The 113316-nt window shown below is 72.2% G+C and carries 106 protein-coding genes and 1 pseudogene (1 of these 107 only partly in view); 75 read left to right on the top strand and 32 right to left on the bottom strand.

The features are described 5' to 3' along the window. On the bottom strand, positions 1-451 hold the beginning of the coding sequence (locus ACM9LD_RS18020) for an AMP-binding protein (protein WP_415677937.1). It extends 1217 nt beyond the left edge of the window; only the first 451 of its 1668 coding nucleotides appear in the window; its start codon is at positions 449-451; its stop codon lies beyond the left edge, outside the window. A 106-nt stretch (positions 452-557) separates the two neighbouring features. Here ACM9LD_RS18020 and ACM9LD_RS18015 point away from each other — a divergent pair, with 106 nt between their 5' ends. From ACM9LD_RS18015 to ACM9LD_RS18000, 4 genes are read left to right on the top strand one after another with little or no spacing between them, the layout of a single operon-like run. Continuing rightward, positions 558-2081, top strand: coding sequence for a CoA-acylating methylmalonate-semialdehyde dehydrogenase (locus ACM9LD_RS18015; protein ID WP_068524521.1), 1524 nt, complete (start codon positions 558-560; stop codon positions 2079-2081). 9 nt (positions 2082-2090) lie between these two features. Continuing rightward, positions 2091-3254, top strand: a complete 1164-nt coding sequence (locus ACM9LD_RS18010) for an acyl-CoA dehydrogenase family protein (RefSeq protein WP_415677936.1) — start codon at positions 2091-2093, stop codon at positions 3252-3254. Positions 3255-3266: 12 nt separating this feature from the next. Further along, a complete protein-coding gene (mmsB, locus tag ACM9LD_RS18005) occupies positions 3267-4136 on the top strand; it encodes a 3-hydroxyisobutyrate dehydrogenase (protein ID WP_415677935.1) in 870 nt (289 codons plus the stop codon). Between the two features lie 27 nt (positions 4137-4163). Further along, a complete protein-coding gene (locus ACM9LD_RS18000; protein ID WP_068524523.1) occupies positions 4164-4664 on the top strand; it encodes a MarR family winged helix-turn-helix transcriptional regulator in 501 nt (166 codons plus the stop codon). Here the strand turns inward: ACM9LD_RS18000 and ACM9LD_RS17995 are convergent. After that, complete coding sequence (locus tag ACM9LD_RS17995) at positions 4648-6090, bottom strand: MFS transporter (RefSeq protein WP_415677934.1); 1443 nt, start codon at positions 6088-6090, stop codon at positions 4648-4650. The genes ACM9LD_RS18000 and ACM9LD_RS17995 overlap by 17 nt on opposite strands. 111 nt (positions 6091-6201) lie before the next feature. Between ACM9LD_RS17995 and ACM9LD_RS17990 the strand changes: the two genes are divergently transcribed. Then, entirely contained in the window at positions 6202-7032 is an 831-nt protein-coding gene (locus tag ACM9LD_RS17990; RefSeq protein WP_415677933.1) for a helix-turn-helix transcriptional regulator, read from the top strand. A 15-nt stretch (positions 7033-7047) separates the two neighbouring features. Here the strand turns inward: ACM9LD_RS17990 and ACM9LD_RS17985 are convergent, their stop codons facing one another. Next, the gene (locus ACM9LD_RS17985) at positions 7048-7725 is read right to left on the bottom strand and encodes a FadR/GntR family transcriptional regulator (RefSeq protein WP_415677932.1); all 678 of its coding nucleotides are present in this window, start codon (positions 7723-7725) and stop codon (positions 7048-7050) included. Between the two features lie 169 nt (positions 7726-7894). Here ACM9LD_RS17985 and ACM9LD_RS17980 point away from each other — a divergent pair, with 169 nt between their 5' ends. From ACM9LD_RS17980 to ACM9LD_RS17970, 3 genes are read left to right on the top strand one after another with little or no spacing between them, the layout of a single operon-like run. Then, positions 7895-9646, top strand: a complete 1752-nt coding sequence (locus tag ACM9LD_RS17980; protein WP_415677931.1) for a 2-isopropylmalate synthase — start codon at positions 7895-7897, stop codon at positions 9644-9646. A gap of 50 nt (positions 9647-9696) precedes the next feature. After that, complete coding sequence (gene glgP, locus ACM9LD_RS17975) at positions 9697-12162, top strand: alpha-glucan family phosphorylase (RefSeq protein ID WP_415677930.1); 2466 nt, start codon at positions 9697-9699, stop codon at positions 12160-12162. Further along, positions 12159-13064, top strand: coding sequence for an ROK family protein (locus ACM9LD_RS17970; RefSeq protein WP_415677929.1), 906 nt, complete (start codon positions 12159-12161; stop codon positions 13062-13064). The genes glgP and ACM9LD_RS17970 overlap by 4 nt, the downstream gene beginning before the upstream one ends. 9 nt (positions 13065-13073) lie before the next feature. Here the strand turns inward: ACM9LD_RS17970 and ACM9LD_RS17965 are convergent, their stop codons facing one another. Next, positions 13074-14171, bottom strand: a complete 1098-nt coding sequence (locus ACM9LD_RS17965) for an FAD-dependent oxidoreductase (protein WP_415677928.1) — start codon at positions 14169-14171, stop codon at positions 13074-13076. Positions 14172-14336: 165 nt separating this feature from the next. Between ACM9LD_RS17965 and ACM9LD_RS17960 the strand changes: the two genes are divergently transcribed. Next, positions 14337-15665, top strand: a complete 1329-nt coding sequence (locus ACM9LD_RS17960) for a WS/DGAT domain-containing protein (RefSeq protein ID WP_415677927.1) — start codon at positions 14337-14339, stop codon at positions 15663-15665. On the opposite strand, the gene ACM9LD_RS17955 is transcribed toward ACM9LD_RS17960, so the two are convergent. Continuing rightward, positions 15653-16678 carry a LacI family DNA-binding transcriptional regulator gene (locus ACM9LD_RS17955; RefSeq protein WP_415677926.1) on the bottom strand — a complete coding sequence of 342 codons (1026 nt, stop codon included), beginning with the start codon at positions 16676-16678 and terminating at the stop codon, positions 15653-15655. The genes ACM9LD_RS17960 and ACM9LD_RS17955 overlap by 13 nt on opposite strands. Before the next feature lie 50 nt (positions 16679-16728). Between ACM9LD_RS17955 and ACM9LD_RS17950 the strand changes: the two genes are divergently transcribed. Next, entirely contained in the window at positions 16729-17946 is a 1218-nt protein-coding gene (locus tag ACM9LD_RS17950; protein WP_415677925.1) for an MFS transporter, read from the top strand. 23 nt (positions 17947-17969) lie between these two features. Here the strand turns inward: ACM9LD_RS17950 and ACM9LD_RS17945 are convergent, their stop codons facing one another. Beyond that, the gene (locus ACM9LD_RS17945; protein ID WP_415677924.1) at positions 17970-18566 is read right to left on the bottom strand and encodes a TetR/AcrR family transcriptional regulator; all 597 of its coding nucleotides are present in this window, start codon (positions 18564-18566) and stop codon (positions 17970-17972) included. Positions 18567-18672: 106 nt separating this feature from the next. On the opposite strand from ACM9LD_RS17945, the gene ACM9LD_RS17940 reads away from it, so the two are divergent. The 4 genes and pseudogenes from ACM9LD_RS17940 (at position 18673) to ACM9LD_RS17925 (ending at position 22894) form a co-directional block, all read left to right on the top strand. Continuing rightward, a complete protein-coding gene (locus ACM9LD_RS17940) occupies positions 18673-20409 on the top strand; it encodes an amidohydrolase (RefSeq protein WP_415677923.1) in 1737 nt (578 codons plus the stop codon). Then, entirely contained in the window at positions 20406-21725 is a 1320-nt protein-coding gene (locus tag ACM9LD_RS17935; RefSeq protein ID WP_415677922.1) for a M20 family metallopeptidase, read from the top strand. Before ACM9LD_RS17940 ends, ACM9LD_RS17935 begins: the two co-directional genes overlap by 4 nt. Then, positions 21722-22612 (top strand): annotated as a pseudogene (locus ACM9LD_RS17930) (nitrilase-related carbon-nitrogen hydrolase); the annotation flags it as partial. The gene ACM9LD_RS17935 and the pseudogene ACM9LD_RS17930, both read left to right, overlap by 4 nt. 99 nt (positions 22613-22711) lie before the next feature. After that, positions 22712-22894, top strand: coding sequence for a hypothetical protein (locus tag ACM9LD_RS17925; protein ID WP_231857354.1), 183 nt, complete (start codon positions 22712-22714; stop codon positions 22892-22894). Positions 22895-22910: 16 nt separating this feature from the next. Here the strand turns inward: ACM9LD_RS17925 and ACM9LD_RS17920 are convergent, their stop codons facing one another. Beyond that, positions 22911-23627, bottom strand: coding sequence for a CPBP family intramembrane glutamic endopeptidase (locus ACM9LD_RS17920; protein WP_415677956.1), 717 nt, complete (start codon positions 23625-23627; stop codon positions 22911-22913). Between the two features lie 105 nt (positions 23628-23732). Here ACM9LD_RS17920 and ACM9LD_RS17915 point away from each other — a divergent pair, with 105 nt between their 5' ends. From ACM9LD_RS17915 to ACM9LD_RS17895, 5 genes are read left to right on the top strand one after another with little or no spacing between them, the layout of a single operon-like run. Then, positions 23733-25043 (top strand): glycosyltransferase 87 family protein, encoded by a 1311-nt coding sequence (locus tag ACM9LD_RS17915; protein WP_415677921.1) that lies wholly within the window; start codon positions 23733-23735, stop codon positions 25041-25043. A 4-nt stretch (positions 25044-25047) separates the two neighbouring features. Further along, positions 25048-26112: a thiamine ABC transporter substrate-binding protein gene (locus ACM9LD_RS17910; protein ID WP_415677920.1), complete on the top strand. Its 1065-nt coding sequence runs from the start codon at positions 25048-25050 to the stop codon at positions 26110-26112. Between the two features lie 13 nt (positions 26113-26125). Beyond that, a complete protein-coding gene (locus ACM9LD_RS17905) occupies positions 26126-27733 on the top strand; it encodes an ABC transporter permease (protein WP_415677955.1) in 1608 nt (535 codons plus the stop codon). A gap of 28 nt (positions 27734-27761) precedes the next feature. Then, complete coding sequence (locus ACM9LD_RS17900; RefSeq protein WP_415677919.1) at positions 27762-28790, top strand: ABC transporter ATP-binding protein; 1029 nt, start codon at positions 27762-27764, stop codon at positions 28788-28790. A gap of 4 nt (positions 28791-28794) precedes the next feature. Continuing rightward, positions 28795-30711 carry a GMC family oxidoreductase gene (locus ACM9LD_RS17895; RefSeq protein WP_415677918.1) on the top strand — a complete coding sequence of 639 codons (1917 nt, stop codon included), beginning with the start codon at positions 28795-28797 and terminating at the stop codon, positions 30709-30711. 15 nt (positions 30712-30726) lie between these two features. Here ACM9LD_RS17895 and ACM9LD_RS17890 read toward each other — a convergent pair whose 3' ends face one another. Continuing rightward, on the bottom strand, positions 30727-31725 hold the full coding sequence (locus ACM9LD_RS17890) for a cation diffusion facilitator family transporter (protein ID WP_415677917.1): 999 nt from the start codon (positions 31723-31725) through the stop codon (positions 30727-30729). Positions 31726-31774: 49 nt separating this feature from the next. Between ACM9LD_RS17890 and mgrA the strand changes: the two genes are divergently transcribed. Genes mgrA through ACM9LD_RS17875 form a run of 3 tightly spaced genes read left to right on the top strand, consistent with a single transcriptional unit; the run spans position 31775 to position 34231 of the window. After that, positions 31775-32839: an L-glyceraldehyde 3-phosphate reductase gene (gene mgrA, locus ACM9LD_RS17885; RefSeq protein ID WP_415677916.1), complete on the top strand. Its 1065-nt coding sequence runs from the start codon at positions 31775-31777 to the stop codon at positions 32837-32839. Continuing rightward, positions 32836-33498 (top strand): TetR/AcrR family transcriptional regulator, encoded by a 663-nt coding sequence (locus ACM9LD_RS17880; protein ID WP_415677915.1) that lies wholly within the window; start codon positions 32836-32838, stop codon positions 33496-33498. Before mgrA ends, ACM9LD_RS17880 begins: the two co-directional genes overlap by 4 nt. Positions 33499-33523: 25 nt before the next feature. Then, positions 33524-34231 carry a VOC family protein gene (locus ACM9LD_RS17875; protein ID WP_415677914.1) on the top strand — a complete coding sequence of 236 codons (708 nt, stop codon included), beginning with the start codon at positions 33524-33526 and terminating at the stop codon, positions 34229-34231. Here the strand turns inward: ACM9LD_RS17875 and ACM9LD_RS17870 are convergent. After that, complete coding sequence (locus ACM9LD_RS17870; protein WP_068524542.1) at positions 34228-34425, bottom strand: hypothetical protein; 198 nt, start codon at positions 34423-34425, stop codon at positions 34228-34230. The two genes, ACM9LD_RS17875 and ACM9LD_RS17870, sit on opposite strands and share 4 nt — an antisense overlap. Positions 34426-34607: 182 nt before the next feature. On the opposite strand from ACM9LD_RS17870, the gene typA reads away from it, so the two are divergent. The 7 genes from typA to ACM9LD_RS17835 all read left to right on the top strand — a co-directional run bounded on the left by typA (position 34608) and on the right by ACM9LD_RS17835 (position 43633). After that, positions 34608-36515, top strand: a complete 1908-nt coding sequence (gene typA, locus ACM9LD_RS17865; protein WP_415677913.1) for a translational GTPase TypA — start codon at positions 34608-34610, stop codon at positions 36513-36515. A gap of 70 nt (positions 36516-36585) precedes the next feature. Then, the gene (locus ACM9LD_RS17860) at positions 36586-38445 is read left to right on the top strand and encodes an ABC transporter family substrate-binding protein (RefSeq protein ID WP_415677912.1); all 1860 of its coding nucleotides are present in this window, start codon (positions 36586-36588) and stop codon (positions 38443-38445) included. Then, entirely contained in the window at positions 38442-39353 is a 912-nt protein-coding gene (gene mshB, locus ACM9LD_RS17855; RefSeq protein ID WP_415677911.1) for an N-acetyl-1-D-myo-inositol-2-amino-2-deoxy-alpha-D-glucopyranoside deacetylase, read from the top strand. Before ACM9LD_RS17860 ends, mshB begins: the two co-directional genes overlap by 4 nt. Beyond that, complete coding sequence (locus tag ACM9LD_RS17850) at positions 39350-39706, top strand: hypothetical protein (RefSeq protein ID WP_415677910.1); 357 nt, start codon at positions 39350-39352, stop codon at positions 39704-39706. The genes mshB and ACM9LD_RS17850 overlap by 4 nt, the downstream gene beginning before the upstream one ends. Then, positions 39703-42294 carry a bifunctional FO biosynthesis protein CofGH gene (locus ACM9LD_RS17845; RefSeq protein WP_415677909.1) on the top strand — a complete coding sequence of 864 codons (2592 nt, stop codon included), beginning with the start codon at positions 39703-39705 and terminating at the stop codon, positions 42292-42294. Before ACM9LD_RS17850 ends, ACM9LD_RS17845 begins: the two co-directional genes overlap by 4 nt. Beyond that, positions 42291-43058, top strand: a complete 768-nt coding sequence (locus ACM9LD_RS17840) for a hypothetical protein (protein WP_415677908.1) — start codon at positions 42291-42293, stop codon at positions 43056-43058. The genes ACM9LD_RS17845 and ACM9LD_RS17840 overlap by 4 nt, the downstream gene beginning before the upstream one ends. 38 nt (positions 43059-43096) lie before the next feature. Next, positions 43097-43633, top strand: a complete 537-nt coding sequence (locus ACM9LD_RS17835; RefSeq protein ID WP_415677907.1) for a Uma2 family endonuclease — start codon at positions 43097-43099, stop codon at positions 43631-43633. Between the two features lie 128 nt (positions 43634-43761). On the opposite strand, the gene ACM9LD_RS17830 is transcribed toward ACM9LD_RS17835, so the two are convergent. Next, a complete protein-coding gene (locus tag ACM9LD_RS17830) occupies positions 43762-44958 on the bottom strand; it encodes a NupC/NupG family nucleoside CNT transporter (RefSeq protein ID WP_415677906.1) in 1197 nt (398 codons plus the stop codon). A gap of 126 nt (positions 44959-45084) precedes the next feature. On the opposite strand from ACM9LD_RS17830, the gene fdxA reads away from it, so the two are divergent. The 5 genes from fdxA to ACM9LD_RS17805 are packed head-to-tail and all read left to right on the top strand — an operon-like array spanning position 45085 to position 48101. Continuing rightward, positions 45085-45417: a ferredoxin gene (fdxA, locus tag ACM9LD_RS17825; protein ID WP_068524555.1), complete on the top strand. Its 333-nt coding sequence runs from the start codon at positions 45085-45087 to the stop codon at positions 45415-45417. A 2-nt stretch (positions 45418-45419) separates the two neighbouring features. After that, on the top strand, positions 45420-46520 hold the full coding sequence (gene dapC / locus ACM9LD_RS17820) for a succinyldiaminopimelate transaminase (RefSeq protein WP_415677905.1): 1101 nt from the start codon (positions 45420-45422) through the stop codon (positions 46518-46520). Continuing rightward, positions 46520-47416 (top strand): multinuclear nonheme iron-dependent oxidase, encoded by an 897-nt coding sequence (locus ACM9LD_RS17815; protein ID WP_415677904.1) that lies wholly within the window; start codon positions 46520-46522, stop codon positions 47414-47416. The genes dapC and ACM9LD_RS17815 overlap by 1 nt, the downstream gene beginning before the upstream one ends. An 18-nt stretch (positions 47417-47434) precedes the next feature. Then, entirely contained in the window at positions 47435-47713 is a 279-nt protein-coding gene (locus ACM9LD_RS17810; protein WP_415677903.1) for a hypothetical protein, read from the top strand. After that, positions 47700-48101, top strand: coding sequence for a hypothetical protein (locus tag ACM9LD_RS17805; protein WP_415677902.1), 402 nt, complete (start codon positions 47700-47702; stop codon positions 48099-48101). The genes ACM9LD_RS17810 and ACM9LD_RS17805 overlap by 14 nt, the downstream gene beginning before the upstream one ends. Positions 48102-48104: 3 nt before the next feature. Here ACM9LD_RS17805 and ACM9LD_RS17800 read toward each other — a convergent pair whose 3' ends face one another. Genes ACM9LD_RS17800 through ACM9LD_RS17780 form a run of 5 tightly spaced genes read right to left on the bottom strand, consistent with a single transcriptional unit; the run spans position 48105 to position 52151 of the window. Next, positions 48105-48914, bottom strand: coding sequence for an alpha/beta fold hydrolase (locus ACM9LD_RS17800; protein WP_415677901.1), 810 nt, complete (start codon positions 48912-48914; stop codon positions 48105-48107). Continuing rightward, on the bottom strand, positions 48907-49197 hold the full coding sequence (gene catC / locus ACM9LD_RS17795) for a muconolactone Delta-isomerase (RefSeq protein WP_415677900.1): 291 nt from the start codon (positions 49195-49197) through the stop codon (positions 48907-48909). Before catC ends, ACM9LD_RS17800 begins: the two co-directional genes overlap by 8 nt. Next, positions 49197-50051 carry a catechol 1,2-dioxygenase gene (gene catA, locus ACM9LD_RS17790; RefSeq protein WP_415677899.1) on the bottom strand — a complete coding sequence of 285 codons (855 nt, stop codon included), beginning with the start codon at positions 50049-50051 and terminating at the stop codon, positions 49197-49199. The genes catC and catA overlap by 1 nt, the downstream gene beginning before the upstream one ends. A 52-nt stretch (positions 50052-50103) precedes the next feature. Then, a complete protein-coding gene (locus ACM9LD_RS17785) occupies positions 50104-51207 on the bottom strand; it encodes a mandelate racemase/muconate lactonizing enzyme family protein (protein WP_415677954.1) in 1104 nt (367 codons plus the stop codon). A 5-nt stretch (positions 51208-51212) separates the two neighbouring features. Then, positions 51213-52151, bottom strand: a complete 939-nt coding sequence (locus ACM9LD_RS17780; RefSeq protein ID WP_415677898.1) for a LysR substrate-binding domain-containing protein — start codon at positions 52149-52151, stop codon at positions 51213-51215. A 173-nt stretch (positions 52152-52324) separates the two neighbouring features. Here ACM9LD_RS17780 and benA point away from each other — a divergent pair, with 173 nt between their 5' ends. The 5 genes from benA (at position 52325) to ACM9LD_RS17755 (ending at position 59829) form a co-directional block, all read left to right on the top strand. Next, positions 52325-53701, top strand: coding sequence for a benzoate 1,2-dioxygenase large subunit (gene benA / locus ACM9LD_RS17775; RefSeq protein WP_415677897.1), 1377 nt, complete (start codon positions 52325-52327; stop codon positions 53699-53701). Continuing rightward, entirely contained in the window at positions 53698-54210 is a 513-nt protein-coding gene (benB, locus tag ACM9LD_RS17770; protein ID WP_415677896.1) for a benzoate 1,2-dioxygenase small subunit, read from the top strand. The genes benA and benB overlap by 4 nt, the downstream gene beginning before the upstream one ends. A gap of 21 nt (positions 54211-54231) precedes the next feature. Beyond that, on the top strand, positions 54232-56829 hold the full coding sequence (gene benC / locus ACM9LD_RS17765; RefSeq protein ID WP_415677895.1) for a benzoate 1,2-dioxygenase electron transfer component BenC: 2598 nt from the start codon (positions 54232-54234) through the stop codon (positions 56827-56829). Between the two features lie 41 nt (positions 56830-56870). Then, on the top strand, positions 56871-59405 hold the full coding sequence (locus tag ACM9LD_RS17760) for a helix-turn-helix transcriptional regulator (RefSeq protein ID WP_415677894.1): 2535 nt from the start codon (positions 56871-56873) through the stop codon (positions 59403-59405). A gap of 163 nt (positions 59406-59568) precedes the next feature. After that, complete coding sequence (locus ACM9LD_RS17755) at positions 59569-59829, top strand: hypothetical protein (protein ID WP_415677893.1); 261 nt, start codon at positions 59569-59571, stop codon at positions 59827-59829. Positions 59830-59885: 56 nt separating this feature from the next. On the opposite strand, the gene dapD is transcribed toward ACM9LD_RS17755, so the two are convergent. Then, complete coding sequence (gene dapD, locus ACM9LD_RS17750) at positions 59886-60836, bottom strand: 2,3,4,5-tetrahydropyridine-2,6-dicarboxylate N-succinyltransferase (protein WP_415677892.1); 951 nt, start codon at positions 60834-60836, stop codon at positions 59886-59888. 78 nt (positions 60837-60914) lie between these two features. On the opposite strand from dapD, the gene mgtE reads away from it, so the two are divergent. The 7 genes from mgtE (at position 60915) to ACM9LD_RS17715 (ending at position 68392) form a co-directional block, all read left to right on the top strand. Then, complete coding sequence (gene mgtE, locus ACM9LD_RS17745; RefSeq protein WP_415677891.1) at positions 60915-62267, top strand: magnesium transporter; 1353 nt, start codon at positions 60915-60917, stop codon at positions 62265-62267. Positions 62268-62344: 77 nt separating this feature from the next. Then, positions 62345-63421: a succinyl-diaminopimelate desuccinylase gene (dapE, locus tag ACM9LD_RS17740; RefSeq protein ID WP_415677890.1), complete on the top strand. Its 1077-nt coding sequence runs from the start codon at positions 62345-62347 to the stop codon at positions 63419-63421. A gap of 10 nt (positions 63422-63431) precedes the next feature. Next, positions 63432-64226, top strand: coding sequence for an LOG family protein (locus tag ACM9LD_RS17735; protein WP_415677889.1), 795 nt, complete (start codon positions 63432-63434; stop codon positions 64224-64226). After that, positions 64223-64771 (top strand): LOG family protein, encoded by a 549-nt coding sequence (locus ACM9LD_RS17730; protein WP_415677888.1) that lies wholly within the window; start codon positions 64223-64225, stop codon positions 64769-64771. The genes ACM9LD_RS17735 and ACM9LD_RS17730 overlap by 4 nt, the downstream gene beginning before the upstream one ends. A 9-nt stretch (positions 64772-64780) precedes the next feature. Further along, a complete protein-coding gene (locus ACM9LD_RS17725; RefSeq protein WP_415677887.1) occupies positions 64781-66592 on the top strand; it encodes a long-chain-acyl-CoA synthetase in 1812 nt (603 codons plus the stop codon). A gap of 1 nt (position 66593) precedes the next feature. Further along, positions 66594-67487 carry a dihydropteroate synthase gene (gene folP / locus ACM9LD_RS17720; RefSeq protein ID WP_415677886.1) on the top strand — a complete coding sequence of 298 codons (894 nt, stop codon included), beginning with the start codon at positions 66594-66596 and terminating at the stop codon, positions 67485-67487. Then, positions 67484-68392 (top strand): glucosyl-3-phosphoglycerate synthase, encoded by a 909-nt coding sequence (locus ACM9LD_RS17715; RefSeq protein ID WP_415677885.1) that lies wholly within the window; start codon positions 67484-67486, stop codon positions 68390-68392. The genes folP and ACM9LD_RS17715 overlap by 4 nt, the downstream gene beginning before the upstream one ends. A gap of 4 nt (positions 68393-68396) precedes the next feature. Here the strand turns inward: ACM9LD_RS17715 and ACM9LD_RS17710 are convergent, their stop codons facing one another. Further along, the gene (locus ACM9LD_RS17710; RefSeq protein WP_415677884.1) at positions 68397-69095 is read right to left on the bottom strand and encodes a TioE family transcriptional regulator; all 699 of its coding nucleotides are present in this window, start codon (positions 69093-69095) and stop codon (positions 68397-68399) included. A 58-nt stretch (positions 69096-69153) separates the two neighbouring features. On the opposite strand from ACM9LD_RS17710, the gene ACM9LD_RS17705 reads away from it, so the two are divergent. From ACM9LD_RS17705 to ACM9LD_RS17690, 4 genes are all read left to right on the top strand, one after another. Next, on the top strand, positions 69154-70332 hold the full coding sequence (locus ACM9LD_RS17705; RefSeq protein ID WP_415677883.1) for an erythromycin esterase family protein: 1179 nt from the start codon (positions 69154-69156) through the stop codon (positions 70330-70332). 7 nt (positions 70333-70339) lie between these two features. After that, entirely contained in the window at positions 70340-70660 is a 321-nt protein-coding gene (locus ACM9LD_RS17700) for a DivIVA domain-containing protein (RefSeq protein WP_415677882.1), read from the top strand. A 111-nt stretch (positions 70661-70771) separates the two neighbouring features. Continuing rightward, on the top strand, positions 70772-70939 hold the full coding sequence (locus tag ACM9LD_RS17695) for a DUF3117 domain-containing protein (protein ID WP_068532479.1): 168 nt from the start codon (positions 70772-70774) through the stop codon (positions 70937-70939). A 73-nt stretch (positions 70940-71012) separates the two neighbouring features. Continuing rightward, positions 71013-71876 carry a putative RNA methyltransferase gene (locus ACM9LD_RS17690; RefSeq protein WP_415677881.1) on the top strand — a complete coding sequence of 288 codons (864 nt, stop codon included), beginning with the start codon at positions 71013-71015 and terminating at the stop codon, positions 71874-71876. A gap of 130 nt (positions 71877-72006) precedes the next feature. Here the strand turns inward: ACM9LD_RS17690 and glgA are convergent, their stop codons facing one another. Beyond that, entirely contained in the window at positions 72007-73188 is a 1182-nt protein-coding gene (gene glgA / locus ACM9LD_RS17685; protein WP_415677880.1) for a glycogen synthase, read from the bottom strand. A gap of 167 nt (positions 73189-73355) precedes the next feature. Here glgA and glgC point away from each other — a divergent pair, with 167 nt between their 5' ends. After that, complete coding sequence (gene glgC / locus ACM9LD_RS17680; RefSeq protein WP_415677879.1) at positions 73356-74573, top strand: glucose-1-phosphate adenylyltransferase; 1218 nt, start codon at positions 73356-73358, stop codon at positions 74571-74573. Positions 74574-74615: 42 nt separating this feature from the next. On the opposite strand, the gene ACM9LD_RS17675 is transcribed toward glgC, so the two are convergent. The 5 genes from ACM9LD_RS17675 to ACM9LD_RS17655 form a co-directional block, all read right to left on the bottom strand. Further along, positions 74616-75422 (bottom strand): alpha/beta fold hydrolase, encoded by an 807-nt coding sequence (locus tag ACM9LD_RS17675; protein WP_415677878.1) that lies wholly within the window; start codon positions 75420-75422, stop codon positions 74616-74618. Positions 75423-75597: 175 nt separating this feature from the next. Continuing rightward, positions 75598-76155: an NUDIX hydrolase gene (locus ACM9LD_RS17670; RefSeq protein WP_415677877.1), complete on the bottom strand. Its 558-nt coding sequence runs from the start codon at positions 76153-76155 to the stop codon at positions 75598-75600. Between the two features lie 4 nt (positions 76156-76159). Continuing rightward, positions 76160-77569 carry a coenzyme F420-0:L-glutamate ligase gene (locus tag ACM9LD_RS17665; RefSeq protein ID WP_415677876.1) on the bottom strand — a complete coding sequence of 470 codons (1410 nt, stop codon included), beginning with the start codon at positions 77567-77569 and terminating at the stop codon, positions 76160-76162. Next, positions 77566-78591 carry a 2-phospho-L-lactate transferase gene (gene cofD / locus ACM9LD_RS17660; protein WP_415677875.1) on the bottom strand — a complete coding sequence of 342 codons (1026 nt, stop codon included), beginning with the start codon at positions 78589-78591 and terminating at the stop codon, positions 77566-77568. The genes ACM9LD_RS17665 and cofD overlap by 4 nt, the downstream gene beginning before the upstream one ends. Positions 78592-78791: 200 nt before the next feature. Then, positions 78792-78959, bottom strand: a complete 168-nt coding sequence (locus ACM9LD_RS17655; protein WP_415677957.1) for a hypothetical protein — start codon at positions 78957-78959, stop codon at positions 78792-78794. On the opposite strand from ACM9LD_RS17655, the gene ACM9LD_RS17650 reads away from it, so the two are divergent. Beyond that, on the top strand, positions 78942-79268 hold the full coding sequence (locus ACM9LD_RS17650; RefSeq protein ID WP_068524587.1) for a WhiB family transcriptional regulator: 327 nt from the start codon (positions 78942-78944) through the stop codon (positions 79266-79268). The two genes, ACM9LD_RS17655 and ACM9LD_RS17650, sit on opposite strands and share 18 nt — an antisense overlap. 117 nt (positions 79269-79385) lie before the next feature. On the opposite strand, the gene ACM9LD_RS17645 is transcribed toward ACM9LD_RS17650, so the two are convergent. Beyond that, entirely contained in the window at positions 79386-79886 is a 501-nt protein-coding gene (locus ACM9LD_RS17645) for a metallopeptidase family protein (protein ID WP_415677874.1), read from the bottom strand. A gap of 101 nt (positions 79887-79987) precedes the next feature. On the opposite strand from ACM9LD_RS17645, the gene ACM9LD_RS17640 reads away from it, so the two are divergent. The 4 genes from ACM9LD_RS17640 to manA all read left to right on the top strand — a co-directional run bounded on the left by ACM9LD_RS17640 (position 79988) and on the right by manA (position 84388). Then, positions 79988-80473, top strand: coding sequence for a DUF3499 domain-containing protein (locus tag ACM9LD_RS17640; protein ID WP_415677873.1), 486 nt, complete (start codon positions 79988-79990; stop codon positions 80471-80473). 127 nt (positions 80474-80600) lie between these two features. Further along, positions 80601-81971: a phosphomannomutase/phosphoglucomutase gene (locus ACM9LD_RS17635; RefSeq protein WP_415677872.1), complete on the top strand. Its 1371-nt coding sequence runs from the start codon at positions 80601-80603 to the stop codon at positions 81969-81971. Between the two features lie 69 nt (positions 81972-82040). After that, positions 82041-83147 (top strand): tobH protein, encoded by a 1107-nt coding sequence (locus ACM9LD_RS17630; RefSeq protein WP_415677871.1) that lies wholly within the window; start codon positions 82041-82043, stop codon positions 83145-83147. After that, a complete protein-coding gene (gene manA / locus ACM9LD_RS17625) occupies positions 83147-84388 on the top strand; it encodes a mannose-6-phosphate isomerase, class I (protein WP_415677953.1) in 1242 nt (413 codons plus the stop codon). The genes ACM9LD_RS17630 and manA overlap by 1 nt, the downstream gene beginning before the upstream one ends. A 14-nt stretch (positions 84389-84402) precedes the next feature. On the opposite strand, the gene ACM9LD_RS17620 is transcribed toward manA, so the two are convergent. Next, positions 84403-84606 (bottom strand): hypothetical protein, encoded by a 204-nt coding sequence (locus ACM9LD_RS17620; protein ID WP_415677870.1) that lies wholly within the window; start codon positions 84604-84606, stop codon positions 84403-84405. Between the two features lie 191 nt (positions 84607-84797). Here ACM9LD_RS17620 and ACM9LD_RS17615 point away from each other — a divergent pair, with 191 nt between their 5' ends. From ACM9LD_RS17615 to ahcY, 4 genes are all read left to right on the top strand, one after another. Next, entirely contained in the window at positions 84798-84926 is a 129-nt protein-coding gene (locus ACM9LD_RS17615; RefSeq protein WP_255603085.1) for a hypothetical protein, read from the top strand. Positions 84927-84939: 13 nt separating this feature from the next. Next, entirely contained in the window at positions 84940-86637 is a 1698-nt protein-coding gene (locus tag ACM9LD_RS17610; protein WP_415677869.1) for an ABC transporter ATP-binding protein, read from the top strand. Between the two features lie 70 nt (positions 86638-86707). Then, entirely contained in the window at positions 86708-88204 is a 1497-nt protein-coding gene (locus ACM9LD_RS17605) for an amino acid permease (protein ID WP_415677868.1), read from the top strand. 297 nt (positions 88205-88501) lie between these two features. Further along, a complete protein-coding gene (gene ahcY, locus ACM9LD_RS17600; protein ID WP_415677867.1) occupies positions 88502-89968 on the top strand; it encodes an adenosylhomocysteinase in 1467 nt (488 codons plus the stop codon). Between the two features lie 3 nt (positions 89969-89971). On the opposite strand, the gene ACM9LD_RS17595 is transcribed toward ahcY, so the two are convergent. The 3 genes from ACM9LD_RS17595 to ACM9LD_RS17585 are packed head-to-tail and all read right to left on the bottom strand — an operon-like array spanning position 89972 to position 92533. Further along, positions 89972-90733, bottom strand: a complete 762-nt coding sequence (locus ACM9LD_RS17595; protein ID WP_415677866.1) for an Rv0361 family membrane protein — start codon at positions 90731-90733, stop codon at positions 89972-89974. Continuing rightward, entirely contained in the window at positions 90720-91247 is a 528-nt protein-coding gene (locus ACM9LD_RS17590; RefSeq protein WP_415677865.1) for a DUF1003 domain-containing protein, read from the bottom strand. Before ACM9LD_RS17590 ends, ACM9LD_RS17595 begins: the two co-directional genes overlap by 14 nt. Next, entirely contained in the window at positions 91244-92533 is a 1290-nt protein-coding gene (locus ACM9LD_RS17585) for a magnesium transporter MgtE N-terminal domain-containing protein (protein ID WP_068524600.1), read from the bottom strand. The genes ACM9LD_RS17590 and ACM9LD_RS17585 overlap by 4 nt, the downstream gene beginning before the upstream one ends. 51 nt (positions 92534-92584) lie before the next feature. Here ACM9LD_RS17585 and ACM9LD_RS17580 point away from each other — a divergent pair, with 51 nt between their 5' ends. The 11 genes from ACM9LD_RS17580 (at position 92585) to ACM9LD_RS17530 (ending at position 102276) form a co-directional block, all read left to right on the top strand. Further along, positions 92585-93106, top strand: a complete 522-nt coding sequence (locus tag ACM9LD_RS17580) for a YflT domain-containing protein (protein ID WP_415677864.1) — start codon at positions 92585-92587, stop codon at positions 93104-93106. Positions 93107-93193: 87 nt separating this feature from the next. Further along, a complete protein-coding gene (locus tag ACM9LD_RS17575; protein ID WP_415677863.1) occupies positions 93194-93727 on the top strand; it encodes a hypothetical protein in 534 nt (177 codons plus the stop codon). Next, on the top strand, positions 93724-94020 hold the full coding sequence (locus ACM9LD_RS17570) for a transcriptional regulator (protein WP_415677862.1): 297 nt from the start codon (positions 93724-93726) through the stop codon (positions 94018-94020). The genes ACM9LD_RS17575 and ACM9LD_RS17570 overlap by 4 nt, the downstream gene beginning before the upstream one ends. 318 nt (positions 94021-94338) lie before the next feature. After that, positions 94339-95340 (top strand): AurF N-oxygenase family protein, encoded by a 1002-nt coding sequence (locus tag ACM9LD_RS17565; protein ID WP_415677861.1) that lies wholly within the window; start codon positions 94339-94341, stop codon positions 95338-95340. A 77-nt stretch (positions 95341-95417) separates the two neighbouring features. Continuing rightward, positions 95418-96179, top strand: coding sequence for a TetR/AcrR family transcriptional regulator (locus ACM9LD_RS17560; RefSeq protein ID WP_415677860.1), 762 nt, complete (start codon positions 95418-95420; stop codon positions 96177-96179). A gap of 202 nt (positions 96180-96381) precedes the next feature. Next, positions 96382-97743 (top strand): extracellular solute-binding protein, encoded by a 1362-nt coding sequence (locus ACM9LD_RS17555; RefSeq protein ID WP_415677859.1) that lies wholly within the window; start codon positions 96382-96384, stop codon positions 97741-97743. Further along, a complete protein-coding gene (locus ACM9LD_RS17550) occupies positions 97740-98681 on the top strand; it encodes a carbohydrate ABC transporter permease (RefSeq protein WP_415677858.1) in 942 nt (313 codons plus the stop codon). The genes ACM9LD_RS17555 and ACM9LD_RS17550 overlap by 4 nt, the downstream gene beginning before the upstream one ends. Positions 98682-98694: 13 nt before the next feature. Continuing rightward, positions 98695-99528 carry a carbohydrate ABC transporter permease gene (locus ACM9LD_RS17545; RefSeq protein ID WP_415677857.1) on the top strand — a complete coding sequence of 278 codons (834 nt, stop codon included), beginning with the start codon at positions 98695-98697 and terminating at the stop codon, positions 99526-99528. A 28-nt stretch (positions 99529-99556) separates the two neighbouring features. After that, on the top strand, positions 99557-100738 hold the full coding sequence (locus ACM9LD_RS17540) for an ABC transporter ATP-binding protein (protein ID WP_415677856.1): 1182 nt from the start codon (positions 99557-99559) through the stop codon (positions 100736-100738). A 7-nt stretch (positions 100739-100745) separates the two neighbouring features. Beyond that, positions 100746-101420 (top strand): metallophosphoesterase family protein, encoded by a 675-nt coding sequence (locus tag ACM9LD_RS17535; protein ID WP_415677855.1) that lies wholly within the window; start codon positions 100746-100748, stop codon positions 101418-101420. Further along, positions 101410-102276, top strand: coding sequence for a chromosome partitioning protein ParB (locus ACM9LD_RS17530; protein WP_415677854.1), 867 nt, complete (start codon positions 101410-101412; stop codon positions 102274-102276). Before ACM9LD_RS17535 ends, ACM9LD_RS17530 begins: the two co-directional genes overlap by 11 nt. A 63-nt stretch (positions 102277-102339) precedes the next feature. Here the strand turns inward: ACM9LD_RS17530 and ACM9LD_RS17525 are convergent, their stop codons facing one another. Beyond that, positions 102340-103989: a glycoside hydrolase family 13 protein gene (locus ACM9LD_RS17525; RefSeq protein WP_415677853.1), complete on the bottom strand. Its 1650-nt coding sequence runs from the start codon at positions 103987-103989 to the stop codon at positions 102340-102342. Positions 103990-104135: 146 nt separating this feature from the next. Between ACM9LD_RS17525 and ACM9LD_RS17520 the strand changes: the two genes are divergently transcribed. After that, positions 104136-105161, top strand: coding sequence for a LacI family DNA-binding transcriptional regulator (locus tag ACM9LD_RS17520; protein ID WP_415677952.1), 1026 nt, complete (start codon positions 104136-104138; stop codon positions 105159-105161). 11 nt (positions 105162-105172) lie between these two features. Continuing rightward, positions 105173-105769 carry a suppressor of fused domain protein gene (locus ACM9LD_RS17515; RefSeq protein ID WP_415677852.1) on the top strand — a complete coding sequence of 199 codons (597 nt, stop codon included), beginning with the start codon at positions 105173-105175 and terminating at the stop codon, positions 105767-105769. A 76-nt stretch (positions 105770-105845) separates the two neighbouring features. Here ACM9LD_RS17515 and corA read toward each other — a convergent pair whose 3' ends face one another. Continuing rightward, positions 105846-106940, bottom strand: coding sequence for a magnesium/cobalt transporter CorA (corA, locus tag ACM9LD_RS17510; protein ID WP_415677951.1), 1095 nt, complete (start codon positions 106938-106940; stop codon positions 105846-105848). 53 nt (positions 106941-106993) lie between these two features. Here corA and ACM9LD_RS17505 point away from each other — a divergent pair, with 53 nt between their 5' ends. Beyond that, entirely contained in the window at positions 106994-107899 is a 906-nt protein-coding gene (locus ACM9LD_RS17505; RefSeq protein WP_415677851.1) for a glycine betaine ABC transporter substrate-binding protein, read from the top strand. Positions 107900-107966: 67 nt separating this feature from the next. Here the strand turns inward: ACM9LD_RS17505 and ACM9LD_RS17500 are convergent, their stop codons facing one another. Further along, complete coding sequence (locus ACM9LD_RS17500; protein ID WP_415677850.1) at positions 107967-108797, bottom strand: SDR family NAD(P)-dependent oxidoreductase; 831 nt, start codon at positions 108795-108797, stop codon at positions 107967-107969. 126 nt (positions 108798-108923) lie between these two features. On the opposite strand from ACM9LD_RS17500, the gene ACM9LD_RS17495 reads away from it, so the two are divergent. Next, positions 108924-109583, top strand: coding sequence for a TetR/AcrR family transcriptional regulator (locus ACM9LD_RS17495; RefSeq protein WP_415677849.1), 660 nt, complete (start codon positions 108924-108926; stop codon positions 109581-109583). Between the two features lie 327 nt (positions 109584-109910). Here the strand turns inward: ACM9LD_RS17495 and ACM9LD_RS17490 are convergent. Further along, a partial coding sequence (locus tag ACM9LD_RS17490) for a multifunctional oxoglutarate decarboxylase/oxoglutarate dehydrogenase thiamine pyrophosphate-binding subunit/dihydrolipoyllysine-residue succinyltransferase subunit (RefSeq protein ID WP_415677848.1) occupies positions 109911-113316 on the bottom strand: 3406 nt, incomplete at its 5' end.

Below are 113316 nucleotides of genomic sequence, written 5' to 3'. Positions count from 1 at the left end.
GCTCGCTGCGCACGATGACGTGCTTCGCGCCGCCGCGGGCGATGCGGTCGGCGATGTCGCCCTCGGCGAGCAGCGTGGTCGCGGGGATGACCACGGCGCCGAGCTTGATCGCGGCGAGCATGACGTCCCAGAGCTCGACCTGGTTGCTGAGCATGAGCAGGATCCGATCGCCCGGATGCACGCCGCGCTCGCGCAGCCAGTTCGCGACCCGGTTGCTGCGCGCGCTCATCTCCGCGTAGCTGAACTTCGACTCGGAGCCGTCCTCCTCGACGATCCACAGGGCGGGGGCGTCGTTGTTCTCGGCCACCCGGTCGAACCAGTCGAGCGCGAAATTCCACTCGTCGAGCTGCGGCCAACTGAAGCGCTCCCGCGCCGCGTCGTAGTCGTCGGCGAGCTCGACCAGCAGGTCGCGCGCGGCAAGGAAGTCTCGATACCCCTGTGTGCTAGCCACTTTCAGATCCTCCGGTTGATTACTTGGATATCCAAGTATATAGTGATGGGCAACACATCGCGCAAGGGCTTCGCGATGGACCTCGATCGAGAGAGAAGGACACACCATGGCTGACGTGCGCACCATCCCGCATTTCATCGACGGCCGTCGCGTGGAGGGCACGGGCCGCACCGCCGACGTCTTCGACCCGAGCACGGGTCAGGTGCAGGCCACCGTCCCGCTGGCGAGCACCGCCGAGGTCGACGACGTGGTCGCGCGGGCGAAGAAGGCTCAGGTCGAGTGGGCGGCCTTCAATCCGCAGCGCCGCGCCCGCGTCTTCATGAAGTTCATCGACCTGGTCCACCAGAACGTCGACGAGCTGGCCTCGCTGCTCTCGAGCGAGCACGGCAAGACCGTCGCCGACGCCAAGGGCGACATCCAGCGCGGCATCGAGGTCATCGAGTTCTCGATCGGTATTCCGCACCTGCTCAAGGGCGAGTACACCGAGGGCGCCGGCACCGGCATCGACGTCTACTCGATGCGCCAGCCGCTCGGCGTCGTCGCCGGCATCACGCCCTTCAACTTCCCGGCCATGATCCCGCTGTGGAAGGCCGGCCCGGCCCTGGCCTGCGGCAACGCCTTCATCCTCAAGCCCTCCGAGCGCGACCCCTCCGTGCCCGTCCGCCTGGCCGAGCTCTTCATCGAGGCCGGTCTGCCCGAGGGCGTCTTCCAGGTCGTCCACGGCGACAAGGAGTCGGTCGACGCTCTGCTGAACAACCCCGACGTCAAGGCCGTCGGCTTCGTCGGCAGCTCGGACATCGCGCAGTACATCTACGAGACCTGCGCCAAGAACGGCAAGCGCAGCCAGGCCTTCGGCGGCGCCAAGAACCACATGGTGATCCTCCCGGACGCCGACCTGGACCAGGCCGTCGACGCCCTCATCGGTGCCGGCTACGGCTCCGCCGGCGAGCGCTGCATGGCGATCTCCGTCGCCGTTCCCGTGGGCGAGGAGACCGCGAACCGCCTGCGCGAGCGCCTCGTCGAGCGCGTGCAGCAGCTGCGCGTGGGCCACAGCCACGACCCGAAGGCCGACTACGGGCCCCTCATCACCCCGGCCGCGGTCGAGCGCACCAAGAGCTACATCCAGCAGGGCGTGGACGCCGGCGCCGACCTCGTGGTCGACGGCCGCGAGCGCACCAGCGACGAGCTCACCTTCGGCGACGCCGATCTCTCCGGCGGCAACTACCTCGGCCCCACGCTGTTCGACCACGTCACCAAGGACATGTCGATCTACACGGACGAGATCTTCGGCCCCGTGCTCTGCATCGTCCGGGCGAACACCTACGAGGAGGCCCTCGCACTGCCCACCGAGCACGAGTACGGCAACGGCGTGGCCATCTTCACCCGCGACGGCGACGCCGCCCGCGACTTCGTCGCCCGCGTCGAGGTGGGCATGGTCGGCGTCAACGTGCCGATCCCGGTTCCCGTGGCGTACCACACCTTCGGCGGCTGGAAGCGGTCCGGTTTCGGCGACCTGAACCAGCACGGCCCGCACTCGATCCTGTTCTACACCAAGACCAAGACGGTGACCTCGCGCTGGCCCTCGGGCATCAAGGACGGCGCGGAGTTCTCCATCCCGACGATGCACTAGGAGCGGCACGTGCCCTACCCGAACCTGACGGGGGACGACCTCGCCATCGTCGAGATGGCCCGCGACTTCTCCCGCAAGCGCCTCGCGCCCTTCGCGCTCGACTGGGACGCCACCAAGCACTTCCCGGTGGCGGAGATGAAGGAGGCCGGCAGCCTCGGCATGGCCGCCATCTACACCCGCGAGGACGTGGGCGGATCCGGCCTGCGCCGGCTCGACGGCGTCCGCATCTTCGAGGAACTCGCCAAGGGCGATCCCGTGACCGCGGCGTTCATCTCGATCCACAACATGTGCACGTGGATGGTCGACACCTACGGCTCCGAGGAGCAGCGGCAGGAGTGGATCCCCAAGCTGGCGCCGATGGACGTGATGGCCAGCTACTGCCTCACCGAGCCGGGCGCCGGCTCGGACGCGGCCTCGCTGACCACCCGCGCCGAGCGCGACGGCGACGACTTCGTGCTCAACGGGACGAAGCAGTTCATCTCCGGCGGCGGCGCCTCCGACCTGTACGTCGTCATGGCGCGCAGCGAGGGCGAGGGCGCCCGCGGCATCTCGACCTTCCTGGTGGACAAGGGAACCCCCGGTCTCTCCTTCGGACCGCCCGAGGTGAAGATGGGCTGGCACAGCCAGCCCACCACCCAGGTGATCTTCGAGAACGTGCGGATCCCGGCCTCGCGCATGCTGGGCGGGACCGACGGTGCCGGTAAGGGCTTCGGCATCGCCATGAACGGGCTCAACGGCGGCCGGCTCAACATCGCCGCCTGTTCCCTGGGCGGCGCGCAGGCCGCGTACGACCTCGCGCTGCGGTACATGACGGAGCGCGAGACCTTCGGCCGCAAGCTGATCGACGAGCCCACCATCCGGTTCGCGCTCGCCGACATGGCGACCTCGCTCGAGGCGTCCCGGCTGATCCTGTGGCGCGCGGCCAGCGCGCTCGACGAGAACGACCCCGACAAGGTCGAGCTGTGCGCCATGGCGAAGAAGTTCGTCACCGAGACCTGCTACCAGGTCGCCGACCAGGCGCTCCAGCTGCACGGCGGCTACGGCTACCTGCACGAGACCGGCGTCGAGAAGATCGTCCGCGACCTGCGGGTGAACCGGATCCTCGAGGGCACCAACGAGATCATGCGGATGGTGATCGGCCGCGCCGAGGCCGCCCGCATCCAGGGCAAGTAGGAGAGGCGTCTCATGAGTACCATCGCATTCCTCGGTCTCGGCCACATGGGCGGGCCGATGGCGAAGAACCTCGTCGCGGCCGGCCACACCGTGCGCGGCTTCGACCTCGTCCCCGCGGCGCAGGACGCGGCTCGCGCGGCCGGCGTCACCGTGATCGACACCGCCGAGGAGGCCGTGACCGGCGCCGACGCCGTGGTCACCATGCTGCCCAACGGCGGCATCGTGAAGGCCGTGTACGAATCGGTCCTCCCGCACGCCGCGCCGGGCACGCTGTTCATCGACAGCTCCACCATCTCCGTCGACGACGCCCGCGCGGTGCACGCGCTGGCCGAGGCCGCCGGGATGAAGCAGGTGGACGCGCCCGTCTCGGGCGGCGTCAAGGGTGCCGACGCCGGCACCCTCGCCTTCATGGTGGGCGGCGACGACGCCGCCTTCGCCGCGGCGCAGTCCGTGCTGGATCCGATGGCGGGCAAGGTGATCCACTGCGGCGGATCGGGCAACGGGCAGGCCGCCAAGGTCTGCAACAACATGATCCTCGCGGTCCAGCAGATCGTCGTGGGCGAGGCCTTCGTCCTCGCCGAGAAGCTGGGCCTGGCGGATCAGGCGCTGTACGACGTGGTCACCGGCGCCACCGGCAACTGCTGGTCGTTGCACACCAACTGCCCCGTGCCGGGGCCGGTGGCGGGGGCACCGTCGGGCAACGAGTTCAAGCCCGGCTTCGCGACGGCCCTGATGAACAAGGATCTGGGGCTGGCCATGGACGCCGTGGCGTCCACCGGCTCGAGCGCGCCGCTCGGCACGCACGCCGCCGAGCTGTACTCTGCGTTCGCGCAGGACAACGGCGGGCTGGACTTCAGTGCGATCATTCAGACGCTGAGGTAGCGATTCACAACGAGGAAGGCGGGCGCGATGGCTGAACCGGACCCCCGGGACCCGATCGCGCGTGCCCGCCGCAACTGGGAGGACGCGGGCTGGGGCGGCGACGTCGCCTCCGGCATGGAGGCGGTGACGTCCGTGATGCGGGCGCACCAGATCCTGCTCGCGCGGATCGAGACGGCCCTCAAGCCCTTCCGCCTGTCGTTCTCCCGGTTCGAGCTGCTGCGGCTGCTCGCCTTCACCAAGCGCGGCGAACTGCCGATCTCGAAGGCGAGCACCCGGCTGCAGGTGCATGTCTCGTCGGTGACCCACGCGATCGACCGGCTGGGGGAGGCCGGGCTGGTCGAGCGCAAGCCCCACCCGACCGACGGCCGCACCACCCTCGTCGCCATCACCCCGGACGGCCGGGAACTGGTGGAGAAGGCGACGGTCGTGCTCAACGACGTCTTCTCCGACATCGGCATGCCCGATGACGAGTCCGCCGCGCTGGTGGGCGCGATCCGCTCGCTGCGTCGCTTCAACGGCGACTTCTGACCGCCGCCACCGGAACTGGGGCCCCCGTGCCGCCGGTCGACGGTGCGCGGTGCAGGCTCCGCGCACACGCCGCGAAGGCGATCGCGAGTCCCGCGTGCACCAGCAGGATCAGCGCGAAGGCGTACTGCGCCGGCATGCCGCCGGCCAGCGCCGTGTAGCCCGTCCCGAGCGTCGCGACCCCGAGTGCGAACGCCGCCTGCTGCGCCGTCGACACGAGTCCGCCGGTGAGCCCGGCGATGCGGTCGGGCACCGCCCCCATGATCGCCCCGACCAGCGGCCCGAACTGCATCGCCTGGGCGGCGCCCACGAGGATCAGGGCGGGCTGCACCGCCCACGCCCAGACCTGCGGGGCCGCGAGTCCGCTCCCCGCGAGAGCCAGCAGCCCCACGGCGTTGAGCAGTGCCCCGACCGGCATGGTCCTCGCCCCGAGGCGGCGATGGATCCCCGGCTGCGCCAGGGAGACGGCCACGAAGGCGACGCCGTACGGAACCAGGGCCACGCCCGACGCCATCGGGCTCATCCCCAGTGCGTGCTCGCTCACCAGCGCGTACTCGAAGACCAGGGCGCCGTAGCCGGAGAAGAACAGCAGCGCCATGAGCAGGCCGACCCGGATCGGCCGGTGCGCGAACACCGACGGCGGCAGCATCGGCGTTCCGCCCACGGCCTCCGCGCGCCGCTGCGACGACCAGAACGCCACGGCGGCACCGACGGCGACGACGAGCAGCCCCCAGGAGACCGGGGGCCAGCCGAGCGTACCGCCGACCGAGAGCCCGACCAGCAGCGCGAGCAGTGCCACCGTGAGCAGCGCCGTGCCGCGGAAGTCCAGCGGCAGGCGGCGCTCGGCGCGGGTCTCCGGCACCGCACGGGCGGCGGCCGCGGCGAACCCGGCGATGACCGCCGCGGACCACCACACGGCCCGCCAGCCGAGCCCGGCCGGATCCCACGCCAGGAGCGCGCCGCCGAGCACCTGCCCGCCGCAGAAGCCGAGCCCCGCGGTCGCCGCGATCACGGCGATCGCCCGGCGCCGCGCCTCGCCCGCGGCGGTGGCCTGCACCGTCGAGAGGACCTGCGGGGTGAAGGCCGCCGCGCCGATGCCCTGCACCGCGCGCAGCACGATGAGCGAGGTGATGTCCGGCGCGAACCCCGCCGCGACGGAAGCGATCCCGACGGCGACGAGGCCCGCGACGAAGACCCGTCGCCGGCCGCGGTTGTCGCCGAGCCGGCCGAACAGGATGAGCGCGGTCGCGAAGGTCGCCGAGAACGCGGCCAGGATCAGCGTCTGCTGCGCCGGGGAGGCGGCGAGCCGCCGGGCCACTTCCGGGACCGCCACGTTCGCCGATGCGAACAGGAACGTCGTGAGGAAGTAGGCGACGCCGAGGACGGCGAGCCCCGGGTGGGTCAGGCGGGGGTGGGGAGCGGAGGTCATGGCTCGACGGTGCTCCACCGTCATCCGGGTATCCAGACCGTGCGGATCCTAGTAGTGACACCACCGGGCTGGCGGCGCCGCGACGGGCCCGCGGCGGGGGATACTCGGTGCATGGGCACCCGCAACAACGCCGAGCTGGCGCGCTTCCTGCGCACTCATCGCGAGCAGGTGACCCCGGAGCAGGTGGGGCTGTCGGCGGGCGGGCGTCGGCGCACGCCCGGGCTGCGCCGGGAGGAGGTCGCGGCGCGGGCCAACGTGGGCACCACCTGGTACACCTGGGTCGAGCAGGGGCGCGATGTGAACCCCAGCCCGGAGGTGCTGTGCGCCGTCGCCGACGCGCTCCTGCTGGATCCGGGGGAGCGGGACCACGTCCTGCGCCTGGCCGGACATCAGCCCGGGCCCGCGGCGGCGGATACCGTCGCGGACACCGTCCAGCCCGTCCTCGACGCGCTCCTGCCCAATCCCGCCGTGGTGCTCAACGCGCGCGGCGACATGGTCCGCTACAACCGCGCCTTCCGCTTTCTCATCACCGACGTCGAGGAGTTCGCCCCGGAAGACCGGAACTGCCTGTGGCTCGATTTCACCGACGAGCTCTGGCTCGGCGCCTACGCAGCGGATCGGCAGGAGCTCGAGGCCGTCGTGGCCCGGACTCGCGCGATCTACGCCGGCAGCCACGCCGATCCCTCGTGGAAGCCGCTGCTCGACCGGCTGCAGGCCGCCTCGCCGCTGTTCGCGCAGCTGTGGCACGCGGGCCTGGTCCTCGATGCCGCCGACTGGGAGAAGACGATCCGCAATCCGCTGGTGGGGGAGCTGCGCCTGCAGGTGAGCACCTTCAACCTGCGCGATCGGCCCACGCTGCGGATGCTGACCTACTTGCCGCGCGACGATCAGACGCGCGAGCGGCTCACGCGGATCGTTCCACCGGGGTATCGCGGCGCCTGATGTCCGCGGCTCCCCTCAGTGCGCGTCTCGCCGGGTGAGCATGCCGGACAGGTGCTCCCGGCTCAGCCGCGCGGCGGTGTCGGGGTCCCGCCGCTCGATCGCCGCGAGGAGCTCGGCGTGCGAGAGCTGATCCTCGTCGCTTCCGAACGCTCCGTCGCGGCTCAGCAGCATGTCGATCATCGCCCGCTGCAGGTGCGCGGCGATGCCGTCGAACATCTCCAGCAGCACCGGGTTGTGGGCGGCCGCGATGACCGCGCGGTGGAAGTCGGTGTCGGTCTGGACGTGGCGCACCAGGTCGGCGCGGTGGGCCGCGCGGATGGCGAGCGCGGCGCGGATCGCGTCCAGGTCCTCCTCGGTGCGGCGCCGGGCGGCGAGGGCCGCGGCCTCCACCTCGACCGCGATCCGCGCCTCGAGCACCGCGTCGATCGCGGCCCCGTCGAGCATCGTGTCGAGGCCCGACGGGGCGTCGAGCCTGGTCACGAACACCCCGGCGCCCTGCCGGGTGGCGAGCACACCGATCCCCGCGAGTCGGCGGATCGCCTCGCGCACCGTCGAGCGCCCGACGCCGAGCTGCGGGGCCAAGGTGGTCTCGCCGGGGAGCTTGTCGCCGACCGCCCACTCGCCGGATCGGACGCGGGCGAGCAGCGCGTCGGCGGCCTGGTCGGCGAGCGAGGTGCGGGGGAGCGGGGGCATGCATCGAGAATACTTCTCAGCTTGTCTGAGGAGTTGTGCTAGGGTCGTCGGCATGACACAGCAGGGCCACCACCTTCTCCTTCCGCGCCACGGCGGGGCCTGATTCCGGGCCGGCATCCCGCCGTGGGGAATCCGTGCCGGCCGCCCAGGAACCGACGAAGGAACCGTCATGCCCTTCCCCACGATCGACACGCCCCGCGGCCCCGTCCCCGCCGCCGCGCCCGCCTGGAACCGCCAGCGCGTCTCGCAGATGCCGCATCACCGCTACCGCGACGTCCACGCCCGCGTCGACGTCCCAATCACCGACCGCACCTGGCCGTCCCGTCGCCTGACCGCGGCGCCGCTGTGGGTCCCCGTCGACCTGCGCGACGGGAACCAGGCCCTGCCCGAACCGATGGATCCCGCGCGCAAGCGCCGGTTCTTCGAGCTCATGGTCGCCATGGGCTACAAGGAGATCGAGGTCGGCTACCCGTCGGCCTCGCAGACCGACTACGACTTCGTCCGGCTCATCGCGGAGACCGACATCGCCCCGGAGGACGTCACCGCCGTGGTCTTCACGCCGGCCCGCCGCGATCTGATCGAGCGGACCGTCGAGTCCGTCCGCGGGATCCGCAACGAGGTGGTGATCCACATGTACACCGCGACCGCGCCGACCTGGCGGGACGTGGTGCTCGGCAGGGACCGCGCGGAGCTGCGGTCGCTGATCCTCGACGGCGGCCGCGACCTGCTCGCCGCCGCCGGCGAGCTCGACGGCGTGCGGTTCGAGTTCTCGCCCGAGGTCTTCAACCTCACGGAGCCGGACTACGTGCTCGAGGTCTGCGACGCGATGACCGCGCTGTGGGACGCGACCGCCGAGCGGCCCGTCATCCTCAACCTGCCCGCGACCGTCGAGGTGGCGACGCCGAACGTCTACGCCGACCAGATCGAGTACATGCACCGCAACCTCGCCCGCCGCGAGGCGGTGATCCTCTCGGTGCACCCGCACAACGACCGCGGGACCGGCATCGCGTGCGCCGAGCTGGCCGTGCTCGCCGGGGCGCAGCGCGTGGAGGGCTGCCTCTTCGGCAACGGCGAGCGCACCGGCAACGTGGACCTGGCGACGCTGGCGCTCAACATGTTCGCGCAGGGGATCGACCCGATGGTCGACTTCTCCGACATCGACGAGGTGCGGCGGACCGTCGAGGCGTGCAACGGGATCGCCGTGCCCGACCGGCACCCGTACGTCGGCGACCTCGTGCACACCGCGTTCAGCGGCACCCACCAGGACGCGATCAAGAAGGGCTTCGCCGAGCACCGCGCCCGCGCCGCGGCCGAGGGGCGACCGGAGCGGGCGATCGAGTGGCGCGTGCCCTACCTGCCCGTCGACCCGGCCGACATCGGCCGGACCTACGACGCCGTCATCCGCGTCAATTCCCAGTCGGGCAAGGGCGGCATGGCGTACCTCCTGGAGCGGGACCTGGGCCTGGAACTGCCGCGGCGACTACAGATCGACTTCGCCCGCCACGTCCAGGCGCACGCCGACGAGCACGGCGCGGAGATGGACACCGCCGCACTGTGGGCCGTCTTCGAGCGGGCCTACGGGGTCGAGGGAGGGCGGTTCGAGCTCGTCGACTGCGTCGCGGAGGAGGGCGCGGCCGGCAGCCGGGTCACCGTCGGGCTCCGGGTCGACGGTGCGCCGCACCGCACCACCGTCGACGGCGTGGGCCCGGTCGAGGCGATCGTCGCGGCACTCGCCGAGCACGACGCGAAGATCGACGTGCTCGCGCTGCACCAGACCGCGCTCGGCCGCGGCGACGACGCGGAAGCGCTCACGCTGATCGAGTACCGGCGCGACGGCGAGGTGCGGTGGAGCATGGGGCGCGACCGCTCCGTGCTGGCCGCGACGGCCGCCGCCGTGATCGGCGCGGCGCAGGCCACGTGACCCGCCGGTAACGTCGCGGGCGGCGCGGGCAGGCAATAGGGTCGGTAGGCGTGCACGCAGAAGGAACCTTCACCGTCGAGCCCGCCTACCCCGAGTCGCTCGCGCCGCTCGCCGACCTCGCGCGCAACCTGCGCTGGGTGTGGCACGGCCCCACCCAGGACCTGTTCGCCACCGTCGCGCCCGAGGTGTGGGCGGCCACCCGCGACCCGCTCGAGGCGCTCCGCGGCGCCGACCAGGCGCGGGTGGCGGCCCTCGGCGACGACGCGGAGTTCGTCGCGCTGGTGCGCGCCGTCCACGCCGACCTGAACGACTACCTCACCCGCCCGGCGTGGGCCGACGAGCTCACCGACGGCGCGAAGGGGATCGCGTACTTCTCGATGGAGTTCGGGGTGAGCCAGACGCTGCCGAACTACTCGGGCGGTCTGGGCGTCCTCGCGGGCGACCACCTCAAGGCCGCGTCCGACCTCGGGCTCCCGCTGATCGCGCTGGGCCTGCTGTACCGGCACGGCTACTTCCAGCAGTCGCTCTCCGCGGACGGCTGGCAGCTCGAGGCGTACCCCGAGCTGGACCCGGCGCAGCTGCCGCTGCGGCCCGTGACGCTCTCCAGCGGGCAGCAGCTGGTGGTCTCGGTGCCGCTCGAGGGGCGCGTGCTCAGCGCTGCTGTGTGGCGGGCCGACGTCGGACGGATCCCGCTGCTGCTCCTGGACACCGACATCGAGAACAACGACCCCGACCTCCGCGGGGTCACCGACCGGCTGTACGGCGGCGACGCGGAACACCGTCTGCGGCAGGAGATCCTGCTCGGCATCGGCGGCGTCCGCGCCGCCCGCGCTTTCTGCGACCTGACCGGCCACCCCGGCGTCGAGGTCTTCCACGCCAACGAGGGCCACGCCGGCTTCCTCGGCCTGGAACGGATCCGCGAGCTCATGGCCACCGAGGAGCTGACCTACGCGGAGGCTCGGACGTTGGCGCGGACCGCCACCGTCTTCACCACCCACACTCCGGTGCCCGCGGGCATCGACCGCTTCCCCGTGGACCTCGTGCGCCGCTACTTCGGCGACGGCAGCCAGATGTGCTCGCTGCTGCCCACGGTGCCCCTCGACGAGATCATCGCCCTCGGCGCCGAGGCCGACCCCGGCGTCTTCAACATGGCCCACATGGGATTCCGGCTCGCTCAGCGCGCGAACGGGGTTTCGAAGCTGCACGGCGCCGTGAGCCGCGAGATGTTCGCCGGCCTGTGGCCCGGCTTCGAGCCGGCCGAGGTGCCCATCGGCTCGGTCACCAACGGCGTGCACCACGGAACGTGGGCCGACCGCCTCGTCGCCGAGCGCGCCGCCGACCCGCTGTCCATGCCCGACGAGGCCCTCTGGCGCCTGCGCACCACGCTGCGGCACCGCCTGGTCGACGAGGTGCGCACCCGCACCCGGGCGGCGTGGCGCGAGCGCGGCGCCGTGGACGCCGAACTCGGCTGGACCGAGCGGATGTTCGACCCCGAGGTGCTCACCATCGGCTTCGCCCGCCGGGTCTCGACGTACAAGCGGCTCACCCTGATGCTGCGCGATCCCGTGCGGCTGCGCGCGCTGCTGCTGGACCCGGACCGACCCGTTCAAGTGGTCATCGCCGGCAAGAGCCACCCCCACGACGACGAGGGCAAGCGCCTGCTGCAGCAACTGCTGCACTTCACCGACGACCGCACCCTGCGGCACCGGATCGCCTTCCTCCCCAACTACTCCATCGGCATGGCCGGGTACCTCTATCACGGCTGCGATGTGTGGCTGAACAACCCGCTGCGGCCCCTGGAGGCCTGCGGGACCTCGGGCATGAAGAGCGCGATGAACGGCGGCCTCAACCTCTCGGTGCTCGACGGCTGGTGGGACGAGCTCTACGACGGCAACAACGGCTGGGCCATCCCGTCGGCCGTGGGCGTGGACCCGGGCCGCCGCGACGACATCGAGGCCGACGCCCTGTACGACCTCCTCGAGCACGACGTGGTGCCCGCCTTCTACGACCGCCGGGACGCCGACGACGCGCCGCCGCGCTGGCTCGCCAAGGTGCGGCACACGTTGTCCGCCACCGCGCCCGAGGTCGCCGCCGACCGCATGGTCCGCGAGTACGCCACCGCCTACTACCGCCCCGCCGCCCGCTCCGCCCGGGCGACTCGGCCGGCCATCGGCGATCTCGTCGAATACATCGAGAAGGTGCGCGCGGGGTGGGACGCGGTGCGCGTGGGCGCATCGACGGCGACCGTGCTGCCCGAGGGGGTGGAGATCGCCGCCGAGATCGCGCTCGGGTCGCTGGAGGACGGCGACGTCCGCGTCGAGGCCGTGATCGGAGGGGTCGACGAAGCCGGGGAGATCGTGGACGGCCGGGCCGTTCGGCTGCACTTCGACGGCCAGGGCTACCGGGCGGTGCTGCCAGGGCAGGTGGGCCGGTTCGGCTACGCGGTGCGGGTGCTGCCACAGCACCGCCTGCTCACCGGCCCCGCCGAGCTCGGCCTCGTCCGGTACGCGCGATGACCGTCCTCGCGGTCGATCTCGGCGGCACCAAGGTGGCGGCCGCGCTGGTGGAGGCGGACGGCACCGTCGTCGAGGCGTCGCGGCACCGCGCACCCACCGGGCCCGAGGCGACGACCGCCGAACTCGAGGCCGCGATCACCGGCGTCGTCCGCGACGCCCTCGCCGCCGCGGACGGGCCGGTCCAGGGGGTGGGCCTCGCCGCCGCCGGCCCGGTCGACGACGCGGCGGGCACCACCTCGCCCATCAATCTCGAGGCGCTGCACGGCTTCCCGCTGCGCGACCTCGTGGCGGACGCCGCCGGCGGCGTGCCCGTCGAGTTCCGCCGGGACGGCGTCGCGATCGTGCTCGGCGAGCACTGGCTCGGGGCGGCACGCGGCCACGACGACGCCCTCGGCATAGTGGTCTCCACCGGCATCGGCGGCGGCTTCATCGTGGGCGGCCGCGCGCTCGTCGGCAACGCCGGGCACATCGGCCAGGTCGAGCTCTCGGGGTACACCGGGAGCGAATCCCTCGGGCGCACCACGATGCTCGAGTCCGTCGCCTCCGGCCCGCACACCGTGGAGTGGGCGCGCACGCAGGGCTTCGATGGCTCTACCGGGGAGGAGCTGGGGGAGGCGTACCGCGCCGGCGATGACGTCGCCGTCGCCGCGGTACGACGGTGCGCCGCCGCCGTCGGCCAGGGGATCGGCAGCGCCGTGGCGCTGGTGCCCGTCTCGGTCGTCGTCCTCGGCGGCGGATTCACCCGCGTCGCCGATGATTTCGTGGACCAGGTGCAGGCCGCGGTCGCCGCGCACCCGCTGCCCTACGTGGCCGCCGCGCGCGTGGTGCCCGCGGGCCTCGGCGGCGACGCTCCGCTCATCGGCGCCGCGGCGCTCGTCTACCGGCGCGCCGTGCTCTCCTGATCGGCGCCGTCATGCGAGGCGGAACGGCGATCGGGTGCCCGGGGTGGAGGCGAGTCGGGCCAGCAGCTCGCCCAGCGCGGGCAGGAACTTGAAGCCGTGCCCGGAGAACCCGGCCGCGACCGTGATCGGGCCGACGCTGCCGATCGCGAAGTCCGCCGTCGGGGTCGTCGTGTACGTGCAGCTGATCTCCTCGAACCGGTCCGGGTCCGCGCCGGGGATCCACTCGGCGACGTACCGCCGGAGGGCGAGCAGTTGGGCCGGTTCCGATCGCAGGGTGCGCGCGTCGGGATCGGTGACGGGGCCCACGCCGTGCCACCCGGCCTTGATCCCGACGCCGGGCGTCCAGCCGCCGTAGACGGCGGAGGGCCACCACGCGGAGTCCGCCTCGGGGTGGTGGTTGAACGCGGGTAGGTCGGGGAGCGGCGCGGCGAGCGCGAAGTGCGCGGGTTGCTCCTGGGTGACGGTGAGCGGGGGCAGGTCCACGACACCGTCCAGCAGGCGGTTCGACCACGCGCCCGCGGCGACGACGGCGGTGCGGGCGGTGATGGGCCCGCCGTCGGTCTCGATGACCACGCCGTCGTCGGTCGCCTGGATCGAGGCGACCCGGGTGCCCTCCAGGATGCGTGCGCCGCGGGCCTCGGCGACCCGGTAGAGCGCGTCGACGGATCGCTCGGCGTAGAGCCGCCCACCGTCGGGGAGGTGCACGGCGGGTCCGGCGAACCGCAGCTGGGGCCACCGTCGGGAGGCCTCGCGGGCGTCGAGCAGCTCCGCACGCAGGCCGATCGTGGGCAGCGCCTCCAGGAGGTCCTGGACGTCCGGCCGCGGCCCGCGGTTGACGACGCCCACCTGGTCGAGGAGGTGTGCGCCCGACTCGGCCTCGATCTCCCGCCAGAGGGGGAGCGCGGCGCGCAGCAGCGCGAGGTACTCGGGGCGGGTGTAGCCCGGGTTGAAGTTGCGCGTGGCGCCGTGCGAGGCGCCCAGCGCGTGGGCGCGTCGGTACCGCTCGATCAGCACCACGTCGACCCCGGCGCGGGCGAGGGCCCACGCCGCGGCCGCCCCGACGCCGCCGCCCCCGATGACCGCGACCCGGTGGTCGGTCGATCCCATCCGCGTCTCCTTCTCCCGGCCGGCGAGTCCGTGTCGGCCGGGCGTCGTGATCGAAACTACGGGAGACCGTGTGGCACGGGCTTCTCCTCAGGGGGATCCGATCGTGGTGACGACATGGCTTCCGCCGTCGCGGAGAACGGGATCCGCGTGCGTTAGCGTGGTGGCGTGACCGGTGGGCTCCTCTCCCCGCGCGACGCCCGTACCCATTGGGCGTCGGCGATGATGCCCAGCGACCAGTTCCTGCTCTACTGCTTCGACCACGGCGCCGGCCCGGCACCGTCGGCCGCGGACGTGGCGGACGTCGTGCTGGCACGCGCACCGTCGATCGCGGACCTGCGGCTGCGGATCGCGCCCGCGCCCGGCGATCTCGAGCACCCCGCGTGGGCGCCGGGCGAGGTGGCCGACATCCGCGAGGGGATCGCGCACACCTGGGAGGCGGTGCCCGCCGCCGTGGCCCGCCTGTTCGCCCGGCAGGTGGACGCGACGGTCGCACCCTGGCGGCTGCACGTCTTCCCGCGCGTGACGGGCGCGCCCCGGTGCGCCGGCCCAGCGACCGTGGTGGTGCTGCAGGTGGCGCACGCCCTCGCGGACGGTCGACGGTCCGCCGAGATCGCCCGCGCGCTTCTCGGTTCCGGCGCAGCGGGTGAGGCGCCGGTCTTCCGGCCACTGCCCGGTCCGCTCCGCGCCGCCCGGGGCGTGCTCGGCTTCCCGGTCGCGTTGGCGCGGACGGTGGCGCTCGGCGCCCTCGCCCCGCGGGCCCGCGCCGCGATCGACCGGCGTACGCGCGACGGTGCGCTGCCGCCCGCAGTCCCCGGCTGCCCCCGCACCCTGCTCAACGCTGCCCCCGACGCCACCCGCGACGTACGGATGCTGGTGCGCGACACCGCCTCCCTCCATGCCGGGCACACCGTCACGGTGACCGCGCTCGCCGCGGTCTCGCTGGCCGTGGAGCGGTACCTGCGCCTCCGGGGCGGGGCGGTGCCCGCGGAGCTGTCGGCGGAGGTGATGGTCGCGCGCGAGCGGCGGCACGGCGAGCGCAACGCCTTCGGCAACGTCTCCGTGCCGCTGTACCCCGGCGCCCTCGCCGCGGAGCGTCCCGCTCGCATCGCGGCGGCGTTGGCCGCCGCCCGCGAGCGGGCCGCGAGTCCGTTGTGGCGCACCGTCGGGGCGGCGGAGGACGCGGCACCGTCGGCCCTCGCGGTGCTCGGCGTGCGTGCCTTCGACCCCATGATCGTCCCGGACACGATGGCCGGCGCGACGGTGCTCTCCAGCGTGTACCGCGGACCGGCGGACCTGGAGCTGCTCGGCGGGAGATCGGTGTTCACCGCGGGCTTCCCGGCGCTCTCGCCGGCGATGGGCCTCACGCACGGCGTGCACGGTCTCGGCGACACGGTGACGGTCTCGGTGACCAGCAGTCGCACCGCCGTGCCCGACCCGGACGCGTACGCGAGCCTGCTGGCGGCCGCGCTCGACGAGGTGGCTCAGGGCCGCTGAGGCGCGGGCCCGGTGGTGTCGCCGACGACGAGGTCGACGTCGAGCGCGAGCGTGGGCAGCGGCGCGCCGTCCTGCGCGGCGAGCACGGCCTGCGCCGCGCGCCGGCCCATTTCGACGATCGGCTGCCGGATCGTGGTGAGGGCGCGGTCGAAGCCGTCGATGCGGACACCGTCGAAGCCCACCACGGAGAGGTCCTCCGGGACGCGCAGACCCCGCGCCTCTGCGGCGCGGATCACCCCGGCGGCCAACAGGTCCGACTGGGCGATCACCGCGGTGGGGGCGTGGCGGGGTCGATCCGGCCCGCTCGCTGCGCTCCCGGCGCCGTCGAGCAGCTCGCCGCCCGCGCGGAAGCCCTCGTTGATCGTGCTGTCGGCCGAGACGACGACGGCGGAGTCCGGGAAGGCGGCCAGCGCCGCCGCCGTGCGGGCCTTCTCGACGTCGCCGTGGCGCAGCCGCACGACGCCGACGGATCGGTGCCCGAGCGCGCGGAGGTGGCCGGTGAGCAGGGCGGTGGCGGCGCGGTTCTCGACGCCGACGCTGCCGATGTCGTCGACCTGGTTGCCCGCGGTGACGACGGGGATCGCGCGCTTCGCCATCGCCGCGCGCAGCGCGCCGAGGGCGGGGGAGCAGCCGGCGGCGACGACGCCGTCGACGGGAAGCGACCGCAGTCGCTCCTCCGGGAGCGAATCGGGGAGGAGCAGGACCGAGGTGGGGCTCGCGGCCAGCGCGGTCGACACCCCGTCGAGGATGCCGATGATGACCGGGTCGCGGAAGGCGCGGCCCGCCTCGTCGTCCACCTGGACGCCGATGATGTCGGTGCGGCCGCTGCGCAGCGACCGGGCCCGCGGATCGGGCCCCTCATAGCCCAGCTGGGCGGCGGCGGCCAGGACGCGGGCGCGGGTGGCGTCGCTGATGGGCTTGTCGACACCGAAGGCGTGGGAAGCCGTCGACAGCGAGACGCCCGCCGCCTCGGCGACGTGTACCAGCGTTATCCGGTTTGACCCGCGTGCCATGGGGACCTAGCCTAGCAAGCAACAATCGAAACGTTTCGAAGGGTTGATCGGTGAGCGTGGACTTCCAGGAGCAGAAGGCGGACGCGGTAGGGGGTTCGGTGCTCGCCTGGCGCAATGCCGTCGCGGTGATCTTCGCGCTCAGCGGGCTCACGTTCGCGAGCTACCTGGGCCGGTTGCCGCAGGTCCGCGACGACCTCGGCGCCACCACCCTGCAGGTGAGCCTCCTGACCTTCGGCCTGGCGGTCGGCTCGGTCGTGGGTCTCGTCGGCTCGGGGGCGCTGGCCGCGCGGTTCGGCGCGCGCCGCGTCATCGCGGTGACGCTGCCCGCACTGGGTGTGACGATGATCGCTGCGGCCGCAGGCGCGCAGTCCGGGAACTACGCGCTCACGCTGCTGCCGCTGGTCTTCGTCGGGCTCTCGCACGGCATCACCGACGTCTGCATGAACCTCTCCGGCGCCGAGAACGAGCGGGCGCTGGGGCGCACCGTGATGCCCGCCTTCCATGCGGCGTTCTCGATGGGCACGGTGGCCGGCGCGCTCACCGCCGCCGCGGCACAGGCCGCGCACGTGCCGCTGCTGCCGCACCTGCTGGTCGTGAACGGCGTCCTGCTGGTGGTCGGCTGGTTCGCGCTGCGGCACGTGCCCTTCCAGGCGCACGACGCCGACGACCACGCCCCCGTCTCGCGCCGCGAGCGGCTCGCGGTGTGGCGCGAGCCGCGCACGCTGCTCATCGGTCTGATGGTGCTCGGGATGGCGCTGACCGAGGGCAGCGCGAACGACTGGCTGGCGCTGGCGATGGTCGACGACCACGGCACGTCGAAGACCGTCGGCACGCTGACCTTCGCGGTGTTCGTCACCTTCATGACGATCGGCCGGCTCGCAGGTACTCGCGTCCTGGACTCCTACGGCCGGGTACGCACGCTGCGCGCCTGCGGCGCACTCGCCTTCGTGGGCCTCGCGCTCGTGATCTTCGGCCCGACCTGGGCCGCCTACGTGGGCGTCGCGCTCTGGGGCCTGGGCGCCTCGCTGGGCTTCCCTGTCGGCATGTCCGCCGCGGCTGACGAGCCGCGCATGGCGGCGGCGAGGGTCTCCGTGGTCTCGACCATCGGCTACCTCTCGTTCCTCGCCGGCCCGCCGATCATCGGCGCCCTGGGCGAGTACGTGACGCTCCTCTACGCGCTGATCCTGGTGCTCGTCGCGGTCGCCGTCGCGGTGGCCGTCGCACCCGCGGCGCGCGAGCCGGAGGCCGCGGGGCCGGCGGCGGGCTAGCCGCCGGAGTCGGCCCGCGAGTGTCAGGGCGCGGGGAAGTATCGCGCGATCGCGGGGCGCAGGCGCGCCGATTCGAAGTCGTCGACGGGCAGCGCCAGTTGCTCCAGGGCGAGACCGTTGACCGTCGTGAGGAGATCCGCCGCGTCGGCCTCCGGATCGGCGGCCCCGGCGCCGCGCAGCTCGCGCGCGAAGGCGGCGCGCTGCGTGGTGCCCCATTCGTCGAGGCTGGCGCGCAGACCCGGGCGGCGCGCGACCTCGAGGAAGAGCTCGTAGCGGGCGATCGCCGCATCCCGGTCGTCGGTGAGCGAGCCGGTGACGTACCGGGTGAGCCGGTCGATGCGCTCGGGGATCCCGGCGTCGGGCAGCTCCTCCGCGAAGAGCGTGCGCACCTCCTCGATCTGGCGCGCGGCCAGCCGGTGCAGGGCCTCGTCCAGCAGCTGGTCGAGGGTCCCGAAGTAGTAGCGGGCGTTGCCGTGCGTGGTGCCGGCCTCCGCCGCCACGGAGCGGTGCGTGAGCGCCCGGGCACCGTCGCGCGCGACCAGCCGGACCGCCGCGTCGAGCAGCGCCTCGCGGCGCGCGGCGCCCCGGGCCATGCGTGGTTCGCGCACCGGAGAGGACATGGTCGCGATCGTACCGTCGGCTGATCTCCGATCAATTTTCTCCAAATGGAGAAAATTGGGGTTACGGTGGTGGCGTCCGCAGGGGACACATCTCGGAAGGGCCGCTATGACCACAACACTCATCACCGGTGGGCGGGTGCTCACCCTCGATCCCGATCGTCCGGAGGCCGAGGCGCTCGTCCTCGACGGGGGCCGGATCGTCGCCGTGGGCGACCGCCGCGCCATGGAGGACGCCGCGGGATTCGGCGCGCAGCGTGTGGACGCCGGTGGCGCCACCGTGATGCCCGGGCTCATCGACACGCACCCGCACGTCATGCATTTCGGCATGCTCGCGGGCGGGCTGGTCGATCTGACGGACGCCGTCGACCACTCCGACATCGTCGCGCGGATCCGGGCGAAGGTCGCCGTCACGCCCGCGGGGGAGTGGATCATGTGCACCCCGGTCGGTGAGCCGCACTACTTCCTGCGCCGCTCCGAGAAGGACCTGCTCGAGCGGCACCTGCCCGACCGGTGGACGCTCGATGCGGCGACCGCCGACCACCCGGTCATGATCCAGGCCTGGGCGCCGAAGATGCCGAACGTGGTGGCCTTCAACAGTGCCGGGCTCCGCGCCGTCGGGCTGAGCGCCTTCATCCCCGATCGTGTGTGCGACGTGGAGATCGAGAAGAACGACGCCGGCGAGCTGACCGGCGTCCTCCGTGGACCGGTCACCAACTACTACACCTACGACCCCTTCTGGGGTCAGATCCTCGCCAAGCTGCCGCGGCCGAGCCTCGACACCGCCGCCGCCGGGACCACCGCCGAGATGGCGAGATTCACCCGGCAGGGCGTCACCACGGGCTACGAGGGGCACGCAATGGAACCCGAGCACCTCGCGCTGTACCGGCACCTGCGCGCCGCGGGCGCCCTCACCATGCGCATCCACGCCACCCTCGACGTCGAATCGGTGATCTTCTACCCCTTCGACCCGCTCACCGACGCCGAATTCGCCGACCGGCTCCCGCAGTTCGCGGCGCAGGTGGGGGAGGCGGGCGACGACCTGCTCCGCACCGGCGGCCTCACCATGAGCCCCGGCGGCCCGTGCTTCTCCGGCTACTTCGCGACCTACGAGCCCGCCCTCGACCCGTTCGGCAGGCCCACCCGCGGCACCCGGTTCCTCTCCCTGGAAAAGGAGGAGGCCTTCGTCCGCTACTGCGCCGAACAGGGAATCCGGGCCAATCTCTGCCTCGGCGCATTCCGTGAGCACGACGACTTCCTCGACATCGCCGAGCGCGTCGTGCGTGAGGTCGACTTCCGGGACCGTCGCTGGATCCTGCAGCACGCCATCACCATCACGCCCGCGCAGGCGCGGCGCTACGCGGACCTCGGCTTCCAGGTGACCACCAGCGCCGGCTTCGCGTGGGGCAAGGGCGCCATGTACGGCGAGCGCATCGGCGAGCACGCCTGGCGCGACCTCGAACCCCTCCAGCGGCTCGTCGACATGGGGCTCGACCTCGCCGGCGGCTCCGACTGGGGGCCGAAGAACCCTTGGGAGCAGATCGAACTCGCGCAGACCCATCGCTTCGCCGGCAGCGGCCACCGCAACGACGGCCCCGACCAGAAGCTCTCCCGCGTCGACGCCCTCCGCATGTGGACCACCGGTGCCGCCGCCGTCCTCGACTGGCCCGAGATCGGCTCGCTCGCCGCGGGGAAGCACGCCGACGTGATCCTCGTGGACCGCGACCCGTCGACCTGCCCGATCGACGAGCTCGCCGGAACCCGGGTGCTGCGCACCTACCTCGGCGGCGAGACCGTCCACGACAGCGGCGAACTCGCCGCTCCGGCGCAGGAGGTGCGCGCATGACCGCCGCCGATCGGGTACTGGGTCGCGTCGACGGCCTGCGCGAGGAGATGATCGCGACGCTCGGCGACGCGATCTCGGTGCGCAGCGTCAATCCCACCTATCCCGACCAGGACTTCGACGACTTCGTCGGCGGCGAGACCGAGGTCGCGCGGCTCCTCGCGGGGATCTACCGCGAGGCCGGCGCCGAGACCGAGCTGTTCGGCGAGGTACCCGGGCGCGACAACGTGGTCGGCGTCGTCCACGGCGAGGGCGACGGGCGCTCGCTCATCTTCAACGGTCACGTCGACGTGGTTCCGGCCGGCGATGCCGACGCCTGGACCCACCACCCCTTCGCCGGCTTCCGCGACGAGACCCACGTGTGGGGCCGCGGCTCCGTCGACATGAAGGCCGGGCTCGTGGCGCAGGCCTTCGCCGCCCGCGCGCTGCGCGAGGCCGGGGTCCGCCTCGGTGGCGACCTGATCCTGCAGGGCGTCGTGGGGGAGGAGAACCTCGAGCACCACCTCGGCACGTCCGCCGTGCTCGCCCGCGGCTACACCGCCGACGGCGCGATCATCGCCGAGCCCACCGGCGCGCTCGCCCCACTCAGCGTGATGCCCGCGACCCCCGGTGTCCTCGTCCTGCGGATCACGGTGACCGGCCGCACCGGCCACGCCTCGGCCCGCTCCCTGATGCGCGCCCAGCGGCGCGCCGGGGCCGAGGACCCGATCGCCGCGAGCGCCGTGGACGGCGCGCTCGCGATCCACGACGCGCTGCGGCGGCTCGAGACCGAGTGGGAGCGCACCCGCGTCGACCCGCTCTTCGAGCCGGGCCAGTTCACCATCGGCCTCGACGTGATCGACGGCGGCGCCCGCGCAGGCCGGAACGTCGCCTTCATCCCCGACGAGGCCGTCCTGGACTACGCGATCTTCTACCCGCCCGCGGCGGGCATCGCCGACGTGCAGGCAGAGATCGCGGCCGTGGTCGCCCGGGTCGCCGACGCGGACCCGTGGCTGCGCCGACACCCGCCGGTACTGGACTGGCCGATGCACTACCCCGGCGGACGCACCGACGGCGACGACCCGTTCTGCCGGGTCGTTGCGGCCGCCCGCGAGGACGCCGCCGCCGGAACCGCCTACGCCGGCGCCCCCGACGTCCGGCCCTTCCCGAGCGCGACCGATCTCACCTGGTTCACCGCCGCGGGGATCCCCGCGGTCGGGCTCGGACCGGGCGCCCTCGCCATGGCGCACGCGGTGGACGAACGGTGCGCGATCGACGAGGTCGTCTGCGCGGCGAAGACCTACGCACTTGCCGCCCTGCGCTGGTGCGGTGTCCGATGACGGCGGCGAACGCGCCGATCGCGCCCTACATGGCCGTGGGCCTCTCGACCATCGTGCACGGTATCGGCGCGCGCGAGCACATCGCGCGCAACCTCGACGTGATCGAGGAGGCCTTCCACGCCGCGGTCTCCATCGTGGGCATCAACCTCCCGGTCAAGCTGGTCGCCCTGTCCGAGGGCGCGCTCACCGGGTTCACCGACGAGGTCTTCGACCTGCCGCACGCGCGGAGCGCCCGCGAGCTGTTCATCGACATCCCGGGGCCGGAGACCGAGCGGCTCGCCGCGCTGGCGCGGATGTACCGGACCTACGTCGTGGTGCAGTGCAAGGCGCGCTGGCCCGAGGTGATCGAGGACCGGTTCTTCAACGTCATGATCGTGATCTCGCCCGACGGGGAGATCGTGCATCGGGCGGCGAAGAACCACGTCTGGAGCCGCGAGCACTCGTGCACCCCGCACGACGTCTACGACCGATGGGTCGAGCTGTTCGGCGACGGCATCGACGCCTTCTACCCGGTGCTGCGCGCGCCCGACGTCGGCAACATCGGCACCATCTGCTGCAGCGACGGCGAGTACCCCGAGGCGGTGCGGGCGCTCGCGCTGGGCGGCGCCGAGGTGATCTACCGGCCGAGTGAGGCGGTGCCGATGACCGCGGCCGGCCCGGACCCCGGCGGCACGTGGCTGCTGCAGAACCGGGCGCACGCCCACTTCAACGGCGTCTACATGGTGTGCCCCAACACCGGGCCGGTGTACTCGTCGCCGGCGGCGGAGCACCCCGTCGACATCGCGGGCGGCAACGGGCACATCGTCGACTACACGGGGCAGGTGATCGGGCGGGCCCCGTCAGGCGCCAACGCGATCGTCGCGGCCCCCGTCGACGTCGAGGCGCTGCGCCAGTTCCGCGCGATGAACCTCAACTCCAATTGGATGAAGGACCTGCGGACCGAGCTGTTCCGCGGCATGTACGACCGGCCGATCCATCCCGCGAACCTGTGGCTGGACCGCGAGCCGGGCCGGCACGCGGAGGTCGACGAGATCTATCGCGGCAACATCGCGCGACTCGTGGAATCTGGCGCCTACACCGAGCCCGCGGTGCGGCACCCCGGTGCGCGGCACCTCCCCGGTCCCGCCGACGGCGACTTCGACGCGGTGATCGCGAACTGGGAGGAGTGATGCCCGACGGCGCGGGTCAGCGCAGGAGCTGCCAGGCGAAGGCGGCGGCCAGCGCGCCCGCGCCGTTGAGGCACCAGTGCAGCGCGATGGGCGCGATGAGGGATCCGCTGCGGGAGCGCAGCCAGGTGAACACCCAGCCGGCGAAGGCGGTCGCGACCACGGCGCCCGCGATGCCGACGAACTGGGCGAGGGGGCCGGCGCCGAGGATCTTGGTCAGGCCCGCGTTGCCGCTGGTCAGGCCGAGCGACGAGGCGATGTGCCAGAAGCCGAAGAGCAGCGAGCCCGTGACCACGACCCAGCGGAAGTGCATCGCGCGCGACAGGGTGCCGTGCAGCGCGCCCCGGAAGGCGAGCTCCTCGGGGATCACCGTCTGCAGCGGGATGATCACCATCGACGCGATGATCGCGGTCGAGAAGGTGGCGTAGCGGTCGTTGAGGAACAGGCCGCGCGTGACGGGCAGCAGCGCGCCGACGACGATCACCGTCGCCACCACGAAGACGGCCGCGGCCGCGTACTTCGCCCCGGAACGCCAGTGCTCGCGGCCCAGGCCCAGTTCGTGCCAGTCCAGGCCGCGATGGCGGGCGATGCCGATGAGGAGCACGGCGGACACCGGCACGGCCAGCAGGGCGGCCCAGCTGCCGGTGAAATGCGCGACCAGATTGGTCGCGACCAGCACCGCGACCACGACGCCCACGTCGACGATCGCGCGCGCCCCGGAGACCGCCGAACGCAGGGCGGAATGATCGGGGGCGGTCGTCTCGGCTGTGGTCACCCGCTCCATAGTCCAGACGCGCGGCGGTTCGCGCAACGGGTGTGAGCATGGCTAAGGTGTCCACCCGTGACCAAGGACCGCACCACGTCGGCCGACGGCGGTCCCGTGAGCGGCCTCCGCCGCGCCGCGCTTCCCCTCTTCCTCGTGGCCCTCGGCGCCCGGATCGTGTGGATACTCGCCGGGCAGCACAACTTCAACTTCGTGGACCTGCGGGTGTACTACGAGGCCGCGCAGCGGGTGACCGCCGACGGCGGGCTCTACGACTTCGCGCTGCGCGACTACACGCCGCAGCAGCCGCTGCCCTTCACCTACCCGCCCTTCGCGGCCCTCTTCTTCTACCCGCTGAAGTTCCTGCCGTTCCCGGTGGTCGCGGTCGGCTGGGTGGCGCTCACCGCGGGCCTGTTGTTCCTGGTCATCCGCATGTGCCTGGCGATCCTGGCCGCGGGGCGCGGCGCACCGGCGCGCCTGGGCGACGTGCCGCGCGAGCTGCCCCTGGTGTGGACCGCGGCCGCGCTGTGGATCGACCCCGTGCGCACCAACCTCGACTACGGCCAGATCAACGTGGTCCTCATGACCTTCGGCGTGTGGGCCGCGTACCTCGTCGCCCGCGCAGCCCCGTCGCCGTCGCTCGCGCTGAAGCCGGAGAAGGTCGACGGTGCCTCCGGGTTCCTCGTCGGCCTCGCCGCCGGGATCAAGCTCACCCCCGCGGTGGGCGGACTGTTCCTGCTCGCCCGCGGCCGGGTCTGGGCCGCCGTCTTCTCCGGTGTGACGTTCGCCGCCACCGTCGGGATCAGCTACCTGATCCTGCCCTCGGAGACCCGGCGCTACTTCACGGTGCTGCTCGGCGACACCGGCCCCATCGGGGATCCTGCCAAGCCCGACAACCAGGCGCTGCGCGGTGCGGTGTCGCGGTTCGCCGGGCACGACGTGGGCACCGGGCCGGCGTGGATCATCGCGGTGATCGTGGCCGCCGCCCTGCTGTTCGCCGCCTGGTGGGTGGTGCGCCGCGGCGACGCCCTCATCGCGCTGGTGCTGGTGCAGTTCCTCGGGCTGCTCGCCTCGCCGATCTCGTGGATCCACCACTTCGTGTGGATCGTCCCACTGCTGATCTGGGTGGTGCACGGCCCCCTCGGCCCGGGCGGCGGCGCGGACTTCCGCACCCCCGGCGCGGGCTTCACGCCCTGGGCGACCGCGGTCGCGGGCGTCACCGCGGTCTTCGGCTACATCGGCGTGCACTTCCTGCGCAAGGGCCTCGCCGCGATCGGGATCGACGACGGCCCCGTCTGGGCACTGTTCATGGCGCCCGGCGTGCTGGCGCCGCTGGTCCTCGTCGCGCTGATCCTCGCGCAGCGGCGGCGGCTGGACGCACTACTCTGAGCGGATGACCACCCTCGGCCGCGTAGGCCTTGCGATCCTCACGGCGGCGACCCTCGCGACCAGCGCCTGCGCGACCAGCACGGCACCGTCGAAGGAGAGCGACGCACCGTCGGCCACGGGCACCGTGACCCTGGTGACCCACTCCAGCTTCCACCTGCCCGAACAGGTCCTCGCCGACTTCACGAAGCAGACGGGGCTGGCGGTCAAGACCGTCGAGCTCGGCGACGGCGGCGAGCTCGCCACCAAGCTGTCGCTGACCCCGGGCAATCCGCCCGGGGACGTCGCGTTCGGCGTGGACAACACCTACGCCGCGCGGCCCGTGCGCGCCGGCGTCTTCGACGAGTACGTCTCGCCCGCCGCCGCGAACGGCGCGCAGGAGTACGCCGTCGCGGGCATGCCGCAGCTCACCGCGATCGACTTCGGCGACGTCTGCGTCAACATCGACACCCGCTACTTCCGCGACAAGAACCTGCCCGAGCCGGTCACCTACCAGGACCTGGCGAAGCCCGAGTACCGCGGCCTGACCGTCGTGCAGAACCCCGAGACCGCGTCGCCGGGCATGGCCTTCCTGGCCGGCACCGTCGCGGCCCTCGGCGAGGGCTGGCAGGACTACTGGCGCTCCCTGCGCGCCAACGAGGTCTCCGTGACCCCGAACTGGTCGACCGCGTACTCCACCGACTTCTCCGGCTCCTCGGGCAAGGGCCCGAAGCCGATCGTCGTCTCCTACGCCAGCTCGCCCGCCGCCGAGGTGGGCAAGGACGGCGCCGCGCCCCCGACCAAGGCGCTGCTCGACACCTGCTTCCGGCAGGTCGAGTACGCCGGCGTGCTGCGCGGCACCAAGAACCCCGATGGCGCCCGCAAGCTCATCGACTTCCTGCTGACCCCCGCGGTGCAGGCCACCATCCCCGACGAGATGTACGTCTACCCGGTGACCCGCGGCGTCGCGCTGCCCGACAGCTGGGCGAAGTACGCGCCGGTCCCGCCGAAGGCCGCCACGCTGCCCGCCGATCGCCTCGCCGACGAGCGCGACGGCTGGGTGCGGCAGTGGCGCCAGCTGATGGGGCGGTGAACCTCCGCCCGTGATGACCACCTCGCGCGGGCGGCTCGCGCTGCTGGCCGCCCCGCTGCTGTTCGTCGCGGTGTTCTTCCTCTGGCCCGTCGCCGCGATCGTCGCGCGCGGGCTCTCGTCCGACGGTGTCGGCCTCTGGGAGGGCTTCACCGGCGCGGGCGGCCTGGGGCTGGTCTGGTTCACGCTCTGGCAGGCCGCGGCGTCGACGCTGCTCACCGTGGTCCTCGGGCTGCCGCTCGCGTGGCTGACCGCGCGCGTGAAGTTCCGCGGGCAGTGGCTCGTGCGCGTGGTGGCGACGGTGCCCTTCGTGCTGCCGACCGTCGTGGTGGGCGTCGCCTTCCGCACGCTGTTCGCGCCCGGCGGGAACCTCGGCTTCCTCGGGCTCTCCGAGACGGTGTGGGCGGTGCTGCTCGCGCACGCCTATTTCAACGTCTCGGTGGTGGCGCGGATCGTCGGCGGCGTATGGTCCGCGGTCGATCCGCGCGCCGAACAGGCCGCGCGCACGCTGGGCGCCGGCCCGCTCCGTGCGTTCCTCACCGCGACCGCGCCCGCGCTGCTGCCCGCCATCGCCTCGGCGGCGTCCGTGGTCTTCCTGTTCTGCGCGACGAGCTTCGGCATCGTCCTCGTGGTCGGCGGCAGCCGGCTGCGCACCCTGGAGACGGCGGTCTACCAGGAGGTGGTCGGCGCGTTCGACCTGCGCACCGCCGCGCTGCTCGCGCTGGTGCAGATCGTCATCGTGGTGCTCGCCGTCGCCCTGAGCGGCGCGCTGCGCGTGCGGGTCTCGCGGCCCTCGGCGTCCGCGCGGGCCGAGCCGCCCCGGCCCGGGGGCCGCGCGCGGCTCGGGGTGCTCGTCGGCGTGCCCGTGAGCGTCGCGCTGCTGCTCTTCCCGCTCGGCGCGCTGCTGCTGCGCTCCTTGCGCCCCGATTCGTCGGGCGCGCTGACCCTCGACGCCTACCGTCGGCTGACCACCGACTTCGGCGGCGTCGTGCCGGTGAAGGCGCTGGTGATGTCGCTGGTCACGGCCGCGCAGGCGGGCGCCATCGCCCTGCTCGTCGGCGGGCTCGCCGCGGTGGCGATCGCCCGCTCCCGCGGGCTGCTGAGCCGGTTCGCCGACGCCGTGGTGATGCTGCCGCTCGGCGTGAGCGCCGTGACGCTCGGCTTCGGCTACCTGCTGGCGCTGCAGTCCCTGCCCGCGGTCCGCGAATCGCCCGCCGTGCTGCCCTTCGTGCAGGCCCTCGTCGCGTTGCCGCTGGTGGTGCGGGTGCTGGTGCCCGCGCTCGGGGCCGTCGACCCGCGGCAACGGCAGGCCGCCGCCGTGCTCGGGGCCTCGCCGGTGCGCGTCTTCACCTCCGTCGACCTGCCGGTGATCAGCCGGTCCGTGGCCGTGGCCGCGGGCTTCGCGTACGTCGTTACCCTGGGGGAGTTCGGGGCCGCCAGCTTCCTGGTGCGGCCCGAGCAGATGACGCTGCCCGTGCTGATCGGCCGGATCTCCGGCCGCCCCGGCTGGGCCGACGCGGCGCTCGCCGCGTCGTGCTCCGTGCTGCTCATCGCCGCGACGGTGCTGGTGATCGGCGCCGTCGAGGCGCTGCGTCGCGACGACGCCGGGCGGGCGGAGTTCTGATGCGTGTCGGCGGGGGAGAGGAGTCGCGATGCTGACCATCGACCGGGTCACGGTGCGCTACGGCGACCGGACGGCCGTGCGGGACGTCTCGCTCACCGTCGGTAACGATGCCGCGACGGACGGAGCGGACTCCGTGACCGCGCTCCTCGGGCCGTCGGGCTGCGGGAAGTCCACCCTGCTGCGCGCCGTCGCGGGCCTCGAGCCCCTGGCCGGCGGCCGCATCCTGTGGGACGGGGAGGACCTCGCGCCCGTGCCCACCCATCGTCGGGGCTTCGGCGTCGTCTTCCAGGACGGACAGCTCTTCGGGCACCGCGACGTGGCCGGCAACATCCGCTACGGGCTGCAGCGCCACCACTGGCCGCGCGCCGAGGCGAACGCCCGCGTCGAGGAACTGCTCGAGCTCGTCGGGCTGCCCGGCATGGGCGCGCGGCCCGTCGGGGAACTGTCCGGCGGGCAGCAGCAGCGCGTCGCGCTGGCCCGCGCGCTGGCCCCGAAGCCCCGTCTCCTGCTGCTCGACGAGCCGCTCTCGGCCCTGGACCGGCAGCTGCGCGACCGCCTCGTGGGCGACCTGCGCCGCATCCTCCGCGAGACCGGGACGCCCGCCCTCATCGTGACCCACGACCACGACGAGGCCGTCGAGCTCGCCGACACCGTCGCCGTGCTGGACGCCGGGGAGCTGGCCCAGGTGGACAGGCCCGCCCGGCTGTGGCGCCGCCCCCGCACGGCCGACGTGGCCCGCTTCCTCGGCTACTCCGTGCTGCTCGATGCGCAGGTCAAGGACCTGCAGGCGACCTCCGCGCTGGGCCAGGTGCTCGTCGACTGCCCCGACGGCCGGTTCCGGCTCGGCCTGCGGCCCGGCTCCGTCGTGATCCAGGCGCACGGGGTGCCGGCCAGGGTCACCGGCTCCGTCCCCACGGCCGACGGGGTGCGGATCACCGCCGCCGTCGACACCGGCGACGGCGAGCTGCTCGTCGACGCGCTCGGCGACACCGCGCCAGCCGACGGCGAGACGGTGCGCGTCGCGCTCAACCCGCGCCGCATCGCCGTGATCGGATAGCCCGGTGACCGACGTCTTCACCCCGCGCCAGGCCCGCGCACTGGTCTCGATCGCCGACACCCTCGTCCCCGGCGGCGACGGCGTGCCCGGGGCGCGCGACATCGACTTCCTCGACGCCGTCTCGCGCACCGCGCAGCACAAGATGCTGCCGCGCGAGCTGCGCGAACTGAAGGTCTTCCTCGACCTCTGGGACACCCGCGGCTTCGGCCTCGTCAACCGCATCGGCCCGCGGCGGTTCTCCGCGCTGCCGCACGACCGGCGCGAGGAGGCGCTGCTGGGCTGGGGCGCGCACCGGCTCGCCCCGGTGCGGACCGTCTTCCAGGGGCTGCGCTCGCTGCTGATCGGCGCCTACTACATCGCGCCCGACGCCGTCGCCGCGCGCGCCGCGACCGGCTATCCCGAGGCGCCCGGCCCGCTGCCCGACGCCCCCGAACGGCCCCTGCGGCCGGTATCGATCCCCGCCGGCGGCGCGCGCCTCACCGCCGACGTGGTGGTCGTGGGCTCCGGCGCGGGCGGCGGCACCGCGGCCGCCGTGCTCGCCGCCGCCGGCCTCGACGTGCTCGTCCTCGAACGCGGCGGCTACCACGACGACCGCGACTTCGGCCGCGGCGAGCTCGAGTCGCTCACCACGCTGTACGCGGGGGCGCCCGCGATCTCGGCCGAGGGGCAGATCTCGTCCCTCATGGCCGGCGGCACCCTCGGCGGCGGCACCGTCGTCAACTGGACCACCTCCTTCGCCACACCCGAGCACGTCCGGGCCGAGTGGGCCGCGCACGGCGCGCGACAGTTCGCCGGCGACGAGTTCACGCGCTCGCTCGACGCCGTGCAGCGGCGGCTGGGCGTGAACACCGACCACGGCACCGCCTCCGCGCGCGACGCGATCCTCGAGCGCGGCCTCACCGCGCTCGGTTGGCAGTGCGACGCCATGCCCCGCAACGTGATCGGCTGCGACCAGGGCATCGAGTGCGGGCGCTGCGGCTACGGCTGCCGCATCGGGGCCAAGCAGTCCACCGCCAAGACGTGGCTCCAGGACGCCGTCGAGGTCCGGCGCGTGATCGTCGAGCGGGGCCGCGCGACCGGCGTCGAGGCCGTCGGGCCCGGCGGTGCCCCCGTCACCGTCGCCGCGAAGGCCGTCGTGGTCGCGGCGGGCTCGCTGCAGACCCCGCCGCTGCTGCGGCGCTCGGGCCTGCGGAACGGGCGGATCGGTGAGAACCTGCGGCTGCACCCGGTGACCGCGGTGGCCGGCGTCTTCGACGAGGACGTTCGCCCCTGGGAGGGCGGCCTGCAGACCCGCTACTCCACCGAGCACGCCGACCTCGACGGCCGCGGCTACGGCGTCATCTACGAGACCGGTCCCGTGAGCCCCGGCGCGATCACGCTGTTCCAGCCCTGGCACTCCGCGGCGCAGCACGCCGCCGACATGCGGGCGATGCGGCACACCGTGCAGGTGGGCGTCATCGTCCGCGACACCGGCAGCGGTCGGGTCACCGTCGGGCGCGACGGCGAGCCCGCCGTGCGGTACCGGCTGAACGAGCGCGACGCCGCGCACATGCAGCGCGGCGTGGTGGGCGCGGCCGAGATCCTGGCGGCCGCGGGCGCGACGTCGGTGCGCAGCTCGCACCAGAACCGCGTCGCCGCCGGCCTGCCCGGGGCGCTCGACGGCTTCGCCGCCGCCGCGCAGCGGGAGGGCTACGCGCCCGCCCGGTGCATGATGATCGCGCTGCACATCATGGGCACCGCTGCGATGGGCGGAAGCCGCGACACCTCGGCGACGGATCCCGACGGCGCGACCTGGGAGGTGCCGAACCTCGTGGTGGCCGACGCCTCGTGCTTCCCCACGCCGAGCGGCGTGAACCCGATGATCTCCATCGAGGCCATCGCGCACATGAACGCCTCCCGGCTCGCGGCGCGACTCGGGTAGCGCCGGGACCGACCGCTACGGACGGCGCTCCTCCTCGGGGAGGTACCAGTCGGGCAGTGGCTCGGCGGACAGCCGCGTGGTGTCGCCGGGGCGGGTCAGGGTGAACAGAGCCCGCTGGATGCGGGGGATGCGGTTCATGTCGTCCGAGATCGCGGCCAGCCGCGCCGCGACCTGGGACTCCGGCAGGTCGCCCTCGAGGTCGACGGCCGCGACGAGGAAGAGCCGGTCGGCGCCGACCCACTCCATGTGCAGGAAGCTCACCTGCTTGACGTCCGGGTGGGACTGCAGCGCCTCCAGCATGCGGTTGCGAGCCAGCGGCGTCGCCTCCTCGCCCGTGAGGAAGTCCATGTTGCGCCGGATCAGGAACACCGCGACGAAGCCCAGCAGGATGCCGACCAGGATCGACCCGACGGCGTCCCACACGGGGTTCCCCGTGATCTGGTGCAGCGCCATCGCGCTCGCGGCGATGACGATGCCGATGAGCGCGCTGAGGTCCTCCGCGAAGACCGACCGCAGCACCGGGTTCGAGGTCACCCGCACGTAACGGAGCGGGTGCAGCATCCGCTCCTGCGCTCCCTCCTTCGTCTGCCGCAGCGCCTGCAGGAATGAGATGCCCTCGAGCACGAAGGAGATGGCCAGCACGGCGTAGCCCCAGCCGTAGTCCGTCGCCTCCTCGGGCGCGCCGAGCGCCGAGATCCCGTGCCACACCGAGACGGCCGCGCCGACGCTGAACAGGCCGAAGGCCGCGAACATCGACCAGACGTAGCCCGAGCGGCCGTACCCGAAGGGATGCGTCTCGTCGGCGGGTTTCGCGGCGCGCTTCGCCCCGATGAGGAGGAACACCTCGTTGCCCGTGTCGGCCCACGAGTGCGCGGCCTCCGCCACCATCGCCGCCGAGCCGGTGACCACCGCCGCCACCGACTTCGCCACCGCGATCAGCACGTTCGCGCCGAACGCGACGAGCACCGTCAGCAGGCTCTCGTCCTGGGTTCCGTCCGTCGCCTCGTCGCTCATGCTGCCGATCGTAGGCCCGGCGGCGCCCTGCGCCGGGCATGATGGGGGCATGGGTGCATTCGATCCGTACGTCGCCGCCGATCGCCGCTACGACGGGGTGCCGTACCGCCGGGTGGGGGAGTCGGGCCTGAAGCTCCCGGCGGTCTCACTGGGCCTGTGGCACAACTTCGGCGACGACAAGCCGCTGCAGACCCAGCGCGACATCCTGCGCCGCGCCTTCGACCTGGGCGTGACCCACTTCGACCTGGCGAACAACTACGGCCCGCCGCCCGGCAGCGCGGAGCGGAACTTCGGCACCCTCTTCGCCGAGGACTTCCGGCCGTACCGCGACCAGCTCATCATCTCCTCGAAGGCGGGCTGGGACATGCAGCCCGGCCCCTACGGCTTCGGCGGCTCCCGCAAGTACCTGCTCTCCTCGCTGGACAGCTCGCTGCGGCGGATGGGCCTCGACCACGTGGACATCTTCTACAGCCACCGTCCCGACCCCGAGACGCCGCTCGAGGAGACCATGGGCGCGCTGCACACCGCCGTCACGTCGGGGCGGGCGCTGTACGTGGGGATCTCGTCGTACAGCGCCGAACTCACCGCGCGGGCGCAGGAGATCATGCGCGGGCTCGGCACGCCGCTGCTCATCCACCAGCCCTCGTACTCGATGCTCAACCGCTGGATCGAGCGCGGCGGGGAGACCGGCGGGCCCTCGCTCCTGGAGACCACCGCCGCCGAGGGCATGGGCGTCATCGCCTTCTCACCGCTCGCGCAGGGCCTGCTCACCGACCGCTACCTCGGCGGCGTGCCGGAGGACTCCCGCGCCGCCGCGGGCAAGAGCCTCTCCGGCGGCATGCTGTCGGAGGAGAACCTGGCGCGCGTGCGCGGACTCGCGGGCATCGCCGCCGACCGGGGGCAGACGCTCGCGCAGATGGCGATCGCGTGGGTGCTGCGCTCGCCGGCGGTGACGTCCGCGCTGATCGGGGCGTCCAGCGTCGCGCAGCTCGAGGACAGCGTGGGCGCCGTCGCGAACCTCGCGTTCACCGCCGACGAGTTGGCCGCGATCGACGAGTTCGCCGTGGACGGCGACGTGAACATCTGGTGGGGCGCCACCGCCTCGACGTCGTGACCGCCTCGAGGACCGGCGCCGCCGGACGGGTCTACGGCGGCGCCGACGCACGCACCCGGCACGCCGAGCGCCTGGCCCGGCTCGAGGACGCCGGGCTGGAGCTGTTCGCCACCGTCGGGTACCAACAGACGACGGTCGCGGACGTGTGCGAGCGGGCGAAGGTGTCGCGGCGCCACTTCTACGAGCAGTTCGCCGACCGCGAGGCCCTCCTGCGACACCTGTACACGGCCGTCCACGACCGCGGGCGCGCCGCCGTCGCCGCCGCGTTGGCCGACGGTGCCCGCGCCGCCGGCACGGGCGACGGGGCCGTCGCGACGCTGGTCGCGTCCGGCCTGACGGCGTACATCGACGCGGTCCTCGCCGACCCGCGGGGGCTGCGGGTGGCCTTCGTCGAGGTGGTCGGCGTCAGCGCCGAGCTGGAGGCCTACCGGCTGGCCAACCGCGACCTGTGGGCGCGGACCATCCGCTCGGCGGCGGAGGCGGCGGGAGCGCGGCCCGTCGCGCCGTGGGTGCACGCGGCCTTCATCCCGTCGGTCAACGAGTTCCTCATGGCCTGGTGGCAGCACGGGGGCGACCGGTCGAACCCCGCAGGCCTGGTGCGCGTCCTGACCTCTGTGCTGACGAACCTGCTGGTGACGGCACCGTCGGACAGGAACTGACCGCATTCGGCTCTAGCCTGGCCCCATGCCCGCCACCGCCGTCCCCGTCCTGCCCTGCGTCGACCCCGAGGCCACGCGCGAGTTCTACACCGCCCTCGGCTTCGCGTGCGTCGGCTATCAGGTGCGCCCGTACCTGTACCTCGCGTTCACGCGCGACGGTGCCGACGTCCACTTCGGGCGCTTCGCCCGCGACGCCGACGACACGGGGGTCTGCCTGCTGCTGGTCGACGACGTGGCCGCCGAGCACGCGGCGTTCAAGGCCGCGATCAAAGGGCTCCTCGGGAAGGTGCCCGCGTCCGGTGAGCCGCGGCTCACCCGCTTCCGGCCCGGCGCCTCGCGGTTCACGCTGGTCGACCCGTCGGGGAACCAGCTGCTGATCATCCGCAAGGACGAGCCGGACTTCGAGTACGGCGGAGCGACGGCGTTGTCCGGGCTCGCGAAGGCGCTCGACAACGCCCGCATCCTCAGCGGCTTCAAGGGCGACGACGCCGCGGCCTACCGGGCTCTGACCTCCGCCCTACGCCGCCCGAAGGACGGCGACACGGACGCCGATCGCGCCCTCGCCCTGGCGTTCCTGCTGGAACTCGCGCCCGCCGCGGGCCGGGACGCGGACGTGCCCGGCCTCGTGGGGGAGCTGCGGGCCCTGCCGGTGACGCCCGAGGAACTCGAGGGCGCCGTCGCGACCGCCGCCGATCCGGGCGCGTTGCGGGCGCTCCTGGAGTCGGCGGACTAGGCCACGCGCGTGCGATCGGGGTTGGCGCGCACCGTCTTCAGGGACTTCTCGAGTTCCTTCTTGGTGGCGCCGTGGGCGGCCATCCGGTTGAGCTTGTGGATCACCACGGGGCACTTCATGCACCGCGTCTTCTTGCGGCAGCACTTCTTCTTGGGCTTGCTGCCCACGAGCTTGTGCGCCTTGGTCTTACTCACCTGAATAGGTTAGCGCAACCTAATCGTGGGATGCCAACCGTCACATCCGGCGGTCACGATGCGGCTCCTCGGGCCTTCGGGAAGTAACCTGGTCACGACCAGGCGTGTCCGCACGCCCCCTTCGACGCGCCCACGGACCATCGGCCGCTGCGCGCGCACGACCACCTCACAGGAGAACCACAGTGGCTCAGCCCAGCTTCCGCAACGTCGCCATCGTCGCGCACGTCGACCACGGGAAGACCACCCTGGTCGACGCCATGCTGCGGCAGTCCGGCGCGTTCGGCGAGCGCGCCGAGCTGGTCGACCGCGTCATGGACTCCGGTGACCTGGAGAAGGAGAAGGGCATCACCATCCTGGCGAAGAACACGGCCGTGCACCGTGTCAACGCCGATGGCACCACCACCGTCATCAACGTGATCGACACCCCGGGCCACGCCGACTTCGGCGGCGAGGTCGAGCGCGGCCTGTCCATGGTCGACGGCGTCGTCCTGCTCGTCGACGCCTCCGAGGGCCCGCTGCCGCAGACCCGCTTCGTGCTGCGCAAGGCGCTCGCCGCGTCGCTGCCCGTCATCCTGGTCGTGAACAAGACCGACCGCCCCGACGCCCGCATCGAGGAGGTCGTCACCGAGGCCCAGGACCTGCTGCTGGACCTCGCGTCGGACCTGTCCGACGAGGCCGCAGAGGCCGCCGAGCTCGCGCTGGGGCTGCCCGTGATCTACGCCTCGGGCCGCGAGGGCAAGGCGTCGACCACCGCGCCCGCCAACGGCGCCGTCCCGGACGCCGAGAACCTCGACGAGCTGTTCCAGATCCTGCACGACCACATCCCCGCCCCCAAGGGCGATCCGGAGGCCCCGCTGCAGGCCCACGTGACCAACCTCGACGCGTCGGCCTTCCTCGGCCGCCTCGCGCTGGTTCGCATCCACAACGGCACGCTGCGCAAGGGCCAGACCGTGGCCTGGATGCGCGAGGTCGACGGCGAGCCCGTGATCACCAACGCCAAGGTCACCGAGCTGCTCGCCACCGAGGGCGTCGAGCGCAAGCCCGCCGAGGAGGCCGTCGCCGGCGACATCGTGGCCGTCGCCGGCTTCCCGGAGATCATGATCGGCGACACCCTCGCCGACCTGGAGAACCCCGTCGCGCTGCCGCGGATCACCGTCGATCAGCCCGCGATCTCGGTCACCATCGGCACCAACACGTCGCCGCTGGTCGGCAAGGTCTCCGGCCACAAGCTGACCGCCCGCATGGTCAAGTCGCGCCTCGACTCCGAGCTCATCGGCAACGTCTCGCTCAAGGTCCTCGACATCGGCAAGCCCGACCAGTGGGAGGTGCAGGGCCGCGGTGAGCTGGCGCTGGCCATCCTCGTCGAGCAGATGCGCCGCGAGGGCTTCGAGCTCACCGTCGGCAAGCCCCAGGTGGTCACGCAGAAGATCGACGGCAAGGTGCACGAGCCCTTCGAGCACCTGACGATCGACGTCCCCGAGGAGTACCTCGGCTCGGTCACCCAGCTGCTCGCCAACCGTCGCGGCCGCATGGAGACCATGGCCAACCAGGGCACCGGTTGGGTCCGCATGGAGTTCGTCGTCCCGTCGCGCGGCCTCATCGGCTTCCGCACCGACTTCCTCACCGAGACCCGCGGCACCGGCATCGCCAACGCCGTCTTCCACGAGTACGCGCCGTGGGCCGGCGAGATCCGCGCCCGCCACACCGGCTCGCTGGTCTCGGACCGCCAGGGCAGCGTGACCCCGTTCGCCATGATCCAGCTGGCCGACCGCGGCACCTTCTTCGTCGAGCCCGGCGCCGACACCTACGAGGGCATGGTCGTGGGCATCAACCCGCGCGCCGAGGACCTCGACATCAACGTCACCAAGGAGAAGAAGCTGACCAACATGCGTCAGTCCTCCGCCGACGTGATGGAGACCCTCGCCAAGCCCATCAAGCTGGAGCTCGAGGCCGCGATGGAGTTCTGCGCCGCCGACGAGTGCGTCGAGGTCACCCCCGAGGTCGTTCGGGTGCGTAAGGTGCACCTGAACGCCACCGAGCGCGCCCGCGAGCGTTCGCGCGCCAAGTCGCGGGACCAGGCCGCGGGCTGATCGCCGTCGGTCGCGGCGACGCGACCCGCGGGCGGTGTGGACTTCGAGCGAGCGGTAGGAGGCACGAGGAGTGCGGCACAGGTCCCTGGGGCTGACGGTGGCGTCGGCCCTGCTCGCGACGACCCTCACCGCCTGTGTCGCGGACCCGCCGCCCGCGGTGCCGGGCTCGGAGACCTCCGCGCCGCCGCAGGCCCCGGCCACCACCGGCGCCACCGTGCAGGTGGCGATCGACGGGCTGGGCCCCGGCTTCAACCCGCACCTCGCGTCCAACTCCTCCTCCGCCTCGCGGGCGCTGGCGGCGATGACGCTCCCGAGCGTCTTCCGCGAGGTCCGGGGGCAGGACGGGCGGGTGACGCTGCAGCAGAACACCGACCTGATCCCGGCGATCGAGCACCCCGCGCCGCTGCAGATCGCCTACACCATCCGGCAGGACGCGCAGTGGTCCGACGGTGCGCCGATCGCCGCGGAGGACTTCGTCTACCTCTGGCAGTCGATGACCACCGCCCCGGACACGGTCGGTTCCGCGCCCTACCGGCAGATCGAATCCGTGGCCTCCGGCGCGGGCGGCAAGCGCGTCATCGTGACCCTCAAGGCGCCGCTGCCCGGGTGGCGGACCCTGTTCCAGAACCTGCTCCCCAGCCACCTGATCAAGGGCTCGCCGGGCGGCTTCAACGGCGCGATGCGGGAGAAGATCCCCGCCTCCGGCGCCGGGTACCTCGTCAAGAAGGTCGACGTGGCGCGCGACGAGGTCACCCTCGAGCGCAACGACCGCTACTGGATGAAGCCCGCCCTCGTGGACCGCATCGTGCTCCGCAAGGGCGGCACGGACACGCAGCTCGCGAACTCCGTCCGCACCGGCGACGTGCAGGTGGTCTCGGTGCACGGCGGGCCGTCGCTGTTGGCGCAGCTCACCTCGATCTACGAGGTGCGGGCCGTCGAGCAGGTCGATCCCCGCGTGCTCTCGCTGACGCTGAACACCCGCTCGAAGTTCCTCGCCGACGTCGAGGTGCGCCGCGCCCTCCTCGACGCGGTGAACGTCGACCTGCTCACCACCGTCGGCTCGGGCGGCGACGCGGCGCGCCCGGCCCGCGCGCAGGTGCTGGCACCGTCGGATCCCGGCTACGTCCCGACGATGCCCGCGCGCCCCGCGCCCGCCGAGGCGAAGGTGCGGCTGGAGCAGGCCCTGGCCGGCGCGGGCTACACGCTGCAGAACGCGCCGATCCCGCCCAGCCAGAGCGTGCCGCCCACCCCGCCGCCGCCCACGACCGAGCCCGCCGGCCCGAGCACCAGCACCGACCCGTCGGCGTTGCCGGTGCCGCCCTCGCCGTCGCCCGGCGAGAACGTGCAGCAGTACGTCCGCGACGGGGTGCCGATGTTCCTGCGGATCGGCGTGCCGCAGGGCAACGTCGCGGCGTTCGCCGTCGCCAGCAACGCCACCGACCAGCTGCGCGCCATGGGCGTCTTCGCCTCGGTGGTGGCGCTGGAGCCGCAGGTGGCCGCCGGAACCGCGCTGCTCGACGGTGCCGTCGACGCCGTGGTCGGGTGGTCCAGCACCGGCCCGACGCCGGCCGAGCGGTTCGCGAGTCGCGTCGAGTGCCCCGCGCCGCCGTCCGAGGGCGGGCAGCGACCCACGACCACCAGCACGCCGCAGGTCCCGAACCTCGAGAACGATCCGGCCGCGACCACCGTGGGCGGCAACCTCGCGGGCCTGTGCGACGCGGACCTGCAGGGACTCGCGCTCGACGGCCTGCGTGGCGGCCCCATCGACCTCGCGGCGATCGACGCGCAGCTCTGGTCGCGCGCGACCGTCCTGCCGATCCTGCAGGACGTGACGCTGACGGCCGTCGGTCCTACGGTGCAGGGCGTCACCCTGGAGGGGCCGCCGCGCGATGGCGTCTTCACCGGCGTCGAGGGATGGGCCCGCAAGTGACCCGGGAGAGCGGACGGCGCCTGCTGCTGGTGCACGCGCACCCCGACGACGAGACCATCACCACCGGCGGGACCATCGCGCGCTACCTCGCCGAGGGCGCCGACGTGACCGTCGTGACCTGCACGCTCGGCGAGGAGGGCGAGGTGATGGAGCCGCGGTTCGCGCAGCTGACCGCCGAGAACGCCGACCAGCTGGGCGGCTACCGGATCGGCGAGCTCACGGGCGCGCTCGCCGCGCTGAGCGACCCCGCCGGGCCGGTGCTACGGCCCCGCTTCCTCGGCGGCATGGGCCGCTGGCGCGACTCCGGTATGGCCGGCACCCCCGCCGCGGAGCACCCACGCGCGTTCGCCTCGTCGCCCTACCTGGACCGGCTCGACGGGAGTCCCCTGGAAGCCCTCACCAGCATCCTCCGGGAGACGCGGCCGCAGGTCGTGATCACCTACGACGAGGTCGGCGGCTACGGCCATCCCGATCACATCGCGGCGCACCTGCTCACGCACGCCGCCGTCGTCGCGGCGGCGGATCCCGGCGTGCCGGGGGAGCCCTGGGCGGTCGCGAAGCTGTACTGGACGGTGACCGCGCACGGCGATCTCGACGCCGGCCTCGCCGCGCTACGCGGCGGCGACCTGCCCGACGGCTGGAGCGTGCCCGCGACGGACGATCTGCCCGCCCACGACGACGCGGCGATCACCACCCGGATCGACGTCTCCGCCGTCCTCGACCGCAAGCGCGCCGCGCTCCGCGCCCACGCGACGCAACTCGGCGTCAGCGCGGACGGCGCGGCCCTCGCCCTGACCAACCGGATCGCGCAGCCCGTCTTCGCCGAGGAGGCCTACGTCCTGGCCCGCGGCACCGCGGCCCCCGGCCCCGACGGGGTCGAGCGGGACCTGTTCGCGGGGGTGGCGTGATGGAGCCGCTGGACCGGATCCTGCTCGGCGTCGCGACCGTGGGCGGCGCGGTGTGCGCGGTCGGCGCCACGATGTACCTCTACCTGTACGCCGGCGCCGCGCCCCTTCCGCTCTCCGCGGTTCTGTTCGGCGGTTTCCTGGCGGCGATCGCCGTCGCGGCCCGCCGGCTGGGCGGCGAGCCGGTCCACGGCGCGCTGCCCGTGATCGCGTTCCTCCTGGTGGTCGCGGTCTTCCTCGTCGGCGGGCCGGGCGGCGACATCGTGCTCTACGCCGACTGGCGGCTGCTCCTGCTCCTGCTCTGTGGAATCGGGATGCCGATCCTCGCGGGACACCTGGCATCATCGGAGAAGTGACGGACGCTTCAGAGCAGACCCCCGCGCTTCTCCCGCTGCCGACGGTGCCGAAACGCGCGGCGGAGCCGTACGTGCCGACGGCGTCGGCGATGCGCCGCGCCCTGCGCCGGGCGCGGGACGGGGCGGTGCTCAACGTCGACGAGGCGCAGGTGCTGCTCGCGGCCCGCGGCGACGACCTGGACGACCTGTGCCGCTCCGCGGCGCGGGTGCGCGACGCCGGGCTCCTCGAGGCCGGGCTGACCGGGGCCGACGGTACGCCGCAGGTCACGTACAGCAAGAAGGTCTTCATCCCGATCACGCGGCTGTGCCGCGACAAGTGCCACTACTGCACCTTCGTGACGGTGCCCGGCAAGCTGGCGGCCGAGGGGCACGGCGCCTACATGGAGCCGGACGAGATCCTCGAGGTCGCGCGCCGCGGCGCCGAGCTCGGCTGCCACGAGGCGCTGTTCACCCTGGGCGACCGGCCGGAGGACCGCTGGGAGGCGGCCCGGACCTGGCTCGACGAGCGCGGCTACGACTCCACGCTGGACTACGTGCGGGCCATGGCCATCCGGGTGCTGGAGGAGACGGGCCTCCTGCCGCATCTGAACCCGGGCGTCATGAGCTGGGAGGAGCTCTCGCGGCTCAAGCCCGTCGCGCCGTCGATGGGCATGATGCTCGAGACCACCTCCGAGCGCCTCTTCACGGAGAAGGGGCAGCCGCACTACGGCTCGCCCGACAAGGACCCGGCGGTCCGTCTGCGCACCCTCACCGACGCGGGGCGCCTCTCGGTGCCCTTCACGACGGGGCTCCTCATCGGCATCGGCGAGGACGAGCGCGAGCGCGCCGAGTCGATCATGGCCATCCGCAAGGTGCACAAGGCCTTCGGCCACGTGCAGGAGGTCATCATCCAGAACTTCCGCGCCAAGCCCGATACCGCCATGCGGTCCGTGGAGGACGCGGACCTCGAGGTCTACCGGGCGGCGATCGCCGTGACCCGGATGGTGCTGGGGCCCGCGATGCGGGTGCAGGCGCCGCCGAACCTGGTCTCCGCCGACGAGTGCAGGCTCCTGCTGGAGGCCGGCGTCGACGACTGGGGCGGCGTTTCGCCCGTGACCCCGGACCACGTCAACCCCGAGCGCCCCTGGCCGGACCTCGACGCGCTCGCGGCGATCACCGCCGACGCGGGATTCGAACTGCGCCAGCGGCTCACGGCGCAGCCCAAATACGTGCGCGCCGGCAGCCCGTGGATCGACCCGCGGGTCGCGCCCCACGTCGCGGCCCTCGCCGACCCGGAGACGGGGCTCGCGGACCCGGGCGCGATGCCCGTCGGCCTGCCCTGGCAGGAGCCCGACGAGGAGTGGACGTCGTCGGGCCGCACCGACCTGAACACCGCCATCGACGTCGACGGCCGCAACACCGACACCCGCTCGGACCTCGGCTCCGCCTTCGGCGACTGGGAGTCGGTGCGCGAGCAGGTGCTCTCGCTGTCGGCGCCGGAGAAGGTGGAATCCGACGTGCTCTCGGCCCTGCGGGCCGCGGAGAAGAACCCGGGCGGGCTCTCCGACGACCAGTACCGGGCGCTCGCGTACGCCGACGACGCCGGACTGGAAGCCCTGGTGGCCCTGGCGGATCAGCTGCGCAAGGACGTCGTGGGCGACGTGGTGACCTACGTGGTCAACCGGAACATCAACTTCACCAACATCTGCTACACCGGCTGCCGGTTCTGCGCCTTCGCGCAGCGCAAGGGCGACGCCGACGCCTTCACGCTCTCCATGAAGGAGGTCGCCGACCGCGCCGAGGAGGCGTGGCGGGTGGGCGCCACCGAGGTGTGCATGCAGGGCGGCATCGACCCCGACCTGCCCGCCACCGGCTACGCCGACCTGGTGCGCGCCGTCAAGCAGCGCGTCCCGGGCATGCACGTGCACGCCTTCAGCCCGATGGAGATCGTCAACGGCGCGGCCCACTCGGGGGAGTCGGTGCGGGACTGGCTGATCGGGCTGCGCGAGGCCGGCCTCGACACCATCCCCGGCACCGCCGCCGAGATCCTCGACGACGAGGTCCGCTGGGTGCTCACCAAGGGCAAATTGCCCACGTCGGCGTGGATCGACGTGGTCACCACCGCCCACGAGGTGGGCATCCGGTCGAGCTCGACGATGATGTACGGCCACGTCGACAACCCGTCGCACTGGGTCACGCACCTCAACGTGCTGCGCGACATCCAGGACCGCACGGGCGGCTTCACCGAATTCGTGCCGCTGCCCTTCGTGCACCAGAGCGCACCGCTGTACCTCGCGGGCGCGGCGCGCCCGGGGCCTACGAAGCGGGACAACCGCGCGGTGCACGCGCTCGCGCGGGTCATGCTGCACGGCCGCATCGACCACGTCCAGACGTCGTGGGTCAAACTCGGCACCGCGGGCACGCAGGCCATGTTGCAGGGCGGAGCGAACGACCTGGGTGGCACCCTGATGGAGGAGACGATCTCGCGGATGGCGGGATCGGCACACGGATCGGAGAAGACGGTGGCGGAATTGCACGCGATCGCGAACGGCATCGGGCGCCCGGCGCGCGAGCGCACCACGACGCACGCCCAGCGGGGTGCCGCGTGAACGCGCTGGAGCCGCGCGGCGGCGCGGTCACGGGCACGGTGACCGACCTGGAGCTGGCGCGCACCGTCGGCGTCTTCGTCACGGTCGCGCGGCCCGCGGTGGCCGGCGTCCGGGTGGTCTCCACGCTGGCCGGGCTCACCCCGATCCCGCTGGTCAACGGCTACCTCAAGCGCGACGCCGACGGCCGCTCCCGGTGGTGGGTCATCCCCGTCGGCGCGGTCTCGACGGTGGCGGTGGCCTGGCCCGGCGCCCTCGGCTTCGTCGCGCGACTGCTGCCGCTGCAGACCTACCTGGGCTTCGCGAACCAGACCCTCGTCGTCGTGGGCGTGGCGGGGGAGCACGGCGTGGACCAGGTGCCCGAGCAGATCGACCTCGTCGCGCGGGTCCTGTCCCGCCGCCAGATCGACGCCCGCGCGCTCCTCGGGGATCAGCCGGGCTTCCAGGACCTCGTGCCCGTGCGCGAGACGACCGAGAAGCTGCGGGGCGGCGTCTTCTCGGCGTTCGGCGCGGTCCGCGACGTGCTGCACACCGTGAAGTCGGCGCGTTCGGCGCTCGAATCGCGCCCGCGTCCGGGCGGCGTCTTCGACACGGTGGGGAGGCTGCCGGTCGTGGGTGCGGCCGCCGGCTACGTCGGCGAGTTCGCCACGCTCCGCATCGTCGAGGCCCGCGCCTCCGACGGCGCGAAGATCCTCGGCCTGGAGGCCGCCTTCGCCGGAAACGCGGCTCCGTCGGGTGTCGAGGCGGACCCCGAGACCGAGGCGTAGCCCCGATTCCGGTCGGTCCGCGGCGCTAGACTCGGCGCATGACCGCAGCTCGGAGAGTCGACTTGATGTCGCTGGACGACTGGCGTGCCTTGGGGGAGGACACGGCGGTGCGGTCGGAGCTTCAGGAGGGGGTCCTGATCGTGTCTCCGAGTCCAAGGCCGTCGCATCAAGACGCGATCACCGCGCTCATTCTGCAGGTCGGCCCCGTGGTACCCGCCGCCTGGAAGGTGGCGCCCGACCTCGATGTGATCATCGACTCGTCGTTTCCGCCGACCGTGCGTCGGCCTGATCTGTCCGTCCGGAAGGCGGACGCGGGTCGCGAGGTGTCTGCGGATCAGGTGCTGCTCATCGTCGAGATCCTCTCGCCCGGAACCCGTCGCCAGGATGTGGTGACCAAGCGCAGCGAATACGCCGACGCGGGCATCCCGCACTACTGGATCGTCGACCTCGACGGCGGCCCGAGCATCGAGGCCCTCATACTCCGCGACGGCCGATACGAAGGCGCAACCTCCACAGGTGAATTCACGACGACGGTGCCCTTCGACCTCCGCGTGGACCTGACCGCACTGACGTGACGAAGGATGGGTGGGAGCACTGCCGTCGAGCGCATCGGAGGCCGCGAGCCGCTAGGCGAGCGGACGAGGTCTAAGCGAGCGGCAGTGCTCCCACCCGTCCCGGCCGGGTCCGGAGCGCGCCGTTGGAACTACGAGATGAGCCCGACGACCGTCGCGGAGATGAACGAGACCAGGGTCGCGCCGTAGAGCAGCTTGAGGCCGAACTTGGCGATCTGGTCGCCCTGGTCGGGGGCGAGCGACTTGGCGGCGCCGGCGATGATGCCGATCGAGCTGAAGTTCGCGAACGAGACCAGGAAGGTCTGGATGATGGCCTCGCCGCGGGCCGAGAGCACCAGCGGGCCGCCGGGATTCTGCTCGGTGAACGAGAGCATCGCGACGAATTCGTTGGTCACGAGCTTGGTGGCCATGAGGCTGCCCACGGTGGTGCACTCGCTCCACGGGACTCCGGTGAGCCAGGCCAGGGGCGCGAACACGTAGCCCAGGACGTCCTGGAAGGTGGTGCCGCCGAACAACGCGGCGAAGACGCCGTTGACGAGCGCCATCAGCGCGACGAAGCCGATGAGCATCGCGGCGACGGTGAGCGCCACCTTCGCGCCGTCGAGGATGTACTCGCCGAGCATCTCGAAGAAGGACTGCTTCTTCTGCTCGGGGGCGGCGAACACGTCCTCCTCGGGCTCGATCTCGTAGGGGCTCAGGAGCGAGACCACGATGAAGGCGCCGAAGAGGTTGAGCACGATGGCCGCGACCACGTACTTCGGCTGGATCATCGCCATGTACGAGCCGACGATGGACATCGACACGGTTGACATCGCCGACGCCGACAGCGTGTACAGGCGGTTGGCCGAGAGCGTCGGCAGGATCTTCTTGATCGCGATGAAGTTCTCGGACTGGCCGATGATCGCCGAGCTCACCGAGTTGAACGACTCGAGCTTGGGCATGCCCGTGATCTTGGACAGCGCCAGGCCCAGGTACTTGATGATCAGCGGCAGCACCTTGACGAACTGCAGGATGCCGATGAGCGCGGAGATCAGGATGATCGGGGTGAGCACGTTGAGGAAGAACGGGGTGCCCCCGTTCTCGTCCTTGAAGTCGACGAGGCCGCCGAAGACGAAAGCGGTGCCCGCGTGGGCGTAGCTCAGGAGGTGCTTGAATCCCGCCGACAGCCCGTCGATGACGAACTTGCCCACGGGCGTCTTGAGCATGATGAGGCCCAGCACGAACTGGATCGCGAGCATCCCCAGGATGTACGGCGCCTTCTTCTTGAGCATGGCGACGTTCCGCGTGGGGAGGTACGCGAGGAGGAGGAAGACGACGAGTCCGAACACACCGACGATTACGTGCACTGGTGAATGAAATCACACACCGGCAGGTTAGGCGACACTTCTTTGTGACACGTTCCAGCGGCGCGGAATACTGTCGGGTGGAAGCAGTCGGTGCGAAGGAGATGACAGGTGACGTACACCATCGCAGAGCCCTGTGTGGATGTGCTCGACAAGGCATGCATCGAGGAGTGCCCCGTCGACTGTATCTACGAGGGCAACCGGATGCTGTACATCCAGCCGGATGAGTGCGTGGACTGCGGCGCCTGCGAGCCCGTGTGCCCCGTCGAGGCCATCTTCTACGAGGACGACGTGCCGGACGAGTGGGCCGAGTACGTGACCGCGAACATCGATTTCTTCGACGAGATCGGTTCGCCCGGCGGCGCCGCCAAGCAGGGGAAGATCGACTACGACCACCCCTTCATCAAGGCGCTCCCGCCCATGAACACCGACACCGAGCACTGATCGTGCCGCGCGTGCCCGTGGCGTCCGGCCTGCCGGACTTCCCGTGGGACACCCTGGCGGGCGCGAAGGCGAAGGCCGCGGCGCACGTCGGCGGCATCGTCGACCTCTCCGTCGGCACCCCCGTCGACCCCGTCGCCGAGCCCATCCGCCGCGCCCTCTACGAGGGCTCCGCGTTCCCCGGCTACCCGGCCACGATCGGCACCCTCGCGCTGCGCGAGGCGGCCGCGGCGGCCCTGAGCCGCCGGTACGGCACCGTCGCGCTGCCGGAGGACGCGATCCTGCCCGTGATCGGGACCAAGGAGGCGATCGCGCAGCTGCCGTCGCAACTCGGGCTCGGAAGCGGTGACGTCGTGGTCATCCCCGAGGTCGCGTACCCCACGTACGAGGTGGGTGCGCTGCTCGCCGGGGCGCGGCCGGTGCGGGCCGACGGTACTGCTCAGCTCGGCCCGGAGCGGCCGGCGCTGGTCTTCGTGAACTCGCCGTCGAACCCGACGGGCAAGGTGCTCGGCGTCGACCACCTGCGCAAGGTGGTGCAGTGGGCCCGTGCGCGCGGCGCGATCGTCGCCTCCGACGAGTGCTACCTGGGCCTGGCCTGGGAGGCCGAGCCCGTCTCGGTGCTCGATCCGCGCGTCTGCGGCGGCGACACCACCGGGCTGATCGCGATCCACTCGCTGTCGAAGACCTCGAACCTGGCCTCCTACCGGGCCGGGTTCCTCGCGGGCGACCCGGCGCTCATCGCCGAGCTGGCCGCCGTGCGCAAGCACGCCGGCGCTATCGTGCCCTTCCCGGTGCAGGCCGCCATGACGTACGCCCTCTCGGTGGACGAGCACGAGGCCGAGCAGCGCGCCCGCTACGCCGCCCGCCGCGCGGTCCTGCTGCAGGCCGTCCGCGGCGCCGGCTTCACCGTGGACGACTCCGAGGCCGGCCTGTACCTGTGGTCGACGCGCGGCGAGCCCTGCCGCGACACCGTCGACTGGCTCGCCGAGCGCGGCATCCTCGCCGCGCCGGGCGAGTTCTACGGCCCGCGGGGCGCGCAGCACGTGCGGATCGCGATGACCGCGACGGACGAGCGGATCGCCGCCGCCGCCCAGCGCCTGGCCTGATGGGGATCTCGGGGGTCTCGGCCGCGTGGCGGCCCGAGCTCGCCGGGATGCTGCTCGACGGTGCCCGCTCGGGCTCCGTCGCGTTCACCGAGATCGTGGCCGAGAACGTCGACCCGGCCGTTCTGCCCGCCGAGCTGGCGGAACTGGTGGGCCTGGGCGTCACGGTGGTGCCGCACGGGGTCACGCTCGGCATCGCGGGCGCCGACCTGCCCGATCCCGGCCGGGTGCGGCGGCTCGCCGACCTCGCGGTGGCGCTGGACGCGCCGCTCGTCAGCGAGCACGTCGCCTTCGTGCGGGCGGGCACCGTCGGGCTCGACGACGCTCCCGCCGAGGACGCGCCGGGGCCCCACGACGACGTCCTGGAGGCCGGGCACCTCATGCCGGCGCCGCGGACCCCGGAGGCGCTCGACGTGCTCGTGGAGAACGTGCGTGCCGTGCAGGCGGTGCTGCCCGTGCCGCTCGCCCTGGAGAACATCGCCGCGCTGTTCGCGTGGCCCGAGGACCACTACGACGAGCCGGCCTACCTGCGCGAGCTGGTCGACCGGACCGGGGTGCGCCTGGTCCTCGACCTGGCGAACGTCTACGCCTCCTGCACGGCGCGCGGAGCGGACGCCGCTGCGGAACTGCGGCGCTACCCGCTGGAGGCCGTCGCCTACGTGCACATCGCGGGCGGACGCTTCGACAAGGGGCTCTACCTCGACACCCACGCCGATCCGATATGTCCGGAAGTTCTGGATCTGCTCGCGGTCTGGCGTGATTCACAGCGTTCTCTTGGGGGCGTTTCCGCAGGTGGGGGCGCGTTGCCCGGAGTGTTGCTGGAACGTGACGAGTCCGTGATCGAATCCGCGGTCCGGCACGAGATGCTGTGCCTACGAGAGGTTCTCGGGATCGACTGAACGACGAGGAGGTGCGGGATGGAAGCCGTGGTGGTGTTCTTCGTGATCTTCGCAGTGATCGCCGTATGCGTGTCCATCGCGGGCGGTCAGAGCGGCGGGCGGCGCGGCGGGCGGTCCCGCCGGCGCGGCGGCTCCTCGGGCGACGGCGGCGGTTCGGCCTGGTTCTTCGGCGGTTCCGACGGCGGCTCGCACCATTCGGGCCACGACTCCGGTTCCAACTGCAGCGCGAGCAGCTGCGGCTCCAGCAGCTGCGGGTCCAGCTCGTCGAGCAGTTCGAGCAGCTGTGGTTCCTCCTGAGGCGCGGGACCGGCTGCGGCACCGCCAGGCGGCGGTGCTCACCGATCTGCTCGCCGGCCGGGTGCCGGCGGGCTTCGACGCCGGCGGCGCGGCCCTGACCGCCCGGGTCCTCGCGGTGAAGCGCGCGGGCTCGGCGGCCAGGGCGCTCCCCGCGCTGAAGACCCTGCCGGGCTGGCCGCGCGGCTTCGTCGGCTACGCGGCGGCGCACCCGAAGGCGGACTGTTCCGCCCACGACGCCCGCGCGTACGTCGCGTGGCTGCGCACGCACGGCACGGAGCCCGAGCGCGCGTGGGTGGCCGTCGAGTCGGTGCGCAGCGGCGCCCGGCGCTGGTCCGTGGCGCGTGGTCGCCCGGTCGTGCGCGTCGGCGGCCGGGTCTACGGCGCCTGACGGCTACCGGGCGGCTCGGAGGAAGTCCAGGAGCAGCGGGTCGAAGAGCTCGGGCGTCTCCAGCGACGGGCTGTGCCCGGTGTCCGGGAGCACGTGCAGGTCGACGGTGCCGAGCGCCGCGGCCAGGCCCGCGCCCAGGACGCCGGCGTCGAAGACGTCCTCCGCGCCCACCACGACCCGCGCTGCGCCGTCGAATCCGCCCGCGACCGCGGTGAGGTCGCGCCGCCCGGCCCGGCCGCGAAGGGCCGCCGCCGCACCGGCCGGGGGCGCCGCGGCGATCATGGCGCGAGCCGATTCGCACACCCCCGCCCGCGTCGCGACGGTGGTCGGCCCGAGCACGGCCGGCAGGAACTCCTCCCCGTACCGGACGGTGCCCTCGGCCTCGAGCCGGTCGGCCAGCGCGCGCCGCGCGGCCCGGACCTCGGGGGTGTCGAGGCCGGCGAAGGTGTCGCTGAGCAGGAGCCGTTCGAGCCGCGGGCCGGCGAGGTCCGCGACCTCGAGCGCCACCTGGCCGCCCATCGAGTAGCCGACCGCCGAGAACTGATCGGCCCCGAGCGCGTCGAGGACGTCGAGCGCGGCCTCCGCGTGGTGGTGCAGGGGGATCTCGCCGCCCGGCGGCGCGGGGGCGGTATCGCCGAAGCCGAGCAGGTCGGCAGCGACGCCGCGGAAGCCGGCGCCCGCCAGCGCGGCCAGCTGCGGTGCCCACATGGCGCGGGAGAACAGGAAGCCGTGGAGCAGCAACACGGTCGGCCCGTCGCCCGCCACGGTGGTGCCGACGGGGCCGTGCCGGGTCCGCAGGACCCGCTCAGCCATCGAGCGCGATGTCCGACGGGTGGCCGGCGAGGGGAGTGACCTCGACGGTCATCCACTTGAACAGTGGCAGGCCCCAGAGGATCTCGTGCAGCCGCTCGTTGTCGACGACGTCGAAGACCGAGATGTTGGAGTACTGGCCGACGATGCGCCAGATATGCACCCACTCGCCGCCGCGTTGCAGCTCCTGGCTGTAGGCCTTCTCGGTGGCGATGGTCTCGGCCCGGACAGCCGGGTCCACGTCGTCGGGGATGGCGACGTCCATGCGCACCGCGAACAGCGCCATCAGCGGGTCTCCGGATCGAGCACGAAGTCGTAGACCACGGTCTCGCCGTTGCCATCGGCGGCGGGCTGCGGATCGAGCACCAGCTCGGGCTTCACGGCCGAGGCGATGTCGTCGTCGTTGTGTGCGTCGCCGGGGAAGTAGAGCTGCGCGGTGAGCAGGTCCTTGCCCGGCGCCGACACCTTGAGGTGCAGGTGGGCGGGCCGCCAGGCGTGCCAGTCGGCGGCCGCGATGAGCTTGCCGCACGAGCCGTCGGTGGGGATCTGGTAGGGCGCGGGGCGGATGGTGGTGATCTCGAACCGGCCGTCCTCGTCGGCGACGAAGGTGCCGCGCAGGTTCCACTCGGGCAGGCCGGGGGCGTACTGGGAGTAGAAGCCGTCCGCGTCGGCGTGCCAGATCTCGATCTTCGCGCCGGGCAGGGCGTTCCCGTCGAGGTCGCGGACCTGGCCCGAGAAGACGAGCGGGGTGCCCGACTCGTTCTCGCGCATGGGGAGTGCGCCGCGGGCGCCGATCACGGGGGAGTCGGGCACGTAGTACGGGCCCTCGATGGTGCCCTTGTTGCCCTGGTGGTGCGCGTTGGCGACCTCCTCGACGACGTGCTCGATCCAGACGTCCAGGAACAGGGGCCATTCGCCGTCCTGGCCGACGTTGATGAGCCAGGACTTCACGGCGTCGTACTCGGCGTAGGTCACCTTGTGCCGGCGCACCACGTCGTGCACGGCGGTGATCACCTCGGTCGCGAGCTGCGAGACGCGCTCGGGCGGGGTGTCCGCGCCGGCGCCCTGCTTCTTGAGGAAGGCGGCGGTGGCGCCGGCTCCGGAATCGGCGGCCTTGGCTTCGGATTCGGTGGTGGTCATGATCTTCTCCTCGGGTGGGCTGATGTTGTGACTGAGGCTGAGGGCGACGGCGCTATCCGTCGAGGCGGTAGTGCGCGAGCTTGTCGGGGTCGACGGTGACGCCGAGCCCGGGGCCGGAGGGGACCGCCAGTTCGCCGTCGACGATGCGGAGCGGCTCGGTCAACAGGTCGTCGGCCATGTCCAGGAAGTTGGAGAGCTCGCCGGCGCGGGCGCTGGTGGCCGCCTGGGCGGCGCCGAAGGCGACGGTGCAGGCGGTGCCGAGCTGGCCGTCGATCTGGTTGCCCATCACGACCTCCACCCCGAGGCCGGTGGCGAGGTGCAGGATCTCCTGCGAGCCGGTGAATCCCGTGCGGGCGGTCTTGATCGAGACGGCGGTGGCGCCGCCGCCGAGCAGCTCGCGGGTGACCTCCGCGGGGGTGGTGACGGATTCGTCGCCGACGAACGGGATGCGGCAGTTCGCCACCAGCCGACGCCGGCCGAGCACGTCGTCCGCGGGGCACAGCTCCTCGGCCAGGGTGAGGCCGGCGTCGGCGAGCATGTCCAGGGCGCGCAGCGATTCCGAGGCCGTCCAGCCGCGGTTGCCGTCGATGTACAGCTCGGCCTTGTCGCCCAGGGTGTTCCGCAGGGCGCGGACGACGTCGACGTCGAGGTCGACGGGGCGGCGTCCGACCTTCACCTTGAACGTGGTGATGCCGTAGCGGTCCCGGACGGCGGCGGCCTCCTGGGCCATGGCGGCGGGCGCGTCGAAGCCGAGCATGTGGCACACCCGCATCCGGTCGGTGTGGCCGCCGAGGGCGCGGCTGACCGAGGTGCCCCAAGCCTGCGCGAGGACGTCCCAGACGGCCATGTCGACGGCGGCCTTCGCCGCGGGATTGCCGACGGTGCGATGCATCCGGGCGTGCAGGACGGCGCGCCGGTCGGCGTCGAGCCCGACGAGCTGCGGCGCGAAGATCCCGTCGATCACGGCGACGATCCCGGCCTGGGTCTCGCCGTAGGTGAAGGGCCGCGGCGGCGCGTCGGCATGTCCGACGAGGCCGTCCGCCGTGTGCACCCGCACCAGCACGTGGTCGGCGTGGGTCACCTCGCCGGAGGCGAACTTCAGCGCCTTGACGTAGGGGATCCGGTACGGGATCGCCTCGATGGCGGTGATGCGCAGGTCGGTCATGCGGCCGTCTCCCGTTCGTCGGTGAGGTCGGTCCCGCCCAGCGCTTCGAGGACGCGGGCGAGGAGGGGCGAGTCGTCGGCGGCGCGCCACGCGAGGGCGAGCTCGACGCTCTCGGTGGCGGGCAGGTCCACGAAGTGCACGCCGGGGAGCTGGATGGAGCTGGCGGTGCGGGGGACCAGGGCGATGCCGAGGCCCGCCGCCACGAGTGCGAGCAGCGTGGAGGTCTGCGGAACCTGGTGGGCGCGGCGCGGGGTGAAGCCCGCCGCGGCGCACGTCCGGACCACGGCGCCGTCGACGACGGAGCCGGTGTCCGCCGGGTAGGTCACGAACGCCTCATCCTGCAGGTCGGCGACGGTGACGTCGGGGTCCCCGTCGAACCGGTGCCCCTGCGGCAGGGCGAGGATCAGGGGCTCCGCGAAGAGCACGCGGTGGGCGATGCCCTCGACGGCGACGGGGGTGCGCAGCAGCGCGAGGTCCAGCCGGCCGTCGATGAGGGCGGCGGCCTGCACCGGCGTCAGCATCTCGGTGTCGATGGTGAGCTCGACGTCCGGGAGAGCGGACTTCACCCGGCGGACCACGCGGGGGAGGACACCGTACGAGGCGGAGCCCGTGACGCCGACGCGGAGCACGCCGCTCGCGCCCTGCCCGATCAGCCGGGCGCGGCCGACGGCACCGTCGAGCTCGGCGAGGATCCGGCGGACCTCGGCGGCGAAGACCCGGCCGGCCTCGGTGAGCTCGACCTGGCGGGTGGTGCGTTCGAAGAGCGGGGTGCCGAGGGAGGTCTCGAGCTGCCGGATGGTGCGCGAGAGCGCGGGGCCGGCGATGTGCAGTCCGTCCGCCGCGCGGCCGAAGTGTTCGGTCTGCGCGACGGCCAGGAACTGGCGCAGGTGTCGCAGCTCCACGGCGTCCTCCTCGGTGGTCGATGTGATGTGCATCTCACGGTAGGAGCATCGATTGGGAAAGACCAGGACCTATTCCGTCCTGATTAGTGCCCGCAACGCAGAAAAGACACCCTGGTGGGTTGCTAGCGATATGCCCGGCGCGCGGGAGGTGCGCCGCGCGGCACGGTGATGGGGATCACAGCCACCCAGTCGACCGGAGGTCTCCCATGACCGTGACCGAACCCTCACCCACCCCGTCCCCCGACGTGCTCGATCGGGCGATCGACGAGCGCCCCGCGGACGGCGTCTACCGGGTGAACCGCAACATCTTCACCGACGAGGAGACCTTCGAGCTCGAGATGAAGTACATCTTCGAGGGCAACTGGGTCTACCTCGCGCACGAGAGCCAGGTGCCCGAGGCGGGCGACTACTACACGACCTACATCGGCCGGCAGCCGGTGGTGATCACCCGCGGCGCCGACGGCGAGCTGAACCTGCTCATCAACGCCTGCGCGCACCGCGGCGCGATGTTGTGCCGCAAGAAGACCGACAACCGCAAGACCCTGACCTGTCCGTTCCACGGCTGGACCTTCCGCAACGACGGCCGGCTGCTCAAGGTCAAGGATCCCGACGGTGCCGGGTACCCCGCCCAGTTCGACCACGAGGGCAGCCACGACCTGACGAAGGTCGCGAAGTTCGGGAACTACCGCGGCTTCCTGTTCGGCTCGCTGAACCCGGACGTGCTCCCGTTGCAGGAGCACCTCGGCGACACCACGGCCATCATCGACATGCTGGTGGACCAGTCGCCCGACGGGCTCGAGGTACTCCGCGGCGCGTCCACGTACACCTACGACGGCAACTGGAAAGTGCAGGCGGAGAACGGCGCCGACGGCTACCACGTGACCGCGACGCACTGGAACTACGCGGCCACCACCAGTCGCCGCAACACGGGCGACTCGGGCAACACCACCAAGACGCTGGACGCGGGCCAGTGGGGCAAGTCCGGCGGCGGCTACTGGTCGTACCCGAACGGCCACCTGTGTCTGTGGACCTGGGCGGGCAACCCGCAGGACCGGCCGCTGTGGGACCGGCTGGACGAGCTGAAGAAGCAGTTCGGCGAGGCCAAGGGCGACTTCATGGTCCGCGGCTCGCGCAACCTGTGCCTGTACCCGAACGTCTACCTCATGGATCAGTTCTCCACGCAGATCCGGCACTTCCGCCCGATCAGCGTGGACAAGACCGAGGTCACCATCTACTGCATCGCCCCGAAAGGGGAGTCGAAGGAGAACCGCTCCTGGCGGATCCGCCAGTACGAGGATTTCTTCAACGCCTCGGGCATGGCGACGCCGGACGACCTCGAGGAGTTCCGCAGCTGCCAGAAGACCTTCCTCGCGACCGCAGCCCAGTGGAACGACATGAGCCGCGGCGCCGAGCACTGGCTGACCGGGCCGGACGAGGTCGCGACGACGCTCGGCATGACCGGCGTCGTCTCCTCCGGCGTCAAGAACGAGGACGAGGGCCTGTATCCCGTGCAGCACAAGTACTGGCAGGAGGCCCTCCAGGCCGGCCTCGCCGCCGACGCCGCGAAGGAGGCGACCCGATGAGCGCGCCCACGACCACCACCGCGATCGACCAGCACGCGATCGAGCAGTTCCTCTACCGCGAGGCGCGGTACCTCGACGACCGCGAGTTCGAGAAGTGGCTGGACTGCTACGCCGACGACTGCGAGTTCTGGATGCCCGCCTGGGCCGACGACGACAAGCTCACCGAGGACCCGCAGACCGAGATCTCGCTGGTCTACTACCCGGACAAGGGCGGCCTGACGGACCGCGTCTTCCGGATCCGCACCGAGCGCTCGTCGGCGACCTCGCTGCCGGAGCCGCGCACCAGCCACAACATCACCAACGTCGAGGTGATCGAGCGCCGAGGCGACCTGGTGGACGTCCGGTTCAACTGGCACACCATGTACTTCCGGTACGACACGATCGACCCGTACTACGGCACCACCATGGCGACGCTCGACTTCTCCGGGGAGCAGCCCCTGTTCCGCCGGAAGACCGTGGTGCTCAAGAACGACTACATCCACCACGTCGTCGACATCTACCACGTCTGAACGGGCGGAAGGGATCTCATCATGGCGCATCAGGTGGCGCTCGCCTTCGAGGACGGGGTGACCCGGTTCATCTCCGTCGATCCGGGCCAGACCGTCGCGGACGCCTCGTACCGGCAGCGGATCAACATCCCTCTCGACTGCCGCGACGGGGCGTGCGGAACGTGCAAGGCCCTCTGCGAGTCCGGGACCTACGACGGTGGCACCTACGTCGAGGACGCCCTCACCGCGGACGAGGCGGAGCAGGGTTACTGTCTGCCGTGCTCGATGTCGCCGACCTCCGACCTCGTGCTCCAGATCAACAGCACCTCGGCGGTGGCGAAGACGCAGGTCGGCGAGTTCGCCGCGACCGTGACCGGGCTGGAACGGCTCACCCCGAGCACCGTCGGGCTGCGGCTGCGCGCCGACGACCGGGACCGCCTCGCCTTCCTGCCCGGGCAGTACGTCAACATCGCCGTGCCCGGATCCGGGGGCGACGGTGTGCCCGACGCCGAGCGGTCCTACTCCTTCGCCTCGCACCCCGACGACGAGGAGCTGGAGTTCCTGGTCAAGCTGATCCCGAGCGGCGGCGCGATGTCGGACTGGCTCACGGGGCGGGCGAAGGTCGGCGACCGGGTGACCTTCCGCGGACCGCTCGGCTCGTTCTTCCTCCGCGAGGCCGACCGGCCCGCTCTGCTCGTCGCCGGCGGGACCGGTCTCGCGCCCATGCTGTCCATGCTGCGGTCCATGCGCACTCGCGACCCCGGGCGCGCAGTCCAGCTGCTCTACGGCGTCTCCCAGGACACGGACGTCACGCAGCTCGACGTGCTCGCCGGGCTCCGGGAGGAGCTGGGGGCGTTCGACTTCGAGTACGTCGTCTCCGACCGGAACAGCACCGCCGCCCACCGCGGCTTCGTCACCGACATCCTGCGGACCTCGCACCTGCACGGCGGCGACGTCGCCGTGTACCTGTGCGGCCCGCCGCCGATGATCGAGGGCTTCCGCGCGGAGCTGGACCGGCTCGGGGTCACCGCCACGGGGTTCTACTACGAGAAGTTCCTCCCCGCCGTCGCCGCCGCACCCGCACCGGCCGTTCCGCCGGCCGCGCCCGCGACCGAGGCCCCGGGGACCGTCGCGCCGAGCGCCGCACCCGCGGCGTCCACGTCCGCCGAACCCCTGACCCCGCTGCCGGCGGTGGCAGGACTGGAACCCGAGGCCGCGGAGGCACTGTCGTTCGACGGCCTGCTCGTCGGCGCGGGCGGTGCGCTCCTGGAGAATCCGGACGCCCGGGGAGTGGCCGGCCAGCCGCTCCTCCCGGCGAGCGACGTGCAGCCGCTGGTCGTGCACCCGGACCCCGCCGGGCGCGCGGACGGCTACGAGATCGGCGAGGAACACCCCGACATCCGCAAGTCCGACGCGGTCTTCGAGGCCCGCAAGGCCCTCGAGCTCGGCGCGCTGGAGCTCGTGCTCGGGCGGCTCGGCTCGCCACAGCTCGCCGGCTACCGGCTCCTCGCGGAGGCCACGGTGCCCTACCTCGACGGCGACCGGCTCACCGACGCCGCCGGGTACACCGAGGCCAACGCCGCCTTCCACGACTACCTGTTCACGCTCACCGGGAACGAGCACCTGCTCGCCGCCTACCAGCGGCTCGGCGTGCGCAGCCACATGGACACCACCCTGCGCAGCGCCACCTGGATCCACCCGCGCTGCGCCCAGGACCATCTCGACATCGTCGAGGCGATCGCCGCCGGGGACCGGGAGGCGGCACGCACCCTGGTCGCCGACCACGCCGAGCGGTCCATGGAGACCACGCGGCGCGCGATGCACGAGCAGGAACTCGCCCGCACCCCGGCGTTCGTCCACCCGGGGCGGTTCGCCGGCAAGGTCGTCGTGGTCACGGGCGCGGCGCAGGGCATCGGCGAGCGCGTCGCCCGCCGGGTGCACGCGGAGGGCGGGCAGGTCGTGCTCGTGGACCGGTCCGACCTGGTCCGCGAACTGGCCGACGAGCTCACCGCGCACGGAACCCAGGCCGTGGCGGCGGTGGCCGATCTCGAATCGCTCACGGGCGCGCAGGACGTCGCAGCGCAGGCGCTGGAGCGGTTCGGCAGGATCGACGTGCTCGTCAACAACGTCGGCGGCGCGATGTGGTTCAAGCCCTTCACCGAGTTCACGGAGGCGCAGATCGGCGCCGAGGTGACCCGGTCGCTGCTCACCACGCTGTTCTCCTGCCGGGCCGTCCTGCCGTCGATGCAGCGGCGCCGTCACGGGGTCATCGTCAACGTCTCATCGGTAGCCACCCGCGGCGTGCACCGCGTGCCCTATTCGGCGGCCAAGGGCGGCGTGAACGCCCTCACCGCCTCGCTCGCGATGGAGTACGCCGACAGCGGGATCCGCGTGGTGGCCTCGGCGCCCGGCGGCACCGAGGCACCGCCGCGGCGCATCCCGCGCGGCGGCGACGTGCCCGAGACCGCCGCCGAGCGGGCCTGGTTCCAGGCGCACATCGACCAGACGCTCGAGTCGAGCCTGATGCACCGGTACGGGACCCTCGACGAGCAGGCCGCGGTGATCTGCTTCCTGGCGAGCGACGAGGCGGGCTACCTCACCGGCTCGGTCCTGCCGGTCGGCGGCGGGGATCTCGGCTGAACCGGCGCCCGGAGCCCGCGCCGCCCGCCTATCGTGGGGCGATGGATCCCTGGTCGGTGCGGCGCATCCGCGGGGCCCGGTCGGCCGTGATCGGCGACCCGACGGGCCGCGGGGCGCGGGCCCTGGCGACGCTCGCGCGCCCGGAGGCGCCCGTCGTCCAGGCGCTCGGCGCTCTTGCCCGGGACGACGGTGCGCGCCTGCGCGCCGCGCTCGAGGCCCTCGATGCCGGCGGCGCCGTGGTGGTCGCCGACGCGCAGCGGCTCGGGGACGGCGAACTCGGCGAGCTCGCGGCCGCCGCCCAGCGGGGCACCGCGGTGGTGCTGGCGCGGGCGACGGCCGAGCCGGCCGCCTCGGGACTGTGGAGCGACGACGCGCGTGCCCTCGGTGCCGACGTCCACCTCGTCCTGGACGCCTTCTCCGCCGACGAGATCGCCGCCCTGGCGCGCGGTCTCGGCCTCGAGCTCTCGGGTGCTGCGGCGGTGCGACTGCACCGGCGGACCGGGGGCGCGATCGAGGCGGCGCTCGCCGCGCTCGACGAGGCGGCGTGCTCCGGCGGGCAGCCCTCCGACGCGGTGCCCGCGGGCGAGCGGCAGCGGGTCGCCGCGGCGCTGGCGGAGGTCGGGGAGCCGGCGTCCGGCGTCGCCCTCGCGGTGGCGATCCTCGGGGGTGCGACCCCGACCGATCTTGCCGCCGTGGCGGGCACGGAGGTCACCGCGGGTCTGCTCGACCGGCTGGTCGCCCGCGGGCTGGTGATCGCGCGCCGCGACCGGGACGGTCCGTGGATCGCGCCGCCCGCGCCGATCGTCGCCCGCGCGGTGGAGGAGGCCTCCACGTGGACGGACCGGGCGCGCCTGCACGCCGCGGCGGCCGGCGTGGTCGACCCGCACCGCGCCCTGCGCCACCGCGCGGCGGCGGTCCTGGGGAGTGACGCGGCGCTGGCGGCCACCCTCGCCGACGATGGCGCCGCACTGGCGGCCCGCGGCGAATGGTCTTCGGCGGCAGCTGCGTTCGCGGCGGCCACCGGCGTCGCGGCCGACGCCGACCTCGCGCGCGAGTTGCGCATCGCCGCCGTCGACGCCTACGTCAGCGCAGGCGACCTGGGGGCCGCCCGCGAGCTGGTGCCCGCCATCGAGGCACTCCCCGCCAGCTCGGAGCGGGACTCCGTGCTGGGCTACGTCGCCATCCAGTCGGGCCGCCCCGCGGAGGCGCAGGACCGGCTGGAGCGGGCTTGGAACGCGGTGAACCCGCGCTTGAGCCCGCTCCCCGCCGCGCGGATCGCGCACCGTCGGGGCCTGGACGCCCTCGTGCGGTGGGACGGGCCCGCGCTCATCGCCTGGGCCGACCGGGCGATCGAGCTCGGGGGCACGGCCCCGCCCGCCATCGAATCCCGGGCCTTCCGCGGGCTCGGCGCCGCCGCGGCCGGCGATCTCGTCGGGGCGGCCCGCGCGGTGGACGCGGGGCTCGCCGAGACCGGCCTCCCCGTCGCGGTGTCCCAGCGGCTGATGCTGGGCGTGGGCTGGATCCAGTACGGGCTCGGCGATCTGGACCGGGCGCGGACCGCGCTCACCGCCGCTCGGGAGGCCGTGGGCGGCGCGCACCGGGTCTCGCTGTGGGCGCTCGGCTGGCTGGCGCGGGTGCAGTTCGAGATCGGCGACTGGGACGCCGCGCTGGAGAGCGCCCGCGAGGCGGTGGACCTCGGCGACAGCACGGGGATCGTGCTGTGCTCGCCGCTCGCGCACTGGACGGCGGCCGAGATCCTCGCGCTCCGCGGCGACGCCGACGGCGCGGACCGGCACGCGGCCGCCGCGCGCGTCGCCCCGACCGGCTACCTGACGCAGCGGATCCCCGCCGCACTGGCGCAGGCCGCGGCCGCGCGGGGCGGCCCGCGCGCCGTCCTGGCGGCAGTCCAGCCCCTGCTCGCAGACCCCGCCGCCCGGGCGGCGGGCCCCGACTTCTGGCCCTGGCACCCCGTCGCCGCCCGCGCGCTCGCGGACGTCGGCCGCGGCCCGGAAGCCGTCGCCCTGCTCGACGGCGCGCCCCCGCCGCACAGCACCCCCGCCCGGATCCGGATGGGTGCCGCCCGCGCCGCCACGGATCCCGACGCCGACGCTGCGGCGACCGTGCTGCGGGGCTGCCTCGCCGAGGCCGAGTCCTTCCCGGTCGCGGCGGGCGGCGTGCACCTCGACCTGGGAATGCTGCTGCGGCGCACCGGACATCGGCGGGACGCGGCGCACCACCTCGGCGAGGCCGCGACGGTCTTCGGGTCGCTGGGGGCGCTCACCCGGCTGCGGACGACCGACCGCGAGTTGGGGCGGGCGGGCGGACCGTCCGATGCGGACGTCGCGGCGCTGACCCCGCACGAGCTGAACGTCGCGCGCCTCGTGGTCGCGGGCGACACCAACAGGAGGGTCGCGGAACAGCTGTACCTCTCACCCAAGACGGTGCAGTTCCACCTGACCCGGATCTTCGCCAAGCTGGGCGTCCGGACCCGGGGGGAGCTCACCGCCCGCTACGGTGCTGAGCTCCTGGCCGGCGACGGCGGCCCTGCGGAGCCGGGCCGGGCGGGTCAGCGGTAGATCGTCTGCAGTTCGGTGTACGCGGCGAGCCCTCCGGTCCGAGCTCGCGGCCGATGGCACGGATCGCGGACGCCGCCTAATGCTTACGTATACGAAGCATCGCGGGTCGAATGCTACGCTATTGCAAAGATCAACGAGGTTCGGTTATGGAAAGGCGGTGAAGATGACGTTCACGAAGATCAGGGTCGCCCTGGTCACTGCGCTGTGTGCGGCGGTGGTGCTGTGCGGCGTGGGGCTGTGGATGGTCGAATCCCGTCTGGTTTCACAGCATCCGGAGTGCGTGGGTACAGGTTCGCCCCGCGCGTCCGTGGCCGGGTCCGTGGGTGAGCGGCCGGTTCTGCATCGCGCGATCGACCGGGTGCTCGGCGGACTGGGGTGCGCTGTCGGGCCCGCCGGCGACCTCCCCGCGAAGAGTATTCGCTGACGGTGCACGGGAACGGCGGCCGGTGTCGGCACCGGCCGCCGTTCCCGTGGTCAGGGTCAGTTCTTGTGCAGCGCGGCGTTGAGTTCGACGCCCTCGCTCCGCCACGGCACGACCTCGACCGCGCCGGTCACCGAGTTGCGGCGGAACAACAGGTTGCTCTGCCCGGCCAGCTCGCGCGCCTTGATCTGCGTACCGTCGGGGCCGGTCACCTTGGTGCCGGCGGTCAGGTAGAGGCCCGCCTCCAGCACGCAGTCGTCGCCCAGCGGGATGCCCAGGCCCGAGTTCGCGCCCAGCAGGCACCGCTCGCCGAGCTTGATGATCTCCTTGCCGCCGCCCGACAGCGTGCCCATGGTCGACGCGCCGCCGCCGACGTCGGAGTGATCGCCGATGACGACGCCCGCCGAGATGCGGCCCTCGACCATCGCCGTGCCGAGCGTGCCCGCGTTGAAGTTCACGAAGCCCTCGTGCATGACGGTCGTGCCCTCGGCGAGGTGCGCGCCGAGGCGGACGCGGTCGGCGTCGCCGATGCGCACGCCGGTCGGCAGCACGTAGTCGACCATCCGGGGGAACTTGTCGAGCGAGTACACGGTCACCTGCCCGCGCTTGCGCAGCGCCGCCCGGACCAGCTCGAATCCGGCCGGCGAGCAGGGCCCGAAGTTGGTCCACACCACGTTCGCCAGGAGGCCGAACTGGCCCTCGAGGCTCAGGCCGTGCGGCTGCACGAGGCGGTGGCTCAGCAGGTGCAGGCGCAGGTACACGTCGTGCGCGTCGACCGGCGCCGCGGCGAGGTCCGCGATCGTCGTCTCGACCACCACGGTGCGCACCTTGCGGTCGGCGTCGGCGCCGGCGAGCGCCGCCAGCTCCGCGGGCGCGCCCGACGGGTCCTGGGCCGACCCGGTGGTGCCGCCGCCGTCGGTCAGCTCCGGCGCGGGGAACCAGGTGTCGAGCACCGTCCCGTCGTCGGTGATGGTGGCCAGTCCGTACGCCTTCGCTCCACGATTCGTCACGCGACCAGGGTACCGGGCGCCGGTGGGGCCGCGGTCGCTCGCGCTGCGGAGTCGCGGGATTCGGATACCGTGCATTCAGTGACCACGACACTCGACACGGCCAAGCTCGCGAACCGGATCGACGACGCGGTCGACGACGGGGACCTGACCACGGTCTCCTCGCTCATCGCGCCCCTGGCGTCCCACGAGGTGGCTGACGTCCTCGAGCGCCTGAACCGCAAGGACCGCGCCGTCGTCTTCCGGCTGCTCGCGAAGGACGAGGCGCTCACCGTCTTCGAATCCCTCGACGCGCCCCTGCAGGGCGAGCTCATCCACGACCTGCAGGACGAACAGGTCACCGGGCTGTTCGCCGAGCTCGACCCCGATGACCGGGTCACCCTGCTGGACGAACTGCCCGGGACCGTCGCCGCGCGCCTGCTCCACGGCCTGCCCGAGGGGGAGCGCGCCGCGACCGCCGCCCTGCTCGGCTACCCGCAGGGATCCGTCGGCCGCGAGATGACCCCGGAGTTCGTCTCCGTCCACCCCGGCGACACCGCCGCGGAGGCACTGGCGGCGGTGCAATCGCGCATCGACGACGTCGAGACCATCTACGGCATCCCGGTCGTCGGGCCGGGCCGCGTGCTCGTCGGCATCGTCGGGCTGCGCGGCCTGCTGCGCAGCGCCCCGGAGACCCCGGTGCGCGAGATCATGAACATCGCGGGCACGGCCCGGGCGCGGGAGTCCGCCGAGGACGCCGCGCGCCGCTGCGCCGAGCAGCGGCTCCTGGTGATGCCCATCGTCGACGACGAGCACCGCCTCGTGGGCATCCTCACCGTCGACGACGCCCTGCGCATCCTCGAGGAGGCGGAGAGCGAGGACGCGGCGCGCCAGGGCGGCGTGGAGCCCCTGAACCGGCCCTACCTCTCGACGCCGGTGCGGACCCTGGTGCGCTCGCGCGTCGTCTGGCTGCTCGTTCTCGCGATCGGCGCCACGTTGACCGTGAAGGTCCTGTCCGTCTTCGAGGACAGCCTGCAGGAGATGGTGGTGCTCTCGCTCTTCGTGCCGCTCATCATCGGCACCGGCGGCAACACCGGCAACCAGGCCGCCACCACGGTGACCCGCGCGCTCGCCCTCGGCGACATCACGACCGCCGACGTCTTCCGCGTGCTGGGCCGCGAGATCCGCGTCGGCGGGACGCTCGGCCTCGTTCTCGGCACCCTCGGCGCGGTCATCGCCGGCGCCCTCTTCGGGGTCGACGTGGGCCTGGTCATCGGCGCCACGCTGTTCGGCGTGTGCACCATGTCGGCCACCGTCGGCGGGCTCATGCCGATCGTCGCGAAGTCCATCGGCGTCGACCCTGCAGTCTTCTCCAACCCGTTCATCAGCACGTTCGTCGATGCGACCGGCCTGATCCTCTACTTCCTCATCGCCAAGGCGATCCTCCCGATCTGAGCACCACCCTGGAGGGGTGACTCCGCCGTCGCGGCCTTGGTGGTGGTCGCGTCCCGTAGCGCTACTACGCTGGGGCTGTGCCCCTCGACATCGCCATCGACCCGATCGACCTCACCGCCGCGCTGGTGGACATCCCCAGCGTGAGCCACGACGAGGAACGGATCGCGAACGAGGTGGAGGCCGCGCTCCGCGCGCTGGAGGGCTTCGAGGTGCTCCGCGTGGGCAACAACGTGCTCGCTCGGACGAATCGCGGCCTGTCGCAGCGGGTGATGCTCGCCGGCCATCTCGACACCGTGCCGATCGCCGACAACGTGCCCAGCCGCCGCGAGGGGGGCGTCCTGCACGGCTGCGGCACCGTCGACATGAAGAGCGGCGACGCGGTCTTCCTGCACCTCGCCGCCACGATGGCCGAGCCCGCCTACGACCTGACCCTGATCTTCTACGAGTGCGAGGAGATCGCCTCGCAGTTCAACGGTCTCGGCCGCATCGAGCGCGAGCTCCCCGAGTGGCTGCGCGCCGACGTCGCGATCCTCGGCGAGCCCTCGGGCGGGCTCATCGAGGCCGGTTGCCAGGGCACCATCCGGGTGCGCATCACCGCGGCCGGCGTGCGCGCGCACAGCGCCCGCTCCTGGCTGGGCGACAACGCGATCCACAAGCTCGGCCCCGTGCTCACCGCCCTCCAGGCGTACACCGCGCGCACCGTCGACATCGACGGTTGCGAGTACCGCGAGGGGCTGTCCGCCGTGAAGATCGAGGGCGGCGTGGCCGGGAACGTCGTGCCCGACGAGGCCTTCGTCGACGTCAACTTCCGCTTCGCGCCGGACCGCACCGTCGACGAGGCCGTGGCGCACGTCCGCGAGGTCCTCGCCGGGCCGATCGCCGACGGTGCCCTCGGCTTCGAGGTCACCGACGCCGCGCCCGGCGCGCTGCCCGGCCTCGGCGCCCCCGCCGCGGCCAAGCTCGTGGCGGCGGCCGGCGGCCGGTTCCGCGCCAAGTACGGCTGGACCGATGTCTCGCGGTTCGCCGCGCTGGGCATCCCGGCGGTGAACTTCGGCCCGGGCGACCCCAACTACGCGCACAAGCGCGACGAGCACGTCGAGACCGCGCAGATCACCGAGGTGGCCGCCGTGCTGCGCGCCTTCCTCGCTGGGTAGGTTGTGCGTCATGGCCTCCGATAAGAAGCCCTCCCACGACCACTACCTGCGCTACCGCGGTCCCGTCCGGGTGCAGGGCGCGGCGGCGACGGAATCGTCGACCACCGACCAGCGGCTCCTCGCGAACGCGGACGACGCCGACTGGCTGCACCGCGACCCCTGGCGCGTGATGCGGATCCAGGCCGAGTTCGTGGAGGGCTTCGGGGCCCTCGCGGAGCTGCCGCAGGCCGTCACCGTCTTCGGATCCGCTCGGATCAAGCCGGATTCGCCCGAGTACGCCACCGGCCGCGAGCTGGGCGCCGGGCTGGTGCGCGCGGGCTACGCGGTCATCACCGGCGGCGGTCCGGGCGCCATGGAGGCCGCGAACCGCGGCGCCAAGGACGCCGACGGCCTCTCCGTGGGCCTGGGCATCGAGCTGCCCTTCGAGCAGGGCCTGAACGACTGGGTCGACCTCGGCATCAACTTCCGCTACTTCTTCGTGCGCAAGACCATGTTCGTCAAGTACGCGCAGGCCTTCGTCTGCCTCCCCGGCGGTTTCGGCACCCTCGACGAGCTCTTCGAGGCGCTGACCCTGGTGCAGACGCACAAGGTGACCCGGTTCCCGATCGTGCTGCTGGGCTCCGCCTACTGGGGCGGCCTCGTGGACTGGATCCGGGGCACGCTGACCGAGCAGGGCATGGTCTCGCCCGGCGACGCCGACCTCATCACCGTCACTGATTCGGTGGCCGAGGCCATCGACATCATCGTGCGCGCCGATGCCGCCCGCGAGCGCGAGGCCGGCGCCAGCGAGGTGGATCCCACGTGACCGCGATCGCCGTCTTCTGCGCCTCGCGCCCCGTGCCGCAGGAGTACATCGACCTCGCGACCGAGGTGGGCCGGGGCATCGCCGCCGGCGGGGACTCGCTCGTCTGGGGCGGCGGGCACGTGTCGATGATGGGCGCGGTCGCGCAGGCCGCCCGCGACGGCGGCGCGCACACGCTCGGCGTGATCCCGACGGCGCTCGTCGACCGCGAGGTCGCCGACCACGGCGCCGACGAGCTGCTCGTGGTCGCCACCATGCGCGAGCGCAAGCAGCTCATGGACGACAACGCCGGCGCCTTCCTGGTGCTGCCGGGCGGCGTGGGCACCCTCGAGGAGTTCTTCGAGGCGTGGACCGCCGGCTACCTCTCCATGCACGACAAGCCCGTGGTGATCCTCGATCACGACGGCTTCTACGCGCCGCTGCTGGACTGGATCGACGGGCTCAAGGCCAAGGGCTTCGTGGGTGATGCGGCTCTCGGTCGGTTGCTGCGCGCGACGGACGTCACGGCCGCCCTCGAGGCGTGCCGTGGTACGGCGGTCCCACGGTAGGCTCGCCGCGTGAGCTCTACGCATAAGAACAGCACCGTCGGCGTCGCGGATCTGGCGCGCGGCGTCGGCAAGCTGCTGCCCGACCTGCCCCTCCTGATCAAGGAGGGCCCGTCGATCCTGCTGCGCACGCCGAACAGCAAGGAGACCATCGGGACGGTGTTCGCCAAGCGTGCGGCGCAGCACCCGTCGCGCGACTTCCTGCGCTTCCACGGCGAGGGCATCAGCTACGGCGAGGCGAACGCCACCGTGAACACCTATGCGCGCGTGCTGCTCCAGCGCGGCGTCAAGGTGGGTGACGTGGTCGGCGTCGTCATGCACAACCACCCGCAGATGGTGCTGGTGATGCTCGCCATCGTCAAGGTCGGCGCCACCGCTGGGCTGGTCAATTACAACCAGCGCGGCGCCGTGCTCGCGCACAGCCTCGGCATCCTCGAGACCGGCACGATCATCGCCGGCGCCGAGGACCTCGAGGCCTTCGACTCGCTCGACGCCGCGGACCGGCCCGCCGACGGGGTGGTACTCACGATCGACCAGCTCGCCGAGCAGGCCCGGCTGGCGCGCGAGCAGGATCCGCGCGCCACCGAGAACCCCGCCGTGACCGCGACCCTGCCCGCGAGCACCCGCGCCTTCTACGTCTTCACCTCGGGCACCACGGGCATGCCGAAGGCGTCGATCATGACGCACTACCGCTGGCTCAAGGGCATGGCCGGATTCGGGGCGACCGCGGTGCGCATGCGCCGCGACGACGTCATGTACTGCCCGCTTCCGCTGTACCACAACAACGCCGCGCTCGTGGCGCTCGGCTCGGTGCTGGTCTCCGGCGCCACCCTCGCGATCGGCCGCAAGTTCTCGGCGACACGGTTCTGGGACGAGGCGAACGAGAACTCGGCGACGATGTTCATCTACATCGGGGAGATCTGCCGCTACCTGCTCAACCAGCCGCCCAAGCCGAGCGACCGGTCGAACACGATCCGGGTCGCGGCCGGCAACGGCATGCGGCCCGAGATCTGGCGGGACTTCCAGGAGCGCTTCGGGATCGAGCGGATCATGGAGTTCTACGCCGCGAGCGAGACGAACATCGCCTTCGTCAACGTCTTCAACATCGAGGCCACCGTCGGGCTGTGCCCCCTGCCGCACGCCGTGGTCGAGTACGACATCGACACCGCCGGACCGCTGCGCAACGCGAAGGGCAGGCTGCAGCGGGTCAAGAAGGGCCAGAACGGTCTGCTGCTGACCAAGATCACCAAGTCCGCCCCGTTCGACGGTTACACCGACGGAAAGGCGGGCGACGCCAAGCTGATCCGCGACGGCTTCAAGGACGGCGACGTCTGGTTCAACACCGGCGACGTGGTGACGAACCAGGGCTTCGACCACATCGCCTTCGTCGACCGGCTCGGCGACACCTTCCGCTGGAAGGGCGAGAACGTCGCGACCACCGAGGTCGAGGGCGCGTTGGACGAGGCCGAGCAGGTGGAGGGCGCGATCGTCTACGGCGTCGCGATCCCCGGCGCCGACGGCAAGGCCGGCATGGCCGCCGTCAAGCTCGCCGAGGGCCGGGAGTTCGACGGCGCGGCGCTCGCGACCCAGCTCCGGAACGAGCTGCCGGGCTACGCGATCCCGCTGTACGCGCGCGTCGTGCCCAGCCTGGAGGTCACCTCCACGTTCAAGAGCCTCAAGGGCGAGCTCCGCAAGCAGGGCTTCGCGGAGACCGGCGACGACCCGCTGTACGTGTTCGTCGGCGGCGCGGACGGCTACGTGCCCGCCTACGACGGGTACGCGGACGACGTCGCGGCCGCCAAGGTCCCGGATCTGCGTTCCTAGGATGACCGCACCGTCGGTGGGCCCGATCCCCGTGCGCCCCACCCTCTGCGGCCGCCCGGTCCCGGCGGACCGGGCGCTCGTGATGGCGATCATCAACCGCACGCCGGACTCCTTCTACGACCGCGGCAGCTACTTCGCGGTGGACGCCGCGCTCGAGCGCGTGGACGCCGCCGTCGCCGAGGGCGCCGACGTCGTGGACGTGGGCGGCGTCAAGGCCGGGCCCGGCCAGCACGTGGACGCCCAGGAGGAGATCGCGCGCACGGTGCCCTTCATCGCGCAGGTGCGCGATCGGCACCCCGACCTGCTGATCAGCGTGGACACGTGGCGGGCGTCCGTCGCCGAGGCCGCGGTCGACGCGGGCGCCGACCTCATCAACGACACCTGGGCCGGCGCCGACCCCGACCTGCCCCGGATCGCCGCCGCGACCGGTGCGGGCCTCGTCTGCTCGCACACCGGCGGCGCCGTGCCCCGCACCCGCCCGTTCCGAGTGCGCTATCCGGACGTCGTCGCCGACGTGCGCGACTCGCTCACCGCCGCCGCGGAGGCCGCGTTCGCCGCCGGGGTGCGTGAGGACGGCATCGTCATCGACCCGACCCACGACTTCGGGAAGAACACCCACCATGGGCTCGCGCTGTTGCGGCACCTCGACGAGCTCGTCGGCACGGGTTGGCCGGTGCTGATGGCGCTGTCCAACAAGGACTTCATTGGCGAGACCCTGGACGCCGGGCTCGAGGAGCGGGTGGCCGGGACCCTCGCCGCGACCGCGCTCGCCGCGCACGCCGGGGCCCGCATGTTCCGCGTGCATCAGGTGGCGGACACCCGCCGGGTGGTCGAGATGGTGGCCTCGATCGACGGCACCCGCCCGCCGGCCCGCGTCGTGCGGGGGCTCGCGTGAGCACCGCGCACCGGTTCTTCGAGGAACCCCGCTGGAGCATCGACGAACTCGTCGCCGCGAAGGCGGGACGCACCGTCTCCGTGGTGCTTCCGGCCCTGAACGAGGAGGCCACCGTCGGCGCGGTGGTCGCGACGATCGCACCGCTGGTCGGGACGTTGGTCGACGAGCTGATCGTGCTCGACTCGGGTTCGACCGACGCGACGGCGGAGCGGGCCCGCGCCGCGGGCGCGGCGGTGATCAGCCGCGAGGAGGCGATCCCCGGGCTACCGCCGGTGCCGGGCAAGGGGGAGGCGCTGTGGCGCGGCGTGGCGGCCTCGTCGGGCGACCTGATCGCCTTCGTCGATTCCGACCTGATCGAACCCGACCCGCGGTACGTGCCGCGGCTGTTGGGGCCCATGCTGTTCCACTCCGAGGTGCACCTCGTCAAGGCCTACTACCGGCGCCCGCTGCGCGTCTTCAAGCAGGGCGAGGACCCGACGGGCGGCGGCCGCGTGACGGAGCTCGTCGCCCGGCCGATCCTGGCGGCGCTGCGGCCGCCGCTGCGCGCGATCCTGCAACCGCTGGGCGGCGAGTACGCGGGAACCCGCGAGTTCCTGGCTTCGGTGCCGTTCGCGCCCGGCTACGGCGTGGAGATCGGCCTGCTGCTGGACGCGGAGGCCCGCTACGGGCTGGCGGGGATCGCGCAGGTGAACCTGTCCGTGCGCAAGCACCGCAACCGCGATCTCCGCGACTTGGGCGTCATGAGCCGCCAGATCCTCGGGACGGCGTTGCGGCGCTGCGGGATCGAGGACTCGGGCGCGGGTATCACGCAGTACCTGGTGGAGCCGGGGCCGGAGGACCGGTTCACGGAGGTCACCACGGAGCTGTCGCTCGAAGACCGCCCACCCGTGGCCTCGCTGCGATAGAGGCTCACCCGAGCAGGGCATGGAGCGCCGCGGCGCCGGAGACGAGGGCGCGGCCCCGTCGGACCAGGGCAGCGTGCCAGCCGTCCAAGGTCCCGCGCAGCGGCTCCACGCCGCCCGCGTCGCGGACGCGCTCGGTGAGCTCCGCGATCCGGGCGAGGCCGTAGCCGCCGCGCCGCAGCTGCTCGGCCATCCGGGCATCGCGGACGTCGGCGGGGGAGTACACGCGGTAGCCGGTGGCGCGGTCCCGCTCCGGCCGGACGATGCCGGCCCGCTCCCACGAGCGCAGCGTGGCCGGGACGACGCCCAGGCGGTGGGCGACCTCGCCGACGAACAGCGCGGGCCCGTCGTCATCGCCGGGGGCGCCCAGGTCCGCGAGCGCGGCACGCACGCGGCGGAAGGTGTCGCGGTCGCCGGCGAGCTCCTCGTGCGCCTGGTCGAGCAGCGCGAACGCGGCGTCGGGGTCGTCGCGGTGCACTGCGCGCAGGATCGAGCCCGCCCGCGCGTGCCCGCACCCGGGGATCAGTGCGAGGAAGGCGTCGAGCGCGAGGCGGTGCCGCTCGGTGTAGGCGCGGTAGCCCGACGGGGTGCGCCCGGCGGGCGGCAGGACGCCCTGCTCCTCGTAGTTCCGCACCGCCTGGGTGGACAGTCCGTGCGGCCGTGCGAGGTCGACGGGGCGCAAGCTACTTTGAGGGTTATCGGGCATGTGACCGGAAATTCTGCGCTCAAGTTTCAACGGGCGCTTCAACGATATCGTGAAAGGAATGAATCCTGACCCGGTAGACCTGGTTTCCTTCCTCGATGATGCGCCCACCCCGACCCGCCTGCTGGCGCTCGGCGAGCCCATGCACGGCTCGGAGGAGATCCTCCGCGCCCGCAATGCCGCGATCGAGGACCTGGTGCTGCGCGGCGGCTACCGCTCCATCGCCGTCGAGTCCGACCTGCACCGAGCGCCTCTGGTGAACGACTACCTCGCGGGCGCGGAGATCGACCTGGATCGGGTCCTCGATGAGGGCTTCAGTCATCCGTACGTCCACGCACTGGAGGCGACGGGCGAGCTGCTGCGCACCCTCCGCGCGCTCAACCGGACGCAGGAGACGCCGGTGCGGTTCTACGGCTTCGACGGGCCGATGGAGATGGCGGCGGCCCCGAGCCCGCGCGCGTACCTCCTGCGGCTGAGGGCGGCGCTGGCCGAGGTCGCCCCGGGCGTCGTCGCCGAGTCGGAGCTCGAGGCGCTGCTCGGTGACGAGGCGCGGTGGACCGACGAGCGCGCGATGTACGAGGCGGACCGGGGCGTCGGGCGCACCGTCGACGCCGATCGCCTGCGCCTGCTGGCCGACGACCTGTGCGCGGTCCTCGACGCGCACGCTCCGGAACTGGCCGAGCGGGAGGACGAATGGTGGTGGCTGCGCGCCGACGCCGCGACCGCCGTCGGCCTGCTGCGCTACCACGCGATCATGGCGACCGACACCCCCGACCGGCTCGGCCGGCTCAGCGCCCAGCGGGACGTGATGATGGGACGGAACCTGCTGGCGATCGTCGACCGCGAGGCGCGGCGCGGCGGGACCCTCGCCTCCGCGCACAACCTGCACCTGCAGCGCGGCGCGAGCGAGATGCGGATGGGACCGCACACCGTGCGCTGGTTCAGCGGCGGTGCGCAGGCCGCGGCGCGCCTCGGCGACGGCTATCGGCACGTGGCGATGGCGATCGGCGCCGCGCCCGCGCACGGTCTCGCCGCGCCGGCGCCGGGCACCGTCGAGGGCGAGCTGGCGCGCGATGCGGCCGCGGCGCCCCGCCTGTACTCCGGGCCGGAGCTCGCCGAGCGGCTGCGCGGCGCGCCCGTGCGGGCCGATCGGGACGCGCTCGGGGCGTACTTCCCGTTGGACGCCGACCGCCTGGCGGAGGCCGACGGTGTCCTCTTCCTCCCGGAGGTTCGGGCATGATGGCCTCATGGTGATCGTGTTGTACGCCCTGGGCCTGCTGGCCGTCGCGGCCGTGCTGTACGGCGTGGCCGCGCTCGTCTTCGGGCGGGGCGACGACACCCCGCCCCTGGAGACGGGCGCCACGCCGACGGTGCTCCCCGCCGAGGACGTCGCGGGTGCCGACGTCCGTGCGCTCCGATTCCAGCAGGTGGTACGGGGGTACAAGCCGGCCGAGGTGGACTGGGCCCTCGAACGACTGGCGCGGGAGATCGACGTCCTACGCGCCCGGCTGGCCGCCGAGCAGGAGCCCGCAGCGACCGCGACCGAGGCCCCCGCCGAGACCGATTAGGTGCGCATTGCCAGCGGTCCGCACCGATCGGTGCAGCGCACAAGCTAGAATGTGGAGCGGACCCGCGGCGGGCTGCGCTCGGGCGGGTGAAGGATCTGAAGGGAGCAACGGATGGCGGCTATGAAGCCACGTACGGGGGACGGCCCCTTGGAAGCGACCAAGGAGGGGCGCGGAATCGTGATGCGCGTACCCCTGGAGGGTGGTGGGCGCCTCGTGGTGGAGCTCACGCCGGATGAGGCCGCTGCGCTCGGCGAGGAGCTGCGCGGCGTCACGTCGTAGCCCGTCGTCCTGCTTTCCTCGGAGATCCCGCGCGGTGTGACCGTGCGGGATCTTCTCGTTCACAGGGGGTCCCATGGTGCACGTCCCTCCCGGCCTGGCCGCGGTGCTGCCCGCGCTGGCCTGCCCGCACTGCGGCGGCGGATTCGACGCCGACGGCGGCACGCTGCTGTGCGTCGGGGGGCACTCCTTCGACGTGGCCCGGCAGGGCTACGTCTCCCTTCTCGCCGGCGACGCGAGCGGCCTCATCGCCGACGACGCCGCGATGATCGCCGCCCGGGAGCGGTTCTTCGCGACCGGCCACTACGAGACCTTCCACGCCGCGGTGGCCGCTGCCGCCGCCGGCGCGCCCGCCGGTCCGGTCCTCGACTGCGGGGCGGGCGAGGGCGAGTACCTCGCGCGTGCCTGCGCGGCCCGCGCCGCGATCGGGCTCGGCGGCACCGGTATCGGGCTCGACCTCTCGAAACCCGCCGCGCGGCGCACCGCCCGCCGCGGACCGTCGATCGGCGCTGTCGTCGCGAACGGTTGGGCGCGGCTGCCCGTCGCCGACGGTGCCGTCGCCGCGGTGCTCTCGGTGTTCGCGCCCCGCAACGCGGCCGAGTTCGCGCGGGTCCTCGCGCCCGGCGGCCGGCTCGTGGTGCTCACGCCCGGGCCGCGGCACCTGCGCGAGATCGTCGAGCCGCTCGGCATGATTTCGGTCGAGGAGGGTAAGGTCGCGCGGCTCGACAGTGCGCTGCACGACTTCTCGCTCGTCTCCCGCGAGAAGCACGAGTGGGTCATGGATCTCACCGCCGAGGCCGCGACCGACCTCGTCGCGATGGGGCCGAGCGCGCACCACGGCGCGCCCGATGCCCGCGCCGCCGCGATCGCAGACCTCACCGCCGGCGGCACCGCGGCCGTGACGGCGTCCGGCACCGTCAGCGTCTACGAACTGCGGTAGTCGTGCTTCGCGTGTGCGGGTAGGCGCGTACGTGCTGCGTGCGCGGGAGCCCGCCGCGCACGCTACGCCGCTGTGCGGACGTGCCGCGTTCGCACAGTCGCGCCCGGTGCGCGGATACCCGCGCGCGGAGCTACGCGCGGGCGGCGATGGCGTGCCGGTAGACGTCCAGGGTCTGTGCGGCGATGGACTCCCAGCTGAAGTCGGCGACGGCGCGCGCGCGGCCGGCGGCGCCGTACGCGGAGGCCCGCGCCGGGTCCGCGCAGAGCGCGTTCACGGCATCGGCGAGGCCGGCCTCGAAGACGTCGGTGTGCGCCTCGTCGTAGTGCACGAGCGTGCCCGTCTCGCCGTCGATGACCACCTCGGGGATGCCGCCGACGTCGGAGGCGACCACGGCGGTGCCGCACGCCATGGCCTCGAGGTTGACGATGCCCAGCGGCTCGTACACCGACGGGCAGACGAACACCGTCGCGGCGCTGAGGATCTCGCGCACCTTCGGGGTGGGCAGCATGTCCTGCACCCAGTGCACGCCGTCCCGGGACTCGGCCAGCGCGGCCACCGCGTCGGCCGTCTCCGCGGCGATCTCGGGCGTGTCCGGAGCCCCGGCGCACAGCACCAGCTGGATGTCCGGATCGAACCGGTGTGCCGCGGCCACCAGGTGTTTCACGCCCTTCTGCCGCGTGATGCGGCCGACGAAGGCGGCGATGGGGCGGTCCGGGTCGACGCCGCGCTCGACCAGGGGGGAGTCCTCGCCGAACGTGGGCGCGGGGTGCCACACCTCCGAGTCGATGCCGTTGAGCACCACGTGGACCCGGGCGGGGTCGAGGTTCGGGTAGGCGTCGAGCACGTCGTCCGCCATGCCGCGGCTCACGGCGATCACCGCGTCCGCGTACTCGACGGCGTTGCGCTCGGCCCAGCTGGAGAGGCGGTAGCCGCCGCCCAGCTGCTCGGCCTTCCACGGGCGGTGTGGCTCGAGCGAGTGCGCGGTGAGGATGTGTGGCACGCCGTAGAGCTGCGCGGCGACATGCCCGGCGAAGCCGGTGTACCAGGTGTGGCTGTGCACCACCTCGGCCTCCGCGGCGAGGTTGGCCATCCGCAAATCGGTGGAGAACATCTCGAGCGCGGTGTTCGCGCCGGCGAGCTCGGGGTCCGGGCCGGAGACGGTGACCCCGTCCATGTCCGGTCGCGGGGCGCCCATGCAGTGCACGTCGACCTCGCAGAGGCTGCGGAGCCGCGCGACGAGCTCGGTCACGTGCACGCCCGCGCCACCGTAGACCTCGGGCGGGTACTCCCTCGTCATCATCGCTACACGCATGGCACCACGCTAGAGCGTGCCGGGGACGCACGCAGGCGGTTCGACGGAGCCCGAGCGGTGCGGTTCACCTGTGGTTGTCCGCCCGGACGCCTGTGCTTCGCCGTGGAACAGGATCCGCTGTCGCAGAACGCTGCACGGGTGCCCGGATTGGGGTTAGCGTGGACCCCGTGAGCAACCAGCCTCGAGTCCTGGGAATCGTCCTCGCCGGTGGCGAGGGCAAGCGCCTGTATCCGCTGACCGCGGACCGCGCGAAGCCCGCCGTGCCCTTCGGCGGTTCGTACCGCCTCATCGACTTCGTGTTGTCGAATCTGGTGAACGCCGGGTACCAGAGGTTGTGCGTGCTCACCCAGTACAAGTCGCACTCGCTGGACCGGCACATCAGCCAGACCTGGCGCATGTTCGGCTTCCGCGGCGAGTACATCACCCCGGTGCCCGCGCAGCAGCGCGTGGGCAAGCGCTGGTTCACGGGCAGCGCCGATGCGATCTTCCAGTCGATGAATCTCATCACCGACGACGATCCCGATTACATCGTGGTCTTCGGCGCGGACCACGTGTACCGGATGGACCCGTCGCAGATGGTGCAGGCGCACATCGAGTCCGGCGCGGGCGTCACCGTCGCGGGCATCCGCGTGCCGCGCACCGAGGCGAAGGCCTTCGGCTGCATCGAATCCGACGACTCCGGCCGCATCACCCAGTTCCTGGAGAAGCCCGCCGACCCGCCCGGCACGCCGGACGACCCGGAGGTCACCTTCGCGTCGATGGGCAATTACGTCTTCAGCCGGCAGGCCCTCGTCGAGGCGATCATCGCCGACGCCGAGAACCCCGACTCCGACCACGACATGGGCGGCGACATCATCCCCGCCTTCGTGGCCCGTGGGGAGGCCGCCGTCTACGACTTCAGCGACAACAAGGTGCCGGGTGCCACCGAGCGCGACGCCGGCTACTGGCGCGACGTCGGCACCATCGACGCCTTCTACGACGCGCACATGGACCTGGTCTCCGTGTACCCGATCTTCAACCTGTACAACCGCCAGTGGCCCATCCGCTGCGAGAACGACAACCTGCCCCCGGCGAAGTTCGCCCGCGGCGGCCTCGCGCAGGAGTCCATGGTGGGCGCCGGCAGCATCATCTCGGGCGCCACGGTGCGCAACTCCGTGATCGGCGCCAACGTCACCATCGGCGACGGTGCGACCGTCGAGGGATCCGTGCTCATGCCCGGCGTGAAGATCGAGGCGGGCGCCGTGGTTCGGAAGGCGATCCTCGACAAGAACGTCGTCGTGGGCCGGGGCGAAATCCTCGGGGTGAACCTCGAGCGCGAGCGCGAGCGGTTCAACGTCTCCGCCGGTGGTGTGGTCACCGTCGGCAAGGGCATCCGGATCGGCTGACTTCCGCTCGATCGCCCCGCCCGGCCCCGCGCCGCTGTGCCCTCAGGCCGCGTCGGCGCGGGCGAGCAGGCCGTGCGAGGAGCCGCGGAGGATGATCTCGACGACGGTGTCGGCATCGTCGGACATCGGGACGTGCCCGCTGCCCGGGAGCCAGACGTGCTCGGCCGTCGGCAGCTGACGGCGGGCCCGCCGGCCCTGGTAGGGCAGGAGGACGCGGTCCTGCGTGCCCCAGGCGATGGTGACGGGGACGTCGGCGGCGATGTCGGCCTCGAACGGGAACGCGCCCCCGATGATGTCGCGGAGCGTGTGGCGGGCGTCGACCATGTTCCGGAGGTCGCCGAGCACGCGGTCGGCGCTCAGGCGCTCGCCGTGCGTCATCAGCGAGGCGAGCATCAGGCGGCGGCCGATGGCGCTGCGGGTGAGCAGCGGCGCGAGGGGCGCCGCCACGCGACCCGCGGTGATCAGCGCGGCGAAGTGCGCGCGGATCAGCTGGAAGTCCTTCTCGTCGCGCCAGAAGCCCGCGGGGGAGAGCCCGGTCGCGCTACTGACGATGCCGCTGGCCGCCGCCTCGAGCGCGATGCGCCCGCCCAGCGAGTTGCCGGCGATGTGCGGGCGGACGAGGCCGAGCTCGTCGAACAGGTCCTCCAGGTGCTGCTGCAGCGCCTCCTGGACGGTGCGGCCGGCGAGGTCGAGCGCGGGGGATTCGCCGTGGCCGGGGAGGTCGAAGAGGACGACCTCGCGGTGCTCCGCGAGCCGCTCGGCGACGGGGTACCAGGCCTGGCGGCGGTGCGCGATCCCGTGGACCAGGACCAGCGGCTCACCCGAGCCGAATCGTTCGTACGCCAACATCTCGTGCCACCTCGTCGTGGTCGGGCGGGCCGGGCCCGCGGGGTCCGACGGTGCGCCGGACGGATTGTTCGGAGCGTACGGATTGATAGATCTAGGCGCAATACCTCTCAGAAAAGTCGCTGGTGATCGGTTCCGTCTGCGCGGGCGCTCCCGGCGGCCGCCCTGCGGCCTGCGATCAGTCGCGGGCTAGGGCGGCGCGCACCTGATGGGCGACGGTGGTGTGCTCCGCCGACTCGGGGAGGGCGTCGACGGGCCACCAGCGCAGGTCGTTCGACTCGTCGCTGATGGCCAGCTCCGGGGTGCCGGCGCCCACGGCGAGGGCGCGGAAGCGCAGGTCCAGGTGGCGCGTCGGGACGCCGAGCGAGCACCGGATCGGGTGGGTGTGCAGCGTGAGGAGATCCGCATCGAGGACGAGGTCGGCCAGACCCGACTCCTCGTGCCCCTCGCGGAGCGCGGCGGCGGCCACCGTCGAATCGGTGTCCTCGCAGTGCCCGCCCAGCTGCAGCCACTCGCCCACACGGGGGTGGTGCGTGAGCACCACATGGGTGCGGTCCTCGTTGAGGATGACCACCGACGCCGTGATGTGGCCGGGCACGTTCGCGCGGGCGCAGGCGTTCGGCTGGGCGTCGAGGAAGGCGAGCACCGTGTGGCGCAGGGCGTCGTCGCCATCGGTGCGGGCGTCGAACCGGGCGAGGACGTCGATCGCGGAGGCGTGCAGGGAGGCGAAAGTCACTCGGCTACCGCCCTTCCGGCGAAGCGGCGTCCGGATCGCCGGCGCGGGCGGGTATCTCGATGAGCATGTCGCCCGGCGGGAGCGGCGGCCGGGGAGTGGACAGCGCGGACGGATCGGCCGGGTAGCCGACGGCGATCGCGCCCGCGGGACGGTAGTCGTCGGGAAGGCCGAGTGCCTCGCGCACGGTGTCGGCGGCGAAGATCGTCGATCCCACCCAGCAGCTCCCGATCCCGCGGACGGCCAGCGCCACCAGGAGCGACTGCACGGCGGCGCCGACGGCGACGGTGAACATCGTCTCCTCGGCGGCGGTGCGCCGGGCGTCGGGGTAGGCGTGGGCGCCGTCGGGGACCATGAACGGCAGGATCAGCTCCGGGGCGTCGTAGAGCAGCTGCCCGCGGCGCACCCGCTTGGCCACGGACTCGGGCGTGCGTCCGTCGCCGTCGAGGTCCGTCGCCCACTGGCCCTTCATGGCGTCCAGCAGCGCCGTACGCCGCTCCGCGTCCCGCACCCACACGAACCGCACGGGATGCGTGTGGTGCGGCGCAGGGGCCGTCAGAGCCTCTGCCACGGCGTCGCGCACGTCCTCGGCCGGCACCGGCTCGTCGGCGAAGGCGCGCACGGAGCGGCGCACCAGCAGCGCCTGCCGGCGCGCGAGCTCGACGCCCGTGTGGAACAGGTCGTCCTCGCCCGGGCGCACGAGGCCGCGGGCGGTCGCGAGCGGCGAATCCGCCTCGGGCACACGGACGGCGAAGCCGCGCACCACCGCGACGGGCACGCCGCCCAGCTTGCCCTTGACCAGGTCCGCGGCGGCGGCGAGCTCGTCAGCGACGGCGATCTCGGTGACCACCAGGTCGTTGCCGTAGGCGTCGACCGCGCCCGCGTAGCCGTGCAGCACCTCCATGCCCGCGGCGCCGATCGCGGCGTCCGTCTGGCCGTTGCGCCAGGCGCGGCCCATGGTGTCGGTGACCAGCACCGCGACGTCGACGTCGAGGCGCTCGCGCAGGCCGGCGCGCACGGCGGCCGCGCTGCCGTCGGGGTCCTCGGGCAGCAGGGCGACGGTGTCCGAGGCGACGTTCGAGGCGTCCACCCCCGACGCCGCCTGGACGATGCCGAGCCTGTTCTCGGTGATCCACGTGCGCCCCTTGGTCGCCAGGACGCGCACCGACTCCTCCGCGATGAGGCGGCGCCGGAAGGCGTCCCGCTCCTCGGGGTCCGACGGCGCGTCGAGCACCCGGCCCTCGGCCTTGGAGAAGACCTTCGAGGTGATCACGACGACGTCGCCGTCCGCGAGCCACGGCGCGGCGTCGGCGAGCAGCGCGGCCACGTCGTCGCCCGGCGTCACCTCGGGCACGCCGAGGACGGGGAGGATCTCGAGAGACGCGGCGCCGTGGTCGCGCTCGGGTCGGGAGCTCACAGGCCCACCAGCTCGAGGCCGGCGTCGATCATGGCCGCGGTGGCCTGCGGCGAACTCATGAGCAGGGGCACCGCCGCGACGGGCAGGCCGTCGATCGCGACGCCCGCGTCCTCCTCCGAGACCAGCCAGCCGTCGAGGATGCCGTTGCCGCTGCGGGCGCCGAAGTGCTCGCCGATGGCCTGGGCGCTGGTCTCGATCCCGAGCACGTCCAGGCAGCGGTCGGCCATCCCGCGCAGCGGCGCGCCGCCGATCACGGGGGAGACGCCGACGACCCGGGCGTTCGTGGTGCGCAGCGCGGCGCGGATCCCGCCGACCGACAGGATCGCGCCGATGGAGACGACCGGGTTCGACGGGGCGAGGAAGACGACGTCGGCCTCCTCGATGGCGGCGATCGCGGCCCGCGAGGCCTGCGCCTTCCCGGAGCCGCCGCCGTCCGCGCCGCCCACCTGGGCGAAGCCGAAGGTCTCGATGTCGGCGCGGTACCGCACCCACCACTCCTGGAAGTGGATGGCCTTCTTCGCGCCGTCGGTGGAATCGGGGTCCGCGACCACCACGTGCGTCTCGTGCCGGCCGTCGGTCGCGGGCAGCAGCCGGACGCCCGGCTGCCAGCGATTGCAGAGCGCCGCCGTGACGTCCGTGAGGGGGTATCCCGAGGAGAGCATCTGGGTGCGGATGAGGTGCGTGGCGAGGTCGCGGTCGCCGAGGCCGAACCAGTCCGGATCGGCCCCGTACTTCGCGAGCTCCTCCTTGGCGTGCCAGGTCTCGTTGCGGTGGCCCCACCCGCGCTCGGTGTCGATACCGCCGCCGAGGGTGTACATGCAGGTGTCGAGGTCGGGGCAGATCCGCACGCCGTGCATCCACGCGTCGTCGCCCACGTTCACCACCGCGGTCACGGAGTCGCCGACGGCGCCGTCGGGGGCCGGTCCGTCCTTCTCGGGGAACGGTGTCACCCCGAAGCGCTCGCGTGCGCCCTCGAGGAACCGCGCACCGCCGACACCGCCCACCAGCACCGTCACCTTCACTCCTCCGAGGGTAGTGGTCGCCCGGCGGAGGCTCTCGGGACGGGTCGAGGTGCTCGAGGAGGTCGCGCGGACGCCCTCTTTCCTGGCATGATCGAAGGCGCGGCGGGCCCGGGTGGTGCGTCGGCGAGCGCGTGTGAAATATGACGCGGATCACATCTCAACCACGTGTCGAGGGCTCGCATTCGGGCATCCAGGTGGTATTAGCTAATTTTCCGGTTCAGCTTGACGTGGCAGCTTTGCACGTGTGTAATCACAACCGTGTCATTCAGTGCGGCGATCTCTTCGCCGGCGCGGGGCATGCAGACAGGAAGACCATCGAACACCACGAAAGCAACGAGGGAGGCGGGCCGATGACGATCGACGCTCATCGTGAACCGTTCGGAAGCTTCTCCGGTGGGTCCAGCCGCGCGCACTTGAGTGTCGTGCCCGCGGGTTTCGAGGAACTCTACGAGGCCGTCGAGGATCAGTGGCAGGACCGCGCACTGTGCTCGCAGACGGATCCCGAGGCGTTCTTCCCCGAGAAGGGCGGCTCCACCCGCGAGGCCAAGCGCATCTGCCTGGGCTGCGAGGTGCGCAACGAGTGCCTCGAGTACGCCCTGCAGAAGGACGAGCGCTTCGGCATCTGGGGCGGCCTGTCCGAGCGTGAGCGCCGCAAGCTCAAGCGCGGCATCATCTGACCGTCGTCGCGCGGCGGCCGCTGCTCGCGCAGCGGCGCCCACGACCGGTCCGTCCGAGTGGTGCATGCCGCCCGGGCTTTCTTTCTTCCCTCACAGTGCCCGGCCGAGGCCGAGCGTTCAGAGCGCGTCCGGGCCGGCGAGCAGGGTCTCCTCGGTCACGCCGAGGTAGTCGCTGATCTGGTGCACCAGGATCGCCAGGATCTCGTCGAGCAGGTCCGCCTCCGTCTTCGCGCGACGCTGCAGCGGGCGGCGGAACAGGATCAGCCGCGCCCGCGTGCGATTGCCCCGCCGGTCGATGCCGACGGGGACCATGCGCGCCAACGGAATCGGCCCATCGGCCTCCACTTCGGCCGGCCACGACACCGCGTCCGGATCGTGCGGCAGTATGCCCGGCACGTCGTCGACGGCGATGTCGAGATCGCTCAGCTTGTCGTGCCACAGCGAGTCGATCTCCGCGAAGGCGTCGAGCACCACCTCGTCGAAATCCTGCGCCCGCGTCCGGTGCGCCGGGAGATCGCGCGGCACGAGCGGGCCGCGCAGCCCGTGGCCGCGCCGGTCCCGCGACACGCGGCGCCGCATCCGCGCGCCACCCTCGGGCGTCCGTCTCCTGCTTCTCATCGTGCTCTCAGTCTAGGTGGAACCGCCCGAGACGGCCGCCGCGCGGCGCCGTCCGGTGTGTCGGAAGCGCGCCGCCAGAGCCAGGGGTTAACCTTCTTGCTGTGAACCCCGTCCGTCAGTGCTGCCGCCCCGGCTGCAGGAACCACGCCGTGGCGACGCTGACGTTCGACTACCGCCAGTCGATCGCGGTGTTGGGCCCCCTGGGAACCACCAGCGAACCCCATTCCTGGGACCTCTGCGAGTTCCACGCCACCCGCATGACCGCGCCGCGCGGCTGGGAGATGCTCCGCAACCTGCCGGCGTACAGCGCCGCCTCCGTGGGCAACGCCGCCCTCGACGACGACCTCACCGCGCTCGCCGACACCGTCCACGAGCGCGCCGCCCGCGAGGAGGGCCGCCGCGCGCCGGAGCCGGCCGACGCGCCCCTGCGCTCGCTCCCGCCGATCGGAGCCATGCGCCCCGTCCACGACGGTCTCGGCGGCCCGCAGGTCACGCCCTCCGCGCAGCCCGGGGGATCGGCGCCCAAGCACGCCGCCCGGTCCGGTCGGCGCGGCCATCTGCGGGTGCTGCCCGACCCCGTCGACTGAGAGTCGCCCGAGAAGCCGTCACGTCGCTCGCGCCGGATGCCGGTCCGCGTCCCGTTTGCCGATAGGGTGGGGCGTCCGCACGGAGCCCGCCGGGGTTCCGCACGCCGTTCACAGGAGGTCGTCGAGCGTGGTTCGAGCGCTGGAGTCGGTGCAGGCTGTCATCAAGGCGTACGACGTGCGCGGCCTGGTCGGGGAGCAGATCGACGAGGCCTTCGTCCGCGACGTGGGCGCCGCCTTCGGAGCGTTGATCCGCGGCGAGGGCGCGGCCGACGCCGTCGTGGGCCACGACATGCGCGACTCGTCGCCGTCGCTGTCCGCGGCCTTCGCCGAGGGCGTGACCGCGCAGGGCGTGAACGTCACCCTCATCGGCCTCGCCTCCACCGACGAGCTGTACTTCGCCTCCGGCCTGCTCGACTGCCCGGGCGCGATGTTCACCGCCTCGCACAACCCCGCCGCGTACAACGGCATCAAGCTGTGCCGCGCCGGCGCCAAGCCCGTCGGGCAGGAGACCGGGCTGAGGCAGATTACCCAGCAGGTGGCCGACGGCGTCCCGTCGTACGACGGTGCCCCCGGCCGCGTGTCCGAGCGGGACGTGCTCGACGAGTACGGCGACTACCTCCGGAAGCTCGTCGACCTGTCCGGCTCGCGCCCGCTGCGCGTCGCCGTCGACGCGGGCAACGGCATGGGCGGCTTCACCGTGCCCTCGGTGCTCGGCCCCGTCGACGCGCTCGACGTGCGGCCGCTGTTCTTCGAGCTGGACGGCACCTTCCCGAACCACGAGGCCAACCCGCTCGATCCGAAGAACCTCGTCGACCTGCAGAAGTTCGTCGTCGAGCAGGGGGCCGACGTCGGCCTCGCCTTCGACGGCGACGCCGACCGGTGCTTCGTCGTCGACGAGAAGGGCGAGCCCGTCTCGCCGTCGGCCGTGACGGCCCTCGTCGCCGAGCGTGAGCTCGCGAAGAACCCGGGCGCCACCGTGATCCACAACCTGATCACCTCCAAGGCCGTGCCCGAGATCATCGTCGAGAACGGCGGCACCCCCGTGCGCACCCGGGTGGGCCACTCCTTCATCAAGGCGCAGATGGCCGAGACGGGTGCCGTCTTCGGCGGCGAGCACTCGGCGCACTACTACTTCCGCGAGTTCTGGGGCGCCGACTCGGGCATGCTGGCCGCGATGCACGTGCTGGCTGCGCTCGGCGAGCAGAGCAAGCCCCTGTCGGAGCTGATGGGCGTCTACGACCGGTACGCCGCGTCGGGCGAGATCAACTCGACGGTGGCCGACCAGGGCGAGCGCACGCGGGCCGTGCTCGATGCTTTTGCAGACGAAATCCAGAGCACCGATGAACTGGACGGCGTGACGGTACAGTTGGATTCGGGCGCCTGGTTCAACCTGCGCGCTTCCAACACCGAGCCGCTGCTCCGGCTGAACGTCGAGGCGGCGACCACGGACGAGGTGCGCGCGTTGACCGAGCGGATCCTGGCGATCGTACGTGCCTGATCGCGCGATGTGCCCCGGCGGTCGGAACGGCGCCGCCGGGACGCGGCGCCGATGGGACGGGAGGAAGCCGTGACCGAGATTGCCGATCTCGATGATCCGGCGGGTCTGATCGCGGCCGATGTGGGCGGTCATCTGCGTGCCGCCGCGCTCGCGGGCGCGCAGGCGCGCGCCGTGGCCACCGCGGTCGACGAGGGGGCGCTCGCCCAGCTCGACGGCCTCGCGCCGCGCGCCGTCGTCGTGGTCTGCGGTGCGGGCCCCGCGGCCGCCGCCGCCGGCTTCGTCGAGGCCCTCACCGCCGGCCGGTTCGACGTCCCGCTCGTCCGGTCCACCGAGCTGCCGCCCTGGGTGGGCGCGCTCGACGTGGTCGTCGTCTGCGGCTTCGACGCGGGCGATCTCGTGCTCGCCCGGGCCATCGCCACCGCCTCGCGCCGCGGCGCCGTCGTCGTGGTCGCGGTTCCCATGGAGGGGCCCGTCGCCGAGGCGGCCGCGGGCCGCTCCGTCGACCTCTCGCCGCGCCTGCGCGTGCCCGAGCGGTTCGGCTTCGTCGGGGTCGCCGCCGCGCTGCTCGCCGTCCTCGGGCGCCTCGCGGGCACCGATCGGGGCGACGCCCCCGGGGAGGGCTTCCTGCACACGCTCGCCGAGACCCTCGACGACGAGGCCGTGCGCGGCGCGCCGGACCGCGACGTCGAGTCCAATCCCGCGAAGCGCCTCGCCTCCCGCATGACGGGTCGGCGGGTCGCCCTCACCGCGGACACCGCGCCCGGCCTGGCCGTCGCCGAACACGCGGCGTCGCAGGCGCTCACGCTCGGCGGGCAGGTCGTGGCCGCGGTGGGGCTCGCGGATGTGGAGCTCGCCACGCCCGAGCTGGCGGCCGCGCCGCCCGGCGGGGCGCTGGAAACCGGCGCCGCGGTGGATCCGCTGTTCCACGACCCGTTCCTCGACGGCCCCGCGGCGCAGACGCCGCTGCGGGTCCTGATCCTGACCACGGAGCAGCGCGCGCCGCTGGTGGAGGCGCGGCTGCGCGCCCTGCCCGACGTGGAATCGCTGCCGGTCGACGAGGGCGCCGAGCGGGCGCCGGAGGCGACGGGGCCGCGCGCGGACGCGCTGGATCTGCTGGCGCTGGCGGTACGGTTCGATCTCGCGTCGGTCTACCGGCGCCTGACGGGGGAGGCGTGATGCAGCGGATCGAGGGAGTCATCCGGCCGTACGCCTGGGGCTCGCGGACGGTCCTGGCGACGATGCAGGGGCGGCACGTGCCGTCCAACCATCCCGAGGCCGAGCTGTGGTTCGGCGCGCACCCCGCCGACCCGGCCAAGCTGTACGACGCCGCCGACACCGCGACGGACGGGGACCTGCTGTCCGCGATCGGCGCCGACCTCGACGGCCAACTCGGGCCCGCCTGCCGGGAGGAGTTCGGCGACCGCCTGCCCTACCTGGTCAAGGTGCTCGCCGCCGACGAGCCGCTCTCGCTGCAGGCCCACCCCTCGCGGGAGCAGGCCGAGGAGGGCTTCGCCCGGGAGAACGCCGCCGGGATACCGCTGGACGCCCCCGAACGGAACTACCGCGACGCCGCGCACAAGCCGGAGGTCGTCATCGCCCTGAGCCGGTTCGAGGCCCTCGCCGGCTTCCGCGACCCGGCGGTCACCGTCGACCTGCTGCGCGTGCTGGCGGTGCCGGAGCTCGACAGCTACCTGGGCCTGCTCGCCGGGCAGCCGGACTCGCAGGGCCTGCGGGCGCTGGTCACCACCTGGATCACGCTGCCGCAGCCGGCGCTCGCGGTGCTGGTACCCGCGGTCCTCGCGGGTTGCGTGCGCTACCTGGAGAGCGGCGCCGAGCAGTTCAAGGGCGAGGCGCAGCTGGCGCTGACCCTGGGGGAGCGCTACCCGGACGACGCCGGGGTGCTCGCGGCGCTGCTGCTCAACCGGATCGTGCTCGACCCGGGGCAGGCGCTGTACCTCTCGGCGGGCAACCTGCACGCCTACGTCAGCGGCGCCGCCGTCGAGGTCATGGCGAACTCCGACAACGTGCTGCGCGGCGGGCTCACGCCCAAGCACGTCGACGTGCCGGAGCTGCTGCGGGTGCTCGACTTCACGCCCCGCGCACCGTCGGACCTGGCGCCCCGCACGGCGACGGTCGGCCCGGAGGTCGTCTTCTCGACGCCCGCCCCGGAATTCCGGGTGTCGCGGGTGCGGCTCGACGGGACCGCGCTCAAGCGCGCCGCGTCGGTGGAGCTGGACGCACGCGGCCCGCAACTGCTGGTCGTCACCGAGGGAACGGTGACGGTGCGCAGTGCGGGCCGGTCGATCGACGTCCCGGCGGGCAGCGGCCTGTGGATGGCCGCGTCGGACCCGGGCGTCGTGGTGGCGGCCCACTCACCGGCGGCGGAGTTCTTCCGGACGCTGGTGGGCGGGCACTAGGCCACCGCAGCGGGTCAGCAGCCGCCGAGGTTCTCGTAGAACGTCTCGGGGATGTCGAAGGTCTGCATGTCACCCACGGCGACGGCCTCGGGCTGTGCCTTGCTGAGCACGGCGAGCGGCTTGCCGTCGCGCGTGAGCAGCACATCGTCTCCACCCTCGACGATGTTGAGGAGCTGGGCGACGGTCTGGTCGGTGGTGTGCGCGAAAGTCTTGGTCATAGGCCCGACGGTAAGTGTTACTTGCTGGTACGCCAACACTTTTCACCTACCAACGAGTAACACTCGCGAGTAACTTCCGCGTTCCCATGCGACTGCCAGCCGCGCGACAGAGTGCGTCCAGACGGCGCCGCCAGAGTGGTCCTTGCAACGGATGAACGGCCGACGAGGCCACGACGCAAGGAGATGAACACATGGCAGCACCGGGACAGGGCAACGGTCAGGGACAGCGACCGGGACAGCCGAAGCCGCAGCAGCCCCAGCGCCGCCGCGTGCGTCGCTGGAACCCGCAGGCCCGCCGCTGGGACTGGGTCTGGCAGTGACCCGAGGAGTCCGATGACGTCCACGGACATGCTACGGCTGCTGTGGGCCCACACGCCGGGCCACCGACGATCCCTCGTCGGTGGCCTGGCGCTGTTGGTCGCGGCGGCCCTCGTCGAGGTGGCGTCGGTGCTGGTCATGGCCGACGTGCTGACCGCGGTCCTCGACTCCGCGTCCCTCGCCGGCGCCGCGCGCGGGGTCGGCGCGTGGGTGGGCGCGACCCTGCTCGGCGCCGTGCTGACCTACGCCGGGACCCTCGCGACCTGCCGCGCCGCCGAGGGCACCGTCCTCGCCCTGCGCGACGAGGTGCTGGCCCGGGTCCTGCGGCTGCCGATGGACGAGGTGCACCGCCTCTCCGCCGGCGACGTCGTCGTCCGGCTGACCGAGGACGTCGTGGTGCTCGAGACCGCACTGTCGGTCTCGGTCGTGCAGGCCGTGGTCGCGATCCTCACCACCGGCGGGCTGGTCGCCGTGGCGTGGTGGCTGAGCTGGCAGCTCACCCTGATCGCGCTGGTCGCGGTGCCGGTGTTGACCGGGCTCGCCCGCGCCTTCCGCGGAGCCCAGGAGCGGGCGACCGCGCGGGAGAGGGAAGCACACTCCGCCCTCGGGACGGAGATCGCCGAAGTGACCGGCACCGTCGAGCTCGCGCGGCTGCACGCCATGGAGGACGCGGAGGCGGCCGAGGTCCACCGCCGGGGGACGGCGCTGTTCGGCGCGCGGATGCGCGAGGCGCGGGTGCACGCCGCGTTCGGCGGGGTGTTGGGGTCGGCGCAGGCACTCACGCTGATCGCCGTCTCCGTCGCGGGCGTCGTGCTCGTGCGCACCGGGACACTCACCTACGGCGCCCTGATCGCGCTCACCGGCTACCTCGGCTACCTCTATCCCCGGGTGCAGGACGTCGCCGAGAGCCGACTCGCCCTCGTCGGCGCGCGCATCAGCGCCGAGCGCCTCGTCGAGCTCGCGGGGCCCCTCGGCCCGCCGGTGCGGAGTCTCGGGGTCGACGGTGCCCGGCCCGTGGCCTCTGTCGCCCGTCCCCGGCCCGACGGGACGCGGTTGGTGCGCACCGCCGTGCCGGTCCGGGTGGCCGGGCTCCGCGCGCGACGCGGCGACTTCGTGCTCGACTGCCCCGAGTTCACGGCCGAACCGGGCGGGGTCACCGCTGTGGTCGGTCCCTCCGGCTCCGGCAAATCCACCCTCGCGCACGTCCTCGCCGGCCTGACGCCGGCCGAGGGCACCGTCGAACTGGGCGGCCGCGCGGGCCTGGCCGGCGCGGAGCTGCGCGAGCTCGTGACCCTCGTGCCGCAGCGCGCCGTGATCCGTACCGGGACCCTCGCGTCGAACATCGCCTACGGCAGCGGGGCCGACCCGTGCGTCGCGGGCGAGCTGGCGGGCGCCGACGAGTTCGTGCGCCGACTGCCCGACGGCTACGCGACGCCGACCTCCCTGGGCGGGGAGGAACTCTCGGGCGGGCAGCGGCAGCGGATCGCCCTCGCCCGCGGCCTGGGACGACTCACCCCCGTGCTGATCCTCGATGAGCCGAGCACCGGACTGGACCGCGCGAACACCGAGCGACTGGCGGGCGTGCTGCGGTCGATCGCGCTGCGCCGCACCGTCATCGTGATCACGCACGATCCGCTGCTCCGCGCCGCCGCCGACCGCTGCTACCGCGTGGCGGACGGACGGGTGCTGGCGGAGGCGGGTGCAGACGCCTGAAATGCCCCGCCGCGGTGCCGCAGTGGTGTTTGATGAATCGTCACACACCCGAGACGACACAGGAGCACGCATGGCCAACCCACTGCTGCGCACCAAATCGGTGGAACAGTCGATCGCCGACACCGAGGTGGTCGGTACCCGACTCAAGAAGCAGCTGACCGCATGGGACCTCACGATCTTCGGTGTCGCCGTGGTCGTCGGTGCCGGCATCTTCACCATCGGCGCCTCGACGGCCGGTGACTACTCGGGCCCGGCGGTGTCGATCTCGTTCGTGATCGCCGCGATCGCATGCGGCCTCGCGGCCCTCTGCTACGCGGAGTTCGCATCGACGGTGCCCGTGGCCGGCTCGGCGTACACCTTCTCCTACGCCACCTTCGGCGAGTTCGTCGCCTGGATCATCGGCTGGGACCTGGTGCTGGAGTTCTCCATCGCCGCCGCAGCGGTCGCGAGCGGCTGGTCGAGCTACCTCGGTACCGTCTTCGGCACCGGGCCTGCGGCGGTCGAGATCGGGGGCCACACGATCGACTGGGGCGCCATGCTCATCGTCGGCGTCCTGACGGTCCTGCTCACCTTCGGTGCGAAGGTCTCCTCGCGCGTGTCCGCCGTGATCACCGCGATCAAGGTCGCCGTGGTGCTGCTGGTCATCGTGGTCGGGGCCTTCTACATCAAGGGCTCCAACTACTCGCCGTTCGTCCCCGAGTCGGTACCCGGCGAGAAGTCCGGTGTCACCCTGGACTCCACGCTGTTCCAGGCGATCTTCGGCAGCGGCTCGTCGTACGGCTGGTTCGGCGTGCTCGCCGGCGCGGGCATCGTGTTCTTCGCGTTCATCGGCTTCGACATCGTGGCGACCTCCGCCGAGGAGACCGTGAAGCCGCAGCGCGACGTGCCGCGCGGCATCCTGGGCTCGCTCGCGATCGTCACCGTCCTCTACATCGCGGTCACCGTGGTCGTCACGGGCATGGCGAGCTACAAGGACCTCGCGACGAGCGCGGGCGAAGGCGGCGAGAAGAACCTGGCCTACGCGTTCTCGCTGAACGGCGTGGACTGGGCGGCGACGATCATCTCGATCGGCGCGCTGGCCGGCCTCACCACTGTGGTCATGGTGCTGCTCATGGGCCAGAACCGCGTGCTCTTCGCCATGGCGCGCGACGGCCTGCTGCCGCGCCAGCTGGCGAAGACCTCGGACCGCGGCGTACCCGTGCGGATCTCGGTCGGCGTCGGTGTCGTCGTCGCGTTCCTGGCCGGGATCTTCCCGCTCAAGGAACTGACCATGCTGATCAACATCGGCACGCTCTTCGCCTTCGTCCTGGTCTCCGTCGGCGTGATCGTGCTGCGCAAGCAGCGCCCGGACCTCAAGCGCGGCTTCACCGCCCCGCTGGTTCCGCTGGTGCCGATCCTCTCGGTCCTCGCCTGCGGCTGGCTGATGTTCAACCTGACGCTCGAGACCTGGGTCCGGTTCCTCATCTGGATGGCGCTCGGCGTGATCGTCTACTTCGTGTACTCGAAGAACCACTCGATCCTCGGCAAGCGCGAGCGCGGCGAGGTCATCGAGTCGCTGGCCGACTGATCGCAGCGTCCCACACACGGAACCGCGGCCGGAGCACCTGCTCCGGCCGCGGTTCCGCGTTTCGCGGGGGCGTCGGAGTGCCGGACACCTGCTCTCCGAGATCGACCAGCTGCACGGCAGGATCGAGGCGCGAAGGTGGGCCCAGCAGCAGTCCTCGTGAGCCGGCGCGTCCGGGGTCAGGGTTCTCAGGGCTTCGCGGGCGAATCCGGCAGCGGACCGTCGGAGAACCCGACGTTCGGATCGCAACTGCAACGGGCGGCGGCGACGTCCGGCACCAGGAGCGATAGCCTGTAGCGCGTGACTTCTACGCTGACCGCCGATACGGCGAACGGAATCGACTTCAAGGTCGCCGACCTCTCCCTCGCGGACGCGGGCCGCAAGCAGCTGAGCCTGGCGGAGCACGAGATGCCGGGCCTGATGGCGCTGCGTCGGGAGTACGCCGACGTCAAGCCGCTCAAGGGCGCGCGGATCTCGGGCTCGCTGCACATGACGGTGCAGACCGCGGTGCTCATCGAGACCCTCGTGGACCTCGGCGCCGAGGTGCGCTGGGCCTCCTGCAACATCTTCTCCACCCAGGACGAGGCCGCCGCGGCCGTCGTCGTGGGCCCGAACGGCACCGTCGAGGCGCCGCAGGGCGTGCCCGTCTTCGCCTGGAAGGGCGAGACCCTCGAGGAGTACTGGTGGGCCGCCGAGCAGATGCTCACCTGGCCGAACGAGCCCGCCAACATGATCCTCGACGACGGTGGCGACGCGACCATGCTCGTGCTGCGCGGCGCGCAGTTCGAGGCCGCGGGCGTCGTTCCGCCCACCGACGAGGACGCCGACAGCCACGAGTACCAGGTCTTCCTGGCCCTGCTGCGCGAGTCGCTGGCCAAGGACGCCACCAAGTGGTCGAAGATCGCCGAGTCGGTCAAGGGCGTCACCGAGGAGACCACCACCGGCGTGCTGCGCCTGTACCAGTTCGCCGCCGCCGGCGAGCTGGCCTTCCCGGCGATCAACGTCAACGACTCGGTCACCAAGAGCAAGTTCGACAACAAGTACGGCACCCGCCACTCGCTGATCGACGGCATCAACCGCGGCACCGACGTGCTGATCGGCGGCAAGAAGGTCCTCATCACCGGCTACGGCGACGTGGGCAAGGGCTGCGCCGAGTCGCTCGCCGGCCAGGGCGCGCGCGTCCAGGTCACCGAGATCGACCCGATCAACGCCCTGCAGGCGCTCATGGACGGCTTCGACGTGGTCACCGTCGAGCAGGCCATCGGCGACGCCGACATCGTCATCACCTCGACGGGCAACAAGGACATCATCCTGCTCGAGCACATGAAGGCGATGAAGGATCACGCGATCCTCGGCAACATCGGCCACTTCGACAACGAGATCGACATGGCCGGCCTCGAGAAGTCGGGCGCTGTGCGCCTGAACATCAAGCCGCAGGTCGACCAGTGGACGTTCGGCGATTCCGGCAAGTCGATCGTCGTGCTCTCCGAGGGCCGCCTGCTGAACCTGGGCAACGCGACCGGCCACCCGTCGTTCGTCATGTCCAACAGCTTCAGCAACCAGGTGATCGCGCAGATCGAGCTGTGGACCAAGCCCGACGAGTACGACAACGAGGTCTACCGCCTCCCCAAGCACCTCGACGAGAAGGTCGCGAAGATCCACGTCGAGGCCCTGGGCGGCACCCTCACCAAGCTCACCAAGGAGCAGGCCGAATACATCGGCGTCGACGTCGAGGGCCCGTACAAGCCGGAGCACTACCGCTACTGAGCGCTAGCGCACCCGCGACGAGCTGATACACACCTTCCACCCTCCGGATTCCTTCCGGAGGGTGGTCGTGTCCGTGAGGGACCGGGAGACGACCGTCGACGAGCCGACCGGCGTCGACGTGACCTCGGCCTCGGCCTTGCCCGCGGCACCGTCGACCCGGATCTCCCCGACGACGACCTCCCAGCGCCCGTCCGGCCCGAGCAGCGTGTCGATCTCGGCGGCGAAGGTCTGCGAGGTGAACTGCGTCTGCAGCATCTGCACGTCCGCGGCGCAGCGGACGCCGATCAGCGCCGACAGGTCCCGGTCGTTGAGGGTCTTGGTCTCGGCGGCGATGACGTCACGGATCTGCTGCTCGTCGTCGGCGCCGGCGCGCTGGGACAGGATGTACCAGGTGGCGCCGAGGATGATCGCGATGATCAGCACCGTCGCCCCCAGGACGATCGCCACGGACCGGTCCTTCGCCGGCGGCGGCCCCGCCGGCGCGCCCGGTACGTAGGGCGGCGAGCCGGGGACGTACGGCGGGCCGGCGGTCGCGACCGCGCCCTGGCTCGCCCCGCTCGGGTTCGACGGTGCCGGTGCGCCCTGCCCCGACGGCGCGGGTGCCCCGGTCACGGCGCGCCCCGTCAGGTACGGAGTGCCCGCCGAGGAGACGGGCCCGCCCGTGCCGTACAGCTGCGGCGGGCGCGGCGGGGCGATCCCCAGCCGCTGGTAGGTCTCCGGCGTCAGGACGGGGTGCAGCAACTCGCGCGGGTCAGTCGGGCGCATCCGCGCGCTCCTCGTCGACGTTGCGCGCGTGCTGCATCGACTGCAGCAGCGCGGTGAGCGCGTCCAGCTTCTCGTGCACCTCGTCGAGCTCGCGGCGCATGTAGTCGCGGCTCGCGGCCTCGCCGACGGCGAGGCGCACCGACGCCAGCTCGCGGGCGAGGAACTCGGTGTCGGCCTTGGTCTGCGCGGCGCGCATCCGGTCCTCGTCGAGCGAGACGCGGTCGCGGCTCTCCTGCCGGTTCTGCGCGAGCAGGATGAGCGGCGCGGCGTAGGCGGCCTGGGTGGAGAAGGCCAGGTTGAGCAGGATGAACGGGTACGGATCGAAGTGATAGGTGAACCACAGCACGTTGAGCGCGATCCACACCAGCACGATCACCGTCTGGATCGCCAGGTAGCGGCCGGTGCCCAGGAAGCGGGCGACGCGTTCGGCGCCCTGGCCGATCATGTCGTCGCCCAGGTTCAGGTGGAAGCTGCGGCCCTGCCGCGGGGTGTCGAGCCGGGAGCGTTCCTTCATCCGGTGACCTCCACGGTGCCCTCGTCCTGATCCTCGTCGCGCCAGTCCTCCGGCAGCAGGTGGTCGAGCAGGTCGTCGACCGAGACCGCGCCGAGCAGGTGGTTCTCCGCGTCGATCACCGGGCCGGTGACCAGGTTGTACGCCGCGAAGTACCGGGTCACCGCGCCCAGGGGATCGTCGGGCCCGAGGCGCGGCAGGTCGGTGTCGACCATGCCGCCCACGAGGTCGGCCGGGGGCTCGCGGAGCAACTGCTGCGTGTGCACCGCGCCCAGGTAGCGCCCCGTCGGCGTCGCGGTGGGCGGGCGCACGACGAAGACCATGCTCGCCAGCGCCGGGGTGATGTCGGGGTTGCGGACCCGGGCCAGGGCCTCGGCCACCGTGGTCGACGGGGTGACCACGATCGGCTCGGGCGTCATCATGCCGCCCGCGGTGTAGGGCGAGAAGGTGAGCAGGCGGCGGACGGTGCCCGAGTCCTCGGGGTCCATCACCGCGAGCAGCTCCTCGCGCTGGGTGTCGGGCAGCTCGCCGAGGAGGTCGGCGGCGTCGTCGGGGTCCATGGCCTCGAGCACGTCGGCGGCGCGCGCCTTGGACAGGTGGGCGATCACCTCGGCCTGGTCGTCGTCGCCGAGCTCCTGGAGCACGTCGGCGAGCCGCTCGTCGTCGAAGGCGGCCGCGATGGACAGCCGGCGCTGCGTCGGCAGCTCGCGCAGGGCCTGCGCGACGTCGGTGGCGCGCATGTCCTCGAAGACCGTCAGGGCCTCGGCGATGTCGTGATCGGCGCCGGTGAGCGCGGTCGTGGTGAAGCCGGAGACGTGGGGGAGGTCCACCACCTGGACGCCGCCGCGACGGTTCCAGCCCGTCGCGCGGATCTTCACGGCCAGGCGGTGCACCACCCAGTCGCGGGTGCGGGTCTGCTCGATCCCGACGTCGACGACGGTGGCGTCGGCACCGTCGTACGGCTCGCCCGGCTCCTCGATGCGGACCTTGGTGCCCAGGAGCTGGCCGAGGGCCAGCGCCTCGCCGGGGCGGATGTGCAGGCGGCGCAGGCTCACCGAGCCCGTGTTGAGGGTGACGGCGGCCGGTTCGATGCTGGTCACGCGCAGCATCGGCACGAAGATGCGGCGGCGGTTCGCCAGCTCGACGGCGAGGCCCAGGACGCGCGGGGCCTTGCGATCGGCGCGTAGGCCGAGCACCGCGTCGCGGACGCGGCCGACGGATTCGCCGTCCGGGCCGACGACGGGGAGGCCGGACAGTCGCGCGACGAATACTCTGGAGACAGCCGACATGTACTTCAGGGTAGTTTCGTTCTACGAATCGCATGTGAGGGAGGGCGCCGAATGTCGCAACCGCTACCCGGACCCGGGTCGCCGAACCAGCCGGGAGGGCCCGCCGGACGGGGCCTGCCGACGCCGCCGAAGGGTTGGCCGATCGGCTCTTACAGCACGTACGCCGAGGCGCAGCGCGCCGTCGACTACCTCTCGGACGAGGAGTTCCCGGTCCAGAACGTGACCATCGTGGGCGTCGACCTGATGCAGGTCGAGCGCATCACCGGCCGTCTGACCTGGGGCCGCGTGCTCAGCGCCGGCGCCGCGTCCGGCGCGTGGCTGGGCCTGTTCCTCGGGATGCTCGTCGGCCTGTTCGTGGGCGGCGGTGACCAGTTGGTGTCGACGGTGATCGCCGGCGTCATCGGCGGTGTCGTCTTCGGCCTCATCAGCGCGGCGGTGCCGTACTGGGCCTCGCGTGGCACCCGCGACTTCTCGTCGACGATGCAGCTCGTCGCCGGCCGGTACGACGTGCTGTGCGACCCCCAGGTCGCCGAACGCGCCCGCGACATGCTGGCCCGGCTGAACATCCAGTAGCCCCCGTACTGCAGCGGCCGGCGCCTGCCCCGCGTCGCCGGCCAGACTCCCGCGATCACTCCTGCTTCTTCATAGCGTTGCAACGCTATGAAGAAGCGAGAACGTTATGAGAACCGCGATCCCGTGGCCGATGAGCGGCGAGAATCGTTGCCGATATGGAAACGATTCGCTATCGTTTCCGGTGTGGAAACGAATTCGGAGCCCGGCGGCACGCTCGACGACGTCGAAGCCGCGGGGGTGGCCGGGCGCCGGGCGGCGCAGCCGTGGTGGATGCTCGCGCTCGAGGTTCTGATCGTCGCCGGGGTGTGGTCGATGGTGTACGGCGGCCCGCAGACCTGGCGGAACATCCTGCTCGCGTTCGCGGTCTTCATCGTGCCGGTCGTGGTCCTGGCGGTGATCGCGATGCGGCGCGGTCGAGTCGGTGAGTTCGCTCCGGGCTCGCGAGCGTCGGTCGTGTCGTGGGTGGGTTTCATTGGAGCGATGGTTGCCGCGATGATGACGTCGAACGCCGTCGAGCCAGGGCGCCCGGCGGCTTACGTCGCGGTCTTTGTCGTCGTGATGGTCGTGTACGGCGGATGTCGGCTCGCGGCGGAGCGGCTCGCCGTGCGGCAGGCCGCGTGAGCGGCCCGGACTACGGCCCGCCCGCGTTCGACGACCTCATCCACCCGCGGCAGCGGCTCATGATCTGTGCGGCCCTGGCGCAGGCGCAGGAACTCCGGTTCGACCTGCTCGCGAAGGCGCTCGAGATGAGCGCGCCGACTCTCAGCAAGCACTTGGCGAAGCTGGAGGAGGCGCACTACGTCGCCTTCCGCCGCGATTCCGCGGACTCCCGGCGACAGTGGGTCGAGCTCACGCCGACGGGGAAGTCCGCCTTCGCGCGACATGTGGCGGCACTGCGCGAGCTCACCGAGTGAGTCCTGATCGAGGCTGACTCGGCCGGTGATCTCGGCGGCTGAGGTCTGTCGCACCCGACGTGCGCGGCCGGTGCCGCTGTCGCACTCGACATGCGCGAGCGCACCCTGCACGCCGGGTGCGCTCGCGCGTTCTGGGTGCGGGAGGACGGATCGCCGGGCGAAACGGGTGCGTCGGCGCAGACCGGGTGCGAGAACGGGCGCGGCGCACCGTCGAACCCTCGTCTACCTGCGGCGACAGTGCGAATCTCCGCGAACTGTTTACCGGGTCACGAAGTCCTGCTAAATTCCGAAGTGATAGCGATCACAAGGAGGACTCTCATGGCGGACATCCTGGGGCGCGTGAGCCGGCGCGAGCTGGAGCAGAGTTACCGCGACGTGCTGGAGGACCTGTCGGAGGGATCGGTGCACCGGCGGTTCGACCCCTTCCTCGACATCGACTGGGACGCGCCGGAGCTGAAGCTCGACCCGAACGACCCGCGCTGGGTCCTGCCGCCGACGCTCGACTCGCTCGGCGCGACGCAGTGGTACCGCGACCTGCCGCTGGAGCGCCGCATCGAGATCGGGAAGTGGCGGATGGCCAACACCATCAAGGTGGGCGCCGCCTTCGAATCCATCCTGATCCGCGGAATGATGCAGTACATCATGAAGCTCCCGAACCAGTCGCCGGAGTTCCGCTACTCCCTCCACGAGATGACGGAGGAGTGCAACCACATCCAGATGTTCCAGGAGCTGGTCAACCGGATCGACGTGGACGTCCCCGGGATGCGGAAGTGGTTCCGGCGGGCCTCGCCGATGATCGGCGTGCTCGGCGGCTATGCGCACGTGATCCTGTTCATGGGCATCCTGGGCGGCGAGGAGCCGATCGACCACTACCAGAAGGCGATCATGCGGCACGGCGGCCAGGTCCCGCCGCTCGTCCTGCGCACCATGGAGATCCACGTCGCCGAGGAGGCTCGCCACATCTCCTTCGCCCACGAGTTCCTGCACGCCCACCTGCGGGACATGACGAAGCGCCAGAAGCGGATCTGCGCGCTGGCCTTCCCGCTGGCGATGCGCTGGCTGGTGGGGGAGATCTTCACCCCGCCGAAGTCCTTCTTCGAGCAGTTCGAGATCCCGCGCGAGGTCAAACGCGAGGCCTTCTGGCGCGGCCCGACGGCGCGCGCCCTCCTGAACGACTATTTCGCCGAGATGCGCGCCCTCGCCGACGACCTGGGCCTCATGACGCCCGTCGGCAGGCTGATGTGGAGGCTGCTCAAGATCCACGGGCACAAGGCGCGGTACCGCGGCGAGCCCACGCGGCCCGCGCAGCTCGCCGCCTGAGGTCCCACCCGGGGCGGCCCACCGGGTCCGCCCCGGTGGGCCCGGGACGCCGCCGGGCGGGCGTAACATCGCCCGGTATGGCGACGGCGCACGAGCCCGAGAGCGGGTACGAGTTGCGCTGGCGCGCCCACAATTCGCAGCGCCGCGACCTCATCCTGCGCGCGGCCGCCGAGCTCGTCGAGGAGTCGGAGCCCGGCGCCCCGATTCCGGTGCGGCGCATCGCCGAGCGCGCGGGCCTCGTGAAGTCCGTGGTCTACCGCCAGTTCAAGAGCAAGGACGACCTCGCGCGCGGGCTCCGCGGCTTCGTCGTGGACCAGTTCGCCGCCGAACTCGAGGCCGACCTCGACGTCTCCACCGGCTCGCTGCGGGAGATCCTGCGCCGCTCGATCGCCAGCGCCGCCACCTGGATGCAGGACAATCCGCGCCTCGTCGACCTGCTGCGCGCCGGCCCCACCGACGCGGCGGGGCCCGACGGCGTTCCCGTGGCGCCCGACGCGGTCGGCGAGCTCCGGCACCGCGTGGTCGCCCGGGCGGAGCAGACGATCGACGGCCTCGCCGCCCTCACCGGCCTCGATCCCGCCGCCTTCGCCGGCGTGCCCTTCGTGGTGTTCACGATGGTCGAGGGCACGCTCACCAGCTGGGTGCGCGGCGAGGCCGCCGTCCGGGGCAGGACGCGCGCCGAAGTGGTCGAGTCGCTCACGGACGTCACGTGGTTCGTACTCGACGGTGCCGCCCGCACCCTGGGGGTGCACGTCGATCCGGACGCGGAATTGACCCGCTTCCTCGAATCCCTGGCGCCCGACGGAGTGGCCTCCGAACGAGCGGTTCGTCGCGGGTGAGCGGCAGGTCCGGAAACAAACACAGGTAGATCCGTGCTCTCGCGCGTGAGTCTGGCACGATTATCCCGAATGTGGTTCACCTCACCGGTCGGGTCGACTAGCTTTTCGAATCGACGCTTCCGGTCGGTAGCGGGGATAGGAGCGGCGCGTGGCGGGCAGAACGAGTCGAACACGGAACGGCCTGCCGGCCAGGCTCGGCGCCGTGGGGTTGACGTCCGCCCTGGGCGCGACCCTGCTCGCCGGTTGCGGCACGGGGGCGAGCGGCACGGAGATCAGCGTGTACGTCGGCGCGGACAGCGCCGCGACCGTGCAACGCGTGGCGGAGAAGTGCTCGACGTCCGAGTACAAGGTGGTCGGCTACGGGTTGCCCAAGTCGGCCGACGACGCACGGCTCCAGCTCGCGCGCCGAATCACCGGCGGCGACGCGTCGCTGGACGTGATGGCCCTCGACGTCACCTGGACGGCGGAGTTCGCACAGGCCGGGTGGGCGGTGAAGGTGCCGGACGACGTGGCGCAGCGCACCGAGAAGCGGGTCCTCGCTGGTCCGCTGAAGACGGCCAAGTTCACCGACGAGCTGTACGGCGTCCCGGCGTGGACCAACACCCAGCTGCTCTGGTACCGCAAGGACATCCTCTCCCAGCTGACGGGTAAGCCCATCACGGCGCCGCCGAAGTTCACGTGGGCCCAGTTATTGGACTTCACCGGGCAGTCGCTCGGTAAGCGCGGCCCCGCACAGATCGGCGTCACCGCGGCGCAGTACGAGGGCTTGACGGTGTGGTTCAACTCGCTGTTGGAATCCGCCGGGGGCAAGGTCGTGGACGAGACCGGCAAGCGGGTGGTGCTCGGCGAGGGCAAGAACCGCGAGGCCGCCGTGCAGGCACTGCGGACGATGAAGGACGTGGCGACCGCCCCCGGGCACGATCCGAGCTTCACCCAGACCATGGAGACGGAGATCCGGCTCGGGATGGAGCGCGGGGACGCCCTGTTCGAGGTGAACTGGCCGTTCGTCCTGTCGGCGATGCAGCAGAACTCGGCCGCCGGGACCGTGCCCTTCCTGCCGGAGATGACGCGCTTCGCCGACGTGGTCAAGAAGCCGACCAACGATCAGCTCAAGCAGATGAACGCGGTGATCCAGAAGAAGTTCGACTTCACCACGTACCCGCGGATCGCGCCCGGCGTCCCCGCGCGCCCCACGATCGGCGGGGCGAACTACGCGGTGTCTCCCACGTCGACGAAGAAGGACCTGGCGTGGAAGGCCATCGAGTGCATGACGAATGACGAGTCGGAGAAGGCCTACGGCCTCGACGCCGGCACGCCGCCCGTCCTGCCCTCGCTCTACGACGACCCGGAGTACCTGGCCGTGTACCCGATGGCGAAGCTCATCCGGGACCAGTTGCAGGAGAACACCTCCTCGGTGCGCCCGGTCACGCCCGTGTACCAGGCCATGTCCACGCTGCTGCAGGCGAAGCTGAGCCCGGTCGGATCGTGGGATCCGGACTCCCTCGTCGACGAGTTGGTCACCGCCGCCACGAAGGCGATCGATCAGAAGGGGCTGGTCCCGTGACGACTGCGACCACGAACGGGGGTGCCGCGCCGGCACCCGCGGAGCAGAAGGCGGAGCTGTCCCAGGGGCAGCGCGAGGAACGCAAGCTGGGGCTGATGCTCATCGCGCCGGCGGCGCTGGTGATGCTGCTGGTGACGGCGTACCCGATCGTGTACGCCTTCTGGCTCAGCCTGCACAAGTCCTCGCTCGCGGCCCCCGGCCAGGACGAGTTCATCGGGCTCGGCAACTACGGCACGGTGCTGCAGGACTCGTACTGGTGGCAGGCGCTCGGGGTGACCTCGTTCATCACCGTCGTCTCGGTGGTGATCGAGTTCGCGCTCGGCCTGGCGATCGCGCTGGTGATGCACCGGACCATCGTCGGCCGTGGCCTCGTGCGGACCGTCGTGCTGATCCCGTACGGCATCGTGACGGTGGCCGCCTCGTTCTCGTGGTTCTACGCGTGGACGCCGAAGACCGGGTATCTCGCCAACCTGTTGCCGGACGGCACCGCTCCGCTGACGGAGCAGATCCCGTCGTTGTTCATCATCATCCTGGCCGAGGTGTGGAAGACCACGCCCTTCATGGCGCTGCTGCTGCTCTCGGGCCTGGCGCTGGTGCCGGACGATCTGATCAAGGCCGCGTCGATGGACGGCGCGGGCCCGTGGACCCGGCTGACGAAGATCATCATCCCTCTGATGAAGCCGGCGATCCTCGTGGCGCTGCTCTTCCGCACCTTGGACGCCTTCCGCATCTTCGACAACATCTACGTCCTGACCAAGGGCGCCAACGGGACCGGATCGGTGTCGATACTCGGGTACGACAACCTCTTCAAAGCGTTCAACCTGGGTGTGGGATCGGCCATCTCGGTGCTGATCTTCATCTGCGTGGCGGTCATCGCGTTCATCTTCGTCAAGGCGTTCGGCACCGCAGTGCCGGGCTCCGACCAGGACCAGAGGTAGGGGGCGCTCGGCGATGGCAACGAGTACCGCAGGGCGCAAGGTCGCCTGGAGTGTGATCGACCTTCTGGTCGTCTGTTACGCATTGATCCCCGTGTTGTGGATCGTTTCGCTCTCCCTCAAGTCCCCGGCAGCGGTGACGGACGGGAACTTCATCCCGAAGAGCGTGACCATGGACAACTACTCGGCGATCTTCGAGGGCAGCGGCTTCATCCGCCCGCTCATCAACTCGATCGGCGTCGCGTTGATCTCGACCGTGATCGCCGTGATCATCGGCATGTTCGCCGCGTACGCGGTGGCGCGCTTGAACTTCCCGGGTAAGAAGCTGTTCATCGGGGCGGCGCTGCTGATCGCCATGTTCCCGCAGATCTCGCTGATCACCCCGCTGTTCAACATCGAGCGCGCCGTCGGCCTGTTCGACACCTGGCCGGGCCTGATCCTGCCGAACGTGACCTTCGCGTTGCCGTTGTGCGTGTACACGCTCTCCGCGTTCTTCCGCGAGATCCCCTGGGAGCTGGAGAAGGCCGCCAAGATGGACGGCGCCACCCCGGCCCAGGCCTTCCGTCAGGTGATCGCACCGCTCGCGATCCCCGGCGTGGTCACCGCTGCGATCCTGGTGTTCATCGCGGCGTGGAACGACCTGCTGTTCGGCGTGTCCCTCACCGCGACCGAGCGGTCGATCACCGCACCGGTGGCGATCGTGAACTTCACCGGTAGCTCGCAGTTCGAGGAGCCCACCGGATCCATCGCCGCGGCAGCGGTCATCATCACGATCCCCATCATCATCTTCGTCCTGATCTTCCAACGACGGATCGTCGCCGGACTGACCTCCGGCGCGGTCAAGGGCTGACGCCGGAAAGTATTCGAGGAGCAATCACATGGCCGACATCGTCCTGGACCACGTCAAGAAGACCTACCCCGACGGCTCCACCGCCGTCAGCGACATCAACCTGCAGATCGCCGACGGTGAGTTCGTGATCCTGGTGGGCCCGTCGGGCTGCGGCAAGTCCACCACGCTCAACATGATCGCCGGCCTCGAGGACATCTCCTCGGGCGAGCTGCGCATCGGCGGCGAGCGGGTCAACGAGAAGGCGCCGAAGGACCGCGACATCGCGATGGTCTTCCAGTCCTACGCGCTGTACCCGCACATGACGGTGCGTGAGAACATCGCCTTCCCGCTCAAGCTGGCGAAGCTGCCCAAGGACGAGATCAACGCCGCCGTCGAGGACGCCGCCCGCACACTGGACCTCACGCAGCACCTCGACCGCCGGCCGTCGCAGCTCTCGGGCGGCCAGCGGCAGCGCGTCGCGATGGGCCGCGCGATCGTCCGCAGCCCCAAGGCATTCCTCATGGACGAGCCGCTGTCGAACCTCGACGCGAAGCTCCGCGTGCAGATGCGCACCGAGGTCAGCCGCCTGCAGAAGCGCCTCGGCACGACGATGGTCTACGTGACGCACGACCAGACCGAGGCGATGACCCTCGGAGACCGCGTCGTGGTGCTCAAGAGCGGCGACGTGCAGCAGATCGGCGCCCCGCAGGAGCTCTACGACCGCCCGAACAACCTGTTCGTCGCCGGCTTCATCGGCTCCCCGGCGATGAACTTCGTGCCCGGCCGCCTCACCTCCGTGGGCATCGACACCGCGCTCGGCGAGATCCTGCTGCTCGACGCGCCGCAGCTGGCCGAGAAGGCCTCCGCCGCCGGCAACAAGACCGGCGACGTCGTGGTCGGCATCCGCCCCGAGCACTTCGAGGACGCCCGACTGCTCGACCCGAACCAGCGCGTCGGCGGCCTCACCTTCCGCGCCCGGGTCGACGTCCTCGAATCGATGGGCTCGGACAAGTTCATCCACTTCGCCGTCCCGGCCGACGACGCCCGCACGGACGTCCTCGGCGACCTCCGGGCGGGCCAGCAGCAGGCGCCGCCCGCCGGGGTCGACGAGATCGTGGCGCGTCTGTCCGCCGATTCGAACGCCGCCCGCGGCGCCGAGGTGGACCTGTTCTACGACCCGACGAAGATCGCGGTCTTCGACGCCGCGACCGGGCGCAACCTGGCTCTCTAGGTCCGCCGTGCGGGTGCTCGCCGTCAGCGACGAGGAGGTTCCGGGCCTGGCCCTGGCCTCGTCGACACTGCGCCCCGACCTGATCCTCGGGGCGGGCGACCTGCCCGGTGCGTACCTGGAGTCGCTCGTCGACCGCTACGAGGTGCCCTGCGTCTTCGTCCCCGGCAACCACGACCCGGACCACTCCGGGTACCGCCGGACCCGCGGCGGATTCGTCCGCGGCGGGGTGCCGTGCGAGCCGCCCGGCCCGCGTGGCGGGGTGAACGCGGACGGCCGCGTCGTCACCGTCGAGGGCTTGACGGTGGCGGGCCTCGGCGGCTCCGTCCGGTACCGCGGCGGGCCGAACCAGTGGACGCAGGCGCAGGCCACGCGTCGGGCCTGGCGGGTACGGTTCGCGGCGGGCCGGCGGCCGGTCGACGTGGTGCTCGCGCACTCGCCCGCGCGGGGCGTCGGCGACGGGGAGGACGGCCCGCACCGGGGTCTCGCGGCGCTCGGCGGGCTGGTCGAGAAGCTGCGGCCGCAGGTGTTCGTGCACGGGCACGTGCACCCGTTCGGCCGCCCGGGACCGGACCACGAGATCGACGGCGTGCCCGTGCTGAACACCGTCGGATACACGTACTTCGAGATCACTCCGGGGAGCCCCGGAACCTACCGCCTGAAGGAGCGACGTCGTGGCGCGTGACACCGGGTTCCCCGACGAGGACGCCCGCACCGACTTCGAGCGGTCCCGGCGCCGGGCCAACATCGCCCGCCTCGCGTCGTGGGTGCGCGGCCAGCCCGGCGACGTCACCGAGGTCCTGCCCTACGACGAGGTCGTCTCGGCGCTCGGCTTCGTGTCCGAACGGTCGTTGGGGCTCCAGGTGGTGCCCGTCGCACAGATCGTGGGCAGCGTCGACCGCACCCGCGACTTCGACCGCTACTTCCGGCCCCGCTCGCCCGCATTGCGGGCCCGCTGGCAGCGGCTGGCGGCGGCGCAGCGGCGCGGCGAGGCGATGCCGCCCGTCGAGCTGAAGAAGGTCGGCGACCTGTACTTCGTGGTCGACGGCCATCACCGGGTGTCGATCGCCTTCGCCCGTGGCTTCACCACCATCGACGCCGAGGTCACCGAGGTCGTCACGAGGATCGGCTCGGGCGGCATCGCGGTCCGTTCCGACCTGCTGCTCAAGGATCACCGGCGGTTGTTCCTGGAGCGGGTGCCGTTGGAGGGCGCCGCGCGGGAGCGGATCCGCTTCACGAATGCCTGGGACTACTCCGTGCTCGCGGAATCGGTGGAGGCATGGGGCTTCCGGCTGATCCAGGACGCGGGGGAGTACCTCTCCCGCGCGGTCGTCGCCGGCCGCTGGTACGAGGAGGAGTTCGCGCCCGTCATCGAGATGGCACGGGCCGCCGGGATCATGCAGTCCTCCACCGACGCCGAGGTGTACCTGTTCGTCGCCTGCGAGCGGTACAGGCTGGTGCGCAAGCACGTCTGGACGCCCGAGATCATCCACGAGGTCTCCGCGCAGAACCCGCCCTGGCAACCGGGCAAGTTCTTCTAGGCGGGCGTCCGCCGTCGGGGGCGGAGGCTCCGACCCCGACGCGCGTGGAGCGCGCAGGTCGGGTCAGCGCATCCAGACCGTCGTCGCACCGGGGAGCCGATCGCCCTCGAACTCCGTGCTGGCGAGCAGGATCCGGCCCTCGGGCAGCTCCACCGGCTCCGCGCCGAAGTTGGTGTACGACCGCCATCCGCCGGGCCGCTCGAAGGCGAGCACCGATGCCGACGGATGCGGGATCCAGGTCAGCGACTCCGCGCTCTGCAGGTCGGCGCGCAGTGCCAGCGCCCGCCGGTACAGGTTCAGGGTCGACCCGGGATCGTCGTCCTCGACCGCGACCGCGTAGTCCGCGAACCACGCCGGCTGCGGCAGGTGCGCACCGTCGGACCCGAAGCCGTACGAGGGCCCGGTACCGGTCCAGGGCAGGGGCACGCGGCAGCCGTCCCGCCCGACCTCCTTGCCCTCGGTCCGGAAGTAGGTCGGGTCCTGGCGCGCCTCGGCGGGGATGTCGCCCACCTCGTGCAGGCCCAGTTCCTCGCCCTGGTACAGGTACGTGGAACCGGGGAGGGCCAGGAGGAGCATCGTCGCTGCGCGAGCGCGTCGCTCACCGAGCTCGGTGTCCACCTCGTCGTGCGATCCGCCCGCCAGCGTCCAGGCCGCGGCGTGGTGCCCGAGGCCGGCCGGAAGGCCGTAGCGGGTGGCGTGCCGGGTCACGTCGTGATTCGACAGGACCCAGGTGCTCGACGATCCGGTCTCCTCGGCACGCTGGACGTTCTCGTCGATGATCTCCCGGAACTGTGAGGCCTCGAACTCCGAGACCAGCAGGTCGAAGTTGAAGGCCTGCCCGAGCCCGTCCGGGCTCGCGTACGGGGCGAGCCGGGACTTGTGGACCCACGCCTCGGCGACCGCGGTGCGGGGCGGCTCGTACTCGTCGAAGACCTTGCGCCACGCGCGGTAGATCTCGTGCACCTCGTCGCGGTCCGAGAAGGGGTGGTCGGGATTGAGCGTCAACTCGCCCAGTCCGACCACGGCGAACGGGGCGAAGGGTTCGCTGAGGTCCTTGCGCAGGTAGTGCGCGACGTCGATGCGGAAGCCGTCGACCCCGCGGTCCGACCAGAATCGCAGGGTGTTCTCGAAGTCGGCGCGGACGTCCGCCCGCTCCCAGTTCAGGTCCGGCTGTTCGCGGGCGAACATGTGCAGGTACCACTGGCCGGGCGAGCCGTCGGGCTCGGCGACGCGGTGCCACGCCGGACCGCCGAAGTGCGACTGCCAGTCGTTGGGCGGCTGGTCGCCGTTCTCGCCCTTGCCCTCGAAGAAGTGGTATCGGGCCCGCTCGTCGGAGCCGCGGCCCGCGGCGAGGGCGGCCTGGAACCATTCGTGCTGGTCGGAAGTGTGATTGGGCACGATGTCGACGATCAGCTTGATACCGGCGTCATGCAGCGCGGTGGTCATCGCGTCGAAGTCGTCGAGGGTGCCGAGGCGCGGGTCCACGTCGCGGTAGTCCGCCACGTCGTAGCCGCCGTCGGCGAGCTCGGAGGGGTAGAATGGGCTCAACCACACCGCGTCGATGCCGAGCTCGCGGAGGTACGGCACGCGCGAGGTGATACCCGGCAGGTCGCCGATCCCGTCGCCGTCGGAGTCCGCGAAGCTGCGCGGATAGATCTGGTAGACCGCCGCCTGGCGCCACCAATCGGCCGTTCCGAGGTCCTTGAGAACCACAACACTCCCTTCGAAGGCGTCTCCGTCGACGACAATCGTCGACGCGCGTCGACAACGCCTCCCGAGCGTAACGGATCCGTAGGATCGGATGCGGTGTTTCGCCGTCCGCCGGGCGGCGGACGAGGGGAGGTGCATCCGTGACGACCATGGCCGACGTCGCGCGTCTGGCGGGCGTCTCGCGCAGCACCGTCTCCTACGTCCTCAGCGGCACCCGTCCGATCTCCGCGGAGACCCGCGAGCGGGTCCTCGCCGCGATGGAGTCGCTCGACTACGCGCCCAACGTGCTCGCCCGTGCCCTCGCCGGAACACGCACCGGCCTGCTCGGACTGCTGCTCTCGACCGAGACGCTCGGTCGCGGCGTGGACACCGCGGGCTATCTCACCGCCGCCGCGGACGAGGCACGCGCACGGGGCTCGCACCTGATGCTGTTGCCGGGGCCGGCCGACGACGCGGGGCCGGTACGGGAGACCGTGCGGCAGGGGCTCGTCGACGGCTTCGTGGTGATGGAGGTGTACACCGCGGACGCGCGCGTCGACTACCTCCGCGAGGCGGGTGTGCCGTTCGTCCTCGTCGGTCGGACCGACGACGTCGAGGGAACCGCGTTCTGCGACGCGGACTTCGACGCCGCGGCGGAGGAGGCGGTCGCGCATCTCGCGGAGCGGGGGCACCGCGACGTGGCTGTCCTCACGGGGCCGGCGGTGGACCGATCCCACGCCCCGGGGTTCGCCGTGCGCTCGCTCGCCGCCGTCGACGCGGCCGCCCGCCGACACGGCGTTCGTTCCCGCGTCGTCCCGACCGCGGCCACCTTCGCCGGGGGATGGGACGCCTACGGCGGCGTCGCCGCCGCGGGCGCGACCGGTGTGCTCCTCTGCAACGAGCCGGCCGGGTTGGGCATGATCTCGGCGGCCGTCGCCGCGGGGGCGCGCGTTCCGCAGGACCTCTCGGTGCTCACGGTGTTCGCGGGAACGGAGACCGGGGAACTGACCCGCCCGAGGCTCACCAGCATCGGACCGGATCACACCGCGATGGCGCGCCGCGCGATCGAGTTCCTGCTGCGCCGCGTCGCCGGCGAGCCCGCGGCGGACCTCCAGATGCTCAGTGCTCCGGTGTTCCTCGACCGCGGCAGCACCGCGGCCCCCCGTCCGCCGCGCCCGGCGCCACCGGGTCCGTAGGATCGGAACCCGTGACTTCCGTCGTCGACGCCGTTCGGGCGCACCTCGCCGAGCACTACGCGGACCGCGGCTTCGCGCCGCCCGCCTCGGCATCGGTCACCTTCCTCGGGCTCGAGCCGATGACGATCCAGCGCTGGGTGGGGGATCCGCTCGTCGCCTTCGCCAGCGTCGGCTGCTCGCGGCACGCCATGACCGATCCCAACGCGCTGGTCACCGCCGACGACGGGCCGCGCGCCGAGGTGATCCTGGAGCTGCGCCCCGCGGACGACGGTCCCGGCGCCGCGCTCGACGGGGTGCACCGGTCGCTGGCGATCCTCGCCGCCACGCCCGCGGTCGAGGGTCTGGTGCTCGCGCCCGATGCCCTCGTCGACCTGAGCGCGCCGCTGTGGGCGGGCGCGCCGTTCACCGCGGTGCTGTTGGGGGAGTCGGCCGTGCCGGACCTCGATCGCGCGGACGGCGAGCCGGTGCGCTTCCTGCGCGCCGACCCCATCACCGCCAACGAGGCGGCGTGGGTGCGGCTCAAGGGCGCGACGGCGCTGCGCGAGGCGTGGGCGGAGGCCGGCATCGACCCCGCAGACCCGGGCCGACCCGCCGCGCGGGCGGTCTAGTTCACGAATTCACGTTCTGCGGGCCCGGACGTGCGTGAGGACACCTCCACCGCCGCAGAACGCAACATCGTGAGCGCTACAGCCACTTGATCTTGCGGAACACGACGAACAGGCCGAGACAGGCGACGAGCATGATCGCGAGCACGATGAAGTAGCCGTACTGCCAGTGCAGCTCGGGCATGTTGTCGAAGTTCATGCCGTAGACGCCGGCGATCATGGTGGGCACCGCGACCAGGCCGATGATCGCGGACATCTTGCGCATGTCCTCGTTCTGCTGCATCCCGATCTTCGCGACGGCCGCGTCGATGAGGGAGCTCAGCACGTCGTTATAGGTCTCCACGTGGTCGGCGACCATCGCCTGGTGGTCGAGCACGTCAGAGAAGTAGCGCTGGATCTCGTGCGGGATGATGTCGCTGAAGTCGCAGGTCAGTCGCTTCAGCGCGTGGGACAGCGGGTGGATGCCGCGGCGCAGCTCCACGATGTCGCGCTTGAGCTGGTAGATCTCGTCGACCTGGGTGCGGGCGCCGGCGCGGAAGACGTCCTCCTCGACCCGGTCGATGTCGTCCTCGAGGAGGTCGGAGACCGCGACGTAGCTGTCCACCACGTGGTCGGCCACGGCGTGCATCACCGCCGACGGTCCCAGCTTCAGCAGCTCCGGATTGGCCTCGAGGTTGCGGCGGACGCGCCGCAGGCTGCCGTGGTCGCCGTGCCGGACGGTGATGACGTGGTCGGGCCCGACGAGAACCATGACCTCGCCGGTCTCGACGATCCGCGCCATGGGGTCCGTGCGGTCGTGGCCCACGTAGTTCACGGTCTTGAGGATGAGGAAGAGGGTGTCGTCGAACCGGTCGACCTTGGGCCGGGTGTGCGTGACCAGCGTGTCCTCGACGGTCAGCGGGTGCAGGCCGAAGACGCGGGCCACCTCGTCCATCTGGTGCTGGTCCGGGTCGAGCAGGCCGACCCACACGTAGCCCTCGCCGCGGCGCCGGACCTCCTCGATCGCCTCGACGTAGCCGAACCGGCCGGGCAGGCGCACCCCGTCGACGTAGACGCCGCAGTCGACGACGGCGCGGGCCACGGGCACGGGGACGCGCGGGACGTCGGCCTCGCGGACCTCGCGGCGCCCGGCGCCGGGCCGGGGCATGGACGGGATGGAGGGCATGGACGAGATAGTAGACCCGGGCCAGGCTGCCGGGCCGCGGCGGCGCCGGGTAGAAAGTAGGCGTGAGAACTCGCACGCCCCGCCTCGCCGCCGCGGCCCTCGTCGCGCTGGTCCTGGCGGGCTGCTCGGATCCCGGCGACGCCGCGGACCTGGGCCCGCGCACCGCGCCCGGCACGGTCACGGTCGGCTCGTCGGGGGCCGCCGCCTCGAAGATCGAAGCCCTGATCTACGCGGGCGCCCTGCGCATGGCGGGCACGCCGGTCGAGACGCGGCTGGGGCTCGGGCCGGGGGAGGACTCGGCCGTCGCCGCCGTCGAGCGGGGCGACATCACCGTCGCGCCCGCGCTGACCGGCGCCCTGTGGGATCGCTATCGGCCCGGCGCCGCGCAGCCGACGAAGGCGAAGGAAGAGGAGTCCGAGAATCCGCGGGCACAGTGGGACGCGCAGTTCGTCGCGCTGAGCGCCGTGCTCCCCGAGGGGCTGGGCCTGGGTGATCCGACGCTCGCGCTCGATCAGCCGATGCTCTTCGCTCCCAAGGAGGCCCCGTCCGCGACGCTCCGGGGCTGCGAGGGTCTGTCGGGCGCCGTCGCGGTGCCGGCGGGGTCGCCCTCGGACCTGCGGGCGCGCTACGGCTGCCCGACGGGGACGGTCGTCGCCGTCTCCGACGAGGCCGCCGCCGCCCGCGCCGTCCGCGAGGGCCGGGCCGCGCTGGCGCAGCTCGGCACGCTCTCATCGGCGTCCAAGGATCTCGTCCAGGTCGCCGATCCCGACGGGGCCGTCCCCTCACGGGCCGTCGTGCCGCTGGTGCGGCGCGACGGCCTGACGGTGGCGCAGACCAAGCGGCTCTCCGCGATCGCGGGCGAGCTCACCACCGCGGACCTGGCCGAGATGGTCGCGCAGGTCGAGTCGGGGGAGCGCACGCCCGAGCAGGCGGCCGGCGACTGGGCCGCCGAGCACACCCTGAACTGAGTTCCCTCCGCACGCGGACCGCCCCGCGCTCGACGGGCGAGGCGGGGCGGCTGAGACGGCGAAACGGCTACTTCAGCCGCTTGTTGAGCTGCTGGTCGACGAGGGCGTTCACCCGCTCGTAGGCCGAGCCGCCGAGGCGCACGAGGACGTCGATGATCTTCGCGTCGGCGCCGATGAGCACGCGGCCGCGGTTCTTCTTGACCCCGTTGAGAATGGTGCGCGCGGCGTCGTCGGCCTCGGTGCGGGCGAGGTACTTGTCGAAGAGCTCGGCGGTGTGGGCCGCGTCCTTGCCCTCCGCGCCGGTGGCGTTGCGCGCGATCGCGGTCTTGATGCCGCCGGGGTGCACGCAGGTCACGCCGACGTTGTGGTCACTCGAGAGCATCTCGATGCGGAGGGCCTCGGTGAAGCCGCGCACGCCGAACTTGGCGGCGTTGTAGGCGCTCTGGCCGCCCACGGACAGCAGGCCGAACAGCGAGCTGGTGTTGACGATGTGCGCGTCGCCGGAGGCGATGAGGTGCGGCAGGAACGCCTTGGTGCCGTTCACCACGCCCCAGAAGTCGATGTCCATGACCCGGTCGTAGTCCTTGAAGGACGTGGTCTCCACGGGCTCGTGGTGCGCGATGCCGGCGTTGTTGAACAGCAGGTTGACGGTGCCGTAGTGCTCGACCACGTCGTCGGCATAGGCGAGGAGCTGCTCGCGCTCGCCGACGTTGACCACCTTGGTGTGCACCTCGGCACCGCGGGCGCGGGCCAGCTCTGCGGTCTGCTCGAGGCCGGTGGGGTCGTAGTCGCAGAGCGAGAGCTTCGCGCCCTCGTCGGCGAGCTGCAGTGCCAGTTCACGGCCCATGCCGGAGGCGGCTCCGGTGATGACGGCGACCTTGCCGCGGAAACTCTTCATTCTCTTGTTCATCCCTCACACTGGTCGTGGCCGTGCGCCCGCTGTGAGCAGGTGCGCGGCGTACTTACTCGACAGTAGGGTCGGGATACGAGGTCTGTCAACGACCTATTGAGTATGATTCAGTAGGTGACCAGAAAGTCCGTCGCCGCAGCGGTGGGGCGCAAGCGCACCCGGCTCAGCCCCCAAGCTCGGCGCCAGCAGTTCATCGACCTGGGCCTGCTCAGTCTGAAGCATCAGGCGCTCGAGCAGGTGTCCATCGAAGACATCGCGAGCCAGGCGGGCGTCTCCGCCGGCCTGCTGTTCCACTACTTCGACTCCAAGCTCGACTTCCAGGTCGCGCTCGTGGAGGAGCAGGCGCGGATCGTCGGCGAGGTCGCCACCCCGGACCGCGATCCTGCGGACATCACCGATGTGATGCCGATCCTCACCTCGACCCTGGGCACCTACGTCGACCACATCATGGAGAACCGGCAGTCCCTGCTGCCGATGCTCGCGGGCGTCAGTTGGTCGGAGCCGCGGATCCGCACCGCCGTGAAGTCCGTCCGGGAGCAGATCGTCGATCAGTTCGTGAACCAGGCCGAGAACATCGGCATCGAGCGCTCGCCCCGCTTCGTGCTCGCCGTGCACGGCTGGATCGCCGTCGTCGAGGAGACCCTCGTGCAGTGGCTCGACGAGAACGCCGGCTTCGCCACCATGACCCGCGACGAGGTCGTCGACCATCTCGCGACCATGTTCGTGGGGATGGCGGGGGCGGTCGGGCTGGATCTCACGTCGGGCGCGGCCTGACGGTGCGCTTCGGCCGCGTCGGGCCGGGCCAGCTGGGCCGGGTGGCGGCGTCGCCGCTCGCTTAGACCTCGCTCCCTCGCCCAGCGGCTCGGTCGCTCCGATGCGCTCGGCGGCGTCGCCCCCACCCGTCCCTCGTTCCGAACCCGTCAGCGGCCACGGCGCCACCGCTCGCGCACGTGCCGCGTGCGCGGGTGAGTCGACGCGCATGTGGCGCGGCTGTGCGGACGTGGCGCGTGCGCGGAACCGGGGAGGTCGGGCGCACCGTCGGATCGAGAAGAAGGGCCGGTCCTCCCGAGGGAGGACCGGCCCTTCTACTGGCTCAGCGGATCAGAGGACGAAGGCCTCGTCGATGATCTGGGCCTGCTCGACGGCGTGCACCTTGGACGAGCCCGAGCACGGGGCCGACATGGCGCGGCGCGAGACGCGCTTGATGCCGACGAGACGGCCGTCCAGCTCCGGCAGGGCGAGGCCGAAGAACGGCCACGCGCCCTGGTTGGCCGGCTCCTCCTGCACCCAGCGCACGTCGGTGGCGTTGGGGTACAGGTCGAGCGTGGCCGGCAGGCGCCGCGAGGGGAGCGGGTACAGCTGCTCCATGCGCACGATCGCGACGTCGTCGCGGCCGTCCTTCTTCCGGCGCGCCTCCAGCTCGTAGTAGAGCTTGCCGGAGACCAGCAGCAGCTTGGTGACCTTGCTGCGGTCGCCGCCCTCCACCTCGAACGCCGGGTCGTCGATCACCGAGCGGAACTTGCCGCTGGTGAAGTCCTCGACGGGGCTGACGGCGGCCTTGTTGCGCAGCATCGACTTCGGCGTCGCGACCACCATCGGGCGACGCACGCCGTCGAGGGCGTGGCGGCGCAGCAGGTGGAAGTACGAGGCCGGCGTCGACGGCATGGCGACCGTCATCGAGCCCTCGGCGCACAGCTGCAGGAAGCGCTCGATGCGGGCCGACGTGTGGTCCGGGCCCTGGCCCTCGTGGCCGTGGGGGAGCAGCAGCGTGACGCCCGAGGTCTGGCCCCACTTGGCCTCGCCCGAGCTGATGAACTCGTCGATGATCGACTGGGCGCCGTTGACGAAGTCGCCGAACTGCGCCTCCCAGCACACCAGCGCCGACTCGTCGGCCACGGAGTAGCCGTACTCGAAGCCCAGGCCCGCGAACTCGGTCAGCGCCGAGTCGTAGACCATGAACTTGCCCGGGGACGGCGTGCCGTCGGGGCCGAGGTGGTCGAGCGGGGTGTACTCCGCGCCCGACTGGCGGTCGATGAGCACCGCGTGGCGCTGCGTGAAGGTGCCGCGACGGCTGTCCTGGCCGGCCAGGCGGACCGTGCGGCCCTCCTCGAGCAGCGTGCCGAAGGCGAGCAGCTCGCCGAAGGCCCAGTCGATGCCGCCGTCGCGCGACATCTCGAAACGGCGCTTGACCACGGGGGCCACGCGCGGGTGCACCGTGAAGCCCTCGGGGACGTTCGCGTACGCGTCGCCCACGCGCTGGATCTGCTCCAGCGGCACCGCGGTCACGAGCGAGCTCGGCAGCGGCTGGTCGGCGATGATCGACGGGGCGGGCTCGGCCTGGAACTTCTCGAGCTCCTTGACCTCGTTGAACACCCGCTCCAGCTGGCCCTGGTAGTCGCGCAGCGCGTCCTCGGCCTCCTTGGTCGAGATGTCGCCACGACCGATGAGGGCCTCGGTGTAGGACTTGCGCACACCGCGCTTGGTGTCGATCACGTCGTACATGCCGGGCTGGGTCATCGACGGGTCGTCGCCCTCGTTGTGGCCGCGGCGGCGGTAGCAGACGAGGTCGATGACGACGTCCTTGTCGAACTTCTCACGGAAGTCGACCGCCAGCTTGGCCACCCACACGCAGGCCTCGGGGTCATCGCCGTTGACGTGGAAGATCGGGGCGCCGATCATCTTCGCCACGTCGGTGCAGTACTGCGAGCTGCGCGAGTTCTCCGGCGAGGTGGTGAAGCCCACCTGGTTGTTCACCACGATGTGGATCGTGCCGCCGTTGGAGAAGCCCGGCAGGTTCGCCATGTTCAGCGTCTCCGCCACGACGCCCTGGCCGGCGAAGGCCGCGTCGCCGTGCAGCATCAGCGGCATGATCGGGTGCTCGCCCTCGGGCGGGTTCTTCATGTCCTGCTTGGCGTGCACGATGCCCTCGAGCACCGGGTCGACCGCCTCGAGGTGCGAGGGGTTGGCGACCAGCGAGACGGTGATCTCGTTCTCGCCGAACATCTGGTAGTACTTGCCCTCGGCGCCGAGGTGGTACTTCACGTCGCCGGAGCCGTGCGCCTGCGACGGGTTCAGGTTGCCCTCGAACTCGGTGAAGATCTTGCTGTAGGGCTTGCCGACGATGTTCGCCAGCACGTTCAGCCGGCCGCGGTGCGGCATGCCGATGACGACCTCGTCGAGCTGGTGCTCGGCGGCCTGGTCCAGCACCGCGTCCATCATCGGGATGACCGACTCGGCGCCCTCGAGCGAGAAGCGCTTCTGGCCGACGTACTTGGTCTGCAGGAAGGTCTCGAAGGCCTCCGCCGCGTTGAGCTTGCTGAGGATGTACTTCTGCTCGGCGACGGTGGGCTTGATGTCCTTCGTCTCCACGCGCTCCTGCAGCCACTTCTGCTGCTCCGGCTCGAGGATGTGCGCGTACTCGATGCCGACGTGCCGGCAGTAGGCGTCGCGCAGCACCGAGAGCACCTTGCGCAGCTTGAGCCGCTCGGCGCCGTGGAAGCCGCCCACGTTGAACGTGCGGTCCAGGTCCCAGAGGGTGAGCTCGTAGGTGAGCACGTTCAGGTCGGGGTGCGACTCGAGGCTCTCGTTGTTGTAGCGCAGCGGGTCGACGTCGGCCATGAGGTGGCCGCGCGCCCGGTACGCCGCGATGAGCTCGAGGACGCGCGCGTCCTTGTCGATGCCGTGGGCGGGGATGTCCTGCCGCCAGCGGATCGGCTCGTAGGGCACGTGCATCGTGCGGAAGATGTCGTCCCAGAAGTCGTCGCTCAGCGTCAGCTCGTGGACGTACCGCAGGAAGTCGCCGGACTCGGCGCCCTGGATGATGCGGTGGTCGTAGGTCGAGGTCAGCGTGGTGAGCTTGCCGACCGCGAGCTCGGCGATCTTCTCGTCGCTGGCGCCCTGGAACTCGGCGGGGTACTCCATCGCGCCGACGCCGATGATGGCGCCCTGGCCCACCATGAGGCGAGGCACGGAGTGCACGGTGCCGATGCCGCCGGGGTTGGTCAGCGAGATCGTGACGCCGGCGAAGTCCTCGGCGCCGAGCTTGCCCGTGCGGGCACGGCGGACGATGTCCTCGTAGGCGGCCACGAACTGGCCGAAGTCCATCGTCTCGGCTTCCTTGACGCCCGCGACGACGAGGCTGCGGCTGCCGTTCTTGCCGACCAGGTCGATGGCGATGCCGAGGTTCACGTGCGGCGGGGTCACCGCGTTCGGCTTGCCGTCGACCTCGGCGAAGTGCCGGTTCATGTTCGGGAAGGCCTTGACGCCCTGCACCAGGGCGTAGCCCAGGATGTGGGTGAAGCTGATCTTGCCGCCGCGGGTGCGCGCGAGGTGGTTGTTGATCACCACGCGGTTGTCGAACATGACCTTCACCGGCATCGAGCGCACCGACGTCGCGGTCGGCACCTCGCGGCTGGCGTTCATGTTCTTGACGACCGCGTTCGCGGCGCCGCGGAGCACGGTGCGCTCCTCCTCGGCGGGGAACGAGGCGGGGGCCGGGGCCTTGGGC

This window comes from Tsukamurella hominis (assembly GCF_965137015.1).
In the GTDB taxonomy this organism is placed as follows: Bacteria; Actinomycetota; Actinomycetes; order Mycobacteriales; family Mycobacteriaceae; genus Tsukamurella; species Tsukamurella hominis.
The sequence above is the reverse complement of the archived record's forward strand: the minus strand, read 5'-3'. Positions and strand labels throughout refer to the sequence as shown.

Excerpts from the sequence above, each read along its gene's own strand:
- ACM9LD_RS17580 (WP_415677864.1), top strand. The coding sequence starts at position 92,585 with ATGTCGCAACCGCTACCCGGACCCGGGTCGCCGAACCAGCCGGGAGGG.
- ACM9LD_RS17980 (WP_415677931.1), top strand. The coding sequence starts at position 7,895 with ATGCCCTTCCCCACGATCGACACGCCCCGCGGCCCCGTCCCCGCCGCC.
- ACM9LD_RS17905 (WP_415677955.1), top strand. The coding sequence starts at position 26,126 with ATGACCACCTCGCGCGGGCGGCTCGCGCTGCTGGCCGCCCCGCTGCTG.
- ACM9LD_RS17875 (WP_415677914.1), top strand. The coding sequence starts at position 33,524 with ATGCCCGCCACCGCCGTCCCCGTCCTGCCCTGCGTCGACCCCGAGGCC.
- ACM9LD_RS17610 (WP_415677869.1), top strand. The coding sequence starts at position 84,940 with ATGACGTCCACGGACATGCTACGGCTGCTGTGGGCCCACACGCCGGGC.
- ACM9LD_RS17545 (WP_415677857.1), top strand. The coding sequence starts at position 98,695 with ATGGCAACGAGTACCGCAGGGCGCAAGGTCGCCTGGAGTGTGATCGAC.
- ACM9LD_RS17585 (WP_068524600.1), bottom strand. The coding sequence starts at position 92,533 with ATGTCGGCTGTCTCCAGAGTATTCGTCGCGCGACTGTCCGGCCTCCCC.
- ACM9LD_RS17520 (WP_415677952.1), top strand. The coding sequence starts at position 104,136 with ATGGCCGACGTCGCGCGTCTGGCGGGCGTCTCGCGCAGCACCGTCTCC.
- ACM9LD_RS17970 (WP_415677929.1), top strand. The coding sequence starts at position 12,159 with ATGACCGTCCTCGCGGTCGATCTCGGCGGCACCAAGGTGGCGGCCGCG.
- benA (WP_415677897.1), top strand. The coding sequence starts at position 52,325 with ATGACCGTGACCGAACCCTCACCCACCCCGTCCCCCGACGTGCTCGAT.
- ACM9LD_RS17595 (WP_415677866.1), bottom strand. The coding sequence starts at position 90,733 with ATGCGCCCGACTGACCCGCGCGAGTTGCTGCACCCCGTCCTGACGCCG.
- ACM9LD_RS17910 (WP_415677920.1), top strand. The coding sequence starts at position 25,048 with ATGACCACCCTCGGCCGCGTAGGCCTTGCGATCCTCACGGCGGCGACC.
- folP (WP_415677886.1), top strand. The coding sequence starts at position 66,594 with ATGACCGCACCGTCGGTGGGCCCGATCCCCGTGCGCCCCACCCTCTGC.
- ACM9LD_RS17780 (WP_415677898.1), bottom strand. The coding sequence starts at position 52,151 with ATGCACATCACATCGACCACCGAGGAGGACGCCGTGGAGCTGCGACAC.
- ACM9LD_RS17985 (WP_415677932.1), bottom strand. The coding sequence starts at position 7,725 with ATGCCCCCGCTCCCCCGCACCTCGCTCGCCGACCAGGCCGCCGACGCG.
- ACM9LD_RS17755 (WP_415677893.1), top strand. The coding sequence starts at position 59,569 with ATGACGTTCACGAAGATCAGGGTCGCCCTGGTCACTGCGCTGTGTGCG.
- manA (WP_415677953.1), top strand. The coding sequence starts at position 83,147 with ATGCAGCGGATCGAGGGAGTCATCCGGCCGTACGCCTGGGGCTCGCGG.
- ACM9LD_RS17650 (WP_068524587.1), top strand. The coding sequence starts at position 78,942 with ATGACGATCGACGCTCATCGTGAACCGTTCGGAAGCTTCTCCGGTGGG.
- benB (WP_415677896.1), top strand. The coding sequence starts at position 53,698 with ATGAGCGCGCCCACGACCACCACCGCGATCGACCAGCACGCGATCGAG.
- ACM9LD_RS17710 (WP_415677884.1), bottom strand. The coding sequence starts at position 69,095 with ATGCCCGATAACCCTCAAAGTAGCTTGCGCCCCGTCGACCTCGCACGG.
- ACM9LD_RS17590 (WP_415677865.1), bottom strand. The coding sequence starts at position 91,247 with ATGAAGGAACGCTCCCGGCTCGACACCCCGCGGCAGGGCCGCAGCTTC.
- ACM9LD_RS17955 (WP_415677926.1), bottom strand. The coding sequence starts at position 16,678 with ATGGCACGCGGGTCAAACCGGATAACGCTGGTACACGTCGCCGAGGCG.
- ACM9LD_RS17965 (WP_415677928.1), bottom strand. The coding sequence starts at position 14,171 with ATGGGATCGACCGACCACCGGGTCGCGGTCATCGGGGGCGGCGGCGTC.
- ACM9LD_RS17645 (WP_415677874.1), bottom strand. The coding sequence starts at position 79,886 with ATGAGAAGCAGGAGACGGACGCCCGAGGGTGGCGCGCGGATGCGGCGC.
- ACM9LD_RS17620 (WP_415677870.1), bottom strand. The coding sequence starts at position 84,606 with ATGACCAAGACTTTCGCGCACACCACCGACCAGACCGTCGCCCAGCTC.
- catC (WP_415677900.1), bottom strand. The coding sequence starts at position 49,197 with ATGGCGCTGTTCGCGGTGCGCATGGACGTCGCCATCCCCGACGACGTG.
- ACM9LD_RS17815 (WP_415677904.1), top strand. The coding sequence starts at position 46,520 with ATGGGGATCTCGGGGGTCTCGGCCGCGTGGCGGCCCGAGCTCGCCGGG.
- catA (WP_415677899.1), bottom strand. The coding sequence starts at position 50,051 with ATGACCACCACCGAATCCGAAGCCAAGGCCGCCGATTCCGGAGCCGGC.
- mgrA (WP_415677916.1), top strand. The coding sequence starts at position 31,775 with ATGGGTGCATTCGATCCGTACGTCGCCGCCGATCGCCGCTACGACGGG.
- ACM9LD_RS17940 (WP_415677923.1), top strand. The coding sequence starts at position 18,673 with ATGACCACAACACTCATCACCGGTGGGCGGGTGCTCACCCTCGATCCC.
- ACM9LD_RS17835 (WP_415677907.1), top strand. The coding sequence starts at position 43,097 with ATGACCGCAGCTCGGAGAGTCGACTTGATGTCGCTGGACGACTGGCGT.
- ACM9LD_RS17995 (WP_415677934.1), bottom strand. The coding sequence starts at position 6,090 with ATGACCTCCGCTCCCCACCCCCGCCTGACCCACCCGGGGCTCGCCGTC.
- ACM9LD_RS17605 (WP_415677868.1), top strand. The coding sequence starts at position 86,708 with ATGGCCAACCCACTGCTGCGCACCAAATCGGTGGAACAGTCGATCGCC.
- ACM9LD_RS17700 (WP_415677882.1), top strand. The coding sequence starts at position 70,340 with ATGGTGATCGTGTTGTACGCCCTGGGCCTGCTGGCCGTCGCGGCCGTG.
- ACM9LD_RS17890 (WP_415677917.1), bottom strand. The coding sequence starts at position 31,725 with ATGAGCGACGAGGCGACGGACGGAACCCAGGACGAGAGCCTGCTGACG.
- ACM9LD_RS18000 (WP_068524523.1), top strand. The coding sequence starts at position 4,164 with ATGGCTGAACCGGACCCCCGGGACCCGATCGCGCGTGCCCGCCGCAAC.
- ACM9LD_RS17615 (WP_255603085.1), top strand. The coding sequence starts at position 84,798 with ATGGCAGCACCGGGACAGGGCAACGGTCAGGGACAGCGACCGGGACAG.
- ACM9LD_RS17655 (WP_415677957.1), bottom strand. The coding sequence starts at position 78,959 with ATGAGCGTCGATCGTCATCGGCCCGCCTCCCTCGTTGCTTTCGTGGTG.
- ACM9LD_RS17935 (WP_415677922.1), top strand. The coding sequence starts at position 20,406 with ATGACCGCCGCCGATCGGGTACTGGGTCGCGTCGACGGCCTGCGCGAG.
- ACM9LD_RS17695 (WP_068532479.1), top strand. The coding sequence starts at position 70,772 with ATGGCGGCTATGAAGCCACGTACGGGGGACGGCCCCTTGGAAGCGACC.
- ACM9LD_RS17575 (WP_415677863.1), top strand. The coding sequence starts at position 93,194 with ATGAAGAAGCGAGAACGTTATGAGAACCGCGATCCCGTGGCCGATGAG.
- ACM9LD_RS17800 (WP_415677901.1), bottom strand. The coding sequence starts at position 48,914 with ATGGCTGAGCGGGTCCTGCGGACCCGGCACGGCCCCGTCGGCACCACC.
- ACM9LD_RS17500 (WP_415677850.1), bottom strand. The coding sequence starts at position 108,797 with ATGAAGAGTTTCCGCGGCAAGGTCGCCGTCATCACCGGAGCCGCCTCC.
- ACM9LD_RS17760 (WP_415677894.1), top strand. The coding sequence starts at position 56,871 with ATGGATCCCTGGTCGGTGCGGCGCATCCGCGGGGCCCGGTCGGCCGTG.
- ACM9LD_RS17675 (WP_415677878.1), bottom strand. The coding sequence starts at position 75,422 with ATGTTGGCGTACGAACGATTCGGCTCGGGTGAGCCGCTGGTCCTGGTC.
- ACM9LD_RS17565 (WP_415677861.1), top strand. The coding sequence starts at position 94,339 with ATGGCGGACATCCTGGGGCGCGTGAGCCGGCGCGAGCTGGAGCAGAGT.
- ACM9LD_RS17810 (WP_415677903.1), top strand. The coding sequence starts at position 47,435 with ATGGAAGCCGTGGTGGTGTTCTTCGTGATCTTCGCAGTGATCGCCGTA.
- ACM9LD_RS17705 (WP_415677883.1), top strand. The coding sequence starts at position 69,154 with ATGAATCCTGACCCGGTAGACCTGGTTTCCTTCCTCGATGATGCGCCC.
- ACM9LD_RS17900 (WP_415677919.1), top strand. The coding sequence starts at position 27,762 with ATGCTGACCATCGACCGGGTCACGGTGCGCTACGGCGACCGGACGGCC.
- ACM9LD_RS17560 (WP_415677860.1), top strand. The coding sequence starts at position 95,418 with ATGGCGACGGCGCACGAGCCCGAGAGCGGGTACGAGTTGCGCTGGCGC.
- ACM9LD_RS17690 (WP_415677881.1), top strand. The coding sequence starts at position 71,013 with ATGGTGCACGTCCCTCCCGGCCTGGCCGCGGTGCTGCCCGCGCTGGCC.
- ACM9LD_RS17945 (WP_415677924.1), bottom strand. The coding sequence starts at position 18,566 with ATGTCCTCTCCGGTGCGCGAACCACGCATGGCCCGGGGCGCCGCGCGC.
- benC (WP_415677895.1), top strand. The coding sequence starts at position 54,232 with ATGGCGCATCAGGTGGCGCTCGCCTTCGAGGACGGGGTGACCCGGTTC.
- glgA (WP_415677880.1), bottom strand. The coding sequence starts at position 73,188 with ATGCGTGTAGCGATGATGACGAGGGAGTACCCGCCCGAGGTCTACGGT.
- ACM9LD_RS18015 (WP_068524521.1), top strand. The coding sequence starts at position 558 with ATGGCTGACGTGCGCACCATCCCGCATTTCATCGACGGCCGTCGCGTG.
- ACM9LD_RS17990 (WP_415677933.1), top strand. The coding sequence starts at position 6,202 with ATGGGCACCCGCAACAACGCCGAGCTGGCGCGCTTCCTGCGCACTCAT.
- ACM9LD_RS17735 (WP_415677889.1), top strand. The coding sequence starts at position 63,432 with ATGGCCTCCGATAAGAAGCCCTCCCACGACCACTACCTGCGCTACCGC.
- mmsB (WP_415677935.1), top strand. The coding sequence starts at position 3,267 with ATGAGTACCATCGCATTCCTCGGTCTCGGCCACATGGGCGGGCCGATG.
- ACM9LD_RS17540 (WP_415677856.1), top strand. The coding sequence starts at position 99,557 with ATGGCCGACATCGTCCTGGACCACGTCAAGAAGACCTACCCCGACGGC.